A 114319-nucleotide genomic window follows, 5' to 3' on the forward strand; every position below is an offset into this window, starting at 1 on the left:
TGGCCGGGCCCGTAGAGTTCGTCCGCGAATTGTGGGCTGAGGAACTGTCGCCCGGTCCCGCCGGTGCCGTGCAGCACCATGACGGCATTGTCGATCTCGCCCCTGGCGTTGCGGTGCGGCTGCCCCAAAGTGGTGTAATTGATGCGCAACGTCGGCAGCGTTTCGCCGGATCGAAAGCGGAAATCGCGGATGGTGAACTGCGCGTCGCGCGCGGGCCATCGCGAGACGGCCGGAGCGGGCCTGGCCGCGGGGGCCAGCGGCTGAGACTGAGACTGAGCCTGCGGCTGGGGCGCGCTGAGCGCGGTTGCGGCCTGCAGCAGCAGAAGCGGGGCTAGGAACACCATGACCCATCGTCGCCGCTGATCGAACGGCTGGCAAGTCATTGTCATCAGAGCGGATCGCCGTGGCACCGCTTCCACGAACGTGGATCAGCCCCTAGGCTTCGCTAGGATGGAGGAAGGATCGATATGGCCGTGACCTGGAAATTGGCGCTGCTGCTCGCGGTGTCGAGCGCCGCCGGCGCCAAGCAATATGACCTGCCCGCGACGCCGGCCACGGTCGCATGGGGGCATTATGAAGCGGGCGCGACCCCGGTGCTGACGGTGCGGTCGGGGGACACGGTGGTCGTGCATACGCTGATCACCAACAGTCCCAAGGGGCTGGAAGCGGCGGGACTGCCCGCGGAACAGGTGGAGCCTTCGCTGCGGGCGGTGTTCGACGGCGTGCCGGCATCGGCGCGAGGGCCCGGCGGGCATATCCTCACCGGGCCGATCGCGATCGAAGGCGCGCAGCCGGGCGACACGCTGGAGGTGCGGATCCTCAAGATCGACCTCGCCATCCCCTACGCCTACAACGCCTTCGGTCCGACGACGGGCTTTCTCACCGACGATTTCCCCTATCGACGGGTCAAGATCGTGCCACTGGACCGGCGCCGCATGGTCGGCAGGCTCGCCCCCGGCGTGGAGGTGCCGCTGCATCCCTTCTTCGGGTCTATGGGCGTCGCCCCGCCAGCGGCGTTCGGCCGCTACGACTCCACCGCCCCATCGATCCACGGCGGCAACATGGACAATCGCCTGCTGGTCGCGGGCACGACGCTGTTCCTGCCGGTGCATGCGCCGGGTGGCCTGCTGGAGGTCGGTGACGGCCATGCGGCGCAGGGCAATGGCGAGGTGGATATCACCGCCCTTGAGACATCGCTGACGGGGACGCTGCAGCTCATCCTGCACAAGCAGGGGGAGGGGCCTGCCACCGAGGCGGCCTATCCGCGCGCCGAGACTCCCGACGCCTATGTCGCCATGGGCTATGACGAGGACCTGTCCAACGCCGCGCGCAAGGCCGTGCGGAACATGATCGCGTTCCTCGTTGCTGCCAGGGGGATGACGCGCGACGACGCCTATATGCTCGTCAGTACCGCCGGCGACGTGGAGGTTACCGAACTCGTGGATCGCAACAAGGGCGTGCACGTCGTGCTGCCCAAGCATGTCTTCGTCGGTCGATGAACATCCCGTCGCTCATCAGGTTATCCGACAAATGTCTTGTTCTTGATGGTTATATTGGGCGGCTGGCCTCCGGCGAGCCGCCTCGTTGGCTCAGGCCGCCAGCCCGTTGGCGGTGACGTACGTCGCGATCTCGCCCGCAGTCGTCCACCAAATGCGGGGATCGTTCGCCTCGCGCAGCGCCGTGAGGACGCGAGCGAGCGGCGGCACGCGGTGCGCTTGGCCCATGATGTAGGGATGCAAGGCGATGCCCAGCACCAGCGGCCGGCGATCGCATTCGGACAATAGCTGATCTACCGCCGACCGGATCATGCCGGCAAAGGTCTCGGCCTCCTGCCTGCGCTGAATAATGGCTGGTATATCATTGATCTCCTGCGAATATGGTATCGACAACAGGCTGCCTTCGCGTGTGGCGAGACGCGTCGGCTGGTCGTCGTGCGCCCAATCCAGCACGTAGCTGTAGCCTTCTTTCGCGAGGAGGTCGGGCGTGTGGCGGCTTTCTGAAATCCATGGGCCGAGCCAGCCGGTCGGCCGCGTTCCGAGCGCGGCGAGCCGCTCCGTCACGTCGCGGATCATGCGATCCTCCCCATGGCGGTGCATGCGGCCCTGCGCGGCGGCGTTGCTGCCGCCATGCGCGGCGATCTCGTCGCCGCGATCGCGGCAGGCCTCGGCGAGGCCGGGACAGCGATCGAGAACGTCGGCGTTGAGCAGCGCGGTCGTGCGCAGGTTCAAACGATCGAACAGGTCGAACAGGCGCCATACCCCGACGCGGTTTCCGTAATCGCGCCAGGCATAGTTCATCACGTCGGGTTCGGTCTGCGACGGTGCCAGCTCCGCGCCCAGCCCGCCGCCGAAATCGAAGACCTCGTGATTGACGCCGAAATAGAGCGCAAGGCGCGCGCCGCCGGGCCAGTCGTACACCGAGCGGTCGGTGATCGGTCGATAGGGGTAGCGGTCGTGGTCGCGGCTCATGGGCGCAGGAACGAGCGGGCGGCCGAAACGGCTCCGGCATGGGTCGGCGGCAGGGTGATCGCCTCTCGGCCGATGGGGGGCTGCGCGTTCCTTCGTCGGCCGTGGGCTCCATCTGGATCGAGGGAACGCCCGCTCCGTGCCACATCGCAGAGCGATCGACCCCTCCCGGGCGGGAGGGGTCTGGCAAGGGACGCGTTAGGCGGTCGCGCCGCCGTCGATGTTCAGCGTGGTGCCGGTGATGTAGCTGGCGTCCGGGCCCGCGAGGAAGGCGACGGCGCCCGCGACCTCTTCGACCGTGCCATAGCGACCGAGGGGGATGGCGCCGGTCATCTGCTGTGCGAATTCGCCGTCGGCGGGGTTCATGTCGGTGTCGATGGGTCCCGGCTGCACCGTGTTGACCAGGATGTTGCGTGGCGCGAGGTCCTTCGCCCAGCCGCGCGCGAGCGCCGCCACCGCCGCCTTGGTCGCGCTATAGACGGTGGTCGCCGGAAAGGCCTTCTCGCCGGAAATGCTGCCGATCAGGATGATCCGGCCGCCGTCCCGGAGATGCGGCAGTGCCGCGCGCGTGCCGACGTGGAGGCCCTTTACGTTGACGCCGAACTGCCGCTCGTAGGTCTCGTCCGTGTCGTCCGTAATCAGCGAGAATTCGGCCACACCGGCATTGTGCACGAGGATGTCGATACCGCCTAGTGCATCCGCCGCCTGTTCGACCCCGGCGCGCTGCGACGCAGGATCGGCGGCATTCGCCTGGAACGCGAAGGCCGTGCCGCCGGCACCCTCTATGGCGGCGACGATGGCCTCCGCCGCGGCCTTGTTGCCGGCATAGGTGATGGCGACCGCGGCGCCGTCTGCGGCGAGCCGCCTGGCGATCGCCGCGCCGATGCCGCGCGAACCGCCGGTGACGAGCGCCTTCTTTCCTTCAAGTGACATGTGCAGTCTCCAAATTCCTTGCCCGCGATCACGGCATCGTGCGCTGTCGGCCCGAGGAAGATGGGACATCGGTTCAACGGTTCAATGATCCCGAACTATTAAATCGAATTATTCGTCCTATATCGTGCCCATGCCCCGTTTCACCCATCCCCGGTTGGAGGACGTGCCGCTCGATCTGGCGCTCCACGCCCTGGCCGATCCCAATCGGCTGGGCATGGTGGCGCGGCTCGCGACGGCGGAACGGCTGAGCTGCGCCGATGCCGCACCGTGCGAGTCGATCCCGAAGAGCACGCTGTCCAATCACCTCAAGCTGTTGCGCGCGGCGGGGTTGATCGAGACAACCCAGGCGGGGCGGGAGATGAGCAACGTGCTGCGCCGCGAGGAATTCGACGCGCGTTTCCCCGGTCTGCTCGACGCGGTGCTCGCCAATCGGCCGGTCTGATCACCGGCCGATCGCATCGAGTTCGGCGACCGCCGCCCCGGGCAGCGACAGCGCGGCCGCGGCGAGGTTCTCCTGCAAATGGGCCGGCGACGACGTGCCGGGGATCAGCAGGATGTTGGGCGAGCGCCGGAGCAGCCATGCCAGCGCCACCTGCATCGGCGTCGCGCCCAGCCGTGCGGCGACATCGGACAATGCCGTCGACTGCAGCGGGCTGAACCCGCCGAGCGGGAAGAACGGGACGTAGGCGACGCCCTCCGCCGCGAGCGCGTCGATGAAATCGTCGTCGGCGCGGTGTGCGAGGTTGTACTGGTTCTGGACGCAGACGATCGGCGCGATGCCGCGCGCCTCCTCGAACTGCGCGGGCGTGACGTTGCTGAGGCCGATATGCTCGACGAGTCCCTGCCGCTGGAGGTCCGCCAGCGCCTTCAGCGGCGCGGCGAGGGAGCCTTCCGCCGGGCCGTGGACGCCGAACATCAGGCGCAGGTTGACGATGGGCAGCGACGTCAGACCGAGGTTCCGGAGATTGTCCTCCACCGCGCGCGCGAGGTCATCGGGTTCGAACGCGGGCAACCATGATGCGTCGTCGCCGCGGCGGGCGCCGATCTTCGTCACGATCAGCAGATCGTCGGGATAGGGCGCCAGTGCCTCGCGGATCAATCGATTGGTGACATGCGGGCCATAGAAGTCGCTCGTGTCGATGTGGTCGACCCCGGCGTCGAGCGCGGTCCGCAGGACGGCGAGCGCCTGGTCGTGGTCGCGGGGCGGTCCGAACACCCCCGAGCCGGCGAGTTGCATCGCGCCATAGCCCAGCCGCTTCACGGTACGACCCGCAAAGGAATAGGTGCCTGCCTGTTCGATCATCGTCTGTCTCCTTACCGGCCGGAGATACGTGTTGCCTATCTTCGCGATAAGCGGGAGATATCCGAACAGGCTGTGCGGAAAACCGAACGATGAAGGCCGATCTCGCCGATTTGAACGCATTTTTGTCGGTCGCACGGGCGCGCGGCTTTCGCGATGCGGCCCGCGCGGCGGGGTCGAGCGCGTCGACGCTGAGCGAGGCGGTCCGTAGGCTGGAGGCGCATCTGGGTGTCCGCCTGCTGCATCGCTCGACGCGGAGCGTCGTGCCGACGGAGGCGGGCGCGCGGCTCATCGAGCGGTTGACCCCGGCGCTGGGCGAGGTGGAGGCGGCGCTCGACGTGATCGCTCTGTTCCGCGACCGTCCGGCGGGAACGCTGCGCCTGAACGTGCCGGTGAGCGCGGCGCGGTTGGTGCTGCCGACGATCCTCCCGCGGTTCCTCGCCGCTTATCCCGACATCCAGGTCGAGATCGTCGCGGAGGACGGGTTCGTCGACGTGGTGGCATCGGGCGGCGATGCGGGCATACGCTATGACGAGCGGCTCGAGCAGGACATGATCGCCGTGCCGATCGGCCCTCGCGTGCAGCGGTTCGCGACGGCGGCGGCGCCCGCCTATCTGGACGCGCGAGGGCGGCCGGGCCATCCACGCGACCTGCTGTCGCATCCCTGCCTGCGCGGACGGTTCGGCAGCGGGGCGCTGACCGGCCCTTGGGAGTTCGAGCGCGGCACCGAGATCGTCCGGGTCGAACCTCAGGGTCCCCTCGTCGCCAGCGTCGCCGGCGCGGTCGACCTGCTGGTCGACGTCGCGATCGCCGGTGGGGGGATCGTCCATCTGTTCGAGGATTGGCTGCGGCCGGCACTGAACAGCGGGGCGCTGGAACCGGTGCTGCACGACTGGTGGCAGTCCTTTTCCGGCCCCTTCCTCTATTATTCCGGGCGCCGGCTGGTGCCGCCGCCGCTCCGCGCCTTTGTCGATTTCGTCCGTGCGGAGGCGTGACGCGGGCACGCTGCGCGGCCGCGGTCGATGCGCATCAGGTCACAAGGCGATCTCGCGGCGTTCGGCCGCGCTTCGCGATCCCGCGTCGAGCACCTCCATCACGGCCAGCGCCTCGCCGGGCGGCACCGGATTGGGACCTTCCCCGCGGATCGCGGCGGCAAGGGCGGACCAGAACAGCCGGTAATCGCCGCGTGCGTTCGGCACGCGAACGGCGGCCGCGGGGCCGTCGACGGGGGTCAGGATGCCGTCGAGCGGATCATGCCCCCAATCGTCGCCCTGTGGCCGACGGCCCGCGATCGTCGCCGCCTCCTGGGGATCGATGCCGTTTTTGATCCAGCTGCCGCCCGTGCCGTGCACGGCGAAGCGCAGGTCGTGCGCGGCGGCGATCTTGCTGGAATGCAGCGTCACCCGCTTGTCCGCATAGCGCAATACGGCCTGGAAATAGTCGGGGGCGGGCGCACCCGCGCGCAAGGTGGCGATATCCGCGCTGATCTCGAGCGGGCGGCCGAAGAGCAGCAGCGCCTGATCGACCAGATGCGGCCCAAGATCCAGCCACGATCCCCCGGCGCGCGCTTCCTTCCACGTGGCGGCGGGCACGGGCCGCCACCGATCGAAGCGGCTTTCCATCGTGGCCACGGCGCCGAGGCGACCGTCCGCTATCAGCGTCCGGAGCGTGCGGAAGTCGGCATCCCAGCGACGATTGTGGAAGACGGTTAGCAGCTGGCCGGATCGCTCGCTCGCGGCGACGAGGCGGCGGGCGTCCTCAAGCGTCGTCGCGAACGGTTTGTCGACCAGCACGCTCTTGCCGGCGGCGAGCGCCGCCAGCGCATGCTCGGCATGCAGTGCGTCCGGGCTCGAGACGATGACGAGGTCAATGTCCCGGTCGTCCAGGAGCTGTTCGACGCTTGGGACCACGCGCGCCGCGGGAATGTCGGCGTGGACCTTGGCGGAGTCGCGGGATACGACCGCTCGAAGCGCCATGTCCTGCGACGCGGCGACATAGGGCGCATGAAAGGCGCGGCCGCCGAGGCCATAGCCGATCAGGCCGACGCCGATCATCCTCGTCATCGCGTCACTCCCCGATTGCGCATGGGCGTCGACGGAGCGGCATCGGCGGCCGATCGTCCGGTCGCGTCAACGCGCCAGCGCGAGATAGGCATCAAGCACCGCCTGATTCGCGGTGTCCCAGCGATAGGCGGCGGCCCGCTCGTGCCCGGCCGCGCCCATACCGGCGCGAAGGCCAGGATCGGCGGCGATCCGTGCGATCGCGTCGGCATAGCCCGCGACGTCGGTCGGATCGACGAGGAAACCGGTGACGCCATCCTCGACCAGATCGACTGCGCCGGTCGCTCGCGCGGCGACAACGGGCACACCGGCGGCCATCGCCTCCGTGGTCACGTTGCCGAACGTCTCGGTGATGCTCGGGTTGAAGAACACGTCCATCGACGCGACGGCGCGACCGAGATCGTCGCCTGATTGGAAGCCCGCAAAGACCGCGCCGGGCGCGACCTGCGCGAACCACTCCTCGGCCGGCCCCTTGCCGATCACCAGCGCCTTGTGGCGGACGCCGCGGCGGCGCAGTTCGGCGAGCACGTCCGCAAAGACGTCGAGCCCCTTTTCCTTGACGAGCCTGCCGAGGAAGCCGACCGCGATCTCGTCGTCGGCGATGCCGAGCCCGCGTCGCCAGTCGAGGCTGCGCCGCTCAGGGGTGAACCGGGCGTGGTCGATGCCGCGCGACCAGAGCGTCATCGGCGTCGTGACACCCCATTCCTTGAGCAGCGCGCCCATGCTGGGGCTCGGGGGCATGACGAGATCGACGCGATTGTAGAAGCGCGTCATGATCGCCTTGATCAGCGGCTCGATGAAACCGATCCGATAGTAGCGGAAATAGGTCTCGAACCGCGTGTGGAACGAGGCGACGACCGGGACATCGTGACTACGCGCCCAGGTGACCGCGCCGTGGTTGAGAAACTCCGGAGCGGAGACGTGGACGATGTTGGGCGCGAACGCCTCCAGATCGCGCCGCGTCGCGGCGGGCAGATAGCGGCCGAGCCGGTATTCGGCGCGTCCGCCCGGCATCGGTATGGCGGGCACGGATACGAGATCGCCCGTCGGCGCGAAGGCGGGCGGATCGATCGTCGGCGAATAGACGCGGACGGTCACGCCCGCGGCGAGCAGGTGGCCGACAAGCAGGTTCAATGCCTGGTTCGCACCGTCGCGGGTGTAGTTGTAGTTGCCGCTGAACAGGGCGACGCGCAGGTCGGACGGTTGCATGATGCCGCGTGCCATAGCCTTCAGAATGCGGCACGACTATGTCGTCGCTGCAATACGCATCCCGAGGAGCTTGCCATGGCCGACCTGTCCGCCTTTCCGATCGCAACCCGCTGGCCCGCGCAGTTTCCGGATCGGATCCAGCTCTACTCGTTGCCGACGCCCAATGGGGTGAAGGTCTCCATCATGCTGGAGGAGACGGGCTTGTCCTACGAGCCGCACCTCATCGACTTCGCCAGCGACGATCAGAAGTCGCCCGAGTTCCTGTCGCTCAATCCCAATGGCAAGATCCCGGCGATGATCGACCCGGAAGGGCCCGGCGGCCAGCCGATGGCCCTGTTCGAAAGCGGCGCGATCCTGCTGTACCTGGCTGAAAAGACCGGCAGGTTCCTGGGGCAGGGGCCGGTCGACCGCTGGCAGGCAATCCAATGGGTCATGTTCCAGATGGGCGGTGTCGGGCCAATGTTCGGCCAGCTCGGCTTCTTCAACAAGTTTGCCGGCAAGGACTGGGAGGACAAGCGTCCGCGCGACCGCTACCTCGCCGAAACGCAGCGTTTGCTGGGGGTGATGGACGCGGCCCTGGCGGGTAAGGACTGGTTCCTGGGCGATCATTATTCGATCGCCGACATCGCCATGCTCGGTTGGGTTCGTGGTCTCGTGACCTTCTACGAGGCGCGCGACCTGGTCGGCTTCGACCGGTTCGGCAACGTCGCGGCGTGGCTGGCGCGCGGGCTGGACCGTCCGGCGGTGCAGCGAGGGCTCACGATCCCGGCGCGGGGCTGATCCACCGCGCGGGCGTTCAACGGTAGAGGGCGCTGACGTCGAACTTCAGGCCCTCGAGCGCGGTGAGCGTGCCGCCTCGAAAGAAGGGCGCGGCGACCAGACGCATCCAGCGGACGCCGCCGTTCACGGGGCGCAGTTCGACGTCGAGCGTGAAGCCGCGATGGTGCTTGAGCGCATGTTTGCGCAGCCGCTCCATCGCCGCGCGGGAATGTTCGGCATATAGCCGCACCGCGTCCTGACGGGTGATCAGGGCACCCCGCGGCAGACCGAACAGATCGTAGACCGCGTCGGACCAGATCAGCCGCTCCGTTGGGAACTCGCAACGCCAGAGTCCCGGCATGCCGCCCGGCACCTTTAGCGAATCATGAACCACGCCCAGATCGAACCGGCTCGCGCGTTCGGCGATCGGCCAACTGTGGTTCAATGCAAGAGGTTCGGTCGGCAACATACTCGAATCGGCCCTATCACGGCAAAGATGAACTTTCCATCACGATGCGCGTGTTCCCTTATCGTTCCGCATGGGCTAGATAGGCAGCATGGCGAAACCCCAGAAACGCTACGTGTGTCAGGCCTGCGGCTCGGTCTCTCATCGCTGGGCGGGGCAGTGCGGCGATTGTGCCGAGTGGAACACGCTGGTCGAGGAAGCGGGCGCGGTCGTTACGCCGTTCCAGGCGAAGCACAATCTGCAGAGCGGCGGGCGGACGGTGCAGCTCGTCGGGCTCGATGCCGATATCGCGCTGCCGGACCGGATGGCGACCGGCATCGCCGAACTCGATCGCGCGCTCGGCGGCGGGTTCGTCCAGGGATCGGCGACGCTGATCGGCGGTGACCCGGGTATCGGCAAGTCGACTCTGTTGCTGCAGGCCGCGGCGCGATTGGCGAGCGGCGCGCCCGATGGAGCGGCGAGGCGCGTGGCCTATGTGTCCGGCGAGGAGGCAGCCGACCAGGTGCGGCTGCGCGCCCGGCGGCTCGGCCTGGGCGATGCGCCCGTCCAGCTTGCCGCCGCGACCTCGACTCGTGACATATTGACGACGCTGTCGATCGGGCCGGCGCCCGATCTGCTGGTGATCGATTCGATCCAGACCATGCATTCCGATCTGATCGAGGGCGCGCCGGGCACGGTGAGCCAGGTCCGTGCCTCCGCACAGGAACTGATCCGGTTCGCCAAGGAGCGGGGTACCGCGCTCGTGCTCGTCGGCCATGTCACGAAGGACGGCAGCATCGCGGGGCCGCGCGTGCTGGAGCATATGGTCGACACCGTGCTCGCCTTCGAGGGCGAACGGAGCCATCAGTATCGGATCCTGCGTGCGATCAAGAACCGGTTCGGCGGCACCGACGAGATCGGCGTCTTCTCGATGCAGAGCGAGGGTCTGAGCGAGGTCGCCAATCCGTCCGCTTTGTTCCTGACGCATCGGGACGAGGGGGTGACGGGCGCCACGGTGTTTCCGGCGCTGGAGGGAACCCGGCCGGTGCTGGTGGAGATCCAGGCGCTGACCGTGCGGCTGGCGAGCGGCGCAACGCCACGGCGCGCGGTCGTCGGCTGGGACTCGGGTCGTCTGGCGATGATCCTGGCGGTACTGGAGGCGCGCTGCGGCTTGTCCTTCTCGTCGGCGGAAGTCTATCTCAACGTCGCAGGCGGCTATCGCGTGCAGGATCCGGCGGCGGACCTGGCGGTCGCGGCGGCGCTGGTGTCGGCGCTGTCCGAGCGGCCGGTACCCGTGGATGCGGTGGCGTTCGGCGAAATCGCCCTGTCGGGCGAGATCCGTCCCGTCGCCCATGCCGCGCTGCGGCTGAAAGAAGCCGGCAAGCTGGGCTTCGAGCGCGCGCTGGTTCCGACCGCGATGGCAAAGGAAGAGAGCGCGCTGACCCTGTCCGGGTTTCGCACCTTGGCGCAGTTCGTCGATCATATGCTCGGGCGTTAGGGGCGGGCGAACCGCGGCCGTCCGCTACGGGTCGGCGCGTCCGCCGCGCGACCGGAACCGCGCTGACCCCCTAGCCGCGGCGGTCGCGCGTCCCTATCGAAGGTTGCATGGCTCTGACCGCTCTCGATACCATCGTGCTGCTTCTCGTCCTCGGTACCGCGGGTATGGGATTGGTGCGCGGGTTCGTGACGGAGGTGCTGTCGCTGTTCGCCTGGGTGGCGATCGTGGCGATGCTCAAGCTGTTCCATATCGCGCTGGCCGCGACATTGGTCAAAACCATCGGTACGCCCTCCGGGGCGGCCGTCGCGGCCTTCGCGATCATCGCGGGCGGCACCTATGTGGTGGGCCGGCTCGTCGCCACCGCGATCGGGCGGCGTACGCGCAGTTCGATCCTCGGGCCCGTCGACCGGGCGCTCGGTTTCGGGTTCGGAGCGCTGAAGGGGCTGATCCTCGCGAGCCTCGGCTTTCTCCTCGCTGCGCTGGTGGTCGACACGGCGCGCGGCGGCGCGGCGAACCGACCCGAATGGATGATCCGGTCGCGCACCTATCCGCTGCTCAACGCCACGAGTGCCGGCATCGCCGATTTCGTCGATCGCCGCCGCCGTGGCCTGCCCGTGTTCGGGTCGCGCGCCGCGATCGCCGAATCCGCCCCGACCAATGCGAGTGACGCGCCATGAACGCCCCCCTCTACAATGCGGAAATCCTCCGCCTCGCCGCGTCCATTCCGCATCACGAACGGCTGACCCATGCCGCCGCCACCGCGGAGAAGAGATCGCCCGTCTGCGGCAGCCGGGTGACGGTCGACGTCGGGGTGGACGAGCAAGGCCGCGTCGACGCGGTGGGATTGCTGGTGCGCGCCTGCGCGCTCGGCCAGGCGTCCGCGTCGCTGCTCGCCGCCCATATCCTCGGCCGCACGCCGGAGGACCTCGCCGCGGCCCGCGATGCGCTCGCCGCATGGCTCTCGGGCGAGGGGACGGCGCCGGACTGGCCCGGGATCGACGTACTGGCGCCCGCACGCGACTATAGCGCGCGCCACGCATCGATCCGCCTCGCCTTCGAAGCGGCGGCGGAGGCGGCGGAGCAGGCCGTCAAGGCGCGCGTCCATGCATGATGCGTCGCCCGTATCCATTCTGCGCGACGGCATGGTGCTGCTCGGTGCCGGCCTCGCCTTCGTGCTCCTATTCCGCCGCCTCGGCCTTGGTGCCACTTTGGGCTTTCTCGTCGCGGGTGCCGTGGTGGGGCCGCATGTGCTGGGCGTGGTCGGTGATGCCGAATCGAAGATCGGCGTTGCCGAACTGGGCATCACGCTGCTGCTGTTCATCGTCGGACTGGAACTGAATCCGTCGCGCTTGTGGCGGATGAAGAAGGAGATATTCGGTGTCGGCCTGCTCCAGGTCGTGGCCTGCGGACTGGCGATCACCGCAATCGTCTGGTTCGCCGGCTTCTCGATCACCGCCGCGCTCGCGCTCGGCCTGCCGCTGGCGCTGTCCTCGACCGCGCAGGTGCTGCCGATGCTGCAGTCGGCGGGGAGGCTGCGCACGCCGTTTGGTGAGCGCGCCTTCTCTATCCTGCTGTTCCAGGACCTGTCGATCGTCCCGCTGATCACCATCGTGGCGGCGATGAGCCGCAATCCGGCCGATGCCAACGCACCGCCCGGCTGGCTGCTCGGCATCTACACGGTGCTCGCGGTATTCGGCCTGATCCTGGCGGGGCGGTTCCTTTTGCGCCCCTTGTTCCGCCTGATCGGCAATCTCGGCGAGCGCGAGATGTTCGTCTTTGCCGCGTTGTTCACCGTCATCGCCAGCGCCGCGATCATGGAAGCGCTGGGGCTTTCGACCGCACTGGGCGCGTTCATCGCGGGCGTGATGCTTGCCGACAGCCCCTACCGCCACGAATTGGAGGCGGACGTCGATCCCTTCCGCGCGGTCTTGCTCGGCCTGTTCTTCCTTGCCGTCGGCATGATGCTGAATCTGCCCGCCATCGTCGAGCGGCCGGCGTTCGTCGCGACGATGGCGGTGGCGTTGATCGCCACCAAGGCGGCGGTCATCTTCCTGATCGGGCTGGCCTTCCGCATGACGTGGCGCAGCGCGCTGGCGCTGGGGCTGTTGCTCAGCCAGGGCGGTGAATTCGGCTTCGTGCTCTTCGCCCAGGCGCAGGCCGGCTTCCTGATAGCGCCGGATGCGGCCAGCCTTTTCGGAGCCATCGTCACGCTGTCGATGGCGACGACGCCGTTCCTGATGGGCGTAACCCGCCGCTTCCGGGAGGAGCCGATTGCGAAAAACCAGGAGCGCGACGGACCCAAGGCGGACGGTGCGAATGCGATCATCGTGGGATACGGCAGGTTCGGGCAGACGGTCGGACAGATGCTGCTCGCCAGCGACATTCCGGTGACGCTGATCGATACCGATATCGAGATGATCGACATCGCGGGCGAGTTCGGCGCCAAGGTCTATTATGGCGACGGTACGCGACTCGACCTGCTGCGCCAGGCGGGCGCCGCGGAAGCGGAACTGATCCTGTTCTGCATCGACGGCGACCAAATCCAGCCCGACACGCTCGAAGCGGTGCACGAGGCCTTTCCTGACGCCGAGATCTACGTCCGTGCCTATGACCGGCGCGCGCTGGTCAAGCTGAAGCAGGGGCCGGCGCGCTACGTCGTGCGCGAGGTGCTGGAATCGGCGGTCAAGATGGCGCGGCTCGCGCTCGACGGGCTGGGCGTCTCGGAGGCCGACATCGATCGCGCCGAGGAAATGTACCGGTCCCGCGACAAGGAGCGGTTGCGGATCCAGATCGAGGCAGGCGACATCCGGGCCGCCCGCGCTCTGGTCGCGGAGCAGCAGCCATGGGGGAACGACCGCTGATGCTCGGCATATTGGCAGCCCTGTCCGGCGCGCTCGCGGTCGCTGCGGGGGCGTTCGGCGCGCATGGTGCCAGCGGCGCGGCGCAGGAATGGCTGAAGACGGGCGGGCATTACCAGTTGATCCATGCCGTCGCCGCGCTCGTTGCCCTGCGCATGGAGGCGCGGGGGCCGGCCTGGCTGTTCGTCGCGGGCGGCGCGATCTTCGCCGGCACGCTCTACCTGATGGCGGTCGGCGCGCCGCGCTGGTTCGGCGCGATCACGCCGATCGGCGGCGCGATGCTGATCGGTGGGTGGCTGTGGCTGGCCTGGTCGTTGCGGGCGGGGTGAAGCGCTGATCCTTCTCGCCTACCGCTCGGGTCGGAACGGATGGCGCGCACGGTCACCGCTTCCGTCGGCACGCGTCCGAGCAATAGACGACATTCTCCCAATCGCGCGCCCATTTCTTGCGCCAGGCGAACGGGCGGTCGCAGGCCGGACAGACCTTGGTCGGCAGGTCGCGCTTGTCGACGCCGTTCGGCATCAGCGGCCTTGCGTGTCGAGGAATGTCTCGACGGCGGAGAGGTCAACCGTTCGGTCGAGGTAGGTTGCACCGATCCCCCGTGCGAGGAGAAAGGGCAGGGTCCCAGCCGCCATCTTCTTGTCATGGCGCATATGCGCGACCAGCGTCGCACCCGATGCCTCGATACCTGTGGCGGCGAGGCCGTCGGGCAGGCCGACGCTGCGGAAATGCGCGGCGACCCGCGCGGCGTCTTCACTGCCGCACAGCCCCTGCGCTGCCGAAAAGGCGAAGGCGAGCGCGCAGCCCGCGGCGACCCCTTCGCCATGCAGCAGCCGCTGCGAATATCCCGTTTCCGCCTCAAGCGCGTGGCCGAAGGTATGGCCGAGGTTGAGCAGCGCGCGCACGCCGTTCGTTTCATGCTCGTCCGCCGCGACGATGCGCGCCTTTGCGGCGACGGCATGCGCGATGGCATATTCCCGTGCCGCGGCATCGCCCGCGAGCAGCGCTTCGCCGTTCGCCTCGCACCAGGCGAAGAAAGGCGCATCGTCGATCAGCCCGTATTTGACGACCTCGGCATAACCGGCCCGCATCTCGCGCGGCGGCAGCGTGTCGAGCACGGTCGGGTCGATCAGCACCAGCGAAGGCTGATGGAAGGCACCGATCAGGTTCTTGCCCGCGCGCGTGTTGATCGCGGTCTTGCCGCCGACGGAACTGTCGACCTGCGCGAGCAGGGTGGTCGGCACCTGCACGAAGCCGCAGCCGCGCTTGAGGATCGCGCAGGCGAAGCCGACGAGATCGCCGATCACGCCGCCGCCCAACGCCAAGACATGGTCTCCGCGCTCGACGCCCAGCTCGAGCAGTCGATCGCACAGGGCGGCAAGCTGGCTCCAGCTCTTCGTCCCCTCGCCGGGTGGGAGCACGATCGCCTCGCTCTCGATACCGGCGGCATCGAGCGACGCCTGTAGCGTCGCAAGGTGCGGTCGGATGTTCTCGTCGCTGACGATCGCCATCCGTCTGCCGCGCGCCAGCGGCGCGAGCTGCTCGCCCGCGCGCGCGAGTACGCCGGCCTCGATCAGGATCGGATAGCTGCGGTCGCCGAGCGCGACGGTGACGGTTCGGCTCATCGGCGGCCGCCCGCGCCCAGCGCCTTCAGAATGGCGGCGACCGTCGCCTCGTGCGGAGCCTTGTGGCTGGTGATGTGGATATGCGCCTCGGCGTAGATGGGGTTGCGGACGGCGGCGAGCTCGGTGAGCACCTGGAGCGGATCCTTGCCGCGCAGGAGCGGGCGCGTATCGCGGCGGCGTACGCGTTCGGCCAGGACGTGCGGATGCGCGTCGAGCCAGATGGCGGTCGCCTCCGCGAGGATCAGCGCGCGCGTCTCGGCATTGATGAACGCGCCGCCACCGGTTGCGATCACCTTCGGCCGGCCGTCCATGAGCCGCGCGATGACGCGACGCTCGCCATCGCGGAAATACGCCTCGCCGAACCGTTCGAAGATCTCGGCGATGGTCATGCCCGCCGCCTCCTCGATCGCATGGTCCGCGTCGACGAAGGGCAGGGAGAGGCGGCCGGCGAGGCGGCGACCCACGGTCGACTTGCCGACGCCCATCAGCCCGACGAGCACGATCGGGCGCGCCGCCGGCGCGGCGGATGCAGGGTCCGGCCCGGCAGTCTGGGGAACAGCGCTTTGCAACATGGTTTGCCGCGCTATACAGCGGGGGCGGACGGGGCAAAAGCTCCGTCCCCGCGTTTTTCCGTGAGCCAAGGTAGGTTATGTCCCGCTTCGCGATCTCCGTCATCGTGCTCCTCGTGGTTGTGGTCGGCGGGCTGTTCCTGCTCGCCGGGCGCGCCTCCGAGCGGCCCCAGACCCATGTCGAGAAGGCCGTGACGCTTGCCAATCTCAGCTAGGCTGCGCGTCGGCGTCGCCGCGGCCGCGCTCGGCGCGGTGGCGATCGCCGCGTTCGGCCCGGCATCGGGCCAGGAGCGCCCCGAATCGATCCTGCCCCCCGGATTCGGGGAACCGGCCGCCCAGGCCAGTCCCACCCCGCGTCCATCGTCCAGCGCCACCGCGCCGACGCCGGGCGTGACCGTGTCGCCGGATACGATGGTCCAGCCTTTGCCGACGACCAGCGTTTCGCCCACCGCGACGCCCAGCGCGATGCCGACGGTGGATCCCGCCGTGCTGGCGCAATATGAGATGCCCGATTATGCGCGGCGATCGCTCGATGCGGTCGGGCCGGTCGGGCCGCGCGAGGGCGGGCTGGATGCGGATCTGTTCGCGCAGGCGGACGGCCACTTCGCCGAGGCGCTGATGCGGCGTATCGCCGCTCCCTTGCCGTCCCGCTGGATGTCGATCCTGTTGCGCCGCGCCCTTGCGACGCGCGTCGCGACGCCCGCCGGGGTCGACGGCGCGGATTTCGCCGCGGAACGCGCCTGGCTGCTGCTGCGCATGGGGGAGTCGGTGGCGGCGCGCGCAGTGGTGCAGAGCGTCGACACCGAGGACTATACCCCCAAACTCTTCCAGGTCGCGATGAGTGCCGAACTGGCGAGCGGCGATCCGGCCGGCCTGTGCCCGCTGGCGGACGCCGGCGCGACGCAGGCGCCGGCGCGGGGCTGGGTGCTGGCACGCGCGATCTGCACCGCGCTGCGCGGCGAAGCGGCGGCGGCCAAGGCGCAGATGACCGCGATCCGGCGCCGCAACGTTGCGACCGGCATCGACCTGCAGCTGACGCAGAAGGTGGTCGGCGCCGCGCCGGGCGGCGGACAGGCGGTGACGATCGAGTGGGCCGGCGTCGACCGGATCGACGACTGGCGGTTCGGCCTTGCCGCCGCGACGGGCGTCACGATCCCCGACCCCTTGCTCGCATCGGTCGGCCCGCAGGTGCGCTACTGGTATGCCCTGTCGCCCGGCATCGGCGTGGGCGACCGGATCGCGGCCGCCGAGGCGGCGGCGGGGCAGGGCGTCCTCTCGTCGAACGCATTGGTCGATCTCTATGCCGCGGTCGACGCGGCCGACGACATGCCCGGCGTGGCCAGCGCGACGGCGAGCGATCTCAGGACCGCTTATGCCGGGGGGAGCGTCGATGCCCGCCTTGCGGCGATGCGGCAATTGTGGGGCGATGCGACGACGCAGCCACCCTATGCGCGGCTGGTCCTTACCGCGCGCGCGGCCGGGCGGATCCCCGCGCGGATAGGGCTGAGCGATGCCGACCGGCTTGTCGCGTCGATGCTGACGGCGGGGCTCGATCGCAGCGCGGCGCGATGGCGCATGGCGGTCCCGGAAGGCGGCGATGCGTGGGCGATGATCACGCTCGCCGATCCCGACGCGGGCGAGCGCCTGAACTATGGCGTGCTGTCGCGCTATTCGGGTAGCGGGGATGCGGCGTTGAAGCAGCGGCTGTTCTTCGCGGGCCTAGCGGGGCTCGGCCGCCTGGCGCCCGAGGACGTGGAGCGTGCCGCCGAGGCACTCGACGTGCGGATCGGGGCATCGACGCCCTGGACCCAGGCGATCGATCGCGCCGCGGCGAACGGTGACCAGGGCAACGTCATCCTGTTGGCAGCGATCGGCATGCAGACGCCGCACTGGCGCGGCGTGCCCCCCGCGATGCTTTACCGTATCATCGGGGCGCTTCGCACCGTCGGGCTGGAAGGTGAAGCGCGGATGATCGCGGCGGAGGCGCTCGCGCGCGTGTGAGCGACGCTCCGCTGATCGATCGTTTTCTCGACATGCTCGCCGCGGAGCAGGGGGCGGCGGCCAATACCATCGCGGCCTATCGCAGCGATCTCCTGCTGGCGTCGCAAGCGCTCGGTGGGCGGTTGAAGACGGCGGACGAAGCCGCGATCCGGCACCTGTCGGAACTCTGGGCGCCGCTGGCGCGGGCGACCGTCGCGCGCAAGGCAGCGGCGCTCCGTCGCTTTTTCGCGTTCCTGCATGGCGAGGGCGACATTGCGGACGATCCCTCCGTCGCGCTGCCACGTCCCGGCAGCGCGCGGCGGCTGCCCAAGGTGCTGAGCCACGCGGACGTCGAGCGCCTGTTCGCCGCGATCGCCGGGCGTACGGGCGTGGCGCGGCCGCTGCCGGGCGACCTGCGTCTCGCCGCCCTGATCGAGCTGCTGTACGGCTCCGGCCTGCGCGCGAGCGAGGTCGTGGCGCTGCCGCGCGCGGCCGTACATCCTGACCGGCCGTTTCTGATCCTGCGCGGCAAGGGCGGGCGGGAGCGTCTGGTGCCGATCTCCGACCGCGCGCGTGCCGCCGTGGCGGCATGGCGGGTCCACGTGCCGGCGGACCGAGCCTGGCTGTTCCCGTCAGGAAAGGGCCACCTGTCGCGCATCCGGCTGTATCAATTGGTAAAGGCGCTTGCCGCCGATGCGGGAATCGCGCCTGACCGGGTCAGCCCGCATGTCTTGCGCCATGCTTTCGCGACGCACCTGCTCGCGGGCGGAGCCGACCTGCGCGCGCTGCAGGCCATGCTCGGCCATGCCGACATCGCGACGACCGAGATCTACACGCATGTCGACAGCGGCCGGTTGGTGGAGCTGGTCAACAGCCGCCATCCGCTCGCCGACAGCGGCCGCGTTGACGGGAAGGCGGCGCGCATCTAACCCCCCGCCGATGCCGAGCTTCCTCGATTTCGAAAAGCCGATCGCCCAATTGCAGGGCCAGATCGACGAATTGCGCGAAACCGCCGCCGACGGCGGAGTCGATATCGCCGCTGACGTGGCGCGACTCCAGGCCAAATCCGACAAGCTGCTGCGCGACACCTTCGCGAGGCTGACGCCCTGGCAGAAGACCCAGGTCGCGCGCCATCCGGAACGACCGCATTTTCGCGATTACGTCGTCGGCCTGTTCGACGAATTCGTGCCGCTCGCGGGCGATCGCGCCTTTGCCGACGATCAGGCGATCGTCGGCGGCTTCGCCACCTTCCGCGGCCGGCGCGTGATGGCGATCGGGCATGAAAAGGGCTGGGACATCGCCAGTCGCCTGAAGCACAATTTCGGCTCCGCCAAGCCGGAGGGCTATCGCAAGGCGATCCGCCTCGTCGAGCTGGCCGATCGATTCGGGCTGCCGGTGGTGACGCTGGTCGACACGGCGGGCGCCTTCCCGGGCGTGCAGGCCGAAGAGCGCGGCCAGGCCGAAGCGATCGCCCGCTCGACCGAGGCGTGCCTTGCTGCGGGTGTCCCGGTCGTCGCGGCGATCGTCGGCGAGGGCGGATCCGGCGGCGCGGTCGCGCTGGCCGCGGGCAATCGTGTGCTGATGTTCGAACACGCCGTCTATTCGGTGATCAGTCCCGAAGGGTGCGCGGCGATCCTCTGGCGCACGTCCGACAAGGCGCCGGATGCGGCCGAGGCGATGCGAATCACCGCGCAGGACCTGCGTGGACTTGGTATCGTCGACACGATCGTTCCGGAGCCGCTGGGCGGCGCGCATCGCGATCCCGCCGCGGCGATACAGGCGTTGGGCGATGCACTGGCGGAGGCGCTCGACTCGCTGTCGCCGCTCGATGGCAAGGCGCTGCGCCAAGAGCGGCGGCAGAAGTTCCTGGCGATGGGGCGCCTCTGATCGGCGGTGGACGCCGGCTGGACATACCAAAAGGGCGGCGAACCGATGGTCCGCCGCCCTTTTTCTTAATCGTCCGAACGTCAGCTTAGCTGACGGTCATGTTCGACGTCACGTTCTGGAAGGTCGTCGTGAGCTTGCCGCCCAGACCCTTCATCGCGGCAATCGCGGCCACGGCAATCAGCGCGGCGATCAGGCCGTACTCGATGGCGGTCGCGCCCTTGCTGTTCTTGATGAATTTGCGAATCGCGAGCATTCCGGTCTCCACTATCAAACGTCAGTCACCCGGCTGAACCGGTTTGCGACCGGACCAGCACATCCGGATTAGCGGGAGAGAGGTTGCGAAACATTTAAAGCGCGGCGGCTCGGGCGCTTAGTTTGCACTTTGCACCTTGCTGCTGACCTGCGTCCACATGTTGGTGTTGGCGTCGGCAACGCCCTTGAGCGCGGCGATCATCGCGATAACGATCAGGGCGACCACCAGGCCATATTCGACCGCAGTCGCGCCACGCGCCTCGCGGGCAAACGCGAAGACGGCCTGACACAGGCGGCGAAGGGCAAGGCGCACGGTCATGCCACCGCCTTAAACGGAAAAGGGTTTACGATTGGCTGACAAAGGAACCGCAGTGAGCCCACCTTTGGTCGTCGTCGCCGCTGCCATGATCGATGCTGACGGGCGCGTGCTGCTGCAACGCCGGCCGGAAGGAAAGGCGATGGCCGGCCTGTGGGAGTTTCCCGGCGGCAAGGTCGAACCCGGCGAGGCGCCCGACGCGGCGCTTGTTCGAGAGCTGGCGGAGGAACTGGCCGTCGAGGTGGCGCTGCCTGACGTGCAGCCGATCACCTTCACCGCTGCGCCGCTGGCGGGACGGCAACTGCTGCTGCTGCTCTACCGCGTCGTGGCATGGCGGGGCTTGCCGCGTCCCGTCGAATCGCCCGAACTGCGCTGGGTTGCGCCTGCCGAGGTGGCGGACCTGCCGATGCCACCGGCGGACGTGCCGCTGGTTGCGGCGCTCGGAGCATGGTCCGGAAAGGTTTTGCACACGGACGGTTGACCGCGGCGCAAAAAGCCATCATCAGCCGCGCCTCTCCCGACGTCGAGGCCCGATGGCGGAGTGGTGACGCAGAGGACTGCAAATCCTTGCACCCGGGTTCGATTCCCGGTCGGGCCTCCAGAATCAGACGGCGTCGTTCCTCACCCGCTTCGCATCGAGCCGCATCAGCATCGGGCGAAGGCGAATGCCCAGACAGATGACCGTCGGCCAGAACAAGGTGTTGACGACGTCGGACGTCGTGTCGGCCCATCGCCACGATCCGTAATGCATTCGGTCCATCACCTCGTTGAAGGTTTCCGCCAGGACGACGAAGGACAGGGGCACGAAGCTGCCCAGCGAGCGGCGGGTCACGATGCGCGCGACCATCAGTACCGCCAGGCCGGCGTGCAGATGCAGGATCGTGTCCGGCAGGCCGGTGCCGTCGCCGATCCAGTCGATGAAGCGGTGGTAGATCGCGGGAATCATCGCCGCGCCATAGGTGTTGGGGCAGGATCGGGCAAATCGCGCCGCTTGGCGCGGGGCAGGGGGCACGATACAAGCCCGATGGATCACGAAGTGTATTGCGTAGCTAAGACAGCTGTGCGAGAGGGGTAAGCATGAACACGAGTTTCGACGCCACCAACGCTGAAACGATGCGGCACGCGATGGTCGCGAGCCAGCTGCGCACCAACGCGGTCAACGATCAACGCGTGATCGCGGCGATGATGACCGTGCCGCGCGAGATGTTCGTGCCCGCCGCAGCGCGCGAGATCGCCTATCGCGATACCGCGGTGCCGGTCGGCAACGGCCGCGCGGTCAATCTGCCCATGGTGACGGGCCGGCTGCTGACCGAGGCGTATCTGCAGGCTTCGGACCGCGTTCTGCTGATCGGCGCGGCCGGCGGCTATGCCGCCGCGCTGCTGGCGCAGATCGTCGCGCAGGTCGTCGCGGTCGAGGAGGATGACACGCTCGTCGCGATGGCGCGCGAGGCGCTTGCCGCGACTCCCAAGGTCGAGGTGGTGGAAGCGCCGCTTCCCCAAGGCCATGCCGCTGGCGCGCCCTACGACGTCCTGATCATAGACGGCGCGATCGAGGACGTTCCCGATGCTCTCGTCAATCAGGTCAAGTCCGGCGGCCGGGTCGTGACCGGTCTCGTCGACGGCGGCGTCGTGCGCCTGGCGAGCGGGCGGAAGACCGACGGCGGCTTCGGGTTGAAGCCGTTCATGGACAGCGATTGCGTCGTCCTACCGGGCTTCGCCAAGCCGCGGGGTTTTACGTTTTAACATGATCTGTGGGGGGAGGATGCACGCGTTCCGTATCATGCTGGCGACCGGCGCGGCGCTGGTCGCCATGCCGGCGGGTGCCGAAACCCTCCGCGAGGCGCTGGCGAAAGCCTATGCCAACAATCCGACGCTGACCGCCCAACGCGCGGCGCAGCGCGCGACGGACGAGAATGTGCCGATCGCCCGTTCCAGCGGCCTCCCCGGTCTCTCGCTGAACGGGTCGGCGACCGACAACGTGCTGCAGGCCAACAATAATTATCTCAACCCCGAGCGGATCGCCAACGGGCAGCTGCAATTCTCCGTGCCGCTGTACCAGGGTGGCGGGGTGAAGAATGCGGTCAGGGCGGCTGAAACGCGGGTAGAAGCGGGTCGGGCGACACTGCGCGGCGTCGAGGCGAACACGTTCACGAGCGTCGTCGCCGCCTATATGAACGTGACGCGAGACGAGGCGATCGTCGGTCTCAACCAGCAGAACGTCCACGTCCTCGAGGTCAATCTGCGCGCCAGCCGCGATCGTTTCCAGGTCGGTGATCTGACCCGGACTGACGTCGCGCAGTCCGAGGCGCGGCTTGCGCTGGCGCGGGCGCAGTTGCAGTCGGCAGAGGCGCAGCTGATCGCCAGCCGCGAAAACTATATCGCCGTGGTCGGTGCGCCGCCCGGAACGCTGGAGAGCGCGCCGCCGCTGCCGAACCTGCCGACATCGCCGAAGGCGGCGGTCGATGTCGCGCTCGAACGCAATCCGCAACTGATCGCCGCCCGCAAGGCGGCGGACGCGACGCGCTACGACGTCGGCGTGGCGCGCGCGACGCGGCTGCCCCGCGTCGCGGCGGTGACGACCGGGACCTATTTCAATTATCTCGGATCGATCCCGACGGTCGCGAACGGCCAGCGTATCCCCGGGAGCGGCACGGCCGCGACGGCCGGCCTGCAATTGTCGCTGCCGCTGTTCCAGGGCGGCCAGCCGGCGGCCCGCGTCCGTCAAGCGGAAGCTGGACGCAGCCAGGCGATCGAGACGCTGACCGCGACCGAGCGCAACGTCGTCGCGACGACGCGGTCCGCCTATGCGCAGTTGCAGTCGTCGGAACAGGTGATCGCGAGCTCGGAAGCCGCGGTGAGCGCCAACAAGCTGAGCCTGGAGGGCGTGCGGGCCGAAAACAGCGTCGGTACGCGCACCATCCTCGACATCCTCAACGCCGAGCAGGAACTGCTCAACAGCCAGGTGACATTGGTGAGCGCCCGTCGCGATGCCTATGTCGCGGGCTTCGCGCTGCTCGCCGCGATGGGCAATGCCGAGGCGCGCGACCTCGGGCTCGATGGCGGATCGCTGTATGATCCGACGATCAATTATCAGCGCGTGCGCGGTCGGATCGGCGATTTCGGCGGCGATGGCGAGCCGGCCCCCGTCGCGACATCGACCGCGCAGACACCGGCGCAGACCGCGATCGTGACCAAGCCGCTCGATCCATCGCTCGATACACCGGTTGACAGAAGCGCTGGGTTAACCACAGGTGCTCAGGCGCCAAACCGCTGATGGTGGCGGGCATGCGCTTGGGAACGGGAATCATGGGGGACATGAGCGTCGAGCCGTCGATGGAGGAGATCCTGTCCTCGATCAAACGGATCATCGCCGAGGAAGGCGAAGCGACGCAGGGCCGCGCCAGGCGGCCGCACCGTGCCGCGCCGATGCCGGAACCCGAACCCGAACCGGAAATCGATGCCGAGGAAGTGCTCGAGCTGAGCGATCCCATGCCGCAGCCCGCGGCGGATAGCCGTCCGGCTGCGCCTCCTCGCCAGCCCGAGCCGGCGCCGCACCTGGCCGATCGTGCCGCCCCGCGCGCCCCGGCGGCGCCGTCTCCTGCGCCTCAGCCCGAGCCGCAAACGCAGCAACCGCAAATGCATCAACCTAATACCACGCCGCGTTCCGCGCCCGAGCCGATCGTGTCGCAGCAAGCGCTGGCGGCGAGCCTCGGCTCGCTCGAGACGCTGAGCAAGCTGATCGTCAAGCCGGCGCCCGAAAGCGACGGCACGCTGGAAGGTCTGGTCCGCGAGATGTTGCGCCCGATGCTGCGCGACTGGCTCGATGCGAACCTGCCGGACATGGTCGAGACGCTGGTCGCGCGCGAAATCGCCAAGATCACCTCGCAGATGCGCTGAGGCCGATGCACGGACGCCGCCGGATCGCTCCGACGGCGCCTGCATCCGGTCGGATGGCCGTCGACGTTCGCCGCGGCCATCGCTGCTTCACTTCTTCGGTTCGCCCGACGCATCAGAGATGGCGGTGCCCGCGGACTTGATGTCCTTGCCGGCACCGTTGACGGTGTTGCAGGCGGCGAGCGCCAGGAATGCGGTGGTCGCGGCGATGAGGCCGATCTTGCGGGTCATGACACGTCTCCTTCAACGGTGAACGGATTGCGGCGGGGCCGATACGCTACCCCGCCGCGGACACTTCAGCGCAGTCGGCGGCGGGTCGCCGTCGTGGCGCCAAAGGCGGAAGCGGCCGCGCCGATCAGCAGCGCGAGCGCGAGTACGAACGACGTACCGGCGGCGGCGCCGGCAGCCTTGTCGGCGGCCGTCTTGGCCGAGGCAATCGTCTGGTCCTTCGCCTTGACGAAGTCGGCCTTGGCCCGGGTGACCTGCGCCTGCGCCTGCTCGCGGCTGATCTTGCGCTGCGCGGCGACGATATCGACGATCCGGCTTTCCGCCTTCGCGCCGTCCGCGCCGCCGCGCGCGAGCGCCGGCAGCTGCTTGGCGACTTCCTTCTGCGCCTGCTCAGGCGTCATCTGCGCCGGATCGGAGGGAGCGTCGGACAGATAAGCGGCGGCTTCGTCGCGGACGTCGTTCTGGTCGACGCCCGCGATCCTGGCGGCCTGCGGTGCTGCGGCGCCGACGGTCTGTCCCGCCGCACCCGCTACCGTCCCGACGGTGCGGAATGCGCCGCCGATGATCCCGCCGACCGCGCTGGTCAACAGATACAGCGTCAGGATCAGCGTAACGCCCCATACGACGAGGCCATGGACCAGCGCATCGAACCGCTCGGTCACGCCCGAGACGCGCGCCGCGGCATAGCCGCCCGCGCCGAGTGCCACCACGGTGGTGACCAGCCAAAACAGGCCGGCGCCGATGCCGAAACCGGTCGCGCCGGGGGTCGTACCCTCGACGGGGTCGATCATCGAGAGGCCGATGCCGGTGCCGAGGATGCCGAGCACCAGCTGGACGGCGATGGCGATAACGACGCCTGCGAATATCGCGCCCCAGGAAATGCGGGTGATGCCGCGCGTCGCGGCCGACGCCTCGAGCGGCGTCAGGCCGGTGGTCATATTGGTTGCCATGTTTGCTCCTGCTATTGGGAATTTTCGGAAGGGTCGGACGCGGGCGGATCCTCAGCCTCCGCCTGTTCGGTGCGCCCCTTGCGGATTTCGGCGTCGTCGCCGATCAGCTTGCCGATCGCCTCTCGTGCCGCGCCCTTGCCGGCGCGGACGTGATCGGGGCCGGCGAGGGGGGGTGTCTTCTTTCCGGTCATCTCGCTTCTCCCGGACGGGTGAGGACGATCGAATCGCCGTCGAAACCGCGCGCGCGCGCCCAGGCGGCGGCGGCCGTCCGCCGGTTGACCCCGATCTTCGCGTAGATGCGGGCGACGTGGTTGCGCACGGTGTTGCCCGACACGTCGAGCGTCCGCGCAATGCTCTTGTCGTCAAGACCGCGGCAGATGAGCGCAAGCACCTCGCGCTCGCGGCCGGTCAGATCGTCCAGGCTCGCGCCTTGCGCCTCATCCTGCGGGGCACGCAGGCGCGCCAGCTTGTCCATGATCGACCGGCTGAACCAGCTCGTGTCCTTCATCACGGCATCGATCGCCTCGACCAGTTCGGTCTCCGTCGCCTTGCGCTGGGTGATGTCCTGAAACGCCCAGAGCAGGCACGTGTCGCCGCCGAGCATGAACGCTTCGGTGGAGACGAGGCAGTCGATCAGGCCGCCGTCCTTGTTGCGGATGCGCGCCTCGTGGCCGCGCAACTCCCGCTCGCCTGCGATGCCGTCCTCAATCGCCTGCGCGGTGGCGTCGTCGATCCACAAGCCCACGTCGTGCAGCGATCGCCCGATGATCTCCGCCGATGCATAGCCCGTCATCTGGCTGAAACTGCCGTTGATCTCGCAGAGCAGGTGACCGTCGCGCGCGCCGATCGCCATCGCCACCGGCGCCATCTGGAACGTGCGGGTAAACCGTTCCTCGCTATGGCGCAGCGCGGCCTCGGCTTTCCGCCGGGGCTCGAGATCGGCGAAGGTGAACAGCATGCACGGCTGATCCGACAGCTCGATCGGCTGACCGGCCACGATGACGAGCTTGGTGGTGCCATCGGGAAGGGCGAGTTCCGCCTCCATCTGCGGGATCGTGCGTCCCTCGGCCAGACGCTCCTTGGCAAGGTCACGCTTCTCCGCGGCGCGCAGGACGTCCACCTCGTAGACGGTCTTTGCCAAGACCTGGTCCCGGTTGTGGCCGGTCATCTCGAGGAAGCCCTGGTTAACCTTGACGAAGCGGAGATCGGACAGGCGGCAGATCACGGCTGGCGCAGGATTGGCGTTGAACGACTGTTCGAAACGATCCTCGGCCTCGTACCGTGCCGTGACGTCCTGGATGACGAGCACGACGCAGCTCGGCGCATCCTCGTCCGCGTCGTTGAGGACCAGGCTGCGGACCTGGTGCACCCAGCGCGGCGCATCCTCGCCCGCGACGGTGACCTCTACGACGACCTCGGAAAAGGAATCGCCCGCGACGACCCGCTCGATCGGATAGTCGTCGGCCTCGAGGCGGTGGTTGTTGCGGTAGCGCAACTGGAACCGTTCGCGATATTCGTCGACATCCGCGCCGAGCTGCGCCAGGCGCTCGACACCGTGCATGCGCAGCGCGGCATCATTCGCCCAGAGCAGGCTCTGGTCGGGGTCGACAAGGATCACGCCCTCGTCGAGCCCGGCGATGATCTGACGCAGGTGCCTCAGGTCGACGGTTTCGCGAAGGGACTTGAGCGACGCGGCCATGCGCAGCCTTACGCGGTACGACCGTGGATCAGCCAGCCGAGCGCATAGCCGCCGATCGCGGCGCCGACGGCCCACAGCAGCGCATTGGCGGACATCGCGGCGTTCGCGTCCTTGCCGCCGCGGCGCGCGGCATCGCTCGCCTGGCCCGCAACGCGCTGTACGGTCTCGCCCGCGCGACCAGCTGCCTCCCGGGCCTGTTCCACCGTCCGCTGCGCGGTTTCACCGATCGCGTCGGCGGCATCCGCGAGCTTTTCCCTGGCATGGTCCGCGATGGCCGGAGCGGCGTCGACCGCGTCCTCGCCGATCGAGCGCGCACGACCGTACAGATTCTCGGCGCCGCCCGCGACCTGATCGACCACGCCAGCGACCTGCCAGTCGCGGCTGCCAACGGCGTCGCCGACTGCTTTCTCGACCTTGCCGCCGACATAGCGGGCACCGCCGTGCAGTTCGTTCTTGTTCATGGCGAAATCCTTCATCGTTGAGGAAAGGGACAGCGCGATGCGGCGACCATCGGCGCAGCTGGCGCCAAACGGCGCTACGTCCGGTCGGGCAGGCGCGACGGCGCACGCTCCCGCCGCGAACTGCGGGCGGTCGCTAGGCGCCGGGCCTTGCGGATGGCGAAACGGAGCATCGACGTCCTTCACACCGCCGGGCGCGAATTACGCCCGGTCCGGTCGCATAAACCTATGTGAACAGAGGTCGTTCCTGGTATTTTTGCGTGGAAGGATTAGTCGTCATCTACCACGAGGCTCGCGGCGCGCTGATCATAGGCTGCGGCGAAGCGTTCATGCAGTGAGCGGGCGACGGGATCGGCGCATTGAAGGGCACGGACCGCATGCGCGTCGCGCCGCATGATCAGATAGTCGCGTTCGATTTCGGCAACATCGTCCATGGCAGTCCTCCGCCATGAACAATAAGTGCCGCGGGCCCCGCGGGATATGGCGCAAAAGCACTCCACGCCTGGTAGTTCGGCTGGTAGTTGCCGCCGCGTCGGACACCGGACCGACGCGGCGGGCGCGATGATCAGAGGAAGCGGTTGATGATATTCTCGATCCGCTCCTGCCGGCCGGACTTCGGCCGGGGATCGATGTCGCGCGCGACGGCCAGGTCCGCGATGCCGGCGAGGTCCAGCGTCGCGATTTCCTGGCCGAAGGCGGCGTCCCAGCCTGCGTATCGCTCCGTCTTGATCGCGTCGAGGCGGCCGTCCTCGATCAGGGCGGCGGCGTTCAGCAGGCCCTTGGCGACCACGTCGATCCCGCCAATGTGACCGTGGAACAGGTCGACGGCGTCGATCGACTGACGACGTACCTTCGCGTCGAAGTTGAAGCCGCCGGTGGTGAAGCCGCCGGCGCGCAGGATCTCGAGGACCGCGAGCGTCATTTCCTCGACCGAATTGGGAAACTGGTCGGTGTCCCAGCCATTCTGCGGGTCGCCGCGGTTGGCGTCGATCGAACCGAAGATGCCGAGCGCCCCGGCAGTCGCGATCTCATGCTCGAACGTGTGCCCCGACAGGGTCGCATGGTTGGCCTCGATATTGACGCGGACCTCGTTTTCGAGCCCGTAGCGCTTGAGGAAGCCGTAAACCGTTGCGGTGTCGAAGTCATATTGGTGCTTCGTCGGCTCGTGCGGCTTGGGCTCGATCAGGATCGTGCCGGCAAAACCGATCTTGTGCTTGTGCTCGACGACGAGGCTGAGGAACCGGCCGAGATTGTCGAGTTCACGCTTCAGATCGGTGTTGTGCAGGGTCTCATAGCCTTCGCGGCCGCCCCAAAGCACGTAGTTGCTGCCGCCCAGCCGGTGCGTGGCTTCCAGCGCATCGCGGACCTGCATCGCGCCGAAGGCGAAGACTTCGGGGTCAGGATTGGTCGCGCCGCCAGCGGCGAAGCGCGGATGGCTGAACAGATTGGCTGTTCCCCACAGCAGCTTGCGGCCTGACGCGGCCTGAAGCTGTTCGAGATGATCGACCGCCTGCGCGAAATGCGCGCGATGTTCGGCGACCGTTCGCGCGTCCGCCATGACGTCGACGTCGTGGAAGCAGTAATAGGGAATGTCGAGCTTGGTGAAGAAGTCGAAGGCGACCCGGCGCTTCTCCGCCGCAGCATCGGCGTCGTTGGCGCCGCGGTGCCACGGGCGATCGAACGTGCCGCCGCCGAACACGTCGCTGCCGGGCCAGCAGAAGGTGTGCCAGAAGCATGCCGCGAAGCGCAGATGCTCCTCCATCGTCTTGCCCAGAACGACCCGCGACTTGTCGTAGAAACGGTAGGCGAGTTCGTTGTCGCTGTCCGGCCCTTCATAGCGGATCTGCGGAATGTCGGCGAAGAAGTCGGCCATGCTCAAAGGGTCCTTATGCGGGAATAGGCGTCGCGATAGGCGGCGTATTTCGGGGCAAGGCGCGCGGCGATTGTCGGATCGGGCTCGATGACATGCGCGACCGGGGGCGGGCGGCAGATGTCGGCAGGGTCGCCCCCGTCGACCGCGAGCCGGGCGAGCCGCGCCGCGCCGAGCGCCGGTCCGACTTCGCCGCCGTGAAGATAGACGAGGGGAACGCCCATGGCGGCCGCGAGCGTTTGACCCCAATAGTGGGAGCGGGCGCCGCCGCCGATCACCGCCAGGCGGTCGATCGTGGTGCCGGCTTCGCGCAGCACGGCGAGACCGTCCGCGAATGCGAAACCGACGCCCTCCAGCACGGCTTGGGCGAGGCGCTCCGGGTCGGTATCGTGATCCAGCCGCAGGAAGCCGCCGCGCACTTGCGGATCGTTGTGCGGTGTCCGCTCGCCCGACAGATAGGGCAGGAACAGCTCGGGCCCGCTTGCGGGGCCGGCTTGTTCCGCGCGCGCGAACAGGTCGGCGGCTCCTGCCGCGCCCGTGATGCGCGCCACCCAGTCGATACAGGCCGCGGCTGACAGATGGACGGCCATCTGGTGCCACATGTCGGGAAGGCAATGGCAGAAGGCGTGCACCGCGCCGGCGACGTTGGGTCTGAAGTCGCGCGTCGCGACGAAAATTACGCCCGATGTGCCGAGCGAGAGCAAGGCGTCTCCGTCACCCACGACGCCGACCCCGGCGGCACCCGCCGCATTGTCGCCGCCGCCGCCCGCCACCGGGACCTGCGCCATGCCCCAGAGTGCGGCGATATCGGCGCGCAGCGTGCCCGCGGTCTCGCTTCCCTCGACAAGCCGCGGCATATGCGCCGTCGACAAACCCGTGGCTGCGAGAAGCGTCTCGCTCCAGGTCCGTGCCGCGATATCCATCCACAACGTGCCGGCGGCATCCGACATGTCGGATGCCTTCTCGCCGGTCATCACCAGCCGCACGTAGTCCTTCGGCAGCAGCACGGTTTCGGTCCGTGCGAACACGTCCGGCTCGTGCGCGCGGACCCAGGCAAGTTTGGGCGCGGTAAAGCCTGGCATCACCAGATTGCCGCCGATCGCATGGAACGCCGGTGTTTCTGCCTCAAGCGCGGCGCATTCGGCGAAGGAGCGCCCGTCGTTCCACAGGATCGCCGGTCGGAGCGGCCGGTCATCGCCACCCAGCAGCGTCGCCCCATGCATCTGGCCAGCCAGGCCGATAGCGCGCACGTCGCGGCGGATGACGGGGTCGATCGCCTGCACCGCCGCGGTCGTCGCCGCCCACCACGCGTCCGGGTCCTGTTCGGACCATAAGGGATGCGGGCGCTGAACCGTCAGCGGCGCATTGCCCTGTCCGACGACGCTGCCGCTATCATCGAGTGCGACCGCCTTCACCCCGGATGTACCGATGTCGATGCCCAGATACATCGTCCGGCTCAGTCCTTGAACGGATTGACGGTGCGGATCGTGCCGTCGGGATTGAAGGTGATTTCCGTCACCTTCGCCGAGCGAAGGTGGTTTCTATTGCTCAGTTGCGTATCATGATAGAACAGCCACCACTTGCCCTGGAACTCGACGATCGAATGGTGGGAGGTCCAACCCTGCACCGGCAGCAGCACATGTCCTGCATAACGGAAGGGCCCATAGGGCGACGTGCCGATCGCATAATTGATGAAATGCGTGTCGCCCGTCGAATAGGTGAAATAATATCTGCCGTCGCGCTTGAACGCCCATGAGGCCTCGAAGAAGCGGCGGTCGTGATCGCCGCCCAGCACGGGCTTGCCGTGCTCGTCGAGGATGACGACGTCGCGGGGCGGCTCGGCGAACTGCTTCATGTCCGGCGCCATGCGCGCGATCTTCGGCATCAGCGCAGGCTTGGCGTCCTGCTTGAGGTCGGTATCGCCGGCCTTGGGATCGTAACGACCCGTCGCCCATCGCTGCAGCTGGCCGCCCCAGATGCCGCCGAAGTACATGTAGCTCTGTCCATCGGTGTCGGTGAAGACCGCCGGATCCATCGAGAAGCTGCCGCGGATCGGCTGCGGATCGGCCTTGAACGGGCCGGTCGGCGACCTGGATGTCGCGACGCCGATGCGGAAGACGCCGGCTTTGTCGCGGGCGGGGAAATAGAGATAGTAGGTGCCGTTTCGATAGGCGGCGTCGGGCGCCCAGGTCTGCTGCGACGCCCATGATATGTCCTTCACATCCAGCGCCACCGGATGCACGGTCACAGGACCGCCAATGCGATCCATGCTCAGCACGCGATAATCGTGCATCGCATATTCGCTGCCCAGGTCGTCGTCGGGAATACCCGCGTCGACGTCGTGGCTCGGATAGACGTAGATTCGGCCGTTGAAGACGTGGGCCGACGGGTCGGCGAAGAAGAGATCGCGCACGAGCGGCTGCGCCAGATAGCGCTTTCCCTCGGGACTACGCGGCTCGGGGGCGGATGGAGGCGCCTTGCTTTGCGCCAGCGCAAGGGTGCTGGATGCGGCGAGCGCGAATGCGGCAAGTGCACGGTGCAGGCGTTGGTGCATGAACGCGAAATCCCTCCCTAGCGTGCGGTCTTCTTTCGAGACCTGAACGACCGATACCGATCGAGATAGCGCTACCATATTGTGCGTCTGAAGTGGGTGCAAGCGGTTTCATTCACATCCTCACTCTTGTGGGCCATCGCAGATCGGTTCATGTCATGCCGCATTCAGCTTGGACGGCACCGAAACGATCATGGATTCCAGCACCGCCGCCCCGTCGCGCCCGTCGCGGCGATCCGGCTCCGCGCCGACCATCAGCGACGTCGCCAAGCTGGCGGGCGTCTCGCCGATGACGGTGTCGCGCGTCATCAACAGCGAGAACAACGTCCGCCCCGCGACCCGCGAAGTCGTCAATGCCGCGATCGCGACTTTGGGCTATTCGCCCAATCGCGCGGCGCGCAGCCTGGCCGGGGCAGGGCAGCTTCGCATCGGTCTGCTCTACAGCAATCCGAGCGCCGGCTTCCTCAGCGAGTTCCTGCTTGGCAGTCTCGATCAGGCGAGCCGCAGCGACGTGCAGATCGTGGTCGAGAAATGCGAGCTCGGCGATCACGAACTCGAGCGGGCGCAGCATCTCATCGCGAGCGGTATCGACGGTATCATCCTGCCACCGCCCCTTTGCGAGGCACCCGCGCTGCTCGCGCTGCTCGACGAGGCGAACGTGTGTGCCGTGTCCGTCGCCACAGCGATGCGTGATGAGGACCGGCTGGCGATTCGGATCGACGACCACGCCGCCGCAGCGACGATGACGCGCCACATCATGCAGCTTGGCCACCGACGCATCGGCTTCATCAAGGGGGACCCGAATCTCGCGGCGTCCGCGGAACGGCTCGAAGGTTTTCGCGCCGCACTGGCGGAAGCGGGAATCGCGGAGGATCCGTCGCTCATCGTCGAGGGTCTGTATACCTATCGATCGGGCCTGGACGCGGCCGAGCAGCTGCTCGATCGGGCGGAGCCGCCCACAGCGATCTTTTCGTCCAACGACGACATGGCGGCGGCCACCGTCGCCGTGGCGCATCGTCGCGGGTTCGACGTCCCTGGCGATCTGACCGTCTGTGGGTTCGACGATACGACGCTGTCGACCGCGATCTGGCCCGAGCTGACGACGATCCACCAGCCGATCGCCGACATGTCGCGATCCGCGCTCGAATTGCTCGTCACGACGCTGCGGCGTCAGCGCGGTGGCGATGGCGTGGAGGTTCCGCGCCTGCTGGACTTCACGCTCATCCGGCGCCAGTCCGATGCGCCGCCCCGTCGTCGTCCCCGCGAGCGCTAGGTTCGGGTCACTCGCGGGGAAGCGGGGTCGGCCTGGTCCGGCCTCGCTGGATCGCATATCCCGCACATCGTCGACGCTTGACGGACGCGCCCGACGTGATAGCGATAACACTTCGAGGGCGGCAGCGCGATACGCCCTGCCACCGCAAGGGGGGAGTGCCGGCGTGCCGTGCCAGTCGATTCGCCAGGACGATCCACTCGCCGCCACGCCGCGCCTCCGGGGCCGGCGGTCGACCATCATTACGTAGAATAAGCCACATAAACGCGCCGGCGTTCGATCGGCATAGGAGAGATGATGACGGAAACGATGCGGGGGGCGGGGGGCACCGCCGTCAATCACGGCTTCATTGCCGCGATCGTCGCGGTGGCGACGATCGGCGGTTTCATGTTCGGCTATGATTCGGGTGTCATCAACGGCACGCAGAAGGGGCTCGAGGCCGCGTTCGCGCTGGGCAAGCTCGGCATCGGCGTCAACGTCGGCGCGATCCTGGTCGGATCCGCGATCGGCGCGTTCGGGGCGGGACGACTGGCCGATGCGATCGGTCGGCGCAACGTCATGATGCTGGCCGCGCTGCTGTTTCTGATCAGCGCGATCCTCGCGGGCGCGGCGCACGCGTCCGGCGTCTTCATCCTGGCGCGGATCATCGGCGGCCTTGGGGTCGGTGCGGCAAGCGTGATCTCGCCCGTCTATATCTCGGAGGTCACGCCCGCCTCGATCCGTGGCCGCCTGTCCAGCGTCCAGCAGGTGATGATCATCACCGGCCTGACGGGGGCGTTCGTCGCCAACTTCGCGCTCGCGCGCTATGCCGGCGGGTCGACGGCGTCGTTCTGGCTTGGCTTTCCGGCGTGGCGCTGGATGTTCTGGCTACAGGCGATCCCGGCCGCAATCTACCTGGTCGCACTGGTCTCGATCCCGGAAAGTCCCCGCTTCCTCGTCGCAAAGGGTCGCGAGGCGGAAGCCCATGCCGTGCTGACGCGCCTGTTCGGCAGCGCGGAGGCGGATCGCAAGGTCGTGGAGATCCGCAATTCCCTGGCCGCCGATCATCACAAGCCCAAGCTGTCGGATCTGGTCGACAAGACGACGGGCAAGATCCGGCCGATCCTGTGGGCGGGTATCGGCCTCGCCGTCTTCCAGCAGTTCGTCGGCATCAACGTCGTCTTCTATTACGGTGCGGTGTTGTGGGAGGCGGTCGGCTTCACCGAAGATTACGCGCTGCAGATCAACATCCTGTCCGGCATATTGTCGATCGCGGCCTGCCTCTTCACCATCGCGACGGTCGACCGGATCGGCCGCAAGCCGCTGCTGCTCGTCGGATCCGCGGGCATGGCAATGACGCTGGCCATGGTCGCCTGGGCATTCTCGACGGCGGTGACCGACGCGTCCGGTGCCGTCAGCCTGCCGGGTCATAACGGCCTCGTCGCGCTGATCGCGGCGAACCTGTACGTGATCTTCTTCAACGCGAGCTGGGGCCCGGTCATGTGGGTGATGCTCGGCGAGATGTTCCCCAACCAGATCCGCGGGTCGGGACTGGCGGTGTCGGGCTTCGCGCAGTGGATCGCCAATGCCGCGATCTCGGTCAGCTTTCCCGCGCTGGCGGTGAAGCCGGGGCTGGCGGTCACCTACACGGGTTATGCGGCCTTTGCGGCGATCTCGTTCTTCTTCGTCAGGGCGATGGTCAACGAGACGCGGGGCCGCGAGCTGGAGGATATGGCGGGCTGACCCCCGATCGACCAGCGGCAGAGGCGAAGGGGCGGCGCGCGGCGTCGCCCCTTTCTGCGTGGGTGGACGGGTGAGGGACGGCGCCGCGGGTTTTTAGACTCGCTGAGTCGAAATTTAGGTGCGGACGTAGAAGAGATGGGTTCCGACGCGGCCGACCTTGACCATGGAATCGCGCCAATAGGGCACCATCCAGTCGGTGTGGTAATGGGTCGCGCGGCCGACCGCGGCATAGACATGGCCCGAGAGGGCGCGCCGCGCCGCAAGCCGCGCGCCCGTCCAGCCGAGGTGGATGGGCCTGCGGGAGACCGACCCGTCGCAGGCGAACGAGAACTGACAGCCTGTCGCGCGCGTCGATCCGGCATAGACGACGCCGCAGATCGTCTTGGGAAAACCAGGCGCACGCACGCGGTTGAGGACGACCTGGATCACCGCGCGCTGCCCGCTGGCATCGTCCCCAGCCTCGTACAGTGCGGCGGTGGCGAGACAGTCGACCGCCTGCGCCCGCTCGGCGGTACCGCCGCGAAAGCGATAGGGCAGCGCGGCGAGCCGCCGACCCGCATCGATGGGTATCGCGGCATTCGATGCGCGGGCCTCCGCCATCGTCAGCGGCCGCGTCGCCGGCGGTCGTGGTGCCGGCCATGGCCCGACGAGGCCGATGCCGACCGCGACGAACCCGGCGACGAGGACGAGCAACAGCCAGCGATCGGCCGCACTGCTTCCCCGGGGTGATCGTCGTCGCTGCGCCACGACCGTCGCTGTTACGGCGTGATCGCCGGGCCGTGAAGTCTATAGGCCGGCGCCGCGGCGCACCGCGAGGGCGGCGCCGGCCCAATCGACATCGTCCCCCTCAACGGCGATCGTCGCGCGCAGATGGTCGCGGACGATGCCGAGCAGGGGCATGGGCGCGCGGTAGCGCGTCGCCGCGGCATCGGCGAGGGTCATGTCCTTCAGCCCCAGTGGCGCGGCGAAACCCGCGGGACGGAAGCGATCCTCCACCAATATCGTGCCATAGGTCTGGTAGACGGGCGCGCCGAACAGCGTGCCGGTCAGCACCTCGAGCAGCATGTGACGGTCGACGCCGCCCTTTTCGGCGAGCGTCATCGCTTCCGCCATCGCCTCGACCGCCGCCATGATCATGAAGTTGCCGCTGAGCTTGACCAGGTTCGCGGCGGCGGGCGCGTCGCCGATGCGGAAGGTGCGTTGACCGATCGTGTCGAACAGCGGCACGCACCGTTCGACGAGGCCGGGATCGCCCGCCGCGAGGACGAACAGCTTGCCCGCCTGCGCCGCCGGCGGGCGACCGAACACGGGCGCGGCGATATAGGGCCCCGACGCGGCGAGGCGCTCGGCGAGATCGACGCTGATCGTACTGTGGCCGACGTGGAGCGCCGGCGCACCCGCTATGCCCCCGTCGCCGAACACCACCGCCTCCACGGCCGCGTCGTCCGCGAGCATGCTCATCACGACGTCGCCCTGCGCGGCGTCGACCGGGCGCTCGGCGCGGGTCGCGCCGGCCGCGACCAGGTCGTCCGCCTTGTCCGGGGACCGGTTCCAGACGGTGACGTCGTGGCCTGCCTCGACCAGATTCTTGGCCATGGCATGGCCCATTTGGCCCAGCCCCAGAAAACCGATCTTCATGCGCCTTCCTCCATGTGAAGGCGCGGAACGCGTCATCCGGCCTTGGTTTCCCCGCCACCGTGCCAGTCGATCCAGGCGCCATAGGCGTGACAGGTCGCCAGATGCCGCGGGCGGCCGTCCGGCCAGCAGGTCAGCGTCAGGTGAACCGCGTCCCGTGCCTGTGTCCATTCGAAGCCGATGCGGGCAAGAGGACGATCCGCGGTCGCGCGGCGCCCGTGACCCGCGATCAGATCATCGACCTGCGCGCGCGCCGGTTCGTCCAAATATTGCAAGGCCATGGAGTGGAAGACGACGCGGCAGACGCCGGCCGCTTGCGGTTCGGCGAGGCGGCGAGGCAGCCAGTCCGCGATGTCGCCGTGGTCGACCCGGGGTGGATCGGTCCGTGCCATGTCGAGCGCGTGGCCGAGGCGTGCGGCCCGGTCCGCCTGATCCGCCCAGACGTGCGCCATCAGCCGCTCGCGGGCGTCCGCGTCGCGCGGATCGAGCGGATGCCGGTCGACCCCCCGCGCTCCGACGATCGCGACGGGACACGCGGGCGGGGTGCCGCCGTGCCATGCGGGTGCGATCCGGACAGCGGACAGGGGATCGCCCGCCGTCACGCCGCCCAGGTCATAGGAATATCGCGCGAGGGTCAGATTGAGGCCGGCACTGCTGCCGAGTTCGAGCAGTTCGCACGGCATGTCGTGCGCGTCGCGCAGCACCATGAGCGCCGCCATGATCGCGGCGGCGCGACCGACCTCGTTGGTCTGCGGCGTTTCGCGCATCCACCCCGCGATGAACGCGTCGGCGGCCGCGAGCGCTTCGCCGATGACGCGATCGGCATCGCCCCAGCGTGCGGCGTAGAACGCCGACAGCGCGGGCATCGTGCCGCGTAGGGCCAGCGCATGCAGCGCCGCGTTCAGCCGCATCGCCAGCGCATCCGAAGCGGTGTCGCGCGGCCAACCGGCGATGAGCGCTGCCGTGCGCGGCGCGCGATGAATCTGCCGCGCGCAGGTTTCGAGCACGGTGGCGACGAAGGGCGATCCCATCGCCGCCACCGCCGCGGCCTGCCGTGTCAACGGGATCGCGGCGGCGGCAGCATCGGTCGCAGAATCGTCCATCGCCGTCGTCACGTGCGCGTCAGAACACATCCCAATCGCCATTGGCCCAATCGCCATTGGCAACGCGACGTGCCGGCTGGGCGCTGCGAACGGGCGGCGCGAGGCGCGCGTGCCGAGTGACCGGCGCTGCCGCCGGCATTTCGTCGACGACGAAGGTCGCCACCGAGGCGGCGAGCGCTTCCGCTTCCTCGACGAGACGTCGCGATGCGGCCGAGGTTTCCTCGACCATCGCGGCATTCTGCTGCGTCATGCCGTCCATCTCGCCGATCGCCACGTTGATCTGGCCAAGGCTCGTCGCCTGATGATCCGACGAGCGGGCGATGGCCTCCACCGCCGCGCTGACGGCGGCGACCCGTTCGATGATCCGGGCCAGCGCCTGGCCGGTCTGGTCGACCAGCGCGACGCCCGCCTTCACATGGGTGGAGGCGGCGCCGACGCGCGTCTTCACTTCCGTCGCGGCATCAGCGGAGCGCTGGGCAAGGGCGCGAACCTCGCTGGCGACGACGGCAAAACCCTTGCCGGCCTCTCCCGCCCGGGCGGCTTCGACGCCGGCGTTGAGCGCGAGAAGGTTGGTTTGAAAGGCGATGCCGTCGATCAGGCTGATGATCGCGGCGATCTCGTTGCTGGCCTGTTCGATGCCGTTCATCGCCCCGATCGCCTCGCGCACGATGTTTCCGCCATGCTGCGCTTCGTCGTGCGCCTGCGCCATGGCGGTGCTCGCCTGCGTCGCGGCGCCGGCATCGTCCCGGATCGAGCGGGTCACCTCGTCCAGCGCGGCCGCCGATTCCTGCAAGGCGGCAGCCTGTTGCTCGGTACGCTGCGCGAGATCGAGGGCGGCATGATGGATCTCGCCCGAATTCAGCTTGATCGTGCGCACGCTGTGGCTGACGTCGCCCAGCACGCGCGACAGGCTCTGGGTCGCGCTGTTGAAGTCGTCGGACAGGCTGCGGAAGGCGACGGGTACGTCGGTTATCCGCGCGGTGAGATCCGCGTCCGACAGGCGATGCAGCGCGCCGCCGATCGCGGTCATCGCCTTTGCACGATCGGCGTCATCGGCGACCTTCGCGGCGGCCGTGTCGCGGAACACTTCGACGGCGCGTCCCATGTCACCCAGTTCGTCCGCCCGCGTCGCCGCCTCGACGGCGATGTCGTGCCGCCCGGCGGCGAGCGTCGCCATCGCCTGCGTCAGCGTGGTGATCGGGCGCGCGATCTGGCGGCTCAGCAGCATGGACAGGCTGATCGCGACGCCGATCAGCGCGATGCCGCCGACGGCGAGCGCCACCAGCGAGGCCAGGATGGCACTGTCCTGACGCGCTGCATTGCGCGCCATGCGCTCGGTCTCCGTAGAGCGCAGATCGCGCAGCGGCAGCGCGACCTTGCTGACCAGCACCGCTGCGCCGGCTCCGCGTACCGCCGCCTGCGCGTCTTCACGCCGGCCAGCCTTGACCCAGCCGATCAGCCGGTCGCCCCAGTTGCTGCGCCATTTGTGCGTCTCGGCGACCGCCTCGCGCACCTGGGCCAGTTGGACGGGATCGGTCAGCATCCGCTGGAGTTCGACTGCAGTCTGATCGAACTCGGTGCGGCCCTCGTCGTAGGACTTCAGGTAGCTGGGATCCGCCGTCACCAGAAAGCCACGGAACTGGCTGTTCTGGCGCAGGATTGCGGTCTCTAGCGTCAGCGCCTTTGCATAGATGGTCTGGCTGACGTTGTTCTGCTCGGTGGTGCGGTCGATCATCAGGATGGTGCCGAGCAGCACCAGCATGACGATCGCCGCCGAGGCGTTGATCGCGAGGAAGGAAAGGCCGAGCTTGCGCGGGATCTTCATGGGATCAGCGATGTCCGTTCTGGAAGGTCGGGATCAGAAGCGCGAGCGCAGCGTCACGCCGTAGGTCCGCGGTTCGGCAAGGAACGAGGCGAAAATCGCATTGCCGGCCGCATAGGTCGGCGAGCCGAACCGGGCGACCTGCGACAGGCTTCCGGCTCCCTGGAACGGCGCTGAAAAGGCGACCTGCTGGTAGTTGGTGTTGAGGATGTTCTGACCCCAGAACTCGATCGCCCAGCGCTGATCGCGGCCGCGGATGCCGACGCGGGCGTTGACCAGGACGTAGCCGTCCTGGATCTTCTCCGCGAACAGATCGGAGCCGGTGTTGTAGTCGCTCGTCATGCGCCCATCGGCATAAAAGAGCGCGGTGAGCCCGTTCGATCCGATCCGCGGGGTGAAGGTCGCAGAGGTGGTGACCGTGTGGCGCGGCGCGTTCGACATCTGGCTGCCGGGCAGAAGGAAGAGCGCGTTGTTGAGCGCCTCGCCGGCGTCGCTGCCGACCAGATCGTTGCGATATTGCGTGTGCGCGTAGGTGTAGCCCAGGTTGAAGGCGAGGTCGGGGGCGGGATAAGCACCCGCCTCGAGCTCGAAGCCCTGCGTGACGACGCCGGCCTTCACCTTGCCGGTGCAGGCGCCGGTCGCCGCCGAATCGTCCTGATCCGCACCGTTGAGCGGCGTGCTGCACGACCCGATGTTCTGGACGATATAATTCGTGCCGTTGAAGGTGTTGAGCTGGAAGTTCTTGAATGCCGAGCGGAAGGCGGCAAGGTTCGCGGTGAACTTCGGCGTCGCGTATTTGATGCCGACCTCGAACGCCTGGACCGTCTCGGGATCGAAGCGCAGGTTGCTGGCGCTCGACGCGGTCGGCGTCGCGAACACGGTGGCCGACAGGTCCGACCGGTCGAGATTGTAGCCGCCCGCCTTGTAGCCGCGGGCGTAGGACGCATAGAGCAGCGTGCTGGGCGCCGGCTTCCACGACAGGACGCCGGTTCCGGTGAACTGGCCCTCGCGGATCGAGTCCTTGATGGGCACGCCGGTCAGCGCCGACGTCGAGTTGCCGGTGCAGGTCAGCGTGATGATCCCGCCGATCAGCGGCTTCAGCGCCGCGGGCACCGCCGCGCTGGCGAGCAGCGGGCTGAGCGCCGCCTGCTGCGCCGGGCACACCGTGTTGTTGTTGTTGAAGCTGGCGTTCAGCGACTTGTGCTCGTTGGTGTAGCGCAGGCCGCCGGTCACGCTGAGCGTGTCGGTGATCTTGAAGATGTTGTGCGTGAAGAAGGCGTAGTTGCTGCTCGTCTGATCGTAGACGTCGCGCAGGCTGCCGACATTGTTGACGGTGCTGAGCCGGTCGATGCCGGCGACGACGGCCGCGCCGACGCCCGCGGTGATCGCCTGCCGTCCGGTCGCGCCGCCTAGCGCAGCCACCGGCGTGCTGCCCAGGCAGCCCGGATTGGCGGGATTGCGCAGCGCGGCGAGCGGGTTGATCGTCGCGACGATGCGGCAGGCGGCGAAGGCGCCGTATTGCGAGCCGAACTTGAGGTTGTCGACGACCTCCAGATTCTCGTGGGCGTAATAGCCGCCGACCAGCCAGTCGAGCCGGTTGTTGAACAGGCCGCCGCTGAGCCGCGTTTCCTGCGTGAAGGTGTGGAACTGGCGATAGGCATTGCCGTCGTTCGGGCGATAGCCGATGTCGACATTGCCATAGTCGATGTCCGCAGCGCCCCCGGCCTTGTATTCGCGATAGGCGGTGATCGAGATCAGCTGGACCTGACCGATGTTCCAGCCGATGCGCGCGGAGCCGCCATAATCCTTCGTCACGTTGGCGTAGGCACGACCGGGCGTGTTCGCGATCTGGCGGTTGTAGGGATCGCCCGCGCTCGGCAGCACGCCGCCGAGGCTCTGCAGGATCTGGACGATGCGATTGCCGTTGGGGTTGACCGTGAAGTCGCCGGGAACGCCGGGCGTCGGGTCCAGCTTCTCGCGCGTGTCGATATAGACGGCGCCGCAGCACTTCTCGTTGCGATAGGTATAGTCGCCGATCAGGCGGACCGAGAAGGTCGACGAAGGCTTGTAGAAGAGCTGTCCGCGGACGAAATAGCGGTTGCGGTCGTTATAGTCGGTGTTGTTCGTGACGTCATGGTAGAAGCCGTCGCGCTTGCCGAACACGCCGTCGATCCGGAAGGCGAGCTTGTCCTTGACGATCGGGCCGGTAAGCGCACCCGCCAGGCGGACGGCGTTATAGTTGCCGTAGCTGGCCTCGCCATAGCCGCCGAAGTCGAAGGACGGATATTTGGTGTAGATGCTGATCGCGCCGGCGGATGAGTTGCGGCCGGACAGCGTCCCCTGCGGGCCGCGGAGCACCTCGATCCGCTCGACCTCGCCCAGGTCGTTGAGGCCGGAGCCGGTGCGGCTGCGATAGACGCCGTCGATGAACACCGCGACCGAGCTTTCCAGGCCCGGATTGTCGCCGACGGTACCGATGCCGCGCAGGCGCGCGGTGGCGTTGGCCTCGGAGCCGGTCGACGAAACGATAAGCGAGGGGGCGAGCTGCGCCATCTGGCGGATGTCGGTCGCACCGGAATTCTGCAGGGCCGCGGTGCCGTAGGCGCTGACGGCGATCGGCACGTTCGACAGCCGCTCGGACCGCCGCGTCGCCGTGACGATGATGTCGGACGTGTTCTTCGAGACCGCTTCGGCCTTCGCCTTGTCCTTGTCCGTCTCCTTGCCCGTCGGCAGCGTTCCGCGCAGACCCTGCGCGCTCGCCGGCGCCACGAATGCCGCACATGCCGTCGCCGCGAGCAAATACCCCCACTTACGCATCAATCTAGCCCCACCCCTGGTTCGGTTGTCATTTCGGGGTCGGATTTGAAGGGAAATTGCTCAAAAACGCGTTAACTGCGGGTACGGAAAGCGCGACTTTCTCCTAAAATGCTCCATTTCGGAGGTTTTTTCGCTCAACCACCTGTCAGGCGGTACAGGCCGGCGCCGTGCGACGCGATCCGTCGTTCGACCCTGCCATCCGCCATGCCGTCGTCGCGACGGGCCCACAGGTCGCGCACCGCCGCCCGCCGCATGCCGAGGGCGGCCAGCGGCAGGGTGATCTCGCGCGCATCCTTGCCCGTGTTGAACAGCGCCAGATAGGTGTCGCCGTTCGGCGCCCTGGCCGACCAGATGCGCGTATAATCCTCGACGAAATGGGGCCGGTTGGCGTGCGAGGCCTGGTTCACCGCGATCACTTCCGGGTTGGTCAGCAAGGCGGTCGTCGCCGCGTCGAGGTGGCGAAGGTCGCCTCCCATGATCAGTGGCGAGCGCGCGATCGACCACAGGGTCATCACCGTGCGCTGCTCGTCGGGGGTGAAGCGGGTGTCGCGCTGTCCCATCGCCAGCCGGCCGAGCGGCAGCATGTCCGCGTCGGGCCAGCGGCCGTCGCCCATATAGGGGTTCCAGTTCTCCAGCCGGACGAACTGCGCCTCCAGCAGGCTCCAGTCGTCCCAGAAATCGTCGGAGATGCGCCACATCTGCGCATGGCGGCGGGCGTGGTCGCCGCGCACCACCGGGGTTTCGCCGGGCGACATGCTGAGGATCATCGGCCGCCCGCTACGGTCGATCGCGCGGGCGATCGCCTCGATCTCCGGCGCGTGCGCGTCATAGGGACGGCTGAGATCGTCGACCTTGACGAAATCGACGCCCCAGCGGGCATATTCGGCGAAGACGCCGTCGTAATAGGCCTGGGCGCCCGGCTTGGTCATGTCGACGCCGTACATGTCGACGTTCCACGAGCAGGTGCTCGACGTGTCGGCGATGTCGCGCGCGCGATAGCCGGTGCCGAACACCGGCAGGTTCGCCGCCACCGCCGCGCGCGGGATGCCCCGCATGCGATGGATACCGAAGCGCAGCCCCATCGCATGGATGTCACGCGCCAGGCGCGCGAAGCCCGTGCCGCCCGCGGCCGAAGGGAAGCGCACGGGGTCGGGCTGGAACCGGCCGAAGCCGTCCATCACCGGCACGATATCGGCGTTGTAGGCATAGCCCTTTGCGCGCGGGTCATACCATTGATGATCGATCGTGAAGATGTCGTAGCCGGCGGGGCGAAGCACGCGCGCCATGATCGCGGCCGTGTCGCGCGCCTGCGCCTCGGTGATGGTAACGGCAAAGCTGTTCCAGCTGTTCCACCCCATCGGCGGCGTCGGCGCCAGGGGTCGCGCGGCGGTCGCCGCCCCAGACGCGGACGCGAGCGTGGGCAGGGCGGGGGTCGCGGCTATCCCGCCCAGCAGCGTGCGACGAGACATAGCAGCCATCGGATTCGCTCCCCCGTCGCCAATTGGCATCGTTATGTCTGACTATATCTCGCGCCATCGCGGGGTCAATCGCGCGCGGTGACGCGTCAGGGGAGGGAAACCGTCGCGATGGCCCCCGGTGCATCGGCCAGCCGGATGTAGAGCACGTGGCCGGTGGGTCTGGGCACGGCGACCGAGCTGCCGACGAAGCCGGGCGGCAGCGCCACCGCCTTTGCGAGGTCGGGCGTATCGCCGACCGCGGTGACGAGGAACAGGTCGCGCCCGGCCAGCGTGCACTCGCCGGTGGAGTCCGGACAGGATAGGCCGGTCAGGACCGGCAGTCGCACGGTCTGGACGAGCGGCTGCCAATCCCCCGTCGCATCCCCCCGCCGTACGCGGTAGCGCAGCGCCCCCGAAGCCGTGGCGCCGAGGAGCGATCGCGGCACGAAGCGGGCCACGGCGATATCGTCGCCGACCCGCTGGATCGCACCCGACGCGGCAGTCAGCGTCGCGGCGGCGTCGTCCGACGCGACCTCGATCGCATCCTCGGCCGACGTGCCCGCGGCCAGGCGGAGCGACACGGCGAGCGTGCCGTCCACCGGCATGACGCCATCGGGCAGCACGATCGGCAGCGTCGCAGGCTGGGCCGGCGCGGTCACCGCGCGGTGGACGATCGTCGCGGCGGGGCGCGCCGGGGCGATGATCGCGGCGACGCTGGCGGAGCGGCCGTCCCGCAGCCGGACCAGGGCGGTCCGCGCGTCGGTCGCCGCCGGGACCCCGTCTGCGACGAGGTCCAGGCGATCGCCGCGGTCCCCGCGCGTGAGCGTGGTCGCGACGAAATGTCGCCCGCCCAGTTCGAGCGACGCAACCTGGTCGAGCCTGGTGCCCTCCAGCACGCCAGCCCGGTCGCCCTGATGGATGGAGAAACGATCGAGCCGGCTCGCCTCGGCACGGGCGGTCAGCGTGATGGTGTCGGGCGCCGTGGTGCCGAAGCGGGTGATCGCCAGCGACAGCGTGCCCGGCTTCGCACCGGCGAGCGGCAGCTGCGCCTCGGCCCGATCGGGCGCGACGGCCTTCCACAGCACGGGTCGCGTCTCGCCGTCGGCAAGCCTCAGCGTCGCTTGCGATACGCAGGCGGAGGACTCGCCGGTCAGCACCAGCGGCTGTTCGCGTCCGACGACGACAGCGGCATCGGGGCGCGGCGTCCATGTGCCATCGCCGCCATATTGAACGGGGAGGCGCGGCCCCGTGAACGGGTCAAATCCCCACTCGCCCCGCAACACCGCCTGGCGGATCGGCCCGGACACCGGCAGCGCAGTGCCCGGCGCGAGGCGGATGCCGCCGCCTTCCGCGTCCGGCACGACCGGCAAGTCGGTAGTGCGGCCGCCGTCGCCGACGAGGTGCAGCCGGAGATCGCGCGCATATCGCGTGGCGAAGAGCAGCGACGCGTCGTCGATCGGCATGACGAGGTCCGGCCGCGCGAGGCACACCGGCGCGGCCGTGCCCGCGCGCCAGATCGGCGCTGGCGCCGCACCGATCGGCGGCATCGGCACGACCAGCACCGAGCGCGGGTTCTGGAACGAAGGCGCGCTGTTGAGCAGAAGATGGGTTGCCTCGCCGCGTCCGAGCGCCAGAGTCGGCAGATACTGGTATTGCGCGCTGCGGAACGCCCCGAACAGCTTCGCCACGTCGCGCACAAGGCCGATATAGGGACTGTAATAGCCGGCGCCCCCCTCGGGCGTGGCCGCGACCTGATAGGCGAGGTCGACGGGTGCGCCGGTCAGCGTGTCGGTCAGCGTCGCGCCGCGCTGGGCGTTGAGGACGAGGTCGTCGCGGTTCTGCGTCAGGCATTCCGCCTGCTGGTCGCGCGGCCTGGCGAGACAGTCGGCGTTGAACTTGATGCGCAGCATGTTGGCGAGCACCGGCGCCGCCTTGCCCAGCCGTTCGGGGTCCGCATCGCCGATCCTGCCGATCGCGTCGACGAAGGTGTCGAGCCGGGCGCGGTCGAGCGAAGCCTGGTACAGATCCTGCGCCGCGCGAACGAAGATGCCGGGGCGGCCGCGCACCGCGTCGCGCACCGCGTCGAAGCCGCCGCCAGCCTGCGGTGCGAGCAGCAGCACCGCCTGGCGCGCGCCCTCCGGCACCGCGATATCGAGCACGTTCTTCTTCCGCCGCCAGCTCTCCACCGCATAGAACCAGTCCTTTGGCGGCGGGTTCGTCGCGCCGCGCAGGAAGGCGACCATCAGAACGTAATGTGCGGACTGATCGGCCGGCAGCAGCGCCCGCGCGACGAGGCGGTCGCCGGGCTGGAGGGAGGGCACCTGCGGTAGCGGCAGCGAGCGGCCACCCCGGTGCACGGTGACGGCGACGTCCGGACCGGCCAGATCGAAGCTGTTCCCCTGCGCGCTCGCCGCGACGGGCGCAACGAAGAGGGCGGCGGGCAGGGCGACGGACGCGAGGACACGGACGAGCGAGCGGACCATGGCCGCGGTTCATAGGCGGCGAACCGGGGCAGGGCCATGGCGGGATGATGACAAAGACGTCCTCGGCACGCCATGTTTGGCCATCGACGGCCTACCGGCCGTGCAGCGCCGCCAGCGCGATGCCTGCGAGATTTTGCGTGCGCTTGACGTAGCGCAGGCGCCATCGGCCACCCAGGGCATGATAGGCCGCCTGATGGTGGCGATAGGCCGGCGGGCAGCGCACGTCGCCATTCGCCTGAGCGATCACCGCAGCAGCATCGCCCAGCAGGACCACCTTTTCCCATTGGCGCGCCCCGGCCAGCGACGCCGCGGCGAGCAGCGCGAGCCATTCGGCGTCCATGCTGGTACCGGGGCCGAGGTCGCATCGGATGTGGCTTTCCCCCGCCGCGACGACCGCCGTCTCCATGCCGGCGGGCCGCAGGCCACCGTCGAAGAAGATCTTCACGCGACACGCCAGGCGCCGGGGGCGAGGCCGTCGAGCGTCCAATCGCCGATCCGCCAGCGTATCAGCCGCAAGGTCGGATGGCCGACCGCCGCGGTCATCCGACGCACCTGCCGGTTACGCCCCTCCCGGATCGTCAGACGCAGCCAGCAATCGGGAATGGTGGCGCGGACGCGGATCGGTGGCACGCGCGGCCAGAGCGCCGGATCGTCGATCCGCTCGACCTCGGCGGGGCGGGTGGGGCCGTCCTTCAGCATCACGCCGCGACGCAGGGCAGCGAGGGCCGCCGCGTCCGGTTCGCGCTCCACCTGGACGAGGTAGGTCTTGGGCAGCTTGAACTTCGGGTCTGCGATTCGTGCCTGCAGCCGGCCGTCGTCGGTCAGGAGCAACAGTCCCTCGCTGTCGCGGTCGAGCCGTCCCGCCGGATAGACGTTTGGCAGGTCGATATAGTCGGACAGCGTCGCTCGGGTCGTCGCAGCGTTCCGGTCCGTGAACTGGCTGAGCACGTCATAGGGCTTGTTGAACGCGATCAGCGTCATGCCGCCATGCTCGCCGCCACCGCCTCCGCCACCTTGATGCCGTCGACCGCGGCGGACAGGATGCCGCCCGCATAACCCGCTCCTTCGCCCGCCGGGAACAGGCCGATCGTGTTGACGCTCTGGAAGTCGTCGCCGCGGGTGAAGCGAACGGGGGAGGAGGTGCGCGTCTCCACGCCCGTCATCACCACGTCGGGATGATCATAGCCCGCGATCTGGCGACCGAAGACGGGGATCGCTTCGCGCATCGCCGCGATGGCGAAGTCGGGCAGGCAGGCGGCGAGGTCCGTCGGCGTTACGCCGGGGCGGTACGAGGGGACGACGCTGCCCAGGCTCGTCGACGGGCGTCCCGCCAGGAAGTCGCCGACCCGCTGCGCCGGCGCCCGATAGTTCGAGCCGCCCGCGACGAACGCGCGCGACTCCAGGTCCCGTTGCAGCGCCAGACCGGCGAGCGGGTCGCCCGGAAAGTCGCGGGCCGGATCGATCGCGACGACGAAGCCGGAATTGGCATTGCGCTCGTTGCGCGAATACTGGCTCATGCCGTTGGTCGCGACGCGTCCCTCTTCCGAGGTGGCGGCGACGACGGTGCCGCCCGGGCACATGCAGAAGCTGTAGACGGTGCGACCGTTCGAACAATGGTGCGAAATGTGGTATTCGGCCGCGCCCAGGATGCGGTTTCCGGCATCCTGTCCGAACCGTGCGCGGTCGATCCAGCTTTGCGGATGTTCGATCCGCACGCCGATCGAGAAGGGCTTGGCCTCGACGAAGACACCCGCCTGCTGCAGCATCGCGAAGGTGTCGCGGGCGCTATGGCCGATCGCCATGACGACATGGCTCGCCGCCAGATACGATCCGTCGTGCAGGTGCAGCCCACGTACACGCCGCTCGCCGGTGGCGTCGGTGTGGACGTCCAGTCCGTCGACGCGCGTCTGGAAGCGATATTCACCGCCCAGCGCCTCGATGCTTTCGCGCAGGCTCTCGACCATGGTCACCAGGCGAAAGGTGCCGATGTGCGGGTGCGCCTCCGTCAGGATCTCCTCCGGCGCGCCCGCCTTGACGAATTCGGTCAGCACCTTGCGGTTCAGGTGACGGGGATCCTTGATGCGGCTGTACAATTTGCCGTCGGAGAAGGTGCCGGCACCGCCTTCGCCATATTGCACGTTCGATTCGGGGTTCAGCACGCTCTTGCGCCACAGACCCCAGGTGTCTTTCGTCCGCTCGCGCACCAGCTTGCCCCGCTCGAGCAGGATGGGACGGTAGCCTGACTGGGCGAGGATCAGCGCCGCGAAGAGCCCGCAAGGGCCTGCGCCGATCACGACGGGCCGCTGTGCGCGGGACGGCGGCGGCGCCGGCGGCCGATAGCGGGTATCGGGTGTCGGTCCGACATCGCGGTCGCGGCGGAAGCGTGCGAGCACCGCGCCCTCGTTCTTCACCGCGACGTCGACGGAATAGACGAGCTGGATGTCGGCCTGGTCGCGCGCATCGTGGCCGCGCCGCGCGACGGTGAAGCGGATCAGGTCGCGCGGGGTGATACGAAGCCGGCGGATGATCGCGGCGGGAAGGGCTTCGTCGGCATGGTGCAGGGGCAGCTTGAGTTCGGTCACGCGGATCATGGGGACGCGCCATACATCGGGATCGAACCGCGTGCGATGGGTCAGCGAATGGCGGAGGCAGCGCAGCTGCATCTCGGCCGAACATGCGCCGCAGACCGATGCTCGATCGCTCCATAGGGTCCCGTGTCTCGATACGGAACGTAAGCCTCTGAATAGAAGGCGCGAATTAACCACGAACCCCGGATCCGCAGGGGTGGAATCCGCCATTTAGGGTCGGGTTGTAAGATCGCGGAAAGATTTCAGTCCTTAAAACGAACTTATAGGCAAACGATTGTAGTGGAGGGGTTCATGCAACGTTGTCGGGAAATCGAACTGTTGAAAGATCGGCTCGAAGAGGCGCTCGCGCTCGCAGATGCCTGTGCGCTTTGGACGGCCGCAGCGCATATATCCCATAGTCTCGACCTCATTCCGGCATCGGAATCGCAATTCCGGGGGCGTGTGCCGCTCGTCCTCTGACCGGACACTTTTCCGTGCACCGGTCGGCACGAACCCTGGGGGGGGGTACGCGCCCGCTGCTGCGCGGACGGGGATCGCCCTAGCGGCGATCCCCGGGTCTTCCGGTCGACCCGCGAACGACCAAGGTCGCCGAGAAGATCACGGGATCAGGGGAGGTGGGGCGACCTGCCTTTTCGGCGATCACCAGTTCGACGGCGCGCGCGGTCATGTCGGCGATCGGCTGGACAATCGCCGTCAGGGGCGGCCTGACGAAGCGCACGATGGGGGTGTCGTCGAAGCTGACCACCGACAGCGCGTCGGGAACGGCGAGGCCGCGCTCCCGCGCCACCTCCATCGTCGCCAGCGCCATCTGGTCGTTGCTGGCGATGATCGCCGTCGGGGGATCGGCCGAGGCGAGCAGCCCGGTCGCTGCCTCGCGACCTGAGGCGTAACCGAAGTCGCCGCGCAGCAGCAGGCTTTCCGTCTCGAGACCGGCCGCCGCCATCGCGGCCTGCCAGCCGTCGATTCGCCACCCGCTCAGTTCATAGTCGGGCGGTCCCGCAATGAAGCCGATGCGGCGATGGCCCAGCGCCAGCAGATGTTCCGTCGCCAGGCGCGCGGCACCGGCGTCGTCCATCGCCACCGCAAAGCCCGGACCCGGCTTGGGCGAGCCGATGCGGGCGAAGCTGATCCCCTGCGCCTCGAGCAGGTCGGTGATCTGCGGATTGTCCGAATGCGGCGGTGTCAGGATGACGCCATCGGGCTGCAGCGCGGCGATCGCGCCCATCAGTTCGCGCGCGATATGGTCGCTGTGCGTGTCGACGAGTTCGACGATCAGCCGATAGCCGTGGTCAGCGCAGGTCAGCATGCCGCCCAGCATCATCTGGTCGACCCAGTCCGCACCCTGCCGGTTGCGCCAGTCGGCGATGGTGCGATCGCGGTCGTTGAGCGCGACGATCAGATAGGAACGCGATCCGCCCATGCGCTGTGCGGCGATCGACGGCACGTAGCCGAGCTTGTCGATCGACGCGCGCACCCGATCCATCATCTCGGGCCGGACGTTTGGCTCCTTGTTGATGACGCGGCTGACGGTCTGAAGCGAGACGCCGGCATCGGCGGCGACGTGGCGGATGGTCACCGCCTGGCGACGCCGCGGCATCAGGCGGGTGCCGCGCCGCAATAGCGCGATACATAGGCGGCGTGCTGCGGCAGGCCGCGTACGGTCGCCTCCACGCCCTGCCGCAATCCGTCGAGGAAGTTGGCGAGCTCGTCGTCGGGCAGCTTGGCGGCGATCGGGTGATGGGTGAGCGGCGTCAGACCCTGGCCGAGCATGACCTGGATCCAGCTGTTCTCCGCGAACAGCTCGTCGTTGCGGCGGAAGACGCGCCCCGTCTCGCGGAACAGGCCGATCTTCTGCGCGAGGCTGTCGGGGATATCCATCGCCGCGCACTGCCGCCAGAAGGCGGAATCGCGGCGCTCGGTGACCTTGTAATGGAGGATCAGGAAGTCGCGGATCTGCTCCATGTCGGTCAGTTGCTGGTCGTTGAACTCGGCGATGTCGTGCGCGGATATCGGCCCGGGCGGCAGAAGCCGGATCAGGCGCAGGATCGCGCGCTGGATCAGATGGATGCTCGTCGATTCCAGCGGCTCCATGAAGCCGCCGGCAAGGCCGATCGCGATACAGTTGCGATGCCATTGCTTCCGCCGCGCGCCGGTGACGAAGCGCAGACGGTTGGGTTCGGTCAGTACATTGCCCTCGACATTGCCGAGCAGGCGGTCCAGCGCGGCGTCCTGCGTCAGGTAGCGGCTGCAATAGACGATGCCGTTGCCGACGCGGTGCTGCAGCGGGATACGCCATTGCCAGCCGGCGTCATGCGCCATGGCGCGCGTGTAGGGAACGGGCGGGCGCACGCTCCCGGTCTGCACGGCGATTGCGGCGTCGCAGGGAAGCCAGTGCGTCCAGTCGTCGTACCCGACGTGCAGCGCCTGTTCGATCAGCAGCGCGCGAAAGCCCGTGCAGTCGAGGAACAGGTCGCCGGCAACCCGCTGGCCGTCATCGAGCACGAGCGCCGCGATATCGCCACTCTCGCCGTCGAGCTCGACCCGCGCGATGCGGCCCTCGATCCGGGTGGCGCCGTCGCCCTCCGCCATCTTGCGCAAAAAGCGGCCGTAGAGCGTCGAATCGAGCTGATAGGCGTAGCTCATCCGGTCGTCGGGCAGGTGCGCGAACTTGCCCTCGCGCGCGGCGATCAACTCCAGGCAATAGTCGTCGTAAGACTGGTCGTAGCCGCGGGCACGCCCCTCGAGCCAGAAATGCTGGAAGCCGGCCGCCCAATGGTCCTTGCCGGTCAGGCCGAAGGCATGGAAATAGCTGTCGTTCGGCCCCTTCCAGCCGTCGAACTGGATGCCCAGCTTGAAGGTCGCCTGCGTGGCGGCCATGAACTCCGCCTCATTGATCCCGAGCAGGCGGTTGAAGGTGATCAACGGCGGGATCGTCGATTCACCGACGCCGACCGTGCCGATGGCGTCGGATTCGACGAGCGTCACGGTCGCCGTCCGCCCGAGTGTTCGGGTCAGTGCGGCCGCCGCCATCCAGCCTGCGGTGCCGCCGCCCGCAACGACGATGCGCCGTGGCGCGATGCGGAGCGGCGCGACGTCGCTCATCGGCTGAGCGCCCGCATGAGATAGCCGCGCAGCCGCGCAGCCAGTTCGGGCGTCATCGGGTCAAGCACCCCGCGGCCGCCCGCCGGGATATGATCCGTGACCGACGCATCGTTGTCGAAGACGTAATAGTCGAACATGTCGCGCCAATGCGCCTTCTCGTCCGCGGGCAGATCGCGGATCGCCATCATCGCGTGGTTGAGGACTTCCTGCGGCTGGCCCATCCATCGCGGCGTGTCGCGCCACCAATAATTGACGAGGACGTTGAAGTCCTCGAGCCCCTCGACATGATGCCACCAGAGGGCGGGGATGTAGAGCGCATCGCCGGGCGCCATCTCCACAACCTGGCCATGCGCCATCGCTTCCGCGAAGCGCGGATGGCGGACGAGGTCGGGATTGCTGAAATCGACCATGCTGACCGCCCGGCCCGCGGGGGTATTGTCGACCGGCCCTAGGTAGAGGTTGCGGAATTGCTCGCGCGGGAAGAGCGTGAAGCGCCGCCGGCCGACCGCCACCACCGCGAGGTTGTTGGGCACATCGTTGTGCGCGGCGATGCGCGTGCGCGTCCCCATCCAGATGCTGGCGAGCGGCTCGCGATCGCCCAGATCGACATGATTGGCGGCGTGCAGCCCCTCGAAATACTGATGCACGTCGATCGAGGCGAGATAGACGACCGGCGCCTCCGGCTTGCCGGCGAAGGCCGCGATGCGCGCGAAGATTTCCGGCAGCTTTGCTTCGAACGTGCGGAAATTCATCGCCATCGCATCGTCGTAGAACAACCGACCGCCGCTGCCCGGCTGACCGACCGAGACGGTGAAGGGTTTGTCGCGGTGATGGGCGAGCAGATAGGCACGGGCCGCGTCCCCGGATCGCCGGCCCGCCTCCACGAGCGGCCAGCCGGCGGCGATCCCGCGCACGACGAACGGCTGCTGTGCCGTGCGCAGCCGGGCGTCGAGTTCGGCGGCGTCGGCGATGGCGACCTCGGCCACCGGCGCAAGACCCGCGAGCGGTCCGGGATCGGCCTCAGCCATGCGCGATCCGCCGGTTCCGCCGCGCCACCAGGTCGCCGAGATGCGCCAGCGAGGCGATCGCCATATAGATGGGCATCAGATGACCGGCGGCGTTGAGTTCGGCGAGGGCCTTGCCATCCAGCGCCGCAAGCTTGTCCTCGTCGATGATGTGGAAGCCGACGAGGCGGTTGCTCGATCCGTCGTCCAGCGTCACTTCCAGCGTGAAGGGTTCGAGCAGGTCGTGGCGCTGCAGGGCGGCGAAAAAGCCGGCGGATGCCCGATATCCCTCGTCGAGCGCGCCGAGCTGTTCGGCGACCTGTTCCAGATAGGGGGTCGGCTGGCCAAGTTCGTCGAACACCCGCGCGCCTTCATCGCCCGTGGCGATGCGGGGGGAGGCTAGGTCGACGTGAACCTGTTTCGCGCCCTCGCCGTCCGGCGCGCCGCCGATCAGGAACGGCTGGATGTCCATGGCCAGCGGGCGGTAGCGCGCGTCCCAGCGCCCGCCCTCGAGATAGAGATTCTCCCCATTCTCGAACCCGAACATGGCAAAGGCGGTGAAGCGGTCGCGCGTGTCGTTGAGGCGGAAGAGGATGGGATATTCGCTTTGCACCGCGCGGAATTCGGTCGGCACGGTGATGCAGCACATCTGGGCGTCGCCGAGGGCGGCGGCGCGGTCGGTACGGATGCGGAGGTTGCGATGTGCCTCCGCCGTCAGGATTGCATGCTGGCTGGTCATCGAACCTGAGTCTCGTGTCTGGGCATCGCTGCGGCAGGCGTGCCGCCGCCGGGCGCAAAAAGCCAGCCTTCTCGTCGAAGGCTGGCCTTAAGCGATGCGTCAGAAGGTGAAGCGCACGCCCGCGGAATAGCGCGCGTCCTGCTTCGTCACGAAGGTTATGTTGCGGTCCGACCGCAGATGCCCGCCGCGATCCTCGCCGAGCACGTTGATCCCCTCCGCAAAGATGGTGATCATCGGGGTGATCGCATAGCTGGCGCTCGCGTCGAGCTGACCGTAGGTGTTGATATAGGTCGGGTTGATGCCCGAACCCGCCAGATATCCCTTGCGCCAGTTGTAGGCGGCGCGGGCATTGATGCCGTATTTGTCGAAGAACAGGACGGCGTTGGCACTATCCGACAGGCCGACGATCGCGAACTGCGATACGGTGGCCGGCAACGCGTTGTTGTACTTCCGGTTACCGTTGACGATCGTGTAGTTCAGGATCGTGCCGAAGCCGGTCTTCCAGAAATTGTGCTGCAGCGCGAATTCGAAGCCGTCGACCGCCGCGGTCTGATTGCTGTTGAACGGCGTCGTAATGACGAAGTTGGCCAGCGGATCGCCAGGACCGGCGAGCAACACGCCGTTCTTGCCGACATAGGCCGGGAAGTTCCGGATATAATAGTTCTGGATGAAGGCGAAGGTACCGTCATATCCCGGCGCGTTGATCGCCGCCTGATAGCGCGGTCCGTTATAGGTCACGCCGTTGATGGTCGTGGTCGGCGAGGCGACGTTAGGGATGGTCGTGTTGATCTGGGTCTGGCCGATGTAATTCGACACGTCCTTGTGGAAATAGCCGACCGAGAAATAGCTGTCCTTAGTGTAATACCATTCGGCCGACAGGTCGATGTTCTTGGACTTGTACGGGATAAGGTTCGGATTGCCGACCGATCCGGTACCGCCGCCGACGCGGAACAGCTGGTCGATCCGCCGACCGCCCTGCAGGCTGCCGTAATCGGCGCGGGTGATCGTGTGGCTGTACGATGCGCGCAGCTTGACGTTTTCCAGCGGGGAGACGTCGAAGTCGACCGCCGGCAGCCAGTTGTGGTAGCTGCCCTTGAAGGTCGTGAAGCCGCTGCCCTGGAACAGCACGTTGAATTCGTTCTGCGAGTTCTGCTGGCCGCCGACGGGCGTCGGGACCAGGGCGCTCGCCGAGACATCGGTATTCTCGTAGCGGACGCCGGCGATCAGGTGACCGGGGCGCGAGAACAGGTCGAACTTGCCGTTGAACTGGAAATAGGGCGCGACGGTCTTCTCGCGCACACGCGAGTCGGTGGTGTAGGGGAGCAGGCACTGCAAATTACCGCCGCACGTCTGATAGGCCTTGTCGGTCAATGCCAGCGCGGTCGGCAGGTCGAAGGTGAAGAACGACTTGATGATGTTCGGGTCGTTCGCGCCGCTGATCCCGGCGAACTTGTCCGGAATGCTGGTCAGCTGGAAGATATTGTCGGGCAGCAGCGCCGCCGCGGCCGCGCGCTGCGCGGGGGTGCTGCCGCCAGCGCCGCCCCAGGTGTCGTTCTGCAGCACGCTATAGGCCGAACGCACCTTGTTGTCGGTATATTCGACGCCCCAGTCCAGGCTGTCCATGAAGCCGTGGCCATTGTCGTAATGGCCGCGGACCTGCACCTGGTTGATCTCGTCGCGGAAGTAGGAATTGCGGAACGCGTTGCCGGTCGGCACGATGTTCGCCGGATTCAGCGCATCGATGCCCGGGTACATGGTGTAGGACAGCACCGGCAGGTCGTGATCGAAATTGATCGTCTGGCTCTGGATGCCGAAGACCGCCGTACCGAACGAGTTGCTGTTGCCGTACGGGCTGTTGGGCTTCGACTCCGCTGTCGAGTGATGCGCGTCCAGCGACATGGTGACGCCACCCGGCGCGTCCCAGGTGATGTTGCCGCCCAGCGACTTGTTCTCGTTGCGCACCGCCGTCTGCGAGGCGGAATAGGCGAGGTCCTTCGTCTCGCCGGCGCCGAACCGCTCGGTGTAGAAGATCGGTCCCGCGACCGGACCGTCGGTCCAGGCGCTGACCGTGTCGTTATGATTGTACCAGATGCCGACGCTGTTATCGCGAATATCGATCGTGTTGCGCGAATAGGTATAGTCGATCGTCGCGGTGACGCTGTCGATCGGACGGAATTGCAGCACCGCCTGGCCGTTGATGCGTTCGCGCCGGCCGTTGACCACGTCGTAGCCGCCGTTCTGCGGCACCTGGTAGACGTCGGTCGCCTTGGGGCGGTTGGTGATGTTGGCGTAGCGCGGGTCGCCCGGCTGCGCGAGCGAACCCCAGTTGTTCTCGTTGCCCAGATAGCCGTCGCGCCACCCGATGTTCGCCTGGTTCGCGCTGAAGTTGCGCCGCTGGTAGGCGCCGGTGATGAGGATGCCGATCCGGTCGTCAGCGAAGGTGTCGGAGATGATGCCCGACACTTCGGGCGTGATGTCCTTGTGGCCGTTCTGCGACGTGTCGATCACGCCGCGCGCCGCGATCGAGCCGCGCAGGCCCGTCTTGTCGAACGGGCGCGGGGTGCGGATGTTGATGGTCGAGCCGATGCCGCCCGACGGTACCGTCGCGCGTCCGGACTTGTAGACCTCGAGCGCCGCGACGCCTTCCGACGCGATATTGGCGAAGTCGAACGAGCGCGATCCTGGCGCGCTGTTGCCGTCGCCGATGAACGAGGTCGGCATCTGCCGCCCGTTGAGCGTGACCAGATTGTATTCGGGGCCGAAACCACGGACCGTGACGAACTGGCCCTCGCCGTTGGAGCGGTCGATCGACACGCCGGTGATGCGCTGCAGCGATTCGGCGAGGTTGGTGTCGGGGAACTTGCCCATGTCCTCGGCGCTAATCGCGTCGACGATACCCTGCGCGTTGCGCTTCAGGTCGATCGACTCGCGCAAGCTGGCGCGGATGCCGGTGACGACGATATCGCCGTCGCCCTGACCGGCGTCGCCGGTCTGCGGCGAGGGTTGCGGATCGGTCTGCGACGGGCCGGGCTGGCCGACGGTCGCCGCCGCATCCTGCGCGCTGGCGGTCGCGGGTATCGCGAGGGCCAGGGTCGATGCACCGATGGCGAAATTCGAAAGCAGGCGAGCACGTACGCTGCGCATGAGATCCTCCCCAATAGACAAAGGCGCGGTTCCGCCGCGCTTCTTGAGAACGTTCACTTCGCGCAACTCAAAACCGCTGTCAAGCCGCGTTTGTGGTTGAGTTACAAAGGTTGTGAACGTTCACCCGATATGCTTGAAAGGCCCGGAAACGTCACCGCTGGAACGACGGCGGGCAGGGGAGGAACGCGATGAACACGAGGCGATACAAGGCTTTGGGCGCTGGGGCGATGCTTGCGATCGCGATCGGTGGTGCGGGCGCGGTCACGGCGGCGCCGCCGCAGCAAGATCGCGCCGGCGCGGCGGTGAGCCCGGCCGATGCACGGGCCCGCGCCGACCGGCTGGTTGCGCGGATGACGCTCGATGAGAAGATCGCGCTGGTGCACGGCCTGTTTCCGCCGATGGCAGCGGGCAAGACCGCCAACGAGCTGATCCCGTCGGCGGGCCATGTCGATGGTATTCCCCGCCTCGGCATCCCGCTGGTGCGCGAGAGCGATGCCTCGCTCGGCGTCGCCAATCAGGTCGAACAGCGCAAGGGCGACGTCGCGACCGCGTTGCCGTCCGGCCTTGCCACCGCCGCCAGCTTCGATCCCGCGATCGCGCATGCGGGCGGCGCGATGATCGGCGCCGAGGCGCGCGACAAGAGGTTCAACGTCCTGCTGGCGGGTGGCGTCAACCTGACGCGCGATCCGTGGAACGGCCGCAATTTCGAGTATCTGGGCGAGGATCCCCTGCTCGCCGGAACGCTGGCCGGCGAGCATATCGCCGGCGTCCAATCGAACCGCATCGTCTCGACGATCAAGCATTACGCGCTCAATGCGCAGGAGACCGGCCGCAACGTCGTCGACGCGCGGATCGGCGAGGCCGCGCTGCGGATGAGCGATCTGCTCGCCTTCCAGATCGCGGTCGAGCGCGGCAATCCCGGCTCCGTCATGTGCGCCTACAACAAGGTCAACGGCGACTGGTCGTGCGAGAACCGCCATCTGCTAACCGACGTGCTCAAGCGCGACTGGGGCTATCGCGGCTGGGTGATGAGCGACTGGGGCGCGGTCCATTCCACCGCCAAGGCGGCGAACGCGGGGCTCGACCAGGAATCGGGGCAGGAACTCGACAAGGCGATCTATTTCGCCGCCCCGCTGAAGGATGCGGTCGAGAAGGGGCAGGTGCCGCTCGGGCGCCTCGACGACATGGTCGCGCGCTACCTGACCGGGCTGATCGAAACGGGTGCGTTTGCCGCCGCAGTGCCGGCGCGCGCGGTGACGCCCAATTATGCGGCCCATGCCGAGGTCGCGCAGCGTGCGGCGGAAGCGGGGATCGTGCTGCTCAAGAACGACGGCGACCTGCTGCCCATCGCAAGGAGCGCGAAGCGCATCGTCGTCATCGGCGGCAATGCCGATGTCGGCGTGCTGTCGGGTGGCGGCTCGAGCCAGGTGCGCTCCGTCGGCGGCGCGCCGGTGGAAATCCCGCTCGCGACCGGCGCTTCCGCGTCGTTCGCCCGCATCACCTACCACGCCTCGTCGCCGCTGCTGGCGCTGCGCAAGGCACTCCCCGGCGTGCGGATCGACTGGATCGACGGGCGGAACCTCAACGCCACGGTCGATGCGGCGAAGGCGGCGGACCTGGCGATCGTCTTCGCGACGCAATGGACCAGCGAGGCGCAGGACGTCCCCAACCTCAACCTGCCGGATCAGCAGGACGCGCTGATCACCGCGATCGCGACCGCCCAGCCGCATACGGTCGCGGTGATGGAGACGGGCGGCCCCGTGCTGATGCCGTGGCTGGCCAAGGTACCGGCGGTCATCCAGGCCTGGTATCCGGGCCAGCGCGGTGGCGAGGCGCTGGCGGGCATCCTCAGCGGTCGGATCAACCCGTCCGGCCGCCTGCCGATTACCTTTCCCGCCGATGCGTCGCAGCCGCCACGGCCGCGCCCGGTCGGGCTCGACCGGCTCAACGCCCTGGAAGCGTCGGCGGCCGCCGATCCGGCCAATGCCGCGCGCTACGTGCAGGAAAGCTTTCCGGTCGACTATGTCGAGGGCGCCGACGTCGGCTACCGCTGGTACGAGAAGAAGGGCCTGAAGCCGATGTTCCCGTTCGGGCACGGGCTCAGCTACACGCAATTCGCCTATCGCAATCCGCAGGTGACCGGCGGACGCACGCTCAGCGTGACGTTCGACGTGGTGAACACCGGCAAGCGCGCGGGCGCCGACGTGCCGCAGATGTATGTCGCTCGCGACGGCAGCGGCGCGCCGATGCGGCTCGCGGGCTTCCGGAGGATCGAGCTGAAGCCGGGCGAGACGCGGCGGATCACGCTGACCGCCGAGCCGCGCATCGTTGCCGACTATGACACGGCACTGCCGGGCTGGCGGATCGCGGGAGGCACCTATCGCGTGGCGCTGGCCCGCGACGCGACGGACCGGACGATGGTCGCCACCGCGACGCTGGAGCCGCAGACGATGAAGCCATGATCCGGCGCCGTTGAGCGATTGAGGCAGAAGGGGGGCGGACGTCGACGGCATCCGCCACCCCCGGAAGACGGGAGGCGGCGAGGGGCCGTCCTACCGCTTCCAGTAGCGCACGTAATCGACGCGCATCATCTGCGGGAGCGCGGCGTCGTCGACACCTTTCGCCCCGCCCCAGTCGCCACCCACCGCCAGACTGAGGATCATCTTGAACGGCTTGTCGAACGGCCATGCCGCGGCGCCGCCGGGCTGGTCGTTGGCGACGCGCATATAGGCGCGGCCGTCGACGCCGATCAGGATCGCGTCGGGACGCCAATCGAGCTGATAGTCGTGCCACGCGGTGCACGCCGTCGGCACCGGCCTCTCCGCGCCGCGTTGCGTCTTCAGGACATGATTGAACTTCGCGCTGTGGACGGTGGCGTGGACGACGTTGGGATTCCAGCCGACCATTTCCATGATGTCGATCTCGCCCTTGGCGGGCCATGGTCCCTGATCGGGCAGCAGCCAGATCGCCGGCCATGTGCCGCGCCCGCACGGCAACTGCGCCCGGATCTGGTAGAAACCGTAGCCGAAGTCCCGCCGGCTCACCATGCGAGCCGACGTATAGGCCTGTCCGCCGGCATCCGGCTTGTCCGGCCGCTCCCGGCGGGCGACGATCTCCAGCGCGCCGCCGACGACCCGCGCATTGTCCGGACCGTAATATTCGAGCTCGTGGTTTGGCCAGCCGGTCCGGTTGTGCGACGTGTCGAACCGCCAATTGGCGCTATCGACGGCGTTTCCGGCGAATTCGTCGGCGAAGTCGGGCGCGCGGGCCGGCGCTGCGATCGGCTGGTCGGCGGCATAGTTGGTCGCGCCGAGCGTCGCGGCCTGCAGCATGACGAGGGCGAGCAACATCGGCGATCTCCTTGGTCCGCGCGTTCGAAGCGTCGCGCCTGGCATACAGCCTAGAGTGTGATCCACGTGCGTGGAAGCGGTACCGGCCTCACCCCCACCGGCCGGAGTGACGGCCGGTACCGCGCCGATCCAGCCTTGCTGGATCGCACACCAGGCTCGGCAGGGCAGCGCGCGCAACGGCGACCGCCATCGAACTGTCATGGAGTTCGGGCATCGAAACGGCCGGAACGGGGGAACGTCATGCAGTTGCTGGTCGTGGAGGACGATCCGATCATCGGCGAACAGATCGTCGCGGGGCTGACGCGCGTCGGCCATGCGGCGCGGCTGGCGACGACCGGGTCCGAGGCGATACGCCTGCTGCGCGAGGAGGCGTGCGACGCGATGGTGCTCGATCGCATGCTGCCCGACATCACGGGCCTGTCGGTGATCGACCATGTCCGCCGCGAGGGGCATGCGACGCCGATCCTGATGCTCAGCGCGCTGGGGTCGGTGAAGGACCGTATCGAAGGGCTGGAAACCGGGGCCGACGATTATCTCGCCAAGCCGTTCGACATGGACGAACTCGCCGCGCGCGTCGCCTCGATCGCGCGGCGGCGCGGCGGCCGGTCGGAAGGCGCGCGGCTGCAGGTGGGGCGTCTGCATCTCGATCCTAGCGGCCATCAGGCCTGGTTCCGCGACGCGTCGATCGTGCTCAATCGCAAGCAATATTCGCTGCTGGCCCACCTCATGCGGAATGCGGACCGGCTGATCACGCGTTCGATGCTGCTGGAGGGGGTCTGGGGCTATTCCTTCGCGCCGACCACCAACATCGTCGAAAGCAACATGAGCCGGCTGCGCACCGCGCTCATCGGCCTTGGCTGCGACCCGATCGAGACGCAGCGGGGCGCGGGCTACGTGCTCCGGTCGGAGCGATGCGCCTGACGCGGGTCGCATCGCCGTCGCCGCGCGTCGGCCGCCTCGCCGTGCGGGTCGGCATCGCCTTTGCGATCGCGATGGCAGTGGTCGGGCTGATCGGCTTCATCGTCGCCGAGCGCTGGGTGACGCACCGCATCGACGTCTCGCTGCGCGAACATGCGGCCAAATATCTCGCGCTCGGCGGCGGCGCTCCGGTGACCGACGCCGCGGTGGCGGCGCGCATCGAAGACTGGCAGCGGCGCAAGGTGCTGAGCGAGCGGACCTATGTGCTGTTCGGACCGGATGGGCGACGTATCGCCGGGCGGCTGGACATCGCCGTGCCGCCGCCCGGCCTCTCCATCGTCCGCTTCCGCGGCGGCGGCGTCGCGGTGCAGGAGGGCAGGGCGCTCGCGACGCGCCTTCCCAGCGGCAGCCTGCTCGTCGTGGTCCAGCGCAGCCAGGCGGCGACCGCGCTGCGTGCGCTGCTTCCACAGGTCGTGCTGGCCATCTCGCTCGTCGCCTCTCTGCTCGGCATCATCGCGACGTGGCTGTTCGCGCATGTCATCGCGCGGCGTCTCGCGGTGGCGCAGCGCGCGGCCGACGCGATCGCGGCCGGCGATCTCAGCCGCCGCATCCCGACCGACGATCTCGACGGTATGTTCGCCGCGCAGGCGGAGGCGCTCAACCGCATGCTCGACCGGATGGAACATCTGGTTCGTGCGCAGCGGCTGTTCTCCAGCAACCTGGCGCACGATCTGCGCTCGCCACTGACCCGTTTGCGCGGGACGCTGCGCGACGGTGCCGCAAGCACCAACGGCGACGGCCGTACTCTTGCGACGACGTTCGAGCGGGCGGAGCGCGAGTGCGCGGCGATCATCGGCATCTTCGACGCGCTGCTGCGGCTTGCCGAAATCGAAAGCGGCCAGCATCCTACCGCGGTCAGCACGGTCGCGCTGCGTCCGTTGATCGAGGACATCGCCGATACGATGGAGCCCGTGCTCGCGGATTGCGGCGGCAGGGTGACGATCGGCCGCCTCGACGACGCCTGCGTGCAGGGTGACGCCGATCTCATCAACCAGATGCTGGTGAATCTGCTGGAAAACGTCGCCACGCACGCGCCGCGCGGTACGCGGGCCGAACTATCGGCGACGCGCGACGGCGACACCGTCGTGGTGACGGTCCGCGACGATGGACCCGGGCTTGCGCCCGAAGATCGCGTCCGCGTGACCCGGCCTTTCGAGCGGGGCGCCGCCAGCACGGGGCGGCGTGGGAGCGGCCTGGGCCTGGCAATCGTCCAGGCGATCGTCCGCTTCCACCACGGCCATCTGGCGCTGCGCGACGCGGCGCCCGGACTGATCGTCGAGATCCGGCTTCCACAGGCGCGCGCTTCCGTCTGACCGCCTTGCCGTCAGAGCGTCGCCGGACATGTCACGCGCGGTCGCGTCGTGCCCGGCGGCTCCGCCGACGGCGCGTCCACATATCGATGTACATCCACAGGCCGGACCCCGCGAAGAACAGTAGCGCCGCGCCCCCTGCGAGGTTGAGCGCGATGCCGACCGGGCCGAACTCCTCGCCCGAATGGATCTTCTTGATCCAGTGGTTCCAGGAGCCGAGCGCGCTACGCGTCTTCTTCGGCGGCGCGGACGGGGCGTCCGCCCGGGTCGATGCGGCGGGCGCTGGGCGCGCCGCGGGCGTATCGAAGACCGACGTCAGCTGTGTCGCGATGCCGGTCGCGGCGATGATCAGCAGCAGCAGCGCGAACCAGGGGGCAAGCAAACGGTGCCAGCGACGCATCGGAATTCCTGATCGAACGAGGTGAAGGGTGTCCGGCGACGGGGCGACCCGCGGCGGCGACATCGATCCCAGACACGCCGAATGTGACACTGGGCTGATGCGAACATTCTAAGTTTGCAATGTTGCGCGTTGATGGCCGAACGGCGCGTCGCTGTCACCATTTCGTCACGGACGAAGCCTAGCCGGCGAGCCGAAGCGGATCAGCCCGTCCGAGGAATCGGGCTGATCGGCATCTGGGGGACTTGTCATGATCGTCAGGATTCTGACGCCGATCGCCTGTGCGATCGGCGTCCTGGGCATGGGTGTGTCGGCCGGGGCCGCGTCAGAGGAGGAGGCGCCGCGACTGCTTGACGCCCGTGCCTTTGCGCCCGAAAGGGTGATCGCGCCGCCGCCGGCGCCGGGATCGGCCATGGTCACGGAGGAACTGCGATTTCTCAGCAGGCTCCACGCGGCTGCGTCGACGGATCGCGTCGCGCGGGCGGCGCGCGACGGCAAGGACAAGACGCCGCACGCGTTCAACGATGCCGTCGGGCGGGACCTCCAGGCGCTGCCGGCGACCACCGCGCTGCTGCGGATCGTCAAGCAGGAGACGGGTGCGGTGGTCCGCGCGGGCAAGGCCTATTTTCATCGCACGCGGCCCTATGTCGCCGACCCGGGCCTGGCGCATTGCGACAACGGCAACGGGACCGACGACAGCTACCCGAGCGGCCATGCCGCCTTTGCCTGGTCTACGGGCTGGACGCTGGCGCAGCTGATGCCCGACCGGGCGCCCGCGCTGCTCGAACGCGCCCGCGACTATGCGGACGGCCGCGAGATTTGTGCCGTCCACTATCCCTCGGATGTCGAGGCCGGCCACGCGCTCGGCACCCTCGTCGCCGATCACCTGCTGCACGACCCACGCCTCGCCGATCAGGTCGCCGCCGCGCGCCGCGAACTGGCGCAGCGCTGATCCAGCCTGCTTTTCGAAAGGAACCGCCATGACCCGCCCGACCCTTCGCGCCGCCCTGCTCGCAGCCACCGCCTTCGCCCTGCCGACCGCCGTCCACGCCGATCCGGGCGATCCCGCCGCGGGGCCCGCGGTCGCACCGGGCAGCGACCAGACCACCAGCGCCACGCAGGCCGGGCAGGCGAACGACAAACAGGCGCTGACCACGTCCGACATCATCGTGACGGGATCGCGGACGGCGGAGAGCGCACCGCTTACGGCTTCGCTGACGACCACGCAGCCGCAATCCGCGGTCAGCCGCGACTATATCGAAAGCACGACGGCGACCGCCGACGTCAACGAGCTGATCGCGCTCACGCCCGGCGTATCCATCTCGGGCGCGGGTAACGGTTATGGCCTGGGTGAGACTAAAGCGACGATCCGGGGCTTTCAGGACGGCGAATACAACGTCACCTACGATTCGATCCCCTTCGCCGACACCAACAATCCGACCCACCATTCGACGGCCTTCTTCCCGTCCAACACGATTGAGACGGTCGTCGTCGATCGCGGCCCCGGCAACGCCAGCCAGCTTGGCCAGGCAAGCTATGGCGGCAACATCAACATGTACTCGCGCGCCGCGACCGCCGATGCGGAGACGCGCGCCGAAGCGATCGTCGGCAACTGGAGCACCTTTCTCGCCCGCGGCCTGTTCGAGAGCGGCAGCATCGATAAGCTGGGGGGGACGCGCATCGTGCTCACCGGCCAATATCTCACCTCAAACGGCGCGCTGACCTATTCGTCCGTCGGATCGAAGAACCTGTTCGGCAAGGCGGTCGTGCCGGTCGGTGCGCGCAACACGCTGACCGTGATGAGCAGCTGGAACCGCAATTATTATTATCAGTCCGACGTGTTGAAGGGCACGACCTGCGGCAGCGCGGCGACGGACGCCTATAATGCCGCCAATCCGAAAGCGACGACGACCACTGCGCTGGGGGCGGATGGACAGCCGCTGACGCAGCTGACGGGACGCGGCTGTTCTGCGACGTCGCAGGTCGGCATGTACGGGCTCAACTACGGTCTGGGCAACGATCCGACGAAGCAGGATTACTGGAAATACAATCGCACGGACAAGACGACGGACTTTTCGTACGTCCGCCTGCAAAGCGACCTCGGCGGCGGCCTGTCGCTCGACAACCGCGCCTATATGTATGGCTACACCAACAACACATTGTCGGGGAACACCGGCAACGTCATAACCGGCTTTAGCGGGTCGGGGACGGCGGCATCGCCCTACAAGGCGGTCGTCAACACCAGCGACATCCTGGGGTACGACAAGCTCAACAAATACCGCGTGCTCGGCTATATCGGTCAGGCGGACTATGATTTCGGCTTCGGCAAGCTGCGCGTCGGCGGCTGGTACGAGCATGCCGATACCGACCGCCACAATTTCGACCTCGACCGCACCACCGGCCTGCCCAGCTATAACGAGAAGGCGAACCTCGGCACCGCGGCGACCAGCACGCTGCCGCCGATCAGCCAGGCCAACATAAACTTCGTCCAGCATTCGACGTGGAACCAGTATCAGCTGTTCGGCGAGCTCGAACTGCGCCCGGTCGACGGCGTCTCGATCACGCCCGGCGTCAAATACGTCCACTTCACCCGCGGCGTCGACGCGCTGCTCAACCAGAAGACGCGCAGTCCGCTCGACACCAGCGCCACGTGGACGAAGACGCTGCCGTTCCTCACGGCCAACTGGCTGGTGGCGAAGAACTGGTCCTTCTACGGCCAATACGCGCAGGGGATGTACGTACCGGACCTGTCGAGCTTCTATTCCGCGTCCGGCCAGCTTTCGACCGCCCTCGACGCGCTGAAGCCGCAGACGACGACGAATTACCAGGTCGGCAGCGTATGGCACGGCGATTTCGTCTCGCTCGACGTCGATGGCTATATCATCAACGTCGACAACAAGATCGGCACCTGCACCACGGTCGGCTGCGACACGACGCTGCTGATCAATCAGGGGCAGGTTCGTTACAAGGGCGTCGAGGGGCAGATCAGCGTCATGCCCGTCCGCGGGCTGACCGTGTTCGGCAACGGATCCTACAATTACGCGCACAGCGTGCAGACCGGCGCGCAGATCGCCAAGGCACCGTTCTCGACCGCGGCGGCGGGCTTCATCTATCGACGCGCCGGTTTCCGCCTGTCGTTCGACCAGAAGTATACCGGCCCGCAATATGCCAGCGACTATAACGGCAGCCCCGGCTTCCGCCTGTATCGCATCCGCCCCTATTCGATCGGCCAGTTTGCAATCAGCCAGGAGATCGAGGGTGGCCTGAAGCTGGGCGTCACGGTCACCAACGTGTTCAACAGCCGCGCGGTCACGAATATCGCGACCGCGTCGACCGGTGCCCCGACGGTGACGGTCAATGGGACGAAATACCAGTCCGGCTACGGCCAGCTCGACCAGTTCAACTATCTGCCGCCGCGCAGCTTCCTGCTGACAGCGGGGATCGCCTTCTGATGATGGCGTGGTGATCGGCGGTTCAGGGTTGCACGGACCCGCCGCCGGTCACCGCGAACACCGTCTGCAGCTGCACCTGCTCGTCGGGCGTCAGGTGCGGGTTCCAGACGTCGAAGATCAGGACGACGCGGGGCTGGTCGCTGTCGTTCCACGCCTCGTGCTCGATCGTGTCGTCGAAGGCAAAGGGTTCTCCTTCGCGCCAGGCACGCGTCTCTCCGCCCACGCGGAAGCGGCAGCGCTCCGGCACGACGAGCGGCAGGTGCACGATCGCGCGGGTGTTGGTGACCCCCGTGTGCGCCGGGATATGGGCATGTGCCTTCAGGATCGAGAAGAAGGCGGTCGGCGCCTTGCCCGGAATGTTCGTTTGGGGAATCGACGCCAGCGCCGCGGCGGTTTCGGGGCAGCGGGCGCAGACCGCCTCGTTGCGGACCCCATATTCCCAGAGGAAGCAGGCGCTCCAGTCGGTATTGCCGTCGAGCGGCGACCATTTGTTGTCCGGCGTGCCGGCTTCCTGCCGGACATAGGGTCGGATGGCGGCATCGCCCGACCCCATCAGCGCCAGCGCCTCCGCGCGGATCGCGTCCGTCTTGGCGGCCAGCGCGTCGAACCACGGGAACAGGGCCGGATCGAAGAACTCCTCGGCCGGCAGGAATGGGAAGTGAACGCCCGCGCATTGATTGACGTAGATCGCACGGCGTCCGAGCATATGGTCGATGCAGGCCGCCATGCGACGCGACGGCGCGTCGGGCAGCGCGGCGGCGATGTCGCGACCCAAAGCGGCGTTGTGCTCGGCGAGAAAGGCTCTTCCCCGCGCAAGGGCGTCGTCGATCGCGGGCGGGCGCTCGGTCATCGCGGACGCCATCTGGACGATGCCCGCCCAGGCCTGCGCCGCCTCCGATGCGGCGCCGCGGCGCTGGTACCATTCGGCCGACCGCAGCAGCGCCGTGAAATGCGTCCGATCCAGCGAAAGCGCCTGATCCAGCGCGGCGCGCTCGCCGGCTTCGTCCCCGAGCATGCGATGCACCGTGGCCTGATTGACCCATAAGGTGGGCTGCGCCGCATCCGCCGCCGCCGCTGCGGCGAATCGTGCCAGTGCCGCAACCAGATCGCCGTCTGCCATGGCCCGCATGCCTGCTGCATTGAGCAATTGCGGATGGTCGGGCGCATGGGCCAGCGCGGCCTCTAGCGCGGTCCGTTCCGCGGCGGCGTCGCCGCGCTGTCGTGCAAGCAGCGCCTGCGAAGCGTGATGCTGGGCGGCGGGGGAGAGATCGGACATGACGGTTCGAAGCTCGCACGGCTGGATGGGAAACACAAAAAAGGGGCGACCCTGCCAGGGCCGCCCCCAATCGAGAAGTCCGTTGGACGGACGCCTTAGAAGCGCAGCTTGCCCGAAACGGTGAACAGGCGGCCCAGCACGTCGTAGGTCGACGGATAGGTGTTGCCGCTGTTGAAGGCGGTCGAACCGGCCGACGAACCCACCAGCGGCGGCTTCTTGTCGAACAGGTTGCGCACGCCCATCGTGAAGGTGAGGTGTTCGTTCACCTCGACCTGCGCGGCGAGATCGATGTAATTATAGGCCTTGATCTCGTTGAAGTTGTAGGTGCCGCCCGCGAGCGGGGTCGGACCCGTCACCACACCGCTGAACAGCGGCGTCGTCACCTGACGCGCGGTCGCATCCGGGGCCAGCGCCTCGTAGCGGACCTTGCCGATGTGACGCCACAGCACCGAGAAGGTACCCGGCCCGAAGGTCAGGCTGGTGCGCTGGTTCCACTGGAACTCCGGCTGGATCGACGAGCAGCTCGTGCTGTAATAGCCGACGCAGTCGCGATCGTACGCGCTTTCCGACGCACGGAAGTAGTTGTGCGCGGTCCAGGTGCCCTGGAAGCTCAGGTTCAGGCCGACATCGCCGAAATCACGCGCGTAATTGGCGTTGAGATCGATGCCGTCGGTGCGCAGGCGGCCGCGGTTGGTCAGCGGCTGCGGCAGGCCCGCGACCGTGGCGCTCGAGCCGCTGAGGCGACCCGTCGCCGTGCTGCGGCGGATGCTGGTGCAGGCGGCCGACGCGGCCTGCGCCGCGGTGATCGCTGCGGGGTTGGTCCCGAAGCACTGCGTCAGGATGTCCGCCGGGGTCGCCGCGGTGATCGCATTGTTCACGCGGATGTTGAAGTAATCGACCGCGACGCTCAGGCCCGGGACGATCCCACGCGGCTGGATCACGACGCCCACCGTGTAGGTGTCGGCCTTTTCCGGCAGGATGTTCGGGTTGCCGCCACCGGTGACGTTGGGCTGACCCGACGCCGGCTCGGCGATCGAGCCGATGACGTTGGCCGGCGCACCCTGGTTGCGGCAGGCGAGGGCGAGGTTCGCGCTCGCCAGCGGCTTGGCGCCGACGCAGGGGTCGAGGCCCGGCGACAGGTTGTCGAGACCGGTGGTGACGGGCGAGAACAGCTCCGCGATGTTGGGCGCGCGCACCGCACGCTGGTAGTTGCCGCGGAACTTTATCTCCTGGACGGGCTCGAAGCTGCCGCCGAACTTGTAGGTCGTCGCCGAGAAGGTCGGATTGTTCGCCGCCTGAACCTTGTAGTTCGAGTAGCGCACGCCGGCCTCGAGCGTCAGCGAGTGGAAGAACGGCTTGTCGGCGACGAGCGGCGCGATGATTTCGCCGAACGCCTCGCGCACGTCGTAGCTGCCGGCGAAGGGCAGCACCGCACCACCGGCACCGCCGAGCTCGCCCGGCGACAGCGCATAGGCATCGGGCGTGCGGGTGTAGGTGTACTTGCGATATTCGCCACCGGCCGCGAAGGCGATCGGCTCATTGGCGAAGGGCGAGGTGGTGCCGAAGTCGCCGTTCAGAACCGCCTTCGCCTGCGAGAGCGCGGTGTGGATCTGAATGGTGCTCTTGCCGTTCAGGAAGTTCGCCTGGTCGGCAGTGATCGATCCGGCCGGGCCGAACAGATTCACGGGAACACAGTTGTTGGTGGTGACCGTGCAGGTCGTGGTGTTCGTCGCGTTGAGCGCCTGCTGCACGCGGCTGCGCAGCACGTAGCCCGACTGCGTCTGGTTCAGGTCGCTCTCGCCATAGGCGCCCGAGACGTCGAGCTTGACGTGCTCCGAGAAGCGGAGGCGCAGGCCGGCCTTATAGTCGAACATCGTCGTCGTGTAGGTCGAGATGCGCGGCCCGAGTTCGACCGAACGGCGGTAAACCTCCGGCAGCTGGATGGCAGTGGCGGTGTTACAGGCGGGGCCGAGTGCGATGTTGTTGAGCGTGCAGAGCTGATCGCGGATGCCGGCGGGCAGATAGGGATTGTTGCCCGGAATGGTCAACTGTTCGCCGAAGATACCCGAAGGCGCGATGATCTGCTGGATCGTGTTCTTCGAGAACATGCCGCGGCTGTACACTTCGAGGTTGTCGTTCACCTCGTAGTTCGCCTGGGCGAACATGTTGTAGCGCTTGAACGGCGTCTGGAAGATATTATACGGATTGAAGTTGAAGCCGTTGTAGAACGGGACGAGCGCGGTGCCGGCCGGATTGACCTGGAGGTCGTTGCCGGCGATCGCGATGCGCGTCGGGACCGAGGTCGGCGACGAGCCGGATGCAACGCCGTTGCCCGAACCGATGCCGAAGATCGAGATGTCGCGATCACCCTGATACAGGGGGTCGGCTTCCTGATAGCCCAGGCTCAGCACCGCGTTGCCGCGGCCGTCGCCGAAGTTCGCGCCGATCGTCAGGTCGGCCGTGAAATAGTTGGAATCGCCACGCTCGGTGATCTGCTGGCTGGCCTGAGCCTCCATGCCGGCGAAGTTCTTCTTGGTGATGAAGTTCGCGACGCCCGACACCGCGTCCGCGCCATAGGTGGTCGAGGCGCCACCGGTCAGCACGTCGACGCGCTGGATCAGCGCGGTCGGGATGTTGTTGAGGTCGACGGTGCCGCCGGCTGCCGCGGGGACGATGCGGTCGCCGTCGAGCAGGACGAGGTTACGCTGCGAGCCGAGGTTGCGCAGGTTGATCGTCGCGAAACCACCGGTGCCGTTGTTCACGGCCGAACCGATGCCGGGAACCGCACCCGGCAGCTCGCGGATGATCTGCTCGACGTTGTTGGTGTTGCGCAGCGTCAGCTCGTTCTCAGAGACGGTGTTGACCGGGCTCGACGAGACGAGGTTCGGGTTGCTGATCAGCGTACCGGTAACGACGATGTCGCCGCCTTCCTGGGCGGGCGGCGGCGCGTTGGGATCGTCGGTTTTCTGCTGCGTCTCCTGCGTCGCAGGTGCGGTCTGCGCGATCGCGGGCGTCGCGATCAGCGCCGCGCCGACGAACAACGTCGTCGTCAGCAGGCGGGAGCGAAGGTTTTGCGTCATAGATACCCCTTTGTGGTCGACGCTCGCGAGCGAGCGGGCCTGTGCGCCGGTCTTTCAAGGGCCGGTCGCGTATGCAAATTCGCAGGGGATGCAGGAGCCTACAATATGGTTTTAAATTGATACTTCAAAATGTAGCCGGGGCGTGACAAAATCGTCACATGGAAGTGGCAAGAAATACTGTCCTATTCCTGGCCCTGTAGCAGGAAGGTTGACGTATTTCGTGGCCGGATAAAGGTACCTTATGCTGACCCTATTGCTGATGATTGCCGCTCCTGCGCAGGAAAGCGGAAACAATTTGTTACAGATCTTGGCAAGTTGCCGGGCGATCGCCGACAATAACGAGCGGCTGGCCTGTTACGATCGCGTCTCGAAGGCGGTCGAAGAGGCGCGGCAGCGCAAGGACATCGTCGTGCTGGATCGCGAGCAGGTGCAGAAGACGAAGCGATCGCTGTTCGGCTTTTCCTTGCCCTCGATCAAATTGTTCGGCGATGGCAAGGACGACGACAGTCTGAAGCAGCTCGTCGGGACGATGCGCGCATCGGCTGCGCAGCCGGGCGGATTGATACGCTTCACGCTGGACGATGGCGGCGTCTGGGAGACGACGGAGCAGTCGATGAACCGTCTGCGCGAAGGCGATGTCGTCACGATCAAGCCAGGGTCTCTCGGCAGCTATATCGCGACCGCGCCCGGGCGGCGTGCCGTGAGAGTGCGACGTCTACGGTGACCGATGCCCTCGCCAGCGACGTATCGACTTGATAGCGTCGCCGGCCAACCCTCTAAAGGACGGGGCGTCATGTCGCGAATTGTCATGCTTTACCGTGCTGTGCTGGCTGCCGTCGCATCCGCCGGCGCCGTCGCCGGCCAAGCGCAGGATGTTTCGACGCAGCCCGAGCGCCTCTCGGCCGACGTGCGGACGCTGGCGTCGCCTGCGTTCGAAGGGCGTGCCCCGGGAACGCCGGGCGAGGAGAAGACGGTCGCCTGGTTGATCGCGCAGCTCAAGGCGGCGGGCCTGGAGCCTGGCGGTGCCGACGGTAGCTGGACGCAGCCGGTGCCGCTGATCCGCACCAAGGTCGGCCAGGGAGAGGTGGTCGCGAACGATACGCCCCTGGCTCCGGGACACGACGTCTATCTTTCCACCGTCCGGCCCCAAAGCCGCCTGCGCGTGACGAAAGCGCCGTTGGTCTTCGTCGGCTACGGCGTCAGCGCGCCGGAGCGCCACTGGGACGATTTCAAGGGTGCGGACCTGCGCGGCAAGGTTGCGGTCTTCCTGATCAACGACCCGGATTTCGAGGCGGGATCGGGGGACGATGCGGCAGGACGATTCGGCGGCCGGCGCATGACCTATTACGGCCGCTGGACGTACAAGTTCGAGGAAGCGGCGCGACGTGGCGCGATCGGCGCGCTGATCATCCACGATACGCCGGGCGCCGGCTATGGCTGGGCGACGGTCACCGCGCCGGGCGGCGAGAATTACGACGTCGCCGACCCTTCCATGCCCCGCGTCGCCGTGCAGGGATGGATCGAAGGAAGTGCCGCCAACCGTCTGTTCGCCAAGGCAGGCCTTGACCTCGCGGCAATGCGCGCCGCGGCGCGGCGAGCCGACTTCCGTCCCGTTCCCCTGAAGGGAACCGGCCTATCGGTGGACCTGCCCGTCACCGTGACGCGCGCGCAAAGCCGCAACGTGATCGCGAAGCGCACCGGGCGCAGCCGGCCCGAAGAGACCATCATCTACGGGGCGCATTGGGACGCCTATGGCCAGGGTTTGCCGGACGCGGAGGGGCGGACGGTGCGCCCCGGCGCCAACGACGATGCACTAGGCGTGGCGGGGGTGCTGGCGATCGCACGCGCGGCGGCGAAGGCGCCACTCATGGCAAGGACCCAGGTGTTCGCCTTGTGGACGGGCGAGGAGAGGGGGCTGCTTGGTTCGGAAACCTATGCCGCGCATCCGATCTATCCGCTGGCGACGACGGTTGCGAACCTGACGCTCGACATCCTCCAGACCGCTGGACCATCACATGACGTCCTGCTGGTCGGCAGCGGCCAAAACAGCCTGGAGGACCAACTCGCCGCCGCCGCGAAAGCACAGGGAAGGATCGTGACGCCAGAGGCGTTGCCGGAGCGCGGCCTCTTCTATCGCGCCGATCATTTCTCGCTCGCCCGGCGCGGCGTGCCGACGCTTCTGCTGATGGCGATCAGCGGCGCGCCCGATCTGGTCGACGGGGGTCGCGTGGCGGGCCAGCGCTGGCTGGACGCATATATGCGGTGTTATCACCAGACCTGCGACGCCTGGTCGCCCTCGTGGAACCTTGCCGGCGCGGCGGCGGATGTCGACCTGATCCGGCGCGTCGGCTTCGACCTGGCGGCCGGGCACGACTGGCCCACATGGCGTGCGCAATCGGAGTTTGCCGCGGTCCGTGCCAAGAGCGATGCCGATCGCACGAAATAAGAGAGGCGACATCCTCGCGGATGTCGCCTCCCCCTCATGCTGATGGACGCGAGGCGCGATCAGCGGCGGCAATAGGCAGGGTTGTCGGCGCGCGCGACGGCGTTACCGGCCAATGCGCCGGCTCCTGCGCCGAGCACGGTACCCAGCGTGCGGTCGCCACGCGTATCGATCGTACGGCCCAGCAGACCACCTGCGATCGCACCGATCACGCTGCCCGCGGTGCCGTTCTGGCAGCGGCGCGGCGCGTAGCGATAGTCGCCGGCCTCGTGATAGTAACGCTGGCCCTGGTAGTAACGCGGCCCCTGGTTCCAGCCGTCGCGGTACGCCTGCCGATACGCACGGTCGTGATTACGATAGCCGTCGTCATAGCTGCGGCCGTAATAGTCGTTGTAGCCACGGCCATAGTAATCCTGCGCCTGCGCCGCGACCGGGGCCAGCGACATCAGGCCCATCGCCAGTGCACCGGCACCGATCGAAAACTTCTTGAACATCTTGCCTGCTCCCATCACTGAAACGGGTCGGCCCCGATTGGGCGTCGACAAGGATGCTTATGGCGAATCGCCCTTGAGTCTTCGCTGAATGCAGTCGTTATCCTTCGTTCAGCCGGCGCGGCGATGCGCGATCCAGTCGTCGACGCGGTTCTCCAGCACCGACAGCGGCATGGAGCCGGACCCGATCAACAGGTCGTGGAAGCCCTTGATGTCGAACCTGGTGCCAAGGGCGGCCTGCGCCTTGGCGCGCAGCGCCATGATCTTGAGCATGCCGATCTTGTAGCCCGTCGCCTGACCCGGCAGCGTGATGTAGCGGCGCACCTCGGATCGTGCCTGATCCGGGCCGCTGCGCCCGGTGGTGATCATGAAGTCGATCGCCTGCTGCTCGGTCCAGCCCTTCGCATGGATGCCGGTATCGACGACGAGGCGCGCGGCGCGGAACAATTCCTGGTCGAGCCGCATGAAGTCGGCGGCGAGATCGGGATAGGCGCCCATCTCCTTGCACAATGCCTCGCTGTACAGGCCCCAGCCTTCGCCGAACGCGACATAGCCGTAGGCGCGCCGGAACTTGGGCGCACCGGTCTGGCGCGCCTGGATGTCGCCCTGCATGACGTGGCCTGGGATCCCCTCGTGGCACATCAGGTCGTAGACCGCAGCAGGATCCTCGGCGTTGCCGAGCAGGTGAACATAGACGCGGCCCGGCCGCACGCCGTCGGGGCTGGGGCCGGCGGCGTGCGCCGCGCCGCCCGCAACCTCGCTGAACGACGGCTCGCGCACGACTTCAACCTTGTAGGCGGGCAGGAGCCCGAAATAGTTCGGCAGCAGCGTTCGGGTATGCGCGATCGCATCGTTCGCGGTCTTCAGATAGGCGGCGCGCGACGCATCGGTGTAGGGTGTCGGCGGAAACAGCTTCGCACGCTGGTCGTAATAAGCCTGCCGGTCCTTCAGCCCCGCCTGCCGCGCGAGCTTGTCCTGCTCACCCTCGATCCGCGCCACCTCCCTGAGGCCGATCTGGTGGATCTGCTCGGCGGTGAGATCGGTGGTGGTGTTGGTCCGCAGCGCGGCGGCATACCATTCGGCCCCGCCCGGCAGAGAGACGGCGCCGACCCGTCCCGATGGCGCGGTCGGAAGATCCGCCTCGGCCCAGGCGATGACCCGCTCATAGGCAGGCTTGATCGTCAGCAGCGAGGCACGCGCGTCATCCAGCAGCGCGGCGGCTTGCGGGGCCGAAAGCTTGAGACCCGCGACTTTCGCCTTTGCATCGGCCCATAGCGGCGAATCCGGTCCGCCGTCGAACGGTGCCCCGGTGATGATCGCCCGGCTGCCAGCGATGACGCGCTCCATCTCGAATTTCGGTGCCCTGATGCCGGCGGCATCCGACGCCTTGCTGCGCAGGATCGCATCGTCGAGCACCGCCGGGATCGCCCGCAGCCGCGCGGCATATGCCTGCATGTCGCGCGTGTCCCGAACCGTATGCGTGTTGATCAGGAAGTTCGGCAGTTCGGCGTGCACGGAATAGAGGAACGAGTAGAACGGGGGCTGGTAGCGACGGTATTTGTAGCCGGTTTCGGCGCGATTGAGCTCCAAGGCCCAGATGTCGTAATTCGCCTGCGCGGCGGGGGACAGGCGGGCGCGGTCGAACTGGCGCTTCATCGACGCGACGCTGGCCCGGCGCCATTCCAGCCGCTTCAGCATCGCGGCATCGCTGTTGTCGTCGAGCCGATCCTGCCCCTCCTTGCTGCCGAGCCGGGTCGCCAGCTGCGGGCGCATCGCCATCTCCTCGGCGAACTGCGCGTCCAGAAAGGCGGTGAGACGCGCGTCCTTGCTGGCGGCCGGCGCAGCTGCGGCCGGCACCGTCGTCTGGACCGCGACGGCGGCAGGCGCGGCGATGGGCAGGGCGGCGGGCAGGGCAGCGATGGTCGCGGCGCGGAGCAGATGGTGCATTTTGGTCCCCCTCTTCATGTGGCGATCCGCCTGCGCTCTTGCCGGGCAGCGGGATCGGGCGGCGGCACGATGGCCTGATTTGCGGCCTTAGCCAATGGCTTCGCACGCAAATGGCCGGTGTCGGACGAAGCGAGGCGATGAACGCGAATTTACGAAACGCAATGCGGCACTCCAACGTTCTTTGCTGACGTGGATCAGGCGCGATCCGGCCCTAACCATGGGGGTAGGCGCATCTCGGACGCGCGTCCGATCCGCCGACCGACCGCGCAGGAGCAGCTTCATGAACGATTACAAGGACGTATTGGCGGGCAAGTGTCCCTTTGGCGGTGACCGGATCGGCGGCGCGTTCACCAGCAAGCCGACGCTGCAGGATTGGTATCCGAACCGGCTTCGCGTCGAGCAGCTGCATCGCAACGGCCCGCGCGCCAATCCGCTGGGCGACGACTTCGATTACAAGGCCGCGTTCGAGGCGATCGACCTTCAGGCGCTGAAGGCGGAGATCAAGGCGTTCCTGACGAGCTCGGTTGCCTGGTGGCCTTCCGACTATGGCAATTACGGGCCGCAGATGATCCGCATGGCCTGGCACGCCGCGGGCACCTATCGCATCGCGGACGGGCGAGGGGGCGCCGGCGAGGCACTCCAGCGGTTCGCGCCGATCGACAGCTGGTGGGACAATGGCAACACCGACAAGTCACGTCGCCTGATCTGGCCGATCAAGCAGAAATATGGCGATGCGCTGTCCTGGGGCGACCTTATGGTGCTGACCGGCAATTGCGCGCTCGAGATCATGAACTTCCCCACCTATGGCTATGCCGGTGGCCGGCGCGACGCCTGGGAGGCGGACGACGCTACCTATTGGGGTCCAGAGCATGTCGACATGACCACGGTCTCGTCGTTCGACGAGATGGTAAACCGGGACGAACGGTGGCGGGGCCGCAACGGCGACGCGGATTATGATCTTGAACAGCCGCTTGCCGCGACGCATCAGGCGCTGATCTACGTAAACCCGGAAGGCCCCTATGCCAGCGGCGACCCGATGGGGTCGGCACGCGACATCCGCGTCGCCTTCACGCGCATGGCGATGAACGACGAAGAGACGGTCGCGCTGATCGCCGGCGGCCATGCCTTCGGCAAGAGCCACGGCATGGTCAAAGCGGACCGAATCGGTGCGCCGCCGGAGATGGCGCCGATCGAAGAGATGGGTCTCGGTTGGCACAACCCGGAGGGCACAGGCGCCGGCGAATTCACGATGACCAACGGAATCGAGGGCAGCTGGACGCCCGACCCGACGACCTGGGACAACAGCTACCTGGAAAACCTGTTCAAGTTCGAATGGGAGCAGACGAAGAGCCCGGCCGGTGCGTTGCAGTGGACGCCCGTCGACAAGACCGCGCCGCACACGCCGGACGCGCACATCCCCGGCAAGACGCATCCGCTGATGATGATGACGAGCGACATCGCGCTGAAGGTCGATCCCGTCTATCGCGCGATCTGCGAGCGCTTCCTTAACGACTTCGACTATTTCACCGAGCAATTCTCCAAGGCCTGGTACAAGCTGACGCACCGCGACATGGGGCCGAAGGAGCGGTACCTTGGGGCCGAGAAGACGATCCAGGACGACCTGTTGTGGCAGGATCCGATCCCGCCGGTGGATCACCCGCTGATCGATGCCGATGATGCCGCATCGCTGAAGCGGCGAATCCTCGACACCGGGCTCAGCGTTTCCGACCTCGCCTTCACCGCCTTCTCGGCGGCATCGACCTATCGCCACAGCGACAAGCGCGGCGGCGCCAACGGCGCGCGCATCGCGCTGGCCCCGCAGAAGGACTGGGCGATCAATCGCCGCACGCTGCCGGTGATCGCGCGGTTGCGCGAGACAATGGACGCCTTCAACGGCTCGGCGCCGGGCGGCAAGAAGGTCTCGCTGGCGGATCTGATCGTGCTCGCGGGCTGTGCCGCGGTGGAGAAGGCGGCGGCCGACGCCGGCCTCGCGATCGACGTCCCCTTCGTCCCGGGCCGGATGGATACCGACGACGCGCGGACCGACGCCGACAGCTTCGAGTGGCTGAGGCCCGTGGTCGACGGTTTCCGCAACTATGTCGACGATCAGTTCGACACGATCACCGGCGGCAAGCTTTCGCCCGAGCAACTCTTCCTCGACAAGGCAAATCTGCTCGCGCTGAGCGCGCCCGAATGGGTGGTGCTGACCGGGGGATTGCGTGCGCTCGGCGCGAATTGGGACGGGTCCGATACCGGCCTGTTCACGGACCGTGTCGGCGTGCTGACGACCGACTTCTTCGATGTCGTCACGAGCATGGACTATGTCTGGGCGAAGGCGGACGAGGCGGGCCATGCGTTCACGGTCAGCGACCGCGACAGCGGCGAGACGCGCTTCCGCGCGACGCGCTGCGACCTGATCTTCGGCGCAAATTCGCAGCTGCGCGCGATCACCGAAGTCTATGCCTCCCGCGGCGGGCACGAACGCTTCGTTCGCGACTTCGTCGCCGTATGGGACAAGGTGATGATGGCCGATCGTTACGACAGCCATCAATAAGCACTGCGGCCGGGCGACATGATGTCGCCCGGCCATTTTGGCGTTAGACGGTGGTGCCCGCCAGATGGCCGATCAGCGCCGTCGCGGCCATTGCCAGCGCTCCCCAGAGGAGGACGCGAAGCGCGCCGCGGACCTGACTTGCGCCGCCGGCCGCGGCGCTGACGGCGCCAAGGATGCACAACGTCACGAGCACGCCGATCGTCACCACGGGAAGCACGAGCGCGTGTGACGACACGATGGCGAGTGCCACCGGCACCGCCGCACCAACGGAAAAGGATGCCGCCGAAGCAACGGCCGCCTGGACAGGACGGGCCGCGCCGCTGTCGGTGATACCGAGTTCGTCGCGCGCATGGGCAGCCAGCGGGTCGTGCGCCGTCAATTCGCGCGCGACCTGCCGTGCCGTTTCCCAGGTCAGTCCGCGCGCATGATGAATGGCGGCAAGCTCCGCCTCCTCGCCATGCGGGTCGTCGGCCAGCTCGGCATGTTCCTGCGCCAGATCGGCAGCCTCGAGATCGGCCTGCGAGCTGACGGATACATATTCGCCGGCCGCCATCGAAAAGGCGCCGGCAACAAGACCTGCGACGCCGGCGATGAGGATCGCATGGCGATCCGCACCGCTTGCACCGACGCCTACCACGAGGCTGGCGGTCGACAGGATGCCGTCATTGGCGCCCAGCACCGCCGCGCGCAGCCAGCCGGTGCGGTTGATGCGATGCTTTTCACGATGTCGGCGCATGGCCTTCGTCCCTCTCGTCAGCCTCGTACCGTCGCGCGATAGCGCGATACGCGGCGCCTGTATCCCCTGTCTTCAGAATGCACCGTGCAGCCGTACGGCGACGATGTTCGCCGGGCCCCGGTCGCGATTATAGGCGGGGTTGACGACCAGCTGATAATCCAGCGTCGTCTCGATTCCGCGCGCCGCGACGAACTTGTAATAGGTCTCGCCGATCAATTCGGCGCCCGGATGGGGCAGGCGGCCATCGCCGACCAGCACGCCGATCCCGCCTGCGTTCAGATAGGCGCGATGATCCCGGCTGATGCCGTTGACGATGGCGACGACCCCGACCGTATCCGCCGCACGGTGCCACGCCGCCCCCTTCAGCGCCATGCCAAGCTGCGCAGTGCGATCGATATCGGTGAAGTCGTAGGGTTCGATGGACCCGTCGGCGACGCCGGCCCGCGCGAACAGGCCGAGCGTGTCGCCGAGCTGCTGTTCGGCATTGGCGGCAACCCCGAGGCGCGTCTGCCGGCGGCGTACCGACGCGGTATCGATCGGATCGCCGGTCTGCGCGGCAAGCGACAATGCATCGTCGAAACGGCCGAAGCGCCCGCGATTGCGGAACAGCGTGACGCGCAATGCCCCCGGCTGTCCGTCGATCGTGTGGCGATGCTCCACCTCCGCATCCAGCTGATATTGGCCGAACCGCGATTCGAGCGTTTCGCCGTTGGGCACTTTCGACAGGTTGAAAGCGCCGACACGGAGCGTCCACGGCCCGCGATACCATTCCGCCGCGATGCCGGTCGAATAGCCCCATGCATCGGCCGCATAATCGAAACTGCCCGCGTCGACCGCCGACCAGTTGAGGAAGTCGCCGCGCGGATCGTGCGCAAAGCTGTTGGTGTCGAAGATGTCGCCGACGCCGAACTTGCCCATGGTCAGCACCAGGCGGTCGGTCGAACGTGCGCCGCCCAGCTGGTTGGCGCTGCCCGCCACCGCCTCGCGCGAGCCGCCGAGCGCGATCGTCTGACGCAGGAACACACGCTGGAGCCGAAGATAGGGCGACCTGCGCCCGACCTTATAGGCCTCCGCGCTCGGGAAGCCGGCGACGCCCAGCGTATTCGACAGGCCGAAGCCCTGGTCGACCTCCGGATTGATCCAGACCTCGCCTCCGGCCCAGGGGCGCAGGCCGGCGAACAACGTGACGTCGACGGTCTCGCGCGCCTGGTTCGGGGTCAGGCTGTTGGGTCCCGCATAGGGCGATGCGAAACTCGGCGTTGCCTGGACGACGTAGGTCGCCTGACCGTGCAGCGCGAAGCGCTCGGACGTGGCGCCCTCGCCGTCGGCAGCCGTCGCCGCCGTCTGCGTCGGCGCACGATCCTGCACCTCTTGCGCGAGCGCTCGCGCATGGATCGGCAGGCCGGCGAGCGCGCATGCGCCCGCCAGCAACAAATTGGACCTGGTCATGACGATCCCCCTGTCGTCGGAATGTTACAGCTGATGCATCAGCGCAAGGTGGATGATCCGGACGAGGACGAGGCCGCCGGCAACCACGAGATACAGGCGCAACGCCCCGAGCCAGAGCCGTTCGCCGCGGCCCATCCTCGCCGGAGCCAAGGCATCGAGCGGCGGCATCCGCCATTCGGCACGCCCGGACCGGTCGATGATGTCGGCCGGCGCGCGCGCCAGCACGCGCTGGCTCAGCCAGCCGATCGCCGCGACGGTCGTACCGACGCCCAGGATCCACAGCATCGCTCCGGCGCCGAATCCGGGTATCAGCACCGAGCCGGTGAGGATCACCGACAGCAGGATCAGCACCGCGATCACCGCGCCGGTGAACAGGTTGAGCCAGGGGCCGTTGCGCCACGGGCCCAGCACGGCCGCGTCATTGCATAGGAGCAGCAGGAAGACCGTGGCGCTTGGCAGGAGCACCCCCGCCAGCGACTGCACCGCATTGGTCAGCAGGCCGAGCGGCGTGCCGGGAATGAGCACGAGCGCTGCGGCGACGGCGACAAGGCCTGCATAGACGCAATAGAATCCGATCGACTCGCGGGGCGAGCGGTGAAGCGAATGGCGGATGCCGAAAGTGTCGCCGATCGCATAGGCCGTGCTGAGCGACACCGCCGAGGCGCCGATTATCGACGCATCGATCAAGGCGATGGCGAACAGCACTCCCATGACGTGGCCGCCCCGCGTGGCGATCGCATGCGCGACCGCCCCGGCATCGGTGAATCGACCGACACCCGTCGTTCCCGCAAAGGCGGCAGAGGTGAAGGCGATCATTGCCACCGCGCCGACGATCACGACGGCGATGCCGATCCAGAGGTCGACGCGGCTATACCCCATGAATTGCGGCCCGATGCGCTTGTCGATGAGATAGCTCTGCTGAAAGAACAGCTGCCATGGCGCCACGGTGGTGCCGACGATGGCGATGATCAGCAGCATCACGTCCGACAGTTGCCCGTGCCGCGGCAGGCCCGGCACGACCAGGTCGTGCACGACGCCGTGCACCGGCGGATGCATCGCCAAGGCGACCGGGATCAGGAGCAGCGAGCCGAAGACGAGGATCATCATGAAGCGCTCGAACCGGCGGAAGCTGCCCGTACTCGCCGCCGTAATGATCAGCAGCGCGGCAACGGCGACGCCTGCGAGCCGCGGTACGCCGAGATAATCGAGGCCAAGCGTGATCCCGATGAATTCGGTGACGATGGTCAGGGCGTTGAGCAGGAACAGGTCGACGACGCTGAACGCTCCCCAGAAACGGCCGAACCGCTGAAAGATCAGCCGGGCGTGTCCGACCCCTGTCACCGCGCCGAGCCGAAGCACCATTTCCTGGTTCACATAGAGGACCGGGACGAGCAGCAGCAGTGTCCATAGCAGGGACGTGCCATAATTCTGGCCGGCCTGGGTGTAGGTGCCGAACGCTCCCGCGTCATTGTCCCCCACCATGACGATGAGGCCGGGGCCGACGATCGCGGCCAGCGTCGCGAGCCGGCGGCGCCAGTTCCGGCGGGTACCGGTGTCGGCGACGTCGATCGTGCCGAACGCACCGATGATGTCGCCGGTATGCGCGCAATCGAGGTGGGCGGTGGGGCGGACGGCGCGCGCGGCGGGATCACCCGCCGGCAGCGCGAGGGCATGCTGGGTCATGGCACGAACTCCGCGTGCTATTTCGATTCAAATGTTTCCGGGCAGAGGCCGGCGTTCAGACCGTGGCGCCAGGGCCCTCGTCCATCCGCCGTATCGTGGCTGGACGACGCGCGGCCAGGCGGACCCGGCGGCTTAGCGGCTCGACGGGACGTAGATGGGCATGGCGTTCTATGCGCAGGAGCAAAAGGGTCATCGCGACCTCCTTGGGGACCGGGAAAAAATAACTTCCGGTCCGGGAGGTCGACGGACCGCCGTTCAGGCGGCGGGCGCGATCTCCCCCACCGGGGCACGTCCCGCGATCGGCATCAGTGGAGCAAAGCTCCTACTGTCGCCCTCGCCGGACAGGGTGCTAGATCGGGGTTTCATCGTCGTCCTTCGTCAGGCGCCAGGGGCGCGTTTGGCCATCGACTCGCGGCACGCCCGCGTCGATGGACGCGGCATACCCATCCGGGGTATAGGATCAAGTGTAAAATCGGTCATGGAAGGTGCGGACGGGCGTGAGCCACATCGAGAGGGAAAAGAAGAAGCTGCTCAACCGGCTCAAGCGCCTGCGCGGCCAGATCGAGGCGATCGAGCGCGCGGTCGAGGAGGATCGCGAATGCACGCGCGTGCTGCAACAGGCGACCGCCTGCCGTGGCGCGCTCGACGGCTTCATCGCGGAGGTGATCGAGGACCATATCCGCGCGCATCTGGTCGATCCCGCCGCGCCGGCCGATAGCGTGCAGCGCGCCGCCGCCGAGGAACTGGTGGAGATCGTCCACGCCTACCTGACCTGACCGACGAGGCCGGCATAGCGCGGGAAGCGGGAACCGCTGCGTCGCCGCGCGTTGTGTCGCCATGGCCTTCCATGCTCTTCAGCCCCTCGATTTCCGCGCGCCCGCGATCCTGCTGTCCGGCACGGTCGACCAGGCGATGTACGGGCAGTTTCGCCAGCAGCTCGACGCCGCGCCCGCAGAGGGATTGTGCGTCATCGAGCTGTCGACGCTCGGCGGCGATCCCGAGGTCGCGCGGATGATGGGCGAGGATGTCCGCTTCCGCAGCGAAATCGAGCCGGATCGTCGCATCGTCTTTCTCGGCAAGGCCGCGGTCTATTCGGCGGGCGTCACCTTCATGAGCTTCTTCCTCCGCGAGAACCGGTATCTGACCCGGGGCACGCGACTGATGATCCACGAGCGGCTGATGGGGTCCAGCCTGGAGATCAACGGTCCGCTGACGCGGTGCGTGGCGACCGTGGAGGCGAAGCTGAACGAGCTGCGGGCATCGATCGCCATCCAGAACGAAGGCTTCGCCAACCTCGTGCTGGGATCGGACGTTTCGCTGGACGAATTGATGGAGAAGGCCCCGAGCAACTGGTACCTGGATGCTGCGGAGGCACGCTCGCGCGGGCTCGTCGAGGCCGTCCTGTGACGGTCAGTCCGCCATGAACGGCGGCGGCGGGATCGTGGCGCGGACTTCGTCGAGCAGCATGGACCAGCGCATCGAAAGGTCGTCGAAATAGGCGTCGCGTTCCTCGATCCGCCGCGAGACGATCGGCGCGGCGGCATCGGTCGGGATGACGATCAGATCGATCGGACGGCCTACCGACAGGTTGGAGCGCATCGTCGAGTCGAAGCTGATCAGCCCCAGTTTCACCGCCTCGCTCGCCGGCATGTCGTACCGGAGCGAGCGGTCGAGGATGGGCTTGCCGTATTTGATGTCGCCGACCTGCAGGAAAGGCTTGTCGCGTTGGCATTCGATGAAATTGCCGGCCTCGTAGAACAGGTACAGGCGCAGTCGCTCGCAGCCTATCCGGCCGCCCAGCAGCAGCGACACGCCGGTCGAGATGCCCTGCGCGGCGAGGCCGATCGAGACCTGATGACGGGCGGCGAGCACCGCTTCGCCGACCAGCTGGGCCGCACGGAACATCGTCGGTGCGTCGCTAAGCCGGCGGGGCGGGCCGCCTTCCTCCGTCGGCGGCAGTCCCTCCGCCAGCGTCGACAGGACCAGCTGCGTCACCGAGAGATTGCCCGCCGTCGCGGCGACGAGCAGCCGGTCCGGGCCGGCCGCGAGGAGATGCAGCTTGCGATAGGTCGATATGTCGTCGACGCCGGCGTTGGTGCGCGTGTCCGCGATCATCACCAGTCCCTCTTCGACCAGCATGCCCAGACCGTAGGTCACCGGAAGGTCCGCTCCATCAACTCTGCCGCTGGTGCCCTGCCTGCGTCACCGACACCGCGACGTCCAGCGTTTCCTCGCCCCCGCCGATACGCGCACCGGCGATCGGCGCGGCTTCGCGATAGTCGAGCCCGATCGCGACGCGCACATAGGCATCGTCCGGACAGATGCCGTTCGCGCTGTCGAAGCCGACCCAGCCGAGATCGCCGACACAGGCTTCCGCCCAGGCGTGGGCCGCAGGCTGGTCGTCGGCACCGTCGCGACGGAACAGGTGCCCGGACACGTAGCGCGCGGGTATGTCCATCGCACGCGCCGCGGCGGCGAACACATGGGCGAAGTCCTGGCAGACCCCGTGCCCCATCGCCAGTGCGTCCGCCGCCGTCCGGCGCACGTCCATGCCGGTCGAATCGAACCGCATCCGCGTGGCGAGCAGGCGGTTCAGCGCATGCAGCCGGTCGAGCGGCGTGGCACCCGCCGCCCGCGTCTCGGCGGCAAGCGCATGGATGGCGCCATCCGCCACCGTCAGCGCCGAGCCGCGCAGGAAGACCGCGGCGGGCAGGGGCTCCGTCGTTCCGGCAACGACCCCCGCGCGATCCTCGGTCAGCACCTCTCCGGCGACCTCGATCGTCAGCGCGTCGAGCGGGCCGTCGACGTAGATCATCGTGACGTCGTTGCCATAGCCGTCGCGCGTGGCGCGAAGCCGTGCATCGCAATCCACGTCGATCTCCCAGCCGATCACCGTCTGCCCCGCGAAGCTGGGCGGCGTAAGGCGGGCGAGCTGCACCAGCCGCGCCTGGGGCGATGCGAAGCGATAGGTCGTGCGGTGGCGGACAATGAGGCGCATCAGGTGAACCGGAACTGCTGAGAAATGGCGCGGTCGAGATCGGCGATGTCGCCGATGAAGCGGCCCAGATATTCGTGGAGCCCGCCCTGGAACAGGCTGTCGATACTCGTGCCGCGCATCGCCTGCCGCTGCCGCCGCGCCAGCCGGTCCGCCTCGCCCTGCATGCCGGTCCGCTGGCCGATCCGGTTGAGCAGCGTGACGATCCGCTCCATCGACGCCATCAGCGACCGCGGCAGTTCGTCGCGCAGGATCAGGAATTCGGCGACGAGCCAAGGCCTAAGGCCTTGTCGATAGAGCCAGCGATAGGCCGTGACCGCCGATACGGTGCGCAATATTCCCGTCCACTGATCGCGATCGACCGCGCCACCGACAAGTTCGCCCTGCGGCAGCAGGAGATGGTATTTGACGTCGAGCAGCCGCGCCGTACCGTTCGCCCGTTCCACCGCGGTGCCGAGCGCGATGAAGGCGCGCGCCTCGTTGTGGAGCATGCGGTTCAGCGCGCCTTCGAAACCGCGTGCGTCCGCCTTGACCTCTTCGATCAGGTTCAGGATGCGCTCGCTGTCGCGCAGGTGCTGATGGCCGCGCACGCTGATCCAGGCGCGGTTGATCGACAGCCATGCCTCCCGCGACAAGGCGGTTCGCACCGCGCGCGCATCATGGCGGGCGGCGTCGATGCAGGAGCGGATCGAGCCCGGATTGGCAGCGGCGAGCAGCATATATTGCGCGACGTCCGCCGGCTGCAGCGGCGCGCCCGTCGCCTCGAAGCCCGCCGTGGCGGTGGCGACGGCGAGCGCGGAAGACCAGGCCTCGCTGCCCGCCGGACGCGCCGCCAGCTGATCGAGCCGCAGCGTCGCCTCGACCAGCTGAGCGGTGAACTCGGCCCGCTCGATGTAGCGCCCGAGCCAATAGAGCGAGGCGGCTGTACGCGACAGCATCAGGCGCGCCCTCCCGTCGCCGGATCGGTGAACAGATCGGGCAGGATCTGGCTCTGGTGCATGCCCTCCAGCGACTGCGACTGCGTCAGGAAAGGGTCGCCGAGCACGAAGCTGTCCTTGGTGCCGCCGCCCTGGCTGGAATTGACGACGAGCGACCCCTCGCGCAGCGCCACGCGGGTGAGGCCGCCGGGCGTGATCGTGATGCCGTCCGCCCTGGACAGGACGAACGGGCGGAAGTCCACGTGGCGCGGCGCGAGCCCGTCCTCCACGAGGGTCGGGCAGGTCGACAGTGCCAGCGTCGGCTGCGCGATGTAGCGATGCGGCTCCGCCTTGAGCGCGGCGCGGAAACGGTCGATCTCGGCGCGTGACGAGGTCGGGCCGACAAGCATGCCATAGCCGCCCGATCCGTCTACCAGCTTCACGACGAGTTCGTCGAGATGGTCCAGCGTATAGGCCAGCGCCTCCGGCTCGCGGCAGCGGAACGTCTGGACATTGGGCAGCAGAGCCTCGCCGCCGGAATAATAGCGCACGATTTCGGGCATGTAGCTGTAGATCGCCTTGTCGTCGGCGATCCCCGTCCCGGGTGCGTTGACGAGTGCGACGTTGCCCGCGCGATAGGCGGCGATCAGTCCCGGCACGCCCAATAGCGAGTCCGCGCGAAAGACGAGCGGGTCGAGGAAATCGTCGTCGATCCTGCGGTAGATGACGTCGACACGGACGGGACCCGAAATCGTCCGCATCCACACGACGTCGTCGCGCACCTCGAGATCCGCCGCCTCGACCAGCTCGATGCCCAGATTGTCGGCGAGGAAGCTGTGTTCGTAGAAGGCCGAATTGAACGGGCCGGGCGTCAGCAGCACGCAGACGGGTTCGTTCGCCGCGCGGTCGGGCGCGACCGAGCGCAGGGTCGACAGCAAGGCATCCGGATAGCCGTCGACCGCCTGTACGGGGAACATCGCGAACAGTTCCGGGCACAGGCGCAGCATCGCCTCGCGGTTCTCGATCATGTACGATACGCCCGACGGCGTGCGCGCATTGTCCTCCAACACGAAGAAGTCCGTCGGTCCCGTGCGGACGAGATCGATGCCGCAGATATGCGCGAAGACGTTCTTCGGCGGCCGGATGTCGGCGATCGGCGCGGCGAACTGCGGGTTGCGCAGGATCAGGTCGGCAGGAACGATCCCGTCCCTGAGGATGCGACGTTCGCCGTAGATGTCGAGCAGGAACGCGTTGATCGCCGCGACGCGTTGTTCGAGCCCCCGGGTCAGCGATGCCCATTCGCGCGCGCTGAACACGCGGGGCAGGATATCGAACGGGATGATCCGCTCCGCCGCCTCTTCCTCGCCATAAACGGCGAAGGTGATCCCGATCTGCCGGAAGGCGGCCTCCGCCGCATCGTGGCGTCGCTTCAGGTCCGCGACCGGCATCCGCCCCATCCAGTCGGTCAGCGCTCCAAGTTCGGGGCGCTGCCCGTCGCCGACGCCGAAAATCTCATCGAAAACCTGCCGATCCTGCATGGCGTCTCCCGGTCGGTCCCGAAGCTGCCGCAGCTTTGTGCAATGCACAAGGGCTTTGTCGGATCATGACACTTGCCGGTGCATGGGCGATCGTATCATGCGCGAGGAAACGTCCTTGCGATCCGTTCGTGCGTGGCATTCAGCGGTAGCTCCGCAGCCAGGCGATGCGCGTTACGGTCTGCTTGCTGAGGCATGCCGGATGGTCCAGCCGCACGATCGTTCCCGCGCCCGGACTGAGGTCCAGCGGGCAGGCGGCGTCGCGACGCGCGATCCATTGGCGCTGCGCGGCGCGGAGCACGGCTTGTCGGCTCGGGGTCAGCCGGCGCATCGTCGTGCGGTAGGTCGCGTTCAGTTCGGCATCCGCGCGGCGATAGTCCGCATCGTAACAGGCGGCCATCGCGTCGGTGACGCCCCGCGCCGCATCGCCGCTGGCAAGGCAGCGATCCAGTGTCGAGACGCCGGCGAGGGCAAGCGCGAGGATGAACATGGCCAGGTCTCCTATGGCAGACGGGGAGAATGATACGCAGACCGATCAGGTCGCGGCGATCCGCCGCAACTGGTCGATCGGCCACGCCAGCGGATTGCGGCGCGCAGCGCGGACCGTCGGGATCTCACGCAGCAGCAGCTCGACCGGGCGATCCTGCGGCACTGCCGATCGCGGTAGCCCCGCGTCCTGGTACCAAGACGCATCGGCTTCCGGATGCGGGCCGCTCAGCACGACCACGCCCTTGCCGCTACTGTAGCGGGCCGCGGCGATGTCGCCATTGCGATAGGCGGCGAGGGGGCGGAATCCCGGCCTGTCCGCAGCCTGCGGGAGATAGGGCCCGTCCTGATAATACAGGGTGCGATGGCGGTCGCCCCAACGGACTCCAACGACCGTGTCGGCTTCGGAATGCGCCTGCGTGCCTGGCCGGCCGACTTCGCTGTCCAGCGTCGCGTCGATCAGCGCGAGGTTCGTGCGGTCGGCGAGGTAGGCACCCATGCAGATGCCGATATAACCGCCCCCGTTGGCGACGAAGGACCGGATGGCAGACCGCCGCCCATCGCCCAGTGCGTGCAGGGCGCCGTCGATGTCCTGTCCACCGCCGGGCTGGATATAGACAGTATAACGGGACAGCGTCCGCGCCGACACGTCGCGCCGTTCGTTCGGACCGACGAAATCGACGCGATACTGCGGGTCGACGCGGTGGATCGCGCGCATCAGTGCTTCGGCGCAATCCTCGCAGGCCGCTGGCCCGCGATAGATGGCGATGCGCACCTCGTCGTCGTGTGACCGCAAGGCGGAGGCAGAAGAGGAGAGGCCGGCAAACGCGAGGATTGCCGCCACGACGACGATGGCTTTCATGACGGGCTCGCTCGGTGACTGCGGCGATCTCGGACACGGCGGGAGCCGCCTCCATCGTCATCAAGCCGTGTCGGCCGTGAAGGTTCCCCGGCGCGGTCCCGGATTTCGGCCGAAGGCGGCGTGCATAGACGCGGTGAAGCCCCTATGTTCGGCCTGCCACCATGGCCCGATCCGGTCGGATCGAGCCCGTCGAGAGGATGACGATGACGAGTTCCGCGTTGCTGCTTCCCACCGATTTGCCCCCGTTCGACGCACTGACGCCGGATGCGATCCTGCCGGCGCTGGAGCGAGCGATCGCCGACCAGGATGCGACGGTGGCTATGCTCGCGCGCGACCGACCGACCACGTTCGAGGAGGCGTGGATGCCGCTGGAGCGGGTCGGCAACGCGATCGACGCGCTGTGGTCGGCAGTATCGCATCTGCATGGCGTCGCCGACACGCCGGCGCTGCGCGCCGCCTATGCCGAGGGCATGGGGAAATTGGTCGAGGCGAGCACGCGTCTGCGCCAGGACCGCGGCATCTACGACATGCTGGTCGCGCTGTCGGCGACGCCCGCCTTCGCCGAGCTGCCGCGCGCGGATCGCGTCGCGGTGGAGCACGCGCTGCGCGACTTCCGCCTGTCGGGCGTCGCGCTGGACGCGGCGGAGCGCGAACGCTTCGCCGCCGTGTCGGTCGAGCTGTCGCAGCTGGCCACCGCCTTTGGCAGCGCGGTGCTCGACGCGACCGATGCGTGGAGCGAGCATGTCACCGATCCCGCGACGCTGGCGGGTCTGTCGGAAGCCGATCTGGCGATGTTCGCGGCGGCGGCGAAGGCCAAGGGTCTCGACGGCTGGCTCGTCACGTTGCACGCACCCAGCGTCAATGCCGTGCTGACGTTCGCGGAGGACCGTGCGCTGCGCGCGCGCGTCTATCGCGCCTTCGGCACCCGCGCTTCGGACGAGGGGCCGCATGCCGGCCAATTCGACAACGGCCCCCGTATCGCGCGGATCCTCGAGCTGCGCCACGAGCTGTCACGGCTGCTCGGCTTCACCGATCCCGTCGCATGGTCGCTCGCAACGAAGATGGCGCCCGACGGGGCCGAAGTACTGGCCTTTCTGCGCGACCTCGCGCGGCGGGCGAAACCGATCGCGGAACGGGAATTGGCCGAACTGCGCGAATTCGCCGCGGACGAGCTCGGGATTTCGGACCTCCAGCCGTGGGATGTCGGCTTCGCCAGCGAACGGCTGCGTGCCTCGCGCTATGCGGTCGACGAGCAAGCGGTGCGGGCCCACTTCCCGGTCGAGCGGGTGGTCGAGGGCTGGCAGGCGCTGCTCCACCGCCTGTTCGGCATCCGGCTCGCGCCGCGCGACGACGTCGCGCTGTGGCACGAGGATGCGCATTACTACGACGTGGCGGATGACGAGGGACGCGTCTTCGCGGGCCTCTACGTCGATCTTCATGCCCGGACGGGCAAGCGCGGCGGCGCGTGGATGTCGGAGGCACGGCCCCGGCTCAACGACGGCAACACGATCGGCGTGCCGGTCGCCTATCTCGTCTGCAACTTCGCGCCGAAGAGCGGGGACGCGCCGTCGCTGCTCAGCCACAACGACGTCGTCACGCTGCTGCACGAGACGGGGCATTGCCTGCATCACCTGTGCACGCGCGTCGATCGGCCCAGCATCGCCGGCACGAGCGGCTTCGAGTGGGACGCGATCGAGCTGCCGAGCCAGTTGATGGAGGATTTCGCCTGGGACCGGGCGGTGCTGACCAGCATGTCGGGTCATTACAAGACCGGGGCGCCCCTGCCGCCGGAGATGTTCGAGAAGCTGGTGGCGGCGCGCCGATATCACTCCGCGCTGTTCGTGGTGCGGCAGGTCGAATTCGCGCTGTTCGACCTGTTGCTGCACCTGGGCACGATGGGGTCGGATCCGATCGAGGTACTGGAAGCGGTTCGTGACGAGGTGGCGGTGATCCGCCCCCCTGCCTGGCATCGCTTTCCCCATGCCTTCAGCCACATCTTCGCGGGGGGCTATGCGGCGGGCTATTACAGCTACCTGTGGGCGGAGGTCCTCGCGGCGGACGGCTTCCGGCGGTTCGCGGAGGCGGGGCTGGTCGACCGGGCGACCGGCGATGCCTTCCGCGACGAGGTGCTGGCGCGCGGTGCGAGCCGACCGGCGGCGGACAGTTTCCGCGCGTTCCGCGGTCGCGACGCCGATGTCGAGGCACTGCTCATCCGCCGCGGGCTTGCATGACCGATTTCGTCGCGACGCGTGCTGCGTTCGACCTGCCGGAGGGGCTGGTCTACCTCGACGGCAACTCGCTGGGACCACTGCCCCGCGCGGCGGCGGCACGCGTCGAGCGGACGATCCGCGCGGAATGGGGCGAGCGGCTGATCCGGGCCTGGAACGATGCGGGCTGGATGGCGCAGCCGCCACGCGTCGGGGATCGCATCGGCCGGCTGATCGGCGCGCCCGCGGGCAGCGTCGTGGTCGGCGACACGCTGTCGATCAAGGTCTATCAGGCCCTTGCCGCCGCGCTCGCGCTCCGGCCGAAGCGTCGGATCGTCCTGTCAGACAGCGGTAATTTCCCGACCGACCTGTACATCGCCCAGGGGCTGCTCGACACGATGGGGCAGGGGCATGCGTTGCGCGTCGTCGCGCCGGAGGCGGTCGCAGACGCGATCGACGAGGACGTTGCCGCGGTGATGCTGACGGAGGTCGACTATCGTACCGGACGGTTGCACGACATGGCGGCGTTGACCGCGCACGCGCATGCGGCCGGTGCGCTGACGGTCTGGGACCTGGCGCATTCGGCCGGCGCGATCCCCGTCGACCTGTCCGCCGCCGGCGCGGATTTCGCAGTCGGCTGCACGTACAAATATCTCAACGGCGGCCCGGGTGCCCCGGCGTTCATCTATGTCGCGCCGGACCATGCCGACGACGCGCGACCTGCCCTCGCGGGCTGGATGGGTCATGAGAAACCCTTTGCCTTCGCTCCGGACTATCGCCCCGGCGCGGGGATCGAGCGGATGCGCGTCGGCACGCCGCCGGTCATCGCACTCGCCGCGCTCGAGGCGGCGCTCGACGTCTGGGACGGGGTGTCGATGGCCGACGTCCGCGCCGCCTCGCTCGACCTGTCGGAGCGGTTCATCGCCGAGGTGGAGGCACGCTGCCCGACGCTGACGCTTGCCAGCCCGCGCGACGGCCGCCGGCGGGGCAGCCAGGTGTCGTTCCGCCATCCCGATGCTTATGCCATCATGGCGGCGCTGATCGATCGCGGCGTGATCGGCGACGTGCGCGCGCCCGACATCCTGCGCTTCGGCTTCACGCCATTGTATCTCGGCCATGCGGAGGTGGCGCGCGGCGCGGCGATCCTGGGAGAGATCATGACGAGCGAGGCATGGCGCGATCCCCGCTACCAGGTGCGGCAGGCGGTGACGTGAGCGACCGCCCCTACGACCCCGCCGGCGACGGCGCCGAGATGTCGTTTCGCGGGCGCATGTCCTATGGCGACTATCTGTCGCTGGACGCGATCCTCGATGCGCAGCATCCGCTGTCCGATGCGCACGACGAACTGCTGTTCATCGTCCAGCACCAGACGAGCGAATTGTGGCTCAAGCTCGCGCTGCACGAGATGGAGGCGGCGTGCGCGGCGATCGCGAGCGACCGGCTCGACGTCGCCTTCAAGATGCTGACCCGCGTCGCACGCATCTTCGAGCAGCTGAACGGCGCGTGGGACGTGCTGCGCACGATGACGCCCTCGGAATATTCGCAATTCCGCACCTCGCTGGGTCAGTCCTCCGGTTTCCAGTCCTACCAGTATCGCGCGATCGAATTTGTCGCCGGCAACCGCAATGCGGCGATGCTGAAACCGCATGCGCACCGCGCCGACCTGGATGCGCGGCTGCGCGCGATCCTGGCGCGGCCGAGCCTGTACGACGAGGCGATCCGCCTGCTCGCGCGTCGCGGCTTCGCCGTGGAGCAGGAGCGCCGCGACCTTGCCGACCAGCGGGGCGAAAGCGAGGCGCTGGTCGACGCCTGGGCGCGCATCTATGCCGATCCCGCGGGGCAATGGGACCTGTACGAGCTCGCCGAGAAGCTGGTCGATTTCGAGGACTATTTCCGCCGCTGGCGCTTCAATCACGTCACGACGGTGGAGCGGATCATCGGCCTGAAGCGCGGGACCGGCGGCGCGTCGGGTGTCGCCTATCTTCGACGGATGCTCGACGTCGTGCTGTTTCCCGAGTTATGGCGGGTTCGGACGGTTCTGTAGCGGATTGAGGCGGGGGACGGCATGGCGCGGGGCGGTAACGGATGCGAGGCGACGCGGCGCGCCTGGCTCGACGAGGCGGTGCGACGGATCGAGGCGGACTTCAACCGTTCGGCGGACACGCACCTCATCCACCTGCCGCTGCCGCGCTATCCGGGCATTGACCTGTACCTCAAGGACGAGAGCAGCCATCCTACCGGCAGCCTGAAGCACAGGCTGGCCCGATCCCTGTTCCTCTATGCGCTGTGCAACGCCTGGATCGGTCCGGGGACAACCGTGATCGAGGCATCGTCGGGTTCGACCGCGGTCAGCGAGGCCTACTTCGCGCGCATGCTCGGCCTGCGTTTCATCGCCGTCGTCCCGGCCTCGACCGCCGCGCCCAAGCTCGACGCGATCCGTTTCCACGGCGGCGAGATTCATGCCGTCGACGATCCGCGCTCCGTCTATGACGTCGCGCACCGGCTCGCGGCCGAGACGGGCGGTCATTATCTCGACCAGTTCACCTATGCGGAGCGCGCGACCGACTGGCGCGGCAACAACAACATCGCCGAAAGCATCTTCGCGCAGATGGCGGAGGAGCGCTATCCGACCCCGTCATGGATCGTCTGTGGCGCGGGAACCGGTGGCACGTCGGCGACGATCGGGCGATTCCTGCGCTATCGCCGCCATGCGACCCGGCTGTGCGTCGCCGATCCCGAGCATTCGATCTTTCATCGTCACTTCGCCGATCGCGGCGAGACCGTGCTGCCGGAGGGATGCTGCAGCTGTATCGAGGGTATCGGCCGCCCCCGCGTGGAGCCGAGTTTCGTCCCCAGCGTAATCGACCGCATGATCCCCGTCGCCGACGCCGACAGCATCGGCGCCATGCGTGCCCTGTCCCGGCGTCTCGGCCGCAACGTCGGCGGGTCGACGGGTACCAACCTATGGGCGTGCCTTCGGATCGTCGAGGAGATGGCGGCGCGGGGCGAAAGGGGGAGCATCGTCACGCTGCTATGCGATGGCGGCGACCGTTATGCCTGCACCTATTATCAGGATGCGTGGCTGGCGGAGCGAGGCATCGGCTGGATCGACGCGGACGGGGCGACCACGGCCGCCCTGGCCGGCTGACCCGTTACGTCGCGGCCCGCCGCAGCTTAGGCCAGCGCATCGCGAGCGATCCGACGGCGCTCAGGCAAGCGGCGGGTCGGCGCTTTCGACCAGTTCGACGGCCTCGAACCCATAGCTGCGCCAGCCGCGCTGCCGCTCCGCATCCGCTGCCGCGGCGCGCTTCCCGGTCGTCTCGCGCAGCGATTTCGCATGGCCCCAGAACACCTCCGTCTTGCCGTCCGCCGTCACGGCAACTATCCGCCAGTAATGCGTGAGCGGCGCGGCCGTCGGACCGATCGTCTTCACGTAGCCATCCGGCATCGTCGCGGTGAGATAGCGTTTGCGCTTCGCCATGCTGGTCCTTGCCTGAAGACCCTGCCCGAAGCACGACGGCGCGGCGCATGGCAAGGTCAGCGGCGCGCCCGCTCCCACGTGGTGCGATAGGCGAGGAGGGCTTCGACCGCGTCCGTCTGGAACAGGCGTACGCCTTGATCGGCGAGTCGACCCCATACCGCCTGCGGGTCGTGCCGCGCCTCCGGATCGCCGCCCATCCCCGTCACGAAACCGTGGAACAGCGTGTTGATCCAGATCGGAACGCCGAGCGCCTTGGCTCGCGTGGTGATGGCGGGAAGCGCGGTGACCGGCAGTATCGGCAGCTCGATCGCGATCGGCCGGGTCGGGCCCTGCATCTGCTTGTCGATGATTCCGGCGACATCCGCCGCCCGGGGGTCACCGGTGATCGGGATGACCGCAAAGGGTACACGGTCATAGGGCGGGATCGATGCAAGCGGCACGGAGGCCATTCCGGCGGACGTCTTGACGATGACGCGATCGGTTGCGCTGGCGCGGTGGACGGCATCGACGACTTCCCCGTAGATCGCGTCCTTGACGTCGAGGTTGAGGACGATCCCGTCCTTCGCGAGCGCCAATATCTCGTCGAGGGTAAGGACGCGCTGATCCGACAGCGGCGCACCCGGACCGCCCTCGTCCTGTCGGAGTCGCAGCGCCTTGAGCTGCGCGAGGGTAAGGTCGGCGACCCGACCCGTGCCGTCGGTGGTGCGGTCGACACGCTCGTCGTGCATGATCACGAGCGCACCGTCCCGACTGCGCCGGACGTCGGTTTCCATCACGTCGGCACCCAATGCGACACATTGCGCGAGCGCGGCGGCGGAATTTTCGGGAGTAGGACCCAACCCGTGCAGCGGGGCGGCTTCATGGCAGCCGCGATGCGCGATCACGATCAGGCCGCCGCGCGGATCGCGGATGCGACGAAGTGCATCCGGCGGCGCCGCCTGAACGGCGGAACAGGCGAGCAGACCGGTGACGGCCGCGAGGAGCAGGCGTTGCATGAACATTTCCATCGAAAAAGGCGGGCGGCCGCGACGGGCCGCCCGCGTCAGGCGCCACGGTGGGGGGACATCCTCCGTGGGGTTACCATTTGCGGCTGACGATCAGGCGCACGTTGCGGCCGAATAGCGGCCGCCCGAAGATGGCGGTGGGTACGCCCTGGCCGAACCGGTCCCCCGCCGTGTTGCCCTCGGTGAAGCCGTGCGCATTGGTGATGTTGTCGCCGGCGACCTGGAACTGCCAGTCACCCGACGTTAGCATGCCGCCGAGACCGAAGGAGCCATAGGCCGGCAAAGCGGTGGTGTTGCCGAAGTCGGTGAAGCGCCTGCCGACGTAATCGTACCGTCCGTACACGCTGATCTTCGCGTCGCCGGCGGTGAAGTCCAGCGTCGGGCGCACGTTCAGATACAGCTTGGGCTCGCGAATGATCTGCTTGCCGTTCGCGATGCGTGCATCCGCGCCCGTGCTGCTGGTGAAGTTGAGGTAGCGCGGGTTCTGGAACGTCACCGAACCGGCCAGGGAGAAGGGTCCGCGGACGCGCAACAGGCCGTCCGCCTCCAGGCCCTTGTTCTCTGCGATGCCGACGAAGTTGGTTGTGACATCGGCGCGGCCCGTCACGGGGTTGAACGCGGCAAAGCTGGCATTGAGCGGGTCGAAGCGGGTGTAGAAGCCGGTGATATACAGATAGGACCCGCCCGTCAGCAGCTTCACGCCGGCCTCGTACAACTTGGCCTTGGTGGAGATCACCGCCGGCAGCGGCACGTTGGTGACGATGTTCGACGTCGGCGGCACCTGAAGCTGCGAGGCGCGCAAATAGATGCCGATATGGCCGTTGGCGTCGTAATTCGCGCCGACCGTCCAGTTGGTCGCGTTCAGCTTGATGCGATTGCTGTTGATCGCGCCGGTGAAGCCGCGGGTGCTGTTGTCCGCCAGGGTCGTCGCGTCACCCAGATTGTAGGCGCCGGTGACGCGGCCGAAGCCGCTGAACGTATACCATTCCTGGCGCAGGCCCGCGTCGATGCGCAGCTTGTCGGTGATGTCCCAGGTGTCGGTGCCGTAGAGCGCGATCAACTGGCCGTCGGCATGGCCACCGCCGAGCGACGCCGCATCGGTAAGCGCGCCATTGTCCGTGACGTAACCGAGCACGGCGTTGTTGGCGGAATAGGCGACGAGGTCGAGGACGGGCGGCTGCGATTTCACCTCGACCAGATAGTTCTGGTAGACGTTGAAATTGGTCTGGCCCCACAGCGATCCGTAGGTGCCGATGCGGATGTCGTGCGTGCCGAGCCCCGTCTCGAACTTGCGGGTGATCGACAGATCACCCTGAGCGGAGGTGAAATCGCTCGCGATCGAGCGATATTGGGCCTGCATCACCAGCCCCGAATCGTTTGCCGGGTTGTACGCGGTCTGACCGCCGGTGCCGGCGAACGCATAGCCCATCCTCGCTACCCCGGCACCGAACGCCGTGGTCGCCGCCGGGAGGAAGCCGTTGGCGAACGTGGTCGCGTCGACGGGGTTGGAGGTCGAGTAGAAGGCGTCGAAACGTACCTTACCCTGGGTATAGCCGCCCTTGGCGGAGACGTGCCAGTCGCCGAAGTCGCCCTCGTAATCCAAGCCGACGTTGCCGAAGATCATGTGCCGGCCGTTGGCGAGGTCGCCGCGCTGATTCTGGATCACGCCCGCGCCGTCACGATATTTGATGTTCACCGACCGCAGCGCCGGCGTGTTGATCGTGCCGGAGAAATAATCGACGTACTGGTTGAGGCTGACGGCGGGGTTGCGCGGGTCGTTGGTCGGGATCGACAGATAGAAGAGATTGTGATCGTCAGTGTACTGGCCGGTGACCTTGACGAAACCGTTGCCGAAATCGTGCTTGATGTTGGCGCGGATCTGACCGCCGCGATCGCTCGGGAAGCCAGAATTGCGGTAGCCGTCATGGTAGCGCAGGAACCCGCCGATCGCGTAAAAGGTGTCCTTCGACAGCGGACCGGCCTGATAGGCGTCGAGCCGGTAATAGCCGGTGTCGCCTAGCGTGGCCTGAACCTTGCCGCGGGTCGTCGCCGTGCCGGTGACGGTGATGACGTTGGCGATGGCGGCGGCGGTGCTGGCGTAGATCGGTGCCGGACCGCCGCGCACGACCTCGACCCGGTCGGTCATCAGGTCGAGGCGGTTCATGCCGTCGCCCTGGTTGAAGAAGTAGCCGTCGAGTTCCTGATACAGCGGCAGACCGTCCTGCTGATAATAGAGGAAACCACGATCGGTGGGAATGCCGCGGACGCGCGTGATGTTCTGGACTTCGCCGCCCGTCGCCTCGACATGGATGCCCGGCAGCGCGCCGATCAGGTCGGTCGTGCTCTTGGGTGCGAGCTTCTGGATGTCGCTTTGCGACAGCGAGTTCACCGCATAGGACACGTCGAAGCGACGCTGCTCGCGCGCCGAACCGGTGACGATGATGTCCGAGCGATCCTCGTCCTGCGCCGTGGTGCGAGCGTCCGACGTGGTGGCCGCCCGATCCGCCTTGTCCTGTGCCGACGCGGATTGGGTGGCGGCCGTCATCGCGCACACCGCTGCCCCGACCAATAACATGTTCCTCATTCGAGCCCCCTCTGCCTTGCGATGGCGGCGCAGTGGGGACGGAATGTGACACTATTATTTTCTTACAGGTAATTAAATCATCATCGTCTCCGCCGCAGTGATCGCGTGGACCGGGATCATCGCGGCGCCGATCACGACGGCCTTGCTGCCGATCGTCGAGGCATGGATCGACGGCAGCGACGAGCGATAGCCGTCGCCTCGCCCGTGCAGGCGTTCGCTGAGACCCCGGGCGATTCGCTGCAGCAGGACGATGGGTAGCGCGCCGGACAGGACGACCGCGCCGGGATCGAGCCATACGGTGCCGCTCATGATCGCCATGTCCAACTGCCCGATCACGCGTTGCGTCCACTGGTCGATCAATGGTGCGTAACGATCCAGCAGACACTCGACCTGTGCGAGCGAATCGATCGCCGCGCCGGCGTCGCGCAAGACGAGCAACAGGTCGATCCCCGACGGCCGTTCGCGGTGGCCCGGAAACAGCCGACCGACCTCGCCGGCGTTGCCGTGCTCGCCCAGGAAAAGGTCACGCTCCGCGATCAGCCCGCCGCCGATGCCATGCCCCAGGAACAGCGTCATGACCGAGCGGTAGCGATCGATGATGCCCGGCTGATAATATTCGCCCAGCGCGGCGGCACTGGCGTCGTTCTCGATCCAGACCGGCATCCCGAGCGCGTCGCCAATCACCTCGGTCAGGGGGACGTCGTTCCATCCCGCGACACGATCGACGACGATCCGCCGATCGCGACGGCCGGGCAGGGCATAGCCGGGCACCGCGACTCCCAAGCCTAGGAACTTCCCCCGCATGAACCCATGCGTCGCCGCGAGCGCGTGCAGGCGGGCTTCCACCGCGCGGGCGAAGACGCGGGGATCCGGATCGTCGAACGGCGACGCGTCGTGAACGACCGGGTTGCCGCGGAAATCGACGATCACCAGCTCGAGCCATCCGGGATAAGGCGCGGCGCCAATCGCCCAGCCGCCGCGGCCGGACACCGCGAGCGGAATCGTCGGCCGTCCGCGACCGCGTTCCTCGGCCAGGTCGAGCTCCTCGATGAGGTCGAGCGCCAGCAGCGACTGCGTCAGCCGCGTCATCGTCGCCCCGTTCGTCCCCAACGCCTGTGCCAGCCAGCCGCGCGAGGCCGCTCCCTTGATCCGCAATTGCATCAACACGCGCTTCTGTGGTTCGCTCAGGGCGATCTGGGGGCGTGGGGGGCGGGCCATGGACGGGCCTTTTATATTTCCGCGGTGTCAAATAAATGAAAATCCGGCTGGCTAAAAGGCGAACGATGAACGCCGATGCCCCCGCCGAAGCGTCCGCCCGGTCGCATCCGCTCGCGATGCAGATCGGCTACAGCGCGGCCAATCTGGGCAAGAGCGTGGTGTGGAACAGCTTCGAAAGCATCATGCTGTTCTACCTGGTTTCCGTCGGTGGCTTTCCGCCGCTGGTCGGCGGTGCCTTGCTCGCCGCAACATTGCTCTGGGATGCGGCGTTCGATCTTGTCGTCGCGCGCTGGACCGACCGCTCCAACGGGGGCGGCCGACTGGGGCGACTGATTGTCGTCGGCGCGCCCCTGTGCGGGATCGGGTTCTGGCTTGCCTTCGCGCTGCATGCGCCGGGTCCGGTCGCCGCGGCGATCATCGCCTGCCGCCTGGGCTATTCGCTGTGTGACGTCGGCCACAATACCTTGCTCATCCGGGTGGCGTCGGCACCGGGTGATGCCGCGCGCGTCTCCGGCATGCGGCTGCTGTTCAGCGCGGGCGGTGTCGCGCTCGTCGCGCTGGCGTCGGGATCGAGCCTGGCGCACACGTTGCCCGAGGCACAACGGGCTTCCTTCGCCGTCGGTGCGCTTTGCGGCGGCCTGCTCTATGTCGCGACCTTGTTCGGCGCGCTCTATGCGACGCGCGGACTCAAGGCCCCCCAGGCATCGGCGGACGTGCGTCCCGACCGCCCATTGCGCTATTATGCGCGGGACGCCGCCTTCCGCCGCTTGCTGTGCGTGATAGCGTTCCAGGCCGCGCTGGTGCCCCTGTTCCAGCGTGCGCTGCCCTTCTACGGCAAGGCGGTTCATGCCGATCCAAGCTGGGCGGGACCGGCGCTGCTGACGATCACGCTGTCGCAATCGCTGACGCTTCCCCTGTGGATGGCGGCATCGCGGCGGCTCCCGCCCCGGACGATCGCGATGGGCGCCCATGGCGCGGCGATCGCCGCGATGGCCGGATTGACGCTCACGCCCGCCTCGATCGCCGAGCCGGCGCTGCTGGTGGGGCTAGGCGCGTCGTTCGGCGGCATGAACCTCGCCATCTGGGCATTGCTGACCGATATCGTGCAGCGGACGCTTAGGGAGGGTGCGGGGGGAGAAGCCACGCCCGTCGGCCTCTTCCTGGCGACGCTGAAGGTGGCGGCGGCCTCGGGCAACTTTCTCTTCTCGGCGATCGTCGCCGCGGGGCCGGTCGCCCTGGCTTGGCGGCTGGTGCCGGGTGGCACGTTGCTGACGACGAGCGCGACCGCTCTCCCCGTCTGCGGAAGCCTGGCGGCATGCGTCCTGCTCTATTCGATGCGCGGCGCGTTCGCCCGCCCCACAGCGACGAAACCGGGCCTAGCGGGACGCTGGAGATCGTGGCGGCGTCACACCGCCGTCCGCCACATCGATGCCGGTGCGGGAGTGTGAACGCCAAATATCGCGCGCCCCGAAAGCGGACCGGCACCGCCCCGATCTGGCCTGGCTGGATCGCAGGCTAACGTCCCCCGGCGCGGCGCATCGGCATCGCGTCGATCGTCTCCGCCAGCATCGGCGCGTCGACCGGTCGGGACCGGCGCAGCTTGACGCCGCCGTCCTTGCCGACCAGCGCCACGCCAAATCCCGAAGCGGGCAATCGGTAGCGCCGTCGCAAGGCGTCCGCGCCGTCCCCCGTGCCGATCACCCTTTCGCCCAGGATCTCGATCACCACCAGATCGCGATCCTCCGCACCCGTGCGCCACGCCCGGAGCATGCCGCGTTGTTCGACCAGCCGGGGATCGTCCGCGTCGGACGCGCTGATCAACAGGACGCGCTTGTGCCATCGCATCGCCGCCACGCTGGCTGGAGCCGTCGCGGTGACAGGCGGGGCAGGGGGCATGCCGAGCAGGATCATGGTGCCACAACGCGCGCTCGATCGGGTGGTGCCGCCGGCGACTACGGCGTGCGCTGCGCCGATCCGGCGGCCGCCTGACGGATGCGGACGGTCAGCGCCAGTTCGTCACGCGCGGTCAGCACCTTGCGGCGGACGTCCGGCGGCACTGCAGTGCGCGACGCAAGGAAGGCGTCGACCACCGCCAGCGCGGCGGCATCCCGCTGGCCGCCGATGAACGCGTCGATCCACGCGGGCAGGAAGAAGATCCGCCGATTCTGGCGTATCCAGTCCAGCCGGTCGAGGGCGGGGCGGAGGAACGACAGCGTGAGGGATGCCTGCTCGATCGTATTGAACGGGCCCAGGCTCTCGCTCGCCCATGCCTCGTTGAGCGTCGGATCGTCGAAATAGCGACGGAAATAGTCGGCCTTGATGTTCCTGTCGGAGCTCGCCGCGCGCGTGACGAACGCATCCTTGACCGCCTCGGTCGACTGGTCGTGGCGTAGCTCGGCTTCGTACAATTGCTGCGAGTCGGGCGTTGCGATGGCGATAAGTCGGGTCACGATGGCCCAGCGTGTCGGCTGGCGGATCGCCGCGTCCGCGAACGTCGCCCGCCCGGCAAGCAGATCGCGCAGACGCGTCAGCGCGAGCGGCGTTCGCGCCGTTGCGACGAGCCGGTCGAGCGCGTCCTTGCGCAACCCGTACCCGAGCCGCGTATCGTCCAGACGGGCGATCAGCGCGCGCTCCCACCGCGGGCGCAGGGCGGCCGCCGTGTCGTCGGCGAGATAGACGTTGAGGGCGGTCGCACCGCGCGACAGGATCGCGCGGGAGATCTGCTCATCCCGCTCGTCGGGCAGGCGGTCGAGCACCACCTCGAGGTAGCGGTCGGGCCTCAGCCGGACATCGCGGACCGTGTCCCACAGACCGCCCCACATCAACGCGCGCAGCAACGTATCGCGCACCGTGCCGACATGCGTCATGATCCATGCGATGGTGCGGTCGTCGGGAAGGAACAGGCCGTACCCCTTGTCGTCGTCGTTCGGCCACACGTAATCCGGAACGGGAAGACCCGACGCGCCGCGAACCACCGCCGTGTCGCCGCTGAAGGCGGCGTCGAGCACGACGTCGGCACGGTCGCGATAGCCGAGCCGCACGCGCACCTTCATCGGCCAGGCGCCGCCGGTGTCGCCCCGAAGCGTCTGCGCAGGCCGCTGGACGAGCGCAAGCGACCCGATCCGGCCGCCGGATTGCGTCATCCGCGTCTCGACGCGTGGCAGGCCGGCGCGAAGCATATACTGGCGCCCGAACGCGCCCAGGTCGACGCCGGAGGCCGCGCTGATCGCGCCCAGCAATTCCTGCCACGTGGCATTACCATAGGCGTGGCGGGTCAGGAACGCGTGCAGGCCGCGCCGGAAGCCGGCTTCGCCGACGAGGAACGCCAGCTGTTTGATGACCGCGGGCGCCTTGTTGTACACGATCGGCCCGTAGTTGCTCTTCGCCGCATCGAGATTGTCGAGCGGTTGCCACAGCGCCTGCGTGCCGCTGGTCGCATCGGCGCGATAGGCGGGCGTCTTGGTCGACAGCAGAAAGGTCGCCCAGGCGTTGCTGCCGGGTTGCAGCTCCGCCTGGATGCGCGCGGCCATGTAGGTGGCGAACCCTTCCTTGAGCCAGAGATCGTCGAACCAGCGCATGGTGACGTCATCGCCGAACCACTGGTGGCTGATCTCGTGGTAGATCGTCGCGTCGCGGCCGAGGCGCTGCGGCAGCGTCGGCGGCTCGCGGAAGACGAAGCGGTCCTCGTTGTAGAAGATCGCGCCGACATGCTCCATGCCGCCGAACGGAAAGGCGGGGGCGAGCAAGAGGTCGAGCTTGGCGAAGGGGAAGGGGACGCCGAACCAGTCCGCGAGCCAGCGGACGGCGGAACGGTTGGTCTCGATCTGGGCGTCTGCGTCCACCTCCGCCCGACGCGACGCGCGGGCATAGAGGGTGATCGCCCCCTGACCCTCGGGCGCCGAGGTCCAACTCGCCCAGGGGCCGGCCGCGAAGGCGGCGAGATAGGTGGAGATCGGCTCGGTCTCCGCGAAACGCCAGCGGGTGCCGGCACCGACCGCGTCCTTCGCCAGGGAGCGACCGTTCGCGACCACGGTCCAGCCCGCGGGGGCGGTGAGCGTCCACGTGAAGCGCCCCTTCAGGTCCGGCTGGTCGAAACAGGGAAACAGCAGATTGGCATCAGAAGGGACGAGCAGCGTGTAGAGATAGTCCGCGCCGTCCGTGTCGTCATGATGGCGGATGATCGCCGCACCGGCGGCGGCGATCGGCGTCGCGAAACGCGCGCGAACGACGTTGCTGCCGCCCTTCAGCATCGATCCCGGCAGCACGACATGGCCGTCGGCGATATCGGCGCGCGCGGGCCGTCCGTTGATCGTGAGGTCGCCGATCGAGAGACCGCGGAAATCGAGGATCAGGTCGCCGCCGCCGCGCGTCTGGTCGAAACGGATCTCGACCGTCCCGACCGCGGCTTCGCGCGCAGTCAGATCGAGCGCGATGGCATAGCGAAGGTTGCCGATCCGCGACGACCGCTCACGGGCCAGGGCCAGCGCGATGCCCGGCCCCGCGCTCGTGCCAGAAGCCGCGAGGACGCGCGCGGCGGACGCCCCGACTGCCGGCACCAGCATGGCAGCCCCGAGAAAGTGTCGCCGATCGCCCGTAACGTTCATGATGATGGCATCCTGTCGCATTCGCGACGCGACCCTATCGCCAGCGCGGCAGCGGGCAAGCGTCGTCGATACCTGCCTGACGAACCGACAAGGAAAGCGCGGATGCCCCTCGGCGACGGCGTTGATGCCAGCCCGCAGCGAAAAGAGACGAACGTCTCACATCGGTTTGAGATCACCAGTATCGGCGCCGCGATCGAGCGCTTTATGGTGACCCCTACGGAAGGCGTTGTTCCAGCAACGAGGCACGCAATTGTGCGGGTTTCGGAAATCGCTTACCCATCAGTTTGTTCACACGGCTTGTACCCGTGTGCATGACTACATGAGCCCGATGTTCGCCATCCGTCAAGGCGAAGCTGGTGGAAACCAGAATGGCCGGTTTGGAGCGGCGTGACGAGGTAAGCTGCCCTTCATTCATGACGGCCTGTTCGACAGCTATGGTGCTGCCATGGACGAGCTGGGTTGCCGGGATCGGAAGGAGGTGGATCGCCGGGCGAACAGCCGTGTGGATCAAAGTTACTTGCCGTTCCGAATACAAGAGCAGCCATGCTGCGACTCCGACAGATGAGGAGCTCGCGAAAAACTCACATCTGTCAACGTCAGCGTCCACGATTTCTTTCAGCCTGACACGATATACTATAGACCGTTTGGTCTATCTTGAACGGCGCTCCGCTACACCGGCCGTGTGGCAGCCAGTTTCACGCTGGGCCGGAGCCCTCTAAGACCGGCATGCATCGGGTGAAGAGCGGTTCGCATTAGGCTGACAGCACTGCCTTATTCACTTTCCCGCCTCGCCAGCGTCTTCGTTAATCTTGCGCTCCGCCATATCAACGGTCACCAGCTACGCAGGCATCGGCGTCCGACGCCACCTGACGTGACGGCTCGAAACCGAACCCACGTCCGGGATGCCAGCGAGCGCCATGCTACGCTCGAACTCCTCGAACAGCAAAGTCAGCGCGCGATCGACCCCCGCCTCGCCGCCGGCCGCCAGGCCGTACAGATAGGGACGTCCGATGGAGCATGCGGTCGCCCCGAGCGACAGTGCCTTGAGCACGTCGAAGCCGCGGCGGACGCCGCCGTCGCATATCACGTCCGGCACGTCGCCGATCGCCTCCCGCACAGAGGCTACCTGATCGATGGGGGCGGCCGCGCCGTCGAGCTGCCGCCCGCCATGGTTCGAGATCATCACGCCGGTCGCTCCGGAGGCGATCGAGCTGCGGGCGTCCTCGGGCGTCATGATGCCCTTGATGGCGAGCGGACCATTCCATTCCCTCGCCAGCCATTCGACGTCGCGCCAGGTGACCGACCGGTCGAACTGGCCGCCGATATAGTCGAAGAGGCTCATTGGGCCGCCGGCAAGCACGTCGAGCTTGTGGCTGACGTTCGCGAGGTCGAACTTGGAGCCAGTGAGCGCCGGCAGCGACCAGGACGGGTGCATGGCGAAGCTCAGCAGCGACTTCAGGGTCAGGCGGGGCGGGAGGGACAGGCCGCTCACGCGATCACGCTCACGATTTCCGGCGACCGGCGTATCGACCGTGAGAGCCAGGCCGTGGAAGCCCGCCTCGCGGCAGCGCGCCACGAACTCGGAAGTGAGCCCTCGGTCCTTGAAGATGTAGATCTGGAAGACCTTCGGCCCGGCGAAGGCGGCAGCGAGGTCTTCCAGCCTCGTGGTGCCCATCGTCGACAGCGCATAGATCAGGCCGTGACGCGCCGCCGCACGGGCTACGGCTAGCTCCGCGTGCGGATGAAACATGCGCGTCAGACCGGTCGGCGAGAGCATGAGCGGCCATCGCGAGCGTTGCCCGAAAATCGTCGTCTCCGTGGTGATCGACGACACGTCGTTGAGAACGTCCGGCATGAACTCGTAGTCGTCGAACGCGGCCTCGTTGCGGCGTAGCGAGCATTCGTCGTCCGCTCCACCGTCGATGTAGTCGAAGATGGGCCGCGGCAGCCGCCGGCTCGCCAGACGGCGCAGGTCGGCCAGGTTGTTCGAACGGCGAAGGTCTCTCACGGTCGAATCATCGCTTCGTCTGCAAGGACCCGTTCGTTCGAGCCGGTATCGTCTCCAACCTTCTCAAGTCGCGCCGTCATTCACATCTCCCACGCGAACATGGCCTCTCGGCCGTCCACCGAACGACGTGATAGCGCGCGGTGCGAGCGACGCGCACTATGCTAGGCGGATCAGATGGTGTGCGTTTCCGCAAGGCGACGTCGCGTCCCGCGATCGATGGCGGCATGGGCATACAGCGCGCGTCCTAGGTTTGCCTCCTCTCCAGTGCAGGGGCCGGCCGATTGATGAACGCCTTGAGCGCGAAGCTGCTCTGGATGTGCGCCACCCCCGGGATCTGGGTCAGCTGTTCGAGCAGGTCGCGGTAGTGCTGCAGATCCTTCACGACCGCACGCAGAAGGTAGTCCGCACCGCCGGTCATCAGGAACCCGCTCATCACTTCGGGAATGTCGGCGACGACCGATTCGAACCTTTCCAGAACTTCGCGGATCTGCCGTTCCACCGTGACGGAGATGAAGACGATCATCGTTCCAGCGAGGCGGCCTTCGTCGAGCTGCGCGAAGTAGCCGCGGATTTATCCGGCCTCCTCGAGCAGCCGGACGCGCCGCACGGTCGGCGTCATGGAGAGGCCGATCTCGGCCGCCAGGTCGCGCCACGTGATCCGGCCATCCTCCGTCAGCCGCCGCAATATGCGAAGATCGTATCCGTCAAGCGTTCCATCCGCGTCCATCGTCACCTCTTACGACCTAGCTATTAGTGATAATTACTACGCTCGGCCGCCACGGCTGCCAAGTTTGGAGACACTTGCCAAGCCATTGGGAGTATTCTCGCGGCGAGAGGATTTGCCGTGAAGCCTGATCGTATCACCAGCCTGGAAGCCATCTACAACGCCGAGAACGGGCCCGCCTTCATGACCGGAATCCAGGCGCTCGTCCGCCTGCCGCTCATGCAGCGCCGCCTCGACCGATCTAGGGGGCTCAATACGGCAGGCCTGGTCTCCGGCTACCGGGGATCTCCGCTCGGCGCCTACGATCAGCAGCTCTGGAAGGCTCGCAAGCACCTCGAGGCGCGCGACGTGGTGTTCCAGCCCGGCCTGAACGAGGACCTGGCGGCCACGGCACTCTGGGGCGCGCAGATGCACAAGGCCTTCGGACCGAGCCGTGCCGACGGCGTGTTCGGCATCTGGTACGGCAAGGGCAACGGTGTCGATCGTACCGGGGACGCGTTCCGTAACGCGAACATGCTTGGCACGTCGGCGCTCGGTGGCGTCCTGGCGGTTGGTGGAGACGACCACGCGGCCCAGTCCTCCATGTTTCCGCATCAGACCGACGGCATCTTCCAGTCCGTGATGATGCCGGTCCTGCAGCCGAGCAACGTGTCCGAGATCCTCTCGCTGGGGCTCGCGGGGATCGCCATGTCGCGCTTCTCGGGCGTCTGGGTCGGCATGAAGACGATCGCCGAGGTCGTCGAGAGCGCGGCGACGTTCGAGCTGCCGGACGCCTACCCGACCTTCCTGTCGCCGTCGGAGCTCGTGCCTGCCCATGGATTGAACTGGGATCCCGGGATCGCGTGGCCCGCCGAGCGCGCCGAATATGAGCGCCGAATGGTGGAGGAGCGCATCCCCGCCGCGATCGGCTGGGCGACGGCGAACCGGATCGACGCGCCGGTGTTCGCCGCGAGCAGGACGCGACTGTGCGTCGTCACGGTCGGCAACGCGGTGGGGAGCGGCTCCACTGCGATGCAGTTCGACTGGACGGTGCAGTCGCCGCAGCCCTCGCAGACCCGAGGATTGATGAAGAGGCGGCGATCGGGATCCGGAAAGGCGCCGCGCTTGCGCCGCCTACGCTTCTCGGCCGCGCATGTCTGCTCGTAGACGATGGCCGACGCGCCCTTCACGGTGCGCAGGTTGCGCTGGACGGCGTCGAGCGTGTCGCGGTGGTGCACGCTTACCGACTGCGGCAGCTTGCCGGCCCAGCGCTGGGGATTGTCGCTGACCAGGCGAACCTGCTCCACGCCCTCCGCCAGGAGCTGCGACACGATGCGTTCGGGGGCGATGGCGCCTTCGGCTGGCTGGCCGCCGGTCATCGCGACGGCGTCGTTGTAGAGGATCTTGAAGGTTATGTTCGTGCCTGCCGCGATAGCTGCACGGATCGCGAGAAGGCCACTGTGCTGATACGTGCCGTCGCCGAGGTTCTGGAAGATGTGCTCGGTGGTCGAGAACGGTGCCGCCCCTACCCACTGCAGCCCCTCGCCACCCATCTGGCTGAAGGTCGCGGTCTTCAGCTTCGGCTGCGACAGAGCCATGACGTGACAGCCGATACCGCCGCCGGAGATGGAGCCTTCAGGCGTTCGGGTTGAGCTGTTGTCTGGACAGCCCGAGCAGAAGAAAGGCTTGCGTGCCGGAAACGGTACCACGTTGCCGCGGCCGGCGCTCGCCTCGAGGATGCGGAGGCGCGCCAGAAGATCTATCGGACCGCCTTCATCGAAACGCCCTACCAGCGCCTTCGCGACCATCAGGGGCGTGAATTCCGAGACTACCGGCAGGAGCGGAGTTTCGCCGGCGTCCGACTTGCCGGTGACGCGGGTGCGCCGGTTCGGCCGGTTGAAGAGCGCGGCCTTGATCTGGTTTTCGACGACGCCGGTCTTCTCCTCGACCACGAAGATCTCGTCCGCGTCTCCGGCGAACGCGAGCAGCGGCGCGGATGCGAGAGGCCAGCTCATCGCGACCTTGTAGATCGAGAGGCCGAGCGCTTCCGCCTCGTCCTCTCCGATGCCGAGATCGGAGAGCGCCTGCATGAGGTCCTGATGCGCCTTCGGGACCAAGCGGCGAATCAACCAGTCGGCCTGCAACAAGGACTTCTCGTGCTCCAAGGGCTTCTGCCCGAGCTTCGTCGAGATCGAGGGAGTGACGGTGCGCAAGCCGGACGGCGACCGCATCGCGGCAGAGGAGGCGGCGCGCCTTCGAGATCGGGCATGCAGGCCGTCATAATGGCCGCCGAGGCACTCGCCGCCGGCAATGCCGACGTGATCGTCGCCGGTGGCATGGAAAGCATGACGAATGCTCCCTTCGCCCTTCCAAAGCACCGGGCCGGCGCCCGCATCGACCATGACCGCATCATCGACACCATGATGATGGACGGCCTTGAGGACGCCTACGAGCGTGGCAAGCCCATGGGGGCCTTCGCGCAGGACACGGCGCGCGAGTATCAGTTCAGCCGCGCCGACATGGACGCCTACGCGATCGAAAGCCTCGCCCGGGCCAAGGCCGCAATCGACGGAGGCGCATTCGCAGGCGAGGTCGTTCCGGTCGCGGTTGCCACCCGCCGTGGCGAGGTGATGGTAGGGGAGGACGAGCAGCCGGCGAACGCCATGCCGGAGAAGATCTCGGCGCTGAAGCCTGCCTTCGCCAGCGACGGCACGATCACGGCGGCCAGTTCCGCGTCCATCTCCGACGGCGCCGCCGCTCTGATCCTTACACGCGGCGACGTCGTCGAACGGCTCGGCCTGCGCAGCGAGGCGAAAGTCGTCGCGACGGCCGCTCACGCGCACGAGCCTGCCCTGTTCACGACCGCCCCCGTCTTCGCGATACGGAAGGTCCTCGACAAGGCGGGCTGGACCGTCGACGACGTTGACCTGTGGGAGGTCAACGAGGCCTTCGCAGCCGTCGCGATGATCGCGATGCGCGATCTTGGCATCGAGCACGAAAGGGTGAACGTGAATGGCGGCGCCACCGCGCTGGGCCACCCGATCGGCGCCTCCGGCGCGCGCATCATCGTCACGCTGGTGGCCGCTTTGAAGTCAAGAGGACTGAAGCGTGGCGTCGCGGCACTGTGTATCGGGGGCGGCGAAGCCACCGCCGTCGCGGTCGAGCTTATCGAGGAGGATCGGGCATGAAGGTCGAAAAGCTGGCCGCCATCGTGACGGGCGGCGCTTCCGGGCTGGGAGCGGCGACGGCTCGCCTTCTCGCGGAAATGGGCGCGCAGGTCACGCTATTTGATCGCAACGTCGACGCCGGCGAGGCGCTCGCAGCCGAGATCGGTGGTCTTTTCCAGGGGGTGGACGTGACCGACGAGAACAGCGTTCTGGCTGGCCTGGCCGCTGCGGAGGCGGCGCATGGCACGGCGCGGCTGCTGGTGAACTGCGCGGGCGTTGCGCCGGCCATGAAGGCTGTCGGCCGCGAGTTCGTGCCGCATCCGATCGAAGGGTTTCGCAAGGCGGTAGAGATCAATCTTGTCGGAACCTTCCTGGTCGCCTCCCGCTTCGCCGCCCGGCTCCAGCAGGTCGATCCGATCGGCGAAGAGCGAGGCGTCATCGTCAATACGGCCTCGGTCGCGGCCATGGACGGGCAGATCGGGCAGGTCGCCTACGCCGCATCCAAAGGCGGGGTCGTCAGCCTGACCCTACCGCTCGCCCGCGAGTTCGCGCAGTGGCAGGTACGGGTGATGACGATCGCGCCCGGCATCTTCTGGACTCCGATGCTCGCCGGTCTGCCGCAGGCCGCGCAGGATTCGCTCGGTCAGCAGGTGCCGCACCCTAGCCGGCTTGGCCGGCCCGAGGAGTTCGCACAGCTCGTCATCGCGATCGTAGCGAACACCATGCTTAATGGAGAAGTCATACGCCTCGACGGCGCAATCCGGATGGCACCACGCTGAATGGCCGGGGCGGGCCGCCATCGACATGGACCACGGCTTCTCCGACCGTCTGAAGCGGGCGGGGGGCAGGCGAGGCTGTCGTGCTGGTCCGTTCCGTCCACGAACATCCGCCGGGGTCGGACGCCTTAGCACCCCTGCAACGACCGAGCCTCGCGGCGCAGGCATCGACGGACCATGCGCAGCGACGTTGCTCCGGTGCGACTCCTGCATGAACAACATTCCACCAGGCATATCGAAATCGTTTCTGCCCCTGGCCGATCCAGATCATCATTCGGGCATGACACGTTCACCTACCGATTGCATCGACCTCGAATCCGGCAAAGTGCGGGGGAGCGTCGAAGGCGACGTCGAAGCCTATCGCGGCATTCCCTATGCCGCCGCACCGACAGGCGGAAGACGCTTTGAGCCGCCGCAGCTCCCGGAGCCGTGGCAGGACGTCCGTACGGCAGGCGAACCGGGGCCCAACGCGCCGCAGCGCCCGCGAAAGCTGGCCGGCCTCGATGCCGCTCCGCTGATAGGCGACGGCTGGAAGCCCGGCGATGACTATCTAACACTCGACGTCCTTCGCCCTGCTGACGGCGGTGGTGGTCTGCCGGTCATGGTCTTCATCCACGGCGGCGGCTTCGTGGTGGGCAGCAAGGACGCGTCCGTGCAGGACGGCCGTACCTTCGCGCGGGATGGCATCGTCTATGTCGCTATCAACTATCGCCTCGGCGTCGACGGATTCCTGCCCATCCCCGGCGTGCCGACCAACCTTGGCCTCCGCGACATGATCGCGGCGTTGCGCTGGGTGCAGGACGAGATCGGCAAGTTCGGCGGCGATCCGGCCAACGTCACCGTGTTCGGCGAGAGCGCCGGCGCGATGGCAGTCGCCGACCTCGTCACTTCCCCTCTTGCCGCCGATCTCTTCAGGCGCGCGATCGTGCAGAGCGGTCATGGCGCGATGACCCGCGACGTCGGCGTCGCCCAGAAGCTCGTCCGCAAGCTCGCCAAGCTGCTGGAGGTGTCGCCGGATAGGGCGGGGTTTGCCGCCGTGCCCCCTGGCGACAGGCTGCTCAATGCCGTGGACAAGGTGTCTCTACCCACCACCCGGCTGGATCTCCGGGGACCGGACGGCCGCGAGCCTGTCTTCGGCATCAGTCGCTTCATTCCCGTGCATGGCGACGACGTGCTGCCCGTCCAGCCTCTCGAGGCCCTACGTCAGGGTGCAGGTGCAGACGTCGATCTCCTGATCGGAAGCAACGCCGACGAGATGAACCTGTATCTCGTCCCGAGCGGCGTACGGGACAAGCTCAACAGCATCCTGGCTTGGCTGGTGCTGCGCAAGTCCCAGCCAAACGCATGGGCAGTCCTGAAGGCCTACCGGTCACCCGGGAAGAAGGCAGGCCAGGTGCTGATGGAGGCATTGACCGACCTCGTCTTCCGCTGGCCCGCACGCCGCTATGCCGAGGAGCATCGAGGGCGGACCCACGTCTATGAGTTCGACTGGCGCTCCCCCCGCTACGACGGCGGACTCGGCGCGTCGCACGGCATGGAGCTGCCGTTCGTGTTCGACAGCCTTGCGACATGTACGGGGGATGAGGGGCTGTGCGGCACTGCGCCTCCCCAAGAACTCGCCGACCGCGTCCACGCCATCTGGGTGCAGTTCGCTCGGGACGGTTCGCTGCCCTGGGCTCCGTTCGATCGGGAGACTCGAACCGTCTACCGGCTCGCCTCCGGCCAGGCGATCCGCGAGCCGCGCATGCCCGCCGCCGACTTTCTACCCTGAAACCGGAGTCCTCGATGTATCTCGACCGCCTGCGCCTCGACGGGCGCACCGCCTTCGTAACCGGCGGCGCGCAGGGGATCGGCTATTGCTGCGCCGACGCTCTTGCGGAAGCGGGGGGCCGCGTGACGATCGCCGACCGCGATGCGGACGCGATCGCGGCGGCGCTGGATTCGCTCAAGGCAAAGGGCCATCACGTGGATGGCGTCGTCCTCGACGTCACGGACAGTGCCCGTGTCGCCGAGGTCGCGGACGGGGCCGGCGCGTTCGACATTCTGGTCAACAACGCCGGCATTGCGCGCAGCGATACGCCGGCGGAGGACGTGGCCGACGAGCACTGGCGCAACGTCCTGGACGTCAACCTGAACGGCACCTTCTGGTGCGCGCGATCCTTCGGCCGGCACATGCTGGCGGCGGGACGGGGGAGCATCGTCAACGTCGGTTCGATGTCGGGCTTCATCGTCAACCGGCCGCAGCCCCAGAGCTACTACAATGCCAGCAAGGCCGCGGTGCATCAGCTGACCAGGAGCCTCGCGGCGGAGTGGGCATCGCGCGGCGTCCGGGTCAACGCCGTCGCGCCGACCTATATCTCCACGCCGCTGAACGCCTTCGCCGACCAGCAGGGGGAGATGTACCGGCGGTGGATCGATTCCACACCCCAGGGCCGGCTGGGGACGCCCGAGGAGGTCGCGTCGGTCGTCCACTTCCTCGCATCGGACGCGGCCAGTCTCATGACCGGCAGCATCGTGCTGGCGGACGGCGGCTATACCTGCTGGTAATCGTCGCTAGCGTCTCCGGACGTGCGTCATGCACGAGCCTGCAGTAGCGGCAGCTTCTAGTCGTCCACAAGGCGGTGGTGGTCGGCCGTGTCAGTCGCCCTTCGCCTAGCTATCGAACATCTGTCGAGGGGGCGTTCAACAAGCGCGCATCTGCACATCCTTCGATCGCATCTGCACAGCGAAAGCAGTGGCGCCGGCAGCGACTGCGGGAGCAGCCTGGGACATCGCTCAAGCGCTCCTGGGCGATGGCGCAGCTTGCAACGCCGCGGGTGACGTCGACCATTCCGGCAAACGGAAGGAGGAGGGCGCGAGGAGACGGACATGATGAAGGCAGTTTTGCCAACGCTAGCCGTGGTCGTCGCGGGGGCGAGCGTCGCTGCTACGCTGAGCCTGGCCGGCAGCATCTCAAGCAGTGTTTCCACATCATCCGTTGCCGTCATAGGCGGTACGTCGGTGCAGCCGATTGCATCCAAGGTGGACACGGGGAACCCCCTGGCCACTCCTGCCTGTTCGACGCTCACGTCCTCTGCGGGTGCGATCGGTCCTGCGCCTGGGACCACCGGTTGCGGGCCTGCCAGCCATACCACCCTGCAGGACCGCGTATGGTTCGGGGCGTACTGGCAGCTCCTCAAGGAACCGATCGTCCTTGGCGGCGGATATGTGAACGCGCGTATCGATCGCTCGAGCGACGGCAACTTCTACGACGGAATCGTCGAGAAGGTGGACGCATCCGGCCAGGTCACCGACGTGATCCTCGCCTTTGCCGGTGCCCAGGGCGGCACGGACGTGCTTCAGGGCGAGTCGATACTGGCTGGCATACCGCTCGACGAGGCCACAAGGGCCACCAACGTCTACGAGAGCCTGCTCCGCGAACCCCGCTATTCTAACGCGCGCATCCACGTCACCGGTCATTCGCTCGGGACGGGATACACGCAGTACGTACTCGCCTATGCCTTGGCGACCCATGGCGTCGCCGCGACCGACGCTCGCGCCGACTTCCTTGGCTTCGGCGCACCTAACTGGCTGCAGTCGTCGGCGGCACACTTCGGCGTGGATCCGACGCTCGCCGCCGCTCGGATGGTGGACTTCACGGCGGCGAACGATCCAGTCCTGATCAACGGCGTGGTCAGGATCGGTATAAACAACTACCTACCCGCCTTTACCGGGCTTCCGGGTCTAGGTGTGGCTTTCGATGCTATCGCAGCCCACTTTCCCACGACGTACGCGGCCGCACTCGGTCTTCCCGACTGGCTGTCGCCCGAGGACGCGGCGAACGCGACCGCTGAACTAAGCGCGCAGTTCCAGACGGGGAACTCGATCTCGCCGACCTACGGACCGGCTGGCAGGCTGCCCCTTACCGTGGACGGAAGCGCCGGCTCTGAGTGGC

The 114319-nt window shown here is 67.6% G+C and carries 103 protein-coding genes and 1 tRNA gene (2 of these 104 cut by a window edge); 40 read left to right on the forward strand and 64 right to left on the reverse strand.

From position 1 onward, the window contains the following. Positions 1-344, reverse strand: partial view of an alpha/beta fold hydrolase gene (locus RF701_RS01470; protein WP_308813832.1) — the beginning only. Its footprint begins 784 nt before the window's first position; the window shows 344 of its 1128 coding nt (coding positions 1-344); the start codon lies at positions 342-344; its stop codon lies off the left edge, out of view. Positions 345-467: 123 nt separating this feature from the next. Between RF701_RS01470 and RF701_RS01475 the strand changes: the two genes are divergently transcribed. Next, on the forward strand, positions 468-1499 hold the full coding sequence (locus RF701_RS01475) for an acetamidase/formamidase family protein (RefSeq protein WP_308813833.1): 1032 nt from the start codon (positions 468-470) through the stop codon (positions 1497-1499). Between the two features lie 90 nt (positions 1500-1589). Here the strand turns inward: RF701_RS01475 and RF701_RS01480 are convergent, their stop codons facing one another. Further along, the gene (locus RF701_RS01480; protein ID WP_308813834.1) at positions 1590-2468 is read right to left on the reverse strand and encodes a polysaccharide deacetylase family protein; all 879 of its coding nucleotides are present in this window, start codon (positions 2466-2468) and stop codon (positions 1590-1592) included. A 195-nt stretch (positions 2469-2663) separates the two neighbouring features. Next, a complete protein-coding gene (locus RF701_RS01485) occupies positions 2664-3398 on the reverse strand; it encodes an SDR family oxidoreductase (protein ID WP_308813835.1) in 735 nt (244 codons plus the stop codon). A 130-nt stretch (positions 3399-3528) separates the two neighbouring features. Between RF701_RS01485 and RF701_RS01490 the strand changes: the two genes are divergently transcribed. Continuing rightward, positions 3529-3840, forward strand: a complete 312-nt coding sequence (locus RF701_RS01490; protein WP_210358722.1) for a helix-turn-helix transcriptional regulator — start codon at positions 3529-3531, stop codon at positions 3838-3840. Here RF701_RS01490 and RF701_RS01495 read toward each other — a convergent pair whose 3' ends face one another. After that, on the reverse strand, positions 3841-4701 hold the full coding sequence (locus tag RF701_RS01495; RefSeq protein ID WP_308813836.1) for an aldo/keto reductase family oxidoreductase: 861 nt from the start codon (positions 4699-4701) through the stop codon (positions 3841-3843). Positions 4702-4790: 89 nt separating this feature from the next. Here RF701_RS01495 and RF701_RS01500 point away from each other — a divergent pair, with 89 nt between their 5' ends. Next, on the forward strand, positions 4791-5693 hold the full coding sequence (locus RF701_RS01500; protein ID WP_308813837.1) for a LysR substrate-binding domain-containing protein: 903 nt from the start codon (positions 4791-4793) through the stop codon (positions 5691-5693). Between the two features lie 39 nt (positions 5694-5732). On the opposite strand, the gene RF701_RS01505 is transcribed toward RF701_RS01500, so the two are convergent. Together RF701_RS01505 and RF701_RS01510 are read right to left on the reverse strand one after the other, a co-directional pair. Further along, positions 5733-6761, reverse strand: a complete 1029-nt coding sequence (locus RF701_RS01505; protein ID WP_308813838.1) for an oxidoreductase — start codon at positions 6759-6761, stop codon at positions 5733-5735. Positions 6762-6827: 66 nt separating this feature from the next. Then, the gene (locus tag RF701_RS01510; protein ID WP_308813839.1) at positions 6828-7967 is read right to left on the reverse strand and encodes a glycosyltransferase family 1 protein; all 1140 of its coding nucleotides are present in this window, start codon (positions 7965-7967) and stop codon (positions 6828-6830) included. 75 nt (positions 7968-8042) lie between these two features. On the opposite strand from RF701_RS01510, the gene RF701_RS01515 reads away from it, so the two are divergent. Further along, entirely contained in the window at positions 8043-8747 is a 705-nt protein-coding gene (locus RF701_RS01515) for a glutathione S-transferase family protein (RefSeq protein WP_287979560.1), read from the forward strand. A gap of 16 nt (positions 8748-8763) precedes the next feature. Here the strand turns inward: RF701_RS01515 and RF701_RS01520 are convergent, their stop codons facing one another. Further along, the gene (locus tag RF701_RS01520) at positions 8764-9171 is read right to left on the reverse strand and encodes a PAS domain-containing protein (protein WP_238941136.1); all 408 of its coding nucleotides are present in this window, start codon (positions 9169-9171) and stop codon (positions 8764-8766) included. 112 nt (positions 9172-9283) lie between these two features. Between RF701_RS01520 and radA the strand changes: the two genes are divergently transcribed. The 5 genes from radA (at position 9284) to RF701_RS01545 (ending at position 13856) form a co-directional block, all read left to right on the forward strand. Then, positions 9284-10669 (forward strand): DNA repair protein RadA, encoded by a 1386-nt coding sequence (gene radA / locus RF701_RS01525; protein ID WP_308813840.1) that lies wholly within the window; start codon positions 9284-9286, stop codon positions 10667-10669. A 107-nt stretch (positions 10670-10776) separates the two neighbouring features. Beyond that, the gene (locus RF701_RS01530; protein ID WP_203311131.1) at positions 10777-11346 is read left to right on the forward strand and encodes a CvpA family protein; all 570 of its coding nucleotides are present in this window, start codon (positions 10777-10779) and stop codon (positions 11344-11346) included. Then, positions 11343-11780, forward strand: a complete 438-nt coding sequence (locus RF701_RS01535; RefSeq protein ID WP_308813841.1) for an iron-sulfur cluster assembly scaffold protein — start codon at positions 11343-11345, stop codon at positions 11778-11780. Before RF701_RS01530 ends, RF701_RS01535 begins: the two co-directional genes overlap by 4 nt. Beyond that, positions 11773-13530 carry a cation:proton antiporter gene (locus RF701_RS01540; protein WP_203311129.1) on the forward strand — a complete coding sequence of 586 codons (1758 nt, stop codon included), beginning with the start codon at positions 11773-11775 and terminating at the stop codon, positions 13528-13530. Before RF701_RS01535 ends, RF701_RS01540 begins: the two co-directional genes overlap by 8 nt. Further along, on the forward strand, positions 13512-13856 hold the full coding sequence (locus tag RF701_RS01545) for a DUF423 domain-containing protein (RefSeq protein ID WP_203311128.1): 345 nt from the start codon (positions 13512-13514) through the stop codon (positions 13854-13856). Before RF701_RS01540 ends, RF701_RS01545 begins: the two co-directional genes overlap by 19 nt. 52 nt (positions 13857-13908) lie before the next feature. Here the strand turns inward: RF701_RS01545 and RF701_RS01550 are convergent, their stop codons facing one another. The 3 genes from RF701_RS01550 to RF701_RS01560 are packed head-to-tail and all read right to left on the reverse strand — an operon-like array spanning position 13909 to position 15724. Next, positions 13909-14049: a DUF2256 domain-containing protein gene (locus RF701_RS01550; protein WP_210358732.1), complete on the reverse strand. Its 141-nt coding sequence runs from the start codon at positions 14047-14049 to the stop codon at positions 13909-13911. Further along, entirely contained in the window at positions 14049-15152 is a 1104-nt protein-coding gene (gene aroB, locus RF701_RS01555) for a 3-dehydroquinate synthase (protein WP_308813842.1), read from the reverse strand. Before aroB ends, RF701_RS01550 begins: the two co-directional genes overlap by 1 nt. Beyond that, positions 15149-15724, reverse strand: coding sequence for a shikimate kinase (locus tag RF701_RS01560; protein WP_287979565.1), 576 nt, complete (start codon positions 15722-15724; stop codon positions 15149-15151). Before RF701_RS01560 ends, aroB begins: the two co-directional genes overlap by 4 nt. A gap of 77 nt (positions 15725-15801) precedes the next feature. Between RF701_RS01560 and RF701_RS01565 the strand changes: the two genes are divergently transcribed. The 4 genes from RF701_RS01565 to RF701_RS01580 are packed head-to-tail and all read left to right on the forward strand — an operon-like array spanning position 15802 to position 19588. Next, the gene (locus RF701_RS01565; protein ID WP_269801925.1) at positions 15802-15936 is read left to right on the forward strand and encodes a hypothetical protein; all 135 of its coding nucleotides are present in this window, start codon (positions 15802-15804) and stop codon (positions 15934-15936) included. Then, on the forward strand, positions 15920-17722 hold the full coding sequence (locus RF701_RS01570) for a hypothetical protein (protein WP_308813843.1): 1803 nt from the start codon (positions 15920-15922) through the stop codon (positions 17720-17722). The genes RF701_RS01565 and RF701_RS01570 overlap by 17 nt, the downstream gene beginning before the upstream one ends. A 32-nt stretch (positions 17723-17754) precedes the next feature. Next, positions 17755-18630: a tyrosine-type recombinase/integrase gene (locus tag RF701_RS01575; RefSeq protein WP_374758644.1), complete on the forward strand. Its 876-nt coding sequence runs from the start codon at positions 17755-17757 to the stop codon at positions 18628-18630. A gap of 10 nt (positions 18631-18640) precedes the next feature. Further along, positions 18641-19588, forward strand: a complete 948-nt coding sequence (locus RF701_RS01580; RefSeq protein ID WP_308813845.1) for an acetyl-CoA carboxylase carboxyltransferase subunit alpha — start codon at positions 18641-18643, stop codon at positions 19586-19588. A gap of 85 nt (positions 19589-19673) precedes the next feature. Here the strand turns inward: RF701_RS01580 and RF701_RS01585 are convergent, their stop codons facing one another. Both RF701_RS01585 and RF701_RS01590 read right to left on the reverse strand, forming a co-directional pair. Continuing rightward, on the reverse strand, positions 19674-19841 hold the full coding sequence (locus RF701_RS01585) for a Flp family type IVb pilin (protein WP_203311122.1): 168 nt from the start codon (positions 19839-19841) through the stop codon (positions 19674-19676). Between the two features lie 117 nt (positions 19842-19958). Further along, positions 19959-20159, reverse strand: coding sequence for a Flp family type IVb pilin (locus RF701_RS01590; protein ID WP_203311121.1), 201 nt, complete (start codon positions 20157-20159; stop codon positions 19959-19961). Positions 20160-20211: 52 nt separating this feature from the next. On the opposite strand from RF701_RS01590, the gene RF701_RS01595 reads away from it, so the two are divergent. Together RF701_RS01595 and RF701_RS01600 are read left to right on the forward strand one after the other, a co-directional pair. Then, positions 20212-20637 (forward strand): (deoxy)nucleoside triphosphate pyrophosphohydrolase, encoded by a 426-nt coding sequence (locus RF701_RS01595; RefSeq protein WP_308813846.1) that lies wholly within the window; start codon positions 20212-20214, stop codon positions 20635-20637. Between the two features lie 46 nt (positions 20638-20683). Next, positions 20684-20757, forward strand: a tRNA-Cys gene (locus RF701_RS01600). Between the two features lie 3 nt (positions 20758-20760). Here RF701_RS01600 and RF701_RS01605 read toward each other — a convergent pair. Beyond that, the gene (locus RF701_RS01605) at positions 20761-21102 is read right to left on the reverse strand and encodes a hypothetical protein (RefSeq protein ID WP_308813847.1); all 342 of its coding nucleotides are present in this window, start codon (positions 21100-21102) and stop codon (positions 20761-20763) included. 131 nt (positions 21103-21233) lie between these two features. Between RF701_RS01605 and RF701_RS01610 the strand changes: the two genes are divergently transcribed. From RF701_RS01610 to RF701_RS01620, 3 genes are read left to right on the forward strand one after another with little or no spacing between them, the layout of a single operon-like run. Then, positions 21234-21899: an rRNA adenine N-6-methyltransferase family protein gene (locus RF701_RS01610; protein WP_308813848.1), complete on the forward strand. Its 666-nt coding sequence runs from the start codon at positions 21234-21236 to the stop codon at positions 21897-21899. A 19-nt stretch (positions 21900-21918) separates the two neighbouring features. Beyond that, positions 21919-23430 (forward strand): TolC family outer membrane protein, encoded by a 1512-nt coding sequence (locus RF701_RS01615; protein WP_308813849.1) that lies wholly within the window; start codon positions 21919-21921, stop codon positions 23428-23430. 59 nt (positions 23431-23489) lie between these two features. Beyond that, entirely contained in the window at positions 23490-24053 is a 564-nt protein-coding gene (locus tag RF701_RS01620) for a DUF2497 domain-containing protein (RefSeq protein ID WP_374758576.1), read from the forward strand. 87 nt (positions 24054-24140) lie between these two features. Here the strand turns inward: RF701_RS01620 and RF701_RS01625 are convergent, their stop codons facing one another. The 9 genes from RF701_RS01625 to RF701_RS01665 all read right to left on the reverse strand — a co-directional run bounded on the left by RF701_RS01625 (position 24141) and on the right by RF701_RS01665 (position 31809). Next, positions 24141-24281: an entericidin A/B family lipoprotein gene (locus RF701_RS01625; protein ID WP_287979574.1), complete on the reverse strand. Its 141-nt coding sequence runs from the start codon at positions 24279-24281 to the stop codon at positions 24141-24143. 65 nt (positions 24282-24346) lie between these two features. Continuing rightward, positions 24347-25228, reverse strand: coding sequence for a hypothetical protein (locus RF701_RS01630; RefSeq protein ID WP_308813850.1), 882 nt, complete (start codon positions 25226-25228; stop codon positions 24347-24349). Between the two features lie 11 nt (positions 25229-25239). Continuing rightward, positions 25240-25419, reverse strand: a complete 180-nt coding sequence (locus RF701_RS01635) for a hypothetical protein (RefSeq protein WP_203311105.1) — start codon at positions 25417-25419, stop codon at positions 25240-25242. Continuing rightward, complete coding sequence (locus RF701_RS01640; RefSeq protein WP_308813851.1) at positions 25416-26927, reverse strand: PAS domain S-box protein; 1512 nt, start codon at positions 26925-26927, stop codon at positions 25416-25418. The genes RF701_RS01635 and RF701_RS01640 overlap by 4 nt, the downstream gene beginning before the upstream one ends. Positions 26928-26935: 8 nt before the next feature. Continuing rightward, a complete protein-coding gene (locus RF701_RS01645) occupies positions 26936-27388 on the reverse strand; it encodes a CsbD family protein (protein WP_210358745.1) in 453 nt (150 codons plus the stop codon). Positions 27389-27654: 266 nt separating this feature from the next. After that, entirely contained in the window at positions 27655-27819 is a 165-nt protein-coding gene (locus RF701_RS01650) for a hypothetical protein (RefSeq protein WP_210358746.1), read from the reverse strand. A 131-nt stretch (positions 27820-27950) separates the two neighbouring features. Then, complete coding sequence (gene xylA / locus RF701_RS01655; RefSeq protein ID WP_210358747.1) at positions 27951-29258, reverse strand: xylose isomerase; 1308 nt, start codon at positions 29256-29258, stop codon at positions 27951-27953. A 2-nt stretch (positions 29259-29260) separates the two neighbouring features. Further along, positions 29261-30703 carry a xylulokinase gene (gene xylB, locus RF701_RS01660; RefSeq protein WP_308813852.1) on the reverse strand — a complete coding sequence of 481 codons (1443 nt, stop codon included), beginning with the start codon at positions 30701-30703 and terminating at the stop codon, positions 29261-29263. A gap of 8 nt (positions 30704-30711) precedes the next feature. Next, positions 30712-31809, reverse strand: a complete 1098-nt coding sequence (locus tag RF701_RS01665) for a glycoside hydrolase family 43 protein (protein WP_308813853.1) — start codon at positions 31807-31809, stop codon at positions 30712-30714. Positions 31810-31999: 190 nt separating this feature from the next. On the opposite strand from RF701_RS01665, the gene RF701_RS01670 reads away from it, so the two are divergent. Together RF701_RS01670 and RF701_RS01675 are read left to right on the forward strand one after the other, a co-directional pair. Then, positions 32000-33079: a LacI family DNA-binding transcriptional regulator gene (locus RF701_RS01670; RefSeq protein WP_210358750.1), complete on the forward strand. Its 1080-nt coding sequence runs from the start codon at positions 32000-32002 to the stop codon at positions 33077-33079. 294 nt (positions 33080-33373) lie between these two features. Further along, complete coding sequence (locus RF701_RS01675; protein WP_308813854.1) at positions 33374-34798, forward strand: sugar porter family MFS transporter; 1425 nt, start codon at positions 33374-33376, stop codon at positions 34796-34798. Between the two features lie 114 nt (positions 34799-34912). Here RF701_RS01675 and RF701_RS01680 read toward each other — a convergent pair whose 3' ends face one another. The 15 genes from RF701_RS01680 to RF701_RS01750 all read right to left on the reverse strand — a co-directional run bounded on the left by RF701_RS01680 (position 34913) and on the right by RF701_RS01750 (position 56692). After that, positions 34913-35545 carry a cell wall hydrolase gene (locus RF701_RS01680; RefSeq protein WP_308813855.1) on the reverse strand — a complete coding sequence of 211 codons (633 nt, stop codon included), beginning with the start codon at positions 35543-35545 and terminating at the stop codon, positions 34913-34915. Between the two features lie 39 nt (positions 35546-35584). Next, positions 35585-36436, reverse strand: coding sequence for an NAD(P)-dependent oxidoreductase (locus tag RF701_RS01685; RefSeq protein ID WP_308813856.1), 852 nt, complete (start codon positions 36434-36436; stop codon positions 35585-35587). A 32-nt stretch (positions 36437-36468) separates the two neighbouring features. Then, positions 36469-37566, reverse strand: coding sequence for a DUF2332 family protein (locus RF701_RS01690; RefSeq protein ID WP_308813857.1), 1098 nt, complete (start codon positions 37564-37566; stop codon positions 36469-36471). Then, positions 37556-39361 carry a methyl-accepting chemotaxis protein gene (locus tag RF701_RS01695; protein ID WP_308813858.1) on the reverse strand — a complete coding sequence of 602 codons (1806 nt, stop codon included), beginning with the start codon at positions 39359-39361 and terminating at the stop codon, positions 37556-37558. The genes RF701_RS01690 and RF701_RS01695 overlap by 11 nt, the downstream gene beginning before the upstream one ends. Positions 39362-39394: 33 nt before the next feature. Continuing rightward, on the reverse strand, positions 39395-42175 hold the full coding sequence (locus RF701_RS01700; RefSeq protein WP_308813859.1) for a TonB-dependent receptor domain-containing protein: 2781 nt from the start codon (positions 42173-42175) through the stop codon (positions 39395-39397). A gap of 134 nt (positions 42176-42309) precedes the next feature. Next, positions 42310-43653, reverse strand: a complete 1344-nt coding sequence (locus RF701_RS01705) for a glycoside hydrolase family 27 protein (RefSeq protein ID WP_374758577.1) — start codon at positions 43651-43653, stop codon at positions 42310-42312. Between the two features lie 86 nt (positions 43654-43739). Beyond that, entirely contained in the window at positions 43740-46115 is a 2376-nt protein-coding gene (locus RF701_RS01710) for a hypothetical protein (RefSeq protein WP_308813860.1), read from the reverse strand. A 91-nt stretch (positions 46116-46206) separates the two neighbouring features. Then, a complete protein-coding gene (locus RF701_RS01715; protein WP_308813861.1) occupies positions 46207-46560 on the reverse strand; it encodes a hypothetical protein in 354 nt (117 codons plus the stop codon). Continuing rightward, positions 46557-47096, reverse strand: coding sequence for a pseudouridine synthase (locus RF701_RS01720; protein ID WP_210358755.1), 540 nt, complete (start codon positions 47094-47096; stop codon positions 46557-46559). Before RF701_RS01720 ends, RF701_RS01715 begins: the two co-directional genes overlap by 4 nt. Beyond that, positions 47093-48706, reverse strand: coding sequence for an NAD(P)/FAD-dependent oxidoreductase (locus RF701_RS01725; protein WP_210358756.1), 1614 nt, complete (start codon positions 48704-48706; stop codon positions 47093-47095). The genes RF701_RS01720 and RF701_RS01725 overlap by 4 nt, the downstream gene beginning before the upstream one ends. 535 nt (positions 48707-49241) lie before the next feature. Further along, entirely contained in the window at positions 49242-50300 is a 1059-nt protein-coding gene (locus tag RF701_RS01730) for a LacI family DNA-binding transcriptional regulator (protein WP_308813862.1), read from the reverse strand. Then, positions 50300-51805 (reverse strand): tryptophan 7-halogenase, encoded by a 1506-nt coding sequence (locus tag RF701_RS01735; protein ID WP_308813863.1) that lies wholly within the window; start codon positions 51803-51805, stop codon positions 50300-50302. Before RF701_RS01735 ends, RF701_RS01730 begins: the two co-directional genes overlap by 1 nt. Beyond that, positions 51802-52833 (reverse strand): cupin-like domain-containing protein, encoded by a 1032-nt coding sequence (locus tag RF701_RS01740; protein ID WP_308813864.1) that lies wholly within the window; start codon positions 52831-52833, stop codon positions 51802-51804. The genes RF701_RS01735 and RF701_RS01740 overlap by 4 nt, the downstream gene beginning before the upstream one ends. Beyond that, a complete protein-coding gene (locus RF701_RS01745) occupies positions 52826-53548 on the reverse strand; it encodes a SapC family protein (RefSeq protein ID WP_203311087.1) in 723 nt (240 codons plus the stop codon). Before RF701_RS01745 ends, RF701_RS01740 begins: the two co-directional genes overlap by 8 nt. Positions 53549-53647: 99 nt before the next feature. Beyond that, a complete protein-coding gene (locus RF701_RS01750; protein ID WP_308813865.1) occupies positions 53648-56692 on the reverse strand; it encodes a TonB-dependent receptor in 3045 nt (1014 codons plus the stop codon). 188 nt (positions 56693-56880) lie between these two features. Here RF701_RS01750 and RF701_RS01755 point away from each other — a divergent pair, with 188 nt between their 5' ends. After that, positions 56881-59154 (forward strand): beta-glucosidase, encoded by a 2274-nt coding sequence (locus RF701_RS01755; RefSeq protein WP_308813866.1) that lies wholly within the window; start codon positions 56881-56883, stop codon positions 59152-59154. Between the two features lie 90 nt (positions 59155-59244). Here the strand turns inward: RF701_RS01755 and RF701_RS01760 are convergent, their stop codons facing one another. After that, the gene (locus tag RF701_RS01760; RefSeq protein WP_308813867.1) at positions 59245-60042 is read right to left on the reverse strand and encodes a glycoside hydrolase family 16 protein; all 798 of its coding nucleotides are present in this window, start codon (positions 60040-60042) and stop codon (positions 59245-59247) included. Positions 60043-60282: 240 nt separating this feature from the next. Between RF701_RS01760 and RF701_RS01765 the strand changes: the two genes are divergently transcribed. Then, entirely contained in the window at positions 60283-60963 is a 681-nt protein-coding gene (locus RF701_RS01765; RefSeq protein ID WP_203311084.1) for a response regulator transcription factor, read from the forward strand. Then, positions 60954-62333, forward strand: a complete 1380-nt coding sequence (locus RF701_RS01770) for a HAMP domain-containing sensor histidine kinase (RefSeq protein WP_308813868.1) — start codon at positions 60954-60956, stop codon at positions 62331-62333. The genes RF701_RS01765 and RF701_RS01770 overlap by 10 nt, the downstream gene beginning before the upstream one ends. Before the next feature lie 31 nt (positions 62334-62364). Here the strand turns inward: RF701_RS01770 and RF701_RS01775 are convergent, their stop codons facing one another. Next, positions 62365-62730, reverse strand: a complete 366-nt coding sequence (locus RF701_RS01775; protein ID WP_210358763.1) for a PepSY domain-containing protein — start codon at positions 62728-62730, stop codon at positions 62365-62367. Between the two features lie 247 nt (positions 62731-62977). Between RF701_RS01775 and RF701_RS01780 the strand changes: the two genes are divergently transcribed. Together RF701_RS01780 and RF701_RS01785 are read left to right on the forward strand one after the other, a co-directional pair. Then, positions 62978-63679 (forward strand): phosphatase PAP2 family protein, encoded by a 702-nt coding sequence (locus RF701_RS01780; protein WP_308813869.1) that lies wholly within the window; start codon positions 62978-62980, stop codon positions 63677-63679. 28 nt (positions 63680-63707) lie between these two features. Continuing rightward, entirely contained in the window at positions 63708-66179 is a 2472-nt protein-coding gene (locus RF701_RS01785; protein WP_308813870.1) for a TonB-dependent receptor domain-containing protein, read from the forward strand. 22 nt (positions 66180-66201) lie between these two features. Here RF701_RS01785 and RF701_RS01790 read toward each other — a convergent pair whose 3' ends face one another. After that, on the reverse strand, positions 66202-67455 hold the full coding sequence (locus RF701_RS01790) for an aspartyl/asparaginyl beta-hydroxylase domain-containing protein (protein WP_308813871.1): 1254 nt from the start codon (positions 67453-67455) through the stop codon (positions 66202-66204). 95 nt (positions 67456-67550) lie between these two features. After that, a complete protein-coding gene (locus tag RF701_RS01795; RefSeq protein ID WP_308813872.1) occupies positions 67551-70535 on the reverse strand; it encodes a TonB-dependent receptor domain-containing protein in 2985 nt (994 codons plus the stop codon). 295 nt (positions 70536-70830) lie between these two features. On the opposite strand from RF701_RS01795, the gene RF701_RS01800 reads away from it, so the two are divergent. Continuing rightward, a complete protein-coding gene (locus RF701_RS01800) occupies positions 70831-71259 on the forward strand; it encodes a hypothetical protein (protein WP_308813873.1) in 429 nt (142 codons plus the stop codon). A gap of 69 nt (positions 71260-71328) precedes the next feature. Next, positions 71329-72981: a M28 family metallopeptidase gene (locus RF701_RS01805; RefSeq protein WP_308813874.1), complete on the forward strand. Its 1653-nt coding sequence runs from the start codon at positions 71329-71331 to the stop codon at positions 72979-72981. Between the two features lie 59 nt (positions 72982-73040). Here RF701_RS01805 and RF701_RS01810 read toward each other — a convergent pair whose 3' ends face one another. Both RF701_RS01810 and RF701_RS01815 read right to left on the reverse strand, forming a co-directional pair. Beyond that, entirely contained in the window at positions 73041-73472 is a 432-nt protein-coding gene (locus tag RF701_RS01810; RefSeq protein ID WP_308813875.1) for a glycine zipper 2TM domain-containing protein, read from the reverse strand. Positions 73473-73580: 108 nt separating this feature from the next. Continuing rightward, the gene (locus RF701_RS01815; protein WP_308813876.1) at positions 73581-75416 is read right to left on the reverse strand and encodes a DUF885 domain-containing protein; all 1836 of its coding nucleotides are present in this window, start codon (positions 75414-75416) and stop codon (positions 73581-73583) included. A gap of 280 nt (positions 75417-75696) precedes the next feature. On the opposite strand from RF701_RS01815, the gene katG reads away from it, so the two are divergent. Continuing rightward, positions 75697-77970: a catalase/peroxidase HPI gene (gene katG / locus RF701_RS01820; RefSeq protein WP_308813877.1), complete on the forward strand. Its 2274-nt coding sequence runs from the start codon at positions 75697-75699 to the stop codon at positions 77968-77970. 43 nt (positions 77971-78013) lie between these two features. On the opposite strand, the gene RF701_RS01825 is transcribed toward katG, so the two are convergent. The 3 genes from RF701_RS01825 to RF701_RS01835 all read right to left on the reverse strand — a co-directional run bounded on the left by RF701_RS01825 (position 78014) and on the right by RF701_RS01835 (position 81838). Continuing rightward, entirely contained in the window at positions 78014-78706 is a 693-nt protein-coding gene (locus RF701_RS01825) for a VIT family protein (RefSeq protein ID WP_308813878.1), read from the reverse strand. A gap of 72 nt (positions 78707-78778) precedes the next feature. Continuing rightward, positions 78779-80155: a carbohydrate porin gene (locus tag RF701_RS01830; RefSeq protein WP_308813879.1), complete on the reverse strand. Its 1377-nt coding sequence runs from the start codon at positions 80153-80155 to the stop codon at positions 78779-78781. Positions 80156-80179: 24 nt separating this feature from the next. Then, complete coding sequence (locus tag RF701_RS01835; protein ID WP_308813881.1) at positions 80180-81838, reverse strand: divalent metal cation transporter; 1659 nt, start codon at positions 81836-81838, stop codon at positions 80180-80182. Between the two features lie 497 nt (positions 81839-82335). Here RF701_RS01835 and RF701_RS01840 point away from each other — a divergent pair, with 497 nt between their 5' ends. Continuing rightward, positions 82336-82614 carry a metal/formaldehyde-sensitive transcriptional repressor gene (locus RF701_RS01840; RefSeq protein WP_203311071.1) on the forward strand — a complete coding sequence of 93 codons (279 nt, stop codon included), beginning with the start codon at positions 82336-82338 and terminating at the stop codon, positions 82612-82614. 61 nt (positions 82615-82675) lie between these two features. Next, positions 82676-83245, forward strand: coding sequence for a peptidase S14 (locus tag RF701_RS01845; protein WP_210358773.1), 570 nt, complete (start codon positions 82676-82678; stop codon positions 83243-83245). A gap of 3 nt (positions 83246-83248) precedes the next feature. Here the strand turns inward: RF701_RS01845 and RF701_RS01850 are convergent, their stop codons facing one another. From RF701_RS01850 to RF701_RS01875, 6 genes are all read right to left on the reverse strand, one after another. Continuing rightward, positions 83249-83995, reverse strand: a complete 747-nt coding sequence (locus RF701_RS01850) for a peptidase (protein WP_203311069.1) — start codon at positions 83993-83995, stop codon at positions 83249-83251. A gap of 16 nt (positions 83996-84011) precedes the next feature. Next, the gene (locus tag RF701_RS01855; RefSeq protein ID WP_308813882.1) at positions 84012-84836 is read right to left on the reverse strand and encodes a transglutaminase family protein; all 825 of its coding nucleotides are present in this window, start codon (positions 84834-84836) and stop codon (positions 84012-84014) included. Then, positions 84836-85771, reverse strand: coding sequence for an alpha-E domain-containing protein (locus RF701_RS01860; protein ID WP_308813883.1), 936 nt, complete (start codon positions 85769-85771; stop codon positions 84836-84838). The genes RF701_RS01855 and RF701_RS01860 overlap by 1 nt, the downstream gene beginning before the upstream one ends. Then, a complete protein-coding gene (locus RF701_RS01865; protein ID WP_308813884.1) occupies positions 85771-87288 on the reverse strand; it encodes a circularly permuted type 2 ATP-grasp protein in 1518 nt (505 codons plus the stop codon). The genes RF701_RS01860 and RF701_RS01865 overlap by 1 nt, the downstream gene beginning before the upstream one ends. Positions 87289-87427: 139 nt before the next feature. Further along, on the reverse strand, positions 87428-87775 hold the full coding sequence (locus tag RF701_RS01870; RefSeq protein ID WP_308813885.1) for a lysozyme inhibitor LprI family protein: 348 nt from the start codon (positions 87773-87775) through the stop codon (positions 87428-87430). Between the two features lie 45 nt (positions 87776-87820). Then, on the reverse strand, positions 87821-88633 hold the full coding sequence (locus RF701_RS01875; RefSeq protein WP_203311064.1) for a BPL-N domain-containing protein: 813 nt from the start codon (positions 88631-88633) through the stop codon (positions 87821-87823). A gap of 203 nt (positions 88634-88836) precedes the next feature. Between RF701_RS01875 and RF701_RS01880 the strand changes: the two genes are divergently transcribed. From RF701_RS01880 to RF701_RS01895, 4 genes are read left to right on the forward strand one after another with little or no spacing between them, the layout of a single operon-like run. Next, the gene (locus tag RF701_RS01880) at positions 88837-90864 is read left to right on the forward strand and encodes a M3 family metallopeptidase (protein ID WP_374758578.1); all 2028 of its coding nucleotides are present in this window, start codon (positions 88837-88839) and stop codon (positions 90862-90864) included. Further along, the gene (gene kynU, locus RF701_RS01885; RefSeq protein WP_288934750.1) at positions 90861-92054 is read left to right on the forward strand and encodes a kynureninase; all 1194 of its coding nucleotides are present in this window, start codon (positions 90861-90863) and stop codon (positions 92052-92054) included. Before RF701_RS01880 ends, kynU begins: the two co-directional genes overlap by 4 nt. Continuing rightward, positions 92051-92884, forward strand: coding sequence for a tryptophan 2,3-dioxygenase (gene kynA, locus RF701_RS01890; RefSeq protein WP_308813886.1), 834 nt, complete (start codon positions 92051-92053; stop codon positions 92882-92884). The genes kynU and kynA overlap by 4 nt, the downstream gene beginning before the upstream one ends. Before the next feature lie 21 nt (positions 92885-92905). Then, a complete protein-coding gene (locus RF701_RS01895) occupies positions 92906-93988 on the forward strand; it encodes a PLP-dependent cysteine synthase family protein (RefSeq protein WP_308813887.1) in 1083 nt (360 codons plus the stop codon). Between the two features lie 60 nt (positions 93989-94048). Here the strand turns inward: RF701_RS01895 and RF701_RS01900 are convergent, their stop codons facing one another. From RF701_RS01900 to RF701_RS01915, 4 genes are all read right to left on the reverse strand, one after another. Beyond that, positions 94049-94321, reverse strand: a complete 273-nt coding sequence (locus RF701_RS01900; RefSeq protein WP_308813888.1) for a hypothetical protein — start codon at positions 94319-94321, stop codon at positions 94049-94051. Positions 94322-94377: 56 nt separating this feature from the next. Beyond that, a complete protein-coding gene (locus RF701_RS01905; protein ID WP_308813889.1) occupies positions 94378-95316 on the reverse strand; it encodes a glycerophosphodiester phosphodiesterase family protein in 939 nt (312 codons plus the stop codon). 82 nt (positions 95317-95398) lie between these two features. Continuing rightward, positions 95399-97870 (reverse strand): TonB-dependent receptor domain-containing protein, encoded by a 2472-nt coding sequence (locus RF701_RS01910; RefSeq protein ID WP_308813890.1) that lies wholly within the window; start codon positions 97868-97870, stop codon positions 95399-95401. A gap of 111 nt (positions 97871-97981) precedes the next feature. Further along, positions 97982-99127: an ROK family transcriptional regulator gene (locus tag RF701_RS01915; protein ID WP_308813891.1), complete on the reverse strand. Its 1146-nt coding sequence runs from the start codon at positions 99125-99127 to the stop codon at positions 97982-97984. Between the two features lie 65 nt (positions 99128-99192). Between RF701_RS01915 and RF701_RS01920 the strand changes: the two genes are divergently transcribed. Beyond that, positions 99193-100575 (forward strand): MFS transporter, encoded by a 1383-nt coding sequence (locus tag RF701_RS01920; RefSeq protein ID WP_308813892.1) that lies wholly within the window; start codon positions 99193-99195, stop codon positions 100573-100575. Between the two features lie 67 nt (positions 100576-100642). Here RF701_RS01920 and RF701_RS01925 read toward each other — a convergent pair whose 3' ends face one another. The 8 genes from RF701_RS01925 to RF701_RS01960 form a co-directional block, all read right to left on the reverse strand. After that, positions 100643-101038 (reverse strand): DUF4174 domain-containing protein, encoded by a 396-nt coding sequence (locus RF701_RS01925; RefSeq protein WP_308813893.1) that lies wholly within the window; start codon positions 101036-101038, stop codon positions 100643-100645. Between the two features lie 41 nt (positions 101039-101079). Then, positions 101080-103731: a M1 family aminopeptidase gene (locus tag RF701_RS01930; protein WP_308813894.1), complete on the reverse strand. Its 2652-nt coding sequence runs from the start codon at positions 103729-103731 to the stop codon at positions 101080-101082. 838 nt (positions 103732-104569) lie between these two features. Then, the gene (locus tag RF701_RS01935; RefSeq protein WP_308813895.1) at positions 104570-105739 is read right to left on the reverse strand and encodes an alpha-hydroxy acid oxidase; all 1170 of its coding nucleotides are present in this window, start codon (positions 105737-105739) and stop codon (positions 104570-104572) included. Positions 105740-105983: 244 nt separating this feature from the next. Next, on the reverse strand, positions 105984-106262 hold the full coding sequence (locus RF701_RS01940; RefSeq protein WP_308813896.1) for an Lrp/AsnC ligand binding domain-containing protein: 279 nt from the start codon (positions 106260-106262) through the stop codon (positions 105984-105986). Positions 106263-106310: 48 nt separating this feature from the next. Further along, positions 106311-106466 (reverse strand): AsnC family transcriptional regulator, encoded by a 156-nt coding sequence (locus RF701_RS01945; protein WP_308813897.1) that lies wholly within the window; start codon positions 106464-106466, stop codon positions 106311-106313. Positions 106467-106502: 36 nt separating this feature from the next. Then, positions 106503-107030 (reverse strand): hypothetical protein, encoded by a 528-nt coding sequence (locus tag RF701_RS01950; RefSeq protein ID WP_308813898.1) that lies wholly within the window; start codon positions 107028-107030, stop codon positions 106503-106505. A 26-nt stretch (positions 107031-107056) separates the two neighbouring features. Beyond that, positions 107057-107182 (reverse strand): hypothetical protein, encoded by a 126-nt coding sequence (locus RF701_RS01955; protein WP_308813899.1) that lies wholly within the window; start codon positions 107180-107182, stop codon positions 107057-107059. Positions 107183-107236: 54 nt separating this feature from the next. Continuing rightward, a complete protein-coding gene (locus RF701_RS01960) occupies positions 107237-108589 on the reverse strand; it encodes a thiamine pyrophosphate-dependent enzyme (protein ID WP_308813900.1) in 1353 nt (450 codons plus the stop codon). On the opposite strand from RF701_RS01960, the gene RF701_RS01965 reads away from it, so the two are divergent. From RF701_RS01965 to RF701_RS01985, 5 genes are all read left to right on the forward strand, one after another. Then, entirely contained in the window at positions 108542-109630 is a 1089-nt protein-coding gene (locus RF701_RS01965; RefSeq protein WP_308813901.1) for an acetyl-CoA C-acyltransferase, read from the forward strand. The two genes, RF701_RS01960 and RF701_RS01965, sit on opposite strands and share 48 nt — an antisense overlap. Continuing rightward, on the forward strand, positions 109627-110388 hold the full coding sequence (locus RF701_RS01970) for an SDR family NAD(P)-dependent oxidoreductase (RefSeq protein WP_308813902.1): 762 nt from the start codon (positions 109627-109629) through the stop codon (positions 110386-110388). Before RF701_RS01965 ends, RF701_RS01970 begins: the two co-directional genes overlap by 4 nt. Positions 110389-110596: 208 nt before the next feature. Next, positions 110597-112156, forward strand: coding sequence for a carboxylesterase family protein (locus RF701_RS01975; RefSeq protein ID WP_308813903.1), 1560 nt, complete (start codon positions 110597-110599; stop codon positions 112154-112156). Between the two features lie 14 nt (positions 112157-112170). Then, the gene (locus tag RF701_RS01980) at positions 112171-112932 is read left to right on the forward strand and encodes a glucose 1-dehydrogenase (RefSeq protein WP_308813904.1); all 762 of its coding nucleotides are present in this window, start codon (positions 112171-112173) and stop codon (positions 112930-112932) included. A 321-nt stretch (positions 112933-113253) separates the two neighbouring features. After that, positions 113254-114319, forward strand: the 5' portion of a protein-coding gene (locus tag RF701_RS01985; protein ID WP_308813905.1) for a M10 family metallopeptidase C-terminal domain-containing protein. 383 nt of this gene lie beyond the right edge of the window; the window shows 1066 of its 1449 coding nt (coding positions 1-1066); the start codon lies at positions 113254-113256; its stop codon lies off the right edge, out of view.

Source organism: Sphingomonas sp. GV3 (assembly GCF_031082075.1).
GTDB lineage: Bacteria > Pseudomonadota > Alphaproteobacteria > Sphingomonadales > Sphingomonadaceae > Sphingomonas > Sphingomonas beigongshangi.

Excerpts from the sequence above, each read along its gene's own strand:
- RF701_RS01475 (WP_308813833.1), top strand. The coding sequence starts at position 468 with ATGGCCGTGACCTGGAAATTGGCGCTGCTGCTCGCGGTGTCGAGCGCC.
- RF701_RS01480 (WP_308813834.1), bottom strand. The coding sequence starts at position 2,468 with ATGAGCCGCGACCACGACCGCTACCCCTATCGACCGATCACCGACCGC.
- RF701_RS01485 (WP_308813835.1), bottom strand. The coding sequence starts at position 3,398 with ATGTCACTTGAAGGAAAGAAGGCGCTCGTCACCGGCGGTTCGCGCGGC.
- RF701_RS01490 (WP_210358722.1), top strand. The coding sequence starts at position 3,529 with ATGCCCCGTTTCACCCATCCCCGGTTGGAGGACGTGCCGCTCGATCTG.
- RF701_RS01495 (WP_308813836.1), bottom strand. The coding sequence starts at position 4,701 with ATGATCGAACAGGCAGGCACCTATTCCTTTGCGGGTCGTACCGTGAAG.
- RF701_RS01500 (WP_308813837.1), top strand. The coding sequence starts at position 4,791 with ATGAAGGCCGATCTCGCCGATTTGAACGCATTTTTGTCGGTCGCACGG.
- RF701_RS01505 (WP_308813838.1), bottom strand. The coding sequence starts at position 6,761 with ATGACGAGGATGATCGGCGTCGGCCTGATCGGCTATGGCCTCGGCGGC.
- RF701_RS01510 (WP_308813839.1), bottom strand. The coding sequence starts at position 7,967 with ATGCAACCGTCCGACCTGCGCGTCGCCCTGTTCAGCGGCAACTACAAC.
- RF701_RS01515 (WP_287979560.1), top strand. The coding sequence starts at position 8,043 with ATGGCCGACCTGTCCGCCTTTCCGATCGCAACCCGCTGGCCCGCGCAG.
- radA (WP_308813840.1), top strand. The coding sequence starts at position 9,284 with ATGGCGAAACCCCAGAAACGCTACGTGTGTCAGGCCTGCGGCTCGGTC.
- RF701_RS01530 (WP_203311131.1), top strand. The coding sequence starts at position 10,777 with ATGGCTCTGACCGCTCTCGATACCATCGTGCTGCTTCTCGTCCTCGGT.
- RF701_RS01535 (WP_308813841.1), top strand. The coding sequence starts at position 11,343 with ATGAACGCCCCCCTCTACAATGCGGAAATCCTCCGCCTCGCCGCGTCC.
- RF701_RS01540 (WP_203311129.1), top strand. The coding sequence starts at position 11,773 with ATGCATGATGCGTCGCCCGTATCCATTCTGCGCGACGGCATGGTGCTG.
- RF701_RS01545 (WP_203311128.1), top strand. The coding sequence starts at position 13,512 with ATGGGGGAACGACCGCTGATGCTCGGCATATTGGCAGCCCTGTCCGGC.
- RF701_RS01550 (WP_210358732.1), bottom strand. The coding sequence starts at position 14,049 with ATGCCGAACGGCGTCGACAAGCGCGACCTGCCGACCAAGGTCTGTCCG.
- aroB (WP_308813842.1), bottom strand. The coding sequence starts at position 15,152 with ATGAGCCGAACCGTCACCGTCGCGCTCGGCGACCGCAGCTATCCGATC.
- RF701_RS01560 (WP_287979565.1), bottom strand. The coding sequence starts at position 15,724 with ATGTTGCAAAGCGCTGTTCCCCAGACTGCCGGGCCGGACCCTGCATCC.
- RF701_RS01565 (WP_269801925.1), top strand. The coding sequence starts at position 15,802 with ATGTCCCGCTTCGCGATCTCCGTCATCGTGCTCCTCGTGGTTGTGGTC.
- RF701_RS01575 (WP_374758644.1), top strand. The coding sequence starts at position 17,755 with ATGCTCGCCGCGGAGCAGGGGGCGGCGGCCAATACCATCGCGGCCTAT.
- RF701_RS01580 (WP_308813845.1), top strand. The coding sequence starts at position 18,641 with ATGCCGAGCTTCCTCGATTTCGAAAAGCCGATCGCCCAATTGCAGGGC.
- RF701_RS01585 (WP_203311122.1), bottom strand. The coding sequence starts at position 19,841 with ATGCTCGCGATTCGCAAATTCATCAAGAACAGCAAGGGCGCGACCGCC.
- RF701_RS01590 (WP_203311121.1), bottom strand. The coding sequence starts at position 20,159 with ATGACCGTGCGCCTTGCCCTTCGCCGCCTGTGTCAGGCCGTCTTCGCG.
- RF701_RS01605 (WP_308813847.1), bottom strand. The coding sequence starts at position 21,102 with ATGATTCCCGCGATCTACCACCGCTTCATCGACTGGATCGGCGACGGC.
- RF701_RS01610 (WP_308813848.1), top strand. The coding sequence starts at position 21,234 with ATGAACACGAGTTTCGACGCCACCAACGCTGAAACGATGCGGCACGCG.
- RF701_RS01615 (WP_308813849.1), top strand. The coding sequence starts at position 21,919 with ATGCACGCGTTCCGTATCATGCTGGCGACCGGCGCGGCGCTGGTCGCC.
- RF701_RS01620 (WP_374758576.1), top strand. The coding sequence starts at position 23,490 with ATGGAGGAGATCCTGTCCTCGATCAAACGGATCATCGCCGAGGAAGGC.
- RF701_RS01625 (WP_287979574.1), bottom strand. The coding sequence starts at position 24,281 with ATGACCCGCAAGATCGGCCTCATCGCCGCGACCACCGCATTCCTGGCG.
- RF701_RS01630 (WP_308813850.1), bottom strand. The coding sequence starts at position 25,228 with ATGGCAACCAATATGACCACCGGCCTGACGCCGCTCGAGGCGTCGGCC.
- RF701_RS01635 (WP_203311105.1), bottom strand. The coding sequence starts at position 25,419 with ATGACCGGAAAGAAGACACCCCCCCTCGCCGGCCCCGATCACGTCCGC.
- RF701_RS01640 (WP_308813851.1), bottom strand. The coding sequence starts at position 26,927 with ATGGCCGCGTCGCTCAAGTCCCTTCGCGAAACCGTCGACCTGAGGCAC.
- RF701_RS01645 (WP_210358745.1), bottom strand. The coding sequence starts at position 27,388 with ATGAACAAGAACGAACTGCACGGCGGTGCCCGCTATGTCGGCGGCAAG.
- RF701_RS01650 (WP_210358746.1), bottom strand. The coding sequence starts at position 27,819 with ATGGACGATGTTGCCGAAATCGAACGCGACTATCTGATCATGCGGCGC.
- xylA (WP_210358747.1), bottom strand. The coding sequence starts at position 29,258 with ATGGCCGACTTCTTCGCCGACATTCCGCAGATCCGCTATGAAGGGCCG.
- xylB (WP_308813852.1), bottom strand. The coding sequence starts at position 30,703 with ATGTATCTGGGCATCGACATCGGTACATCCGGGGTGAAGGCGGTCGCA.
- RF701_RS01665 (WP_308813853.1), bottom strand. The coding sequence starts at position 31,809 with ATGCACCAACGCCTGCACCGTGCACTTGCCGCATTCGCGCTCGCCGCA.
- RF701_RS01670 (WP_210358750.1), top strand. The coding sequence starts at position 32,000 with ATGGATTCCAGCACCGCCGCCCCGTCGCGCCCGTCGCGGCGATCCGGC.
- RF701_RS01675 (WP_308813854.1), top strand. The coding sequence starts at position 33,374 with ATGACGGAAACGATGCGGGGGGCGGGGGGCACCGCCGTCAATCACGGC.
- RF701_RS01685 (WP_308813856.1), bottom strand. The coding sequence starts at position 36,436 with ATGAAGATCGGTTTTCTGGGGCTGGGCCAAATGGGCCATGCCATGGCC.
- RF701_RS01690 (WP_308813857.1), bottom strand. The coding sequence starts at position 37,566 with ATGTGTTCTGACGCGCACGTGACGACGGCGATGGACGATTCTGCGACC.
- RF701_RS01695 (WP_308813858.1), bottom strand. The coding sequence starts at position 39,361 with ATGAAGATCCCGCGCAAGCTCGGCCTTTCCTTCCTCGCGATCAACGCC.
- RF701_RS01700 (WP_308813859.1), bottom strand. The coding sequence starts at position 42,175 with ATGCGTAAGTGGGGGTATTTGCTCGCGGCGACGGCATGTGCGGCATTC.
- RF701_RS01705 (WP_374758577.1), bottom strand. The coding sequence starts at position 43,653 with ATGGCTGCTATGTCTCGTCGCACGCTGCTGGGCGGGATAGCCGCGACC.
- RF701_RS01710 (WP_308813860.1), bottom strand. The coding sequence starts at position 46,115 with ATGGTCCGCTCGCTCGTCCGTGTCCTCGCGTCCGTCGCCCTGCCCGCC.
- RF701_RS01720 (WP_210358755.1), bottom strand. The coding sequence starts at position 47,096 with ATGACGCTGATCGCGTTCAACAAGCCCTATGACGTGCTCAGCCAGTTC.
- RF701_RS01725 (WP_210358756.1), bottom strand. The coding sequence starts at position 48,706 with ATGATCCGCGTGACCGAACTCAAGCTGCCCCTGCACCATGCCGACGAA.
- RF701_RS01730 (WP_308813862.1), bottom strand. The coding sequence starts at position 50,300 with ATGCCGCGGCGTCGCCAGGCGGTGACCATCCGCCACGTCGCCGCCGAT.
- RF701_RS01735 (WP_308813863.1), bottom strand. The coding sequence starts at position 51,805 with ATGAGCGACGTCGCGCCGCTCCGCATCGCGCCACGGCGCATCGTCGTT.
- RF701_RS01740 (WP_308813864.1), bottom strand. The coding sequence starts at position 52,833 with ATGGCTGAGGCCGATCCCGGACCGCTCGCGGGTCTTGCGCCGGTGGCC.
- RF701_RS01745 (WP_203311087.1), bottom strand. The coding sequence starts at position 53,548 with ATGACCAGCCAGCATGCAATCCTGACGGCGGAGGCACATCGCAACCTC.
- RF701_RS01750 (WP_308813865.1), bottom strand. The coding sequence starts at position 56,692 with ATGCGCAGCGTACGTGCTCGCCTGCTTTCGAATTTCGCCATCGGTGCA.
- RF701_RS01755 (WP_308813866.1), top strand. The coding sequence starts at position 56,881 with ATGAACACGAGGCGATACAAGGCTTTGGGCGCTGGGGCGATGCTTGCG.
- RF701_RS01760 (WP_308813867.1), bottom strand. The coding sequence starts at position 60,042 with ATGTTGCTCGCCCTCGTCATGCTGCAGGCCGCGACGCTCGGCGCGACC.
- RF701_RS01765 (WP_203311084.1), top strand. The coding sequence starts at position 60,283 with ATGCAGTTGCTGGTCGTGGAGGACGATCCGATCATCGGCGAACAGATC.
- RF701_RS01770 (WP_308813868.1), top strand. The coding sequence starts at position 60,954 with ATGCGCCTGACGCGGGTCGCATCGCCGTCGCCGCGCGTCGGCCGCCTC.
- RF701_RS01775 (WP_210358763.1), bottom strand. The coding sequence starts at position 62,730 with ATGCGTCGCTGGCACCGTTTGCTTGCCCCCTGGTTCGCGCTGCTGCTG.
- RF701_RS01780 (WP_308813869.1), top strand. The coding sequence starts at position 62,978 with ATGATCGTCAGGATTCTGACGCCGATCGCCTGTGCGATCGGCGTCCTG.
- RF701_RS01785 (WP_308813870.1), top strand. The coding sequence starts at position 63,708 with ATGACCCGCCCGACCCTTCGCGCCGCCCTGCTCGCAGCCACCGCCTTC.
- RF701_RS01790 (WP_308813871.1), bottom strand. The coding sequence starts at position 67,455 with ATGTCCGATCTCTCCCCCGCCGCCCAGCATCACGCTTCGCAGGCGCTG.
- RF701_RS01795 (WP_308813872.1), bottom strand. The coding sequence starts at position 70,535 with ATGACGCAAAACCTTCGCTCCCGCCTGCTGACGACGACGTTGTTCGTC.
- RF701_RS01805 (WP_308813874.1), top strand. The coding sequence starts at position 71,329 with ATGTCGCGAATTGTCATGCTTTACCGTGCTGTGCTGGCTGCCGTCGCA.
- RF701_RS01810 (WP_308813875.1), bottom strand. The coding sequence starts at position 73,472 with ATGTTCAAGAAGTTTTCGATCGGTGCCGGTGCACTGGCGATGGGCCTG.
- RF701_RS01815 (WP_308813876.1), bottom strand. The coding sequence starts at position 75,416 with ATGCACCATCTGCTCCGCGCCGCGACCATCGCTGCCCTGCCCGCCGCC.
- katG (WP_308813877.1), top strand. The coding sequence starts at position 75,697 with ATGAACGATTACAAGGACGTATTGGCGGGCAAGTGTCCCTTTGGCGGT.
- RF701_RS01825 (WP_308813878.1), bottom strand. The coding sequence starts at position 78,706 with ATGCGCCGACATCGTGAAAAGCATCGCATCAACCGCACCGGCTGGCTG.
- RF701_RS01830 (WP_308813879.1), bottom strand. The coding sequence starts at position 80,155 with ATGACCAGGTCCAATTTGTTGCTGGCGGGCGCATGCGCGCTCGCCGGC.
- RF701_RS01835 (WP_308813881.1), bottom strand. The coding sequence starts at position 81,838 with ATGACCCAGCATGCCCTCGCGCTGCCGGCGGGTGATCCCGCCGCGCGC.
- RF701_RS01845 (WP_210358773.1), top strand. The coding sequence starts at position 82,676 with ATGGCCTTCCATGCTCTTCAGCCCCTCGATTTCCGCGCGCCCGCGATC.
- RF701_RS01855 (WP_308813882.1), bottom strand. The coding sequence starts at position 84,836 with ATGCGCCTCATTGTCCGCCACCGCACGACCTATCGCTTCGCATCGCCC.
- RF701_RS01860 (WP_308813883.1), bottom strand. The coding sequence starts at position 85,771 with ATGCTGTCGCGTACAGCCGCCTCGCTCTATTGGCTCGGGCGCTACATC.
- RF701_RS01865 (WP_308813884.1), bottom strand. The coding sequence starts at position 87,288 with ATGCAGGATCGGCAGGTTTTCGATGAGATTTTCGGCGTCGGCGACGGG.
- RF701_RS01870 (WP_308813885.1), bottom strand. The coding sequence starts at position 87,775 with ATGTTCATCCTCGCGCTTGCCCTCGCCGGCGTCTCGACACTGGATCGC.
- RF701_RS01875 (WP_203311064.1), bottom strand. The coding sequence starts at position 88,633 with ATGAAAGCCATCGTCGTCGTGGCGGCAATCCTCGCGTTTGCCGGCCTC.
- RF701_RS01880 (WP_374758578.1), top strand. The coding sequence starts at position 88,837 with ATGACGAGTTCCGCGTTGCTGCTTCCCACCGATTTGCCCCCGTTCGAC.
- kynU (WP_288934750.1), top strand. The coding sequence starts at position 90,861 with ATGACCGATTTCGTCGCGACGCGTGCTGCGTTCGACCTGCCGGAGGGG.
- RF701_RS01895 (WP_308813887.1), top strand. The coding sequence starts at position 92,906 with ATGGCGCGGGGCGGTAACGGATGCGAGGCGACGCGGCGCGCCTGGCTC.
- RF701_RS01900 (WP_308813888.1), bottom strand. The coding sequence starts at position 94,321 with ATGGCGAAGCGCAAACGCTATCTCACCGCGACGATGCCGGATGGCTAC.
- RF701_RS01905 (WP_308813889.1), bottom strand. The coding sequence starts at position 95,316 with ATGCAACGCCTGCTCCTCGCGGCCGTCACCGGTCTGCTCGCCTGTTCC.
- RF701_RS01910 (WP_308813890.1), bottom strand. The coding sequence starts at position 97,870 with ATGACGGCCGCCACCCAATCCGCGTCGGCACAGGACAAGGCGGATCGG.
- RF701_RS01915 (WP_308813891.1), bottom strand. The coding sequence starts at position 99,127 with ATGGCCCGCCCCCCACGCCCCCAGATCGCCCTGAGCGAACCACAGAAG.
- RF701_RS01920 (WP_308813892.1), top strand. The coding sequence starts at position 99,193 with ATGAACGCCGATGCCCCCGCCGAAGCGTCCGCCCGGTCGCATCCGCTC.
- RF701_RS01925 (WP_308813893.1), bottom strand. The coding sequence starts at position 101,038 with ATGATCCTGCTCGGCATGCCCCCTGCCCCGCCTGTCACCGCGACGGCT.
- RF701_RS01930 (WP_308813894.1), bottom strand. The coding sequence starts at position 103,731 with ATGAACGTTACGGGCGATCGGCGACACTTTCTCGGGGCTGCCATGCTG.
- RF701_RS01940 (WP_308813896.1), bottom strand. The coding sequence starts at position 106,262 with ATGATCGTCTTCATCTCCGTCACGGTGGAACGGCAGATCCGCGAAGTT.
- RF701_RS01945 (WP_308813897.1), bottom strand. The coding sequence starts at position 106,466 with ATGGACGCGGATGGAACGCTTGACGGATACGATCTTCGCATATTGCGG.
- RF701_RS01955 (WP_308813899.1), bottom strand. The coding sequence starts at position 107,182 with ATGCCGACCCAGACGCCCGAGAAGCGCGACATGGCGATCCCCGCGAGC.
- RF701_RS01965 (WP_308813901.1), top strand. The coding sequence starts at position 108,542 with ATGCGCCTTCGGGACCAAGCGGCGAATCAACCAGTCGGCCTGCAACAA.
- RF701_RS01970 (WP_308813902.1), top strand. The coding sequence starts at position 109,627 with ATGAAGGTCGAAAAGCTGGCCGCCATCGTGACGGGCGGCGCTTCCGGG.
- RF701_RS01975 (WP_308813903.1), top strand. The coding sequence starts at position 110,597 with ATGAACAACATTCCACCAGGCATATCGAAATCGTTTCTGCCCCTGGCC.
- RF701_RS01980 (WP_308813904.1), top strand. The coding sequence starts at position 112,171 with ATGTATCTCGACCGCCTGCGCCTCGACGGGCGCACCGCCTTCGTAACC.